At 68.3% G+C, this 110124-nt stretch carries 106 protein-coding genes and 4 tRNA genes (2 of these 110 running past the window's edge); 72 read left to right on the top strand and 38 right to left on the bottom strand.

The window, feature by feature from the left end; all coding sequences use genetic code 11:
* The 3 genes from paaG to paaK form a co-directional block, all read left to right on the top strand.
* A protein-coding gene (gene paaG, locus NGJ44_RS03980) for a 2-(1,2-epoxy-1,2-dihydrophenyl)acetyl-CoA isomerase PaaG (RefSeq protein ID WP_251863162.1) crosses the window boundary here: on the top strand, positions 1-437 show its 3' portion. It extends 352 nt beyond the left edge of the window; only the last 437 of its 789 coding nucleotides appear in the window; its start codon lies beyond the left edge, outside the window; it ends in the stop codon at positions 435-437.
* Positions 437-907: a hydroxyphenylacetyl-CoA thioesterase PaaI gene (paaI, locus tag NGJ44_RS03975; RefSeq protein WP_251863161.1), complete on the top strand. Its 471-nt coding sequence runs from the start codon at positions 437-439 to the stop codon at positions 905-907. The genes paaG and paaI overlap by 1 nt, the downstream gene beginning before the upstream one ends.
* A 105-nt stretch (positions 908-1012) precedes the next feature.
* A complete protein-coding gene (gene paaK, locus NGJ44_RS03970; RefSeq protein WP_251863160.1) occupies positions 1013-2326 on the top strand; it encodes a phenylacetate--CoA ligase PaaK in 1314 nt (437 codons plus the stop codon).
* A gap of 50 nt (positions 2327-2376) precedes the next feature.
* Here the strand turns inward: paaK and NGJ44_RS03965 are convergent, their stop codons facing one another.
* The 6 genes from NGJ44_RS03965 to radC form a co-directional block, all read right to left on the bottom strand.
* Positions 2377-3807, bottom strand: a complete 1431-nt coding sequence (locus NGJ44_RS03965; protein WP_251863159.1) for an MATE family efflux transporter — start codon at positions 3805-3807, stop codon at positions 2377-2379.
* On the bottom strand, positions 3804-5534 hold the full coding sequence (locus NGJ44_RS03960) for an ArnT family glycosyltransferase (RefSeq protein ID WP_053246248.1): 1731 nt from the start codon (positions 5532-5534) through the stop codon (positions 3804-3806). Before NGJ44_RS03960 ends, NGJ44_RS03965 begins: the two co-directional genes overlap by 4 nt.
* A gap of 184 nt (positions 5535-5718) precedes the next feature.
* Positions 5719-5985, bottom strand: a complete 267-nt coding sequence (locus NGJ44_RS03955) for a type B 50S ribosomal protein L31 (RefSeq protein WP_006388310.1) — start codon at positions 5983-5985, stop codon at positions 5719-5721.
* Between the two features lie 234 nt (positions 5986-6219).
* Positions 6220-7068 (bottom strand): tryptophan 2,3-dioxygenase, encoded by an 849-nt coding sequence (kynA, locus tag NGJ44_RS03950; protein ID WP_251863158.1) that lies wholly within the window; start codon positions 7066-7068, stop codon positions 6220-6222.
* Positions 7069-7189: 121 nt separating this feature from the next.
* Positions 7190-7819: an arylformamidase gene (gene kynB, locus NGJ44_RS03945; RefSeq protein WP_053246246.1), complete on the bottom strand. Its 630-nt coding sequence runs from the start codon at positions 7817-7819 to the stop codon at positions 7190-7192.
* A gap of 110 nt (positions 7820-7929) precedes the next feature.
* Positions 7930-8607, bottom strand: a complete 678-nt coding sequence (gene radC / locus NGJ44_RS03940; protein ID WP_053246245.1) for a RadC family protein — start codon at positions 8605-8607, stop codon at positions 7930-7932.
* Between the two features lie 48 nt (positions 8608-8655).
* On the opposite strand from radC, the gene NGJ44_RS03935 reads away from it, so the two are divergent.
* The 3 genes from NGJ44_RS03935 to maiA are packed head-to-tail and all read left to right on the top strand — an operon-like array spanning position 8656 to position 10807.
* Positions 8656-9132: an FKBP-type peptidyl-prolyl cis-trans isomerase gene (locus tag NGJ44_RS03935; RefSeq protein ID WP_251863157.1), complete on the top strand. Its 477-nt coding sequence runs from the start codon at positions 8656-8658 to the stop codon at positions 9130-9132.
* On the top strand, positions 9132-10112 hold the full coding sequence (ispH, locus tag NGJ44_RS03930; RefSeq protein ID WP_053246244.1) for a 4-hydroxy-3-methylbut-2-enyl diphosphate reductase: 981 nt from the start codon (positions 9132-9134) through the stop codon (positions 10110-10112). Before NGJ44_RS03935 ends, ispH begins: the two co-directional genes overlap by 1 nt.
* Positions 10113-10162: 50 nt before the next feature.
* Complete coding sequence (gene maiA, locus NGJ44_RS03925; protein WP_251863156.1) at positions 10163-10807, top strand: maleylacetoacetate isomerase; 645 nt, start codon at positions 10163-10165, stop codon at positions 10805-10807.
* A 414-nt stretch (positions 10808-11221) separates the two neighbouring features.
* Here maiA and NGJ44_RS03920 read toward each other — a convergent pair whose 3' ends face one another.
* From NGJ44_RS03920 to NGJ44_RS03905, 4 genes are all read right to left on the bottom strand, one after another.
* Positions 11222-12649: a DegQ family serine endoprotease gene (locus tag NGJ44_RS03920; RefSeq protein ID WP_251863155.1), complete on the bottom strand. Its 1428-nt coding sequence runs from the start codon at positions 12647-12649 to the stop codon at positions 11222-11224.
* A 66-nt stretch (positions 12650-12715) separates the two neighbouring features.
* Positions 12716-14089 carry a sensor histidine kinase gene (locus NGJ44_RS03915; RefSeq protein WP_251863154.1) on the bottom strand — a complete coding sequence of 458 codons (1374 nt, stop codon included), beginning with the start codon at positions 14087-14089 and terminating at the stop codon, positions 12716-12718.
* Entirely contained in the window at positions 14073-14744 is a 672-nt protein-coding gene (locus tag NGJ44_RS03910) for a response regulator (protein ID WP_053246201.1), read from the bottom strand. The genes NGJ44_RS03915 and NGJ44_RS03910 overlap by 17 nt, the downstream gene beginning before the upstream one ends.
* A 206-nt stretch (positions 14745-14950) precedes the next feature.
* A tRNA-Thr gene (locus tag NGJ44_RS03905) sits at positions 14951-15026 on the bottom strand.
* A 169-nt stretch (positions 15027-15195) separates the two neighbouring features.
* Here NGJ44_RS03905 and NGJ44_RS03900 point away from each other — a divergent pair.
* From NGJ44_RS03900 to NGJ44_RS03890, 3 genes are all read left to right on the top strand, one after another.
* Positions 15196-15271 (top strand) — tRNA-Asn (locus tag NGJ44_RS03900).
* A 167-nt stretch (positions 15272-15438) separates the two neighbouring features.
* Positions 15439-16440 (top strand): CobW family GTP-binding protein, encoded by a 1002-nt coding sequence (locus NGJ44_RS03895; RefSeq protein WP_053246200.1) that lies wholly within the window; start codon positions 15439-15441, stop codon positions 16438-16440.
* Positions 16441-16529: 89 nt separating this feature from the next.
* The gene (locus NGJ44_RS03890) at positions 16530-17450 is read left to right on the top strand and encodes a LysR family transcriptional regulator (RefSeq protein ID WP_251863153.1); all 921 of its coding nucleotides are present in this window, start codon (positions 16530-16532) and stop codon (positions 17448-17450) included.
* Positions 17451-18112: 662 nt separating this feature from the next.
* Here NGJ44_RS03890 and NGJ44_RS03885 read toward each other — a convergent pair.
* Positions 18113-18189 (bottom strand) — tRNA-Met (locus NGJ44_RS03885).
* Positions 18190-18252: 63 nt separating this feature from the next.
* On the opposite strand from NGJ44_RS03885, the gene scpB reads away from it, so the two are divergent.
* The 9 genes from scpB to NGJ44_RS03840 all read left to right on the top strand — a co-directional run bounded on the left by scpB (position 18253) and on the right by NGJ44_RS03840 (position 31267).
* Positions 18253-19419 (top strand): SMC-Scp complex subunit ScpB, encoded by a 1167-nt coding sequence (scpB, locus tag NGJ44_RS03880; protein ID WP_053246199.1) that lies wholly within the window; start codon positions 18253-18255, stop codon positions 19417-19419.
* A gap of 35 nt (positions 19420-19454) precedes the next feature.
* Entirely contained in the window at positions 19455-21149 is a 1695-nt protein-coding gene (gene rluB / locus NGJ44_RS03875; RefSeq protein ID WP_251863152.1) for a 23S rRNA pseudouridine(2605) synthase RluB, read from the top strand.
* 361 nt (positions 21150-21510) lie between these two features.
* On the top strand, positions 21511-22008 hold the full coding sequence (gene rimP, locus NGJ44_RS03870) for a ribosome maturation factor RimP (protein WP_251863180.1): 498 nt from the start codon (positions 21511-21513) through the stop codon (positions 22006-22008).
* Positions 22005-23483 carry a transcription termination factor NusA gene (nusA, locus tag NGJ44_RS03865; RefSeq protein ID WP_251863151.1) on the top strand — a complete coding sequence of 493 codons (1479 nt, stop codon included), beginning with the start codon at positions 22005-22007 and terminating at the stop codon, positions 23481-23483. Before rimP ends, nusA begins: the two co-directional genes overlap by 4 nt.
* Positions 23484-23570: 87 nt before the next feature.
* Positions 23571-26609 carry a translation initiation factor IF-2 gene (gene infB / locus NGJ44_RS03860; protein ID WP_251863150.1) on the top strand — a complete coding sequence of 1013 codons (3039 nt, stop codon included), beginning with the start codon at positions 23571-23573 and terminating at the stop codon, positions 26607-26609.
* Between the two features lie 26 nt (positions 26610-26635).
* On the top strand, positions 26636-27037 hold the full coding sequence (gene rbfA, locus NGJ44_RS03855; protein ID WP_053244709.1) for a 30S ribosome-binding factor RbfA: 402 nt from the start codon (positions 26636-26638) through the stop codon (positions 27035-27037).
* 37 nt (positions 27038-27074) lie between these two features.
* Positions 27075-27812, top strand: coding sequence for a tRNA pseudouridine(55) synthase TruB (truB, locus tag NGJ44_RS03850; RefSeq protein WP_053244708.1), 738 nt, complete (start codon positions 27075-27077; stop codon positions 27810-27812).
* Between the two features lie 10 nt (positions 27813-27822).
* Complete coding sequence (typA, locus tag NGJ44_RS03845; protein WP_053244707.1) at positions 27823-29646, top strand: translational GTPase TypA; 1824 nt, start codon at positions 27823-27825, stop codon at positions 29644-29646.
* Between the two features lie 196 nt (positions 29647-29842).
* On the top strand, positions 29843-31267 hold the full coding sequence (locus NGJ44_RS03840; protein ID WP_251863149.1) for a M20 family metallopeptidase: 1425 nt from the start codon (positions 29843-29845) through the stop codon (positions 31265-31267).
* 27 nt (positions 31268-31294) lie between these two features.
* Here the strand turns inward: NGJ44_RS03840 and NGJ44_RS03835 are convergent, their stop codons facing one another.
* Positions 31295-31975, bottom strand: a complete 681-nt coding sequence (locus NGJ44_RS03835; RefSeq protein WP_502802101.1) for an LOG family protein — start codon at positions 31973-31975, stop codon at positions 31295-31297.
* Here NGJ44_RS03835 and polA point away from each other — a divergent pair.
* The 3 genes from polA (at position 31974) to NGJ44_RS03820 (ending at position 36557) form a co-directional block, all read left to right on the top strand.
* Positions 31974-34691 carry a DNA polymerase I gene (gene polA / locus NGJ44_RS03830; RefSeq protein WP_053244706.1) on the top strand — a complete coding sequence of 906 codons (2718 nt, stop codon included), beginning with the start codon at positions 31974-31976 and terminating at the stop codon, positions 34689-34691. The two genes, NGJ44_RS03835 and polA, sit on opposite strands and share 2 nt — an antisense overlap.
* 129 nt (positions 34692-34820) lie before the next feature.
* Positions 34821-35657, top strand: a complete 837-nt coding sequence (locus tag NGJ44_RS03825; RefSeq protein WP_251863148.1) for a ZIP family metal transporter — start codon at positions 34821-34823, stop codon at positions 35655-35657.
* 111 nt (positions 35658-35768) lie between these two features.
* Complete coding sequence (locus tag NGJ44_RS03820) at positions 35769-36557, top strand: dienelactone hydrolase family protein (RefSeq protein WP_053244705.1); 789 nt, start codon at positions 35769-35771, stop codon at positions 36555-36557.
* Between the two features lie 27 nt (positions 36558-36584).
* Here the strand turns inward: NGJ44_RS03820 and NGJ44_RS03815 are convergent, their stop codons facing one another.
* Entirely contained in the window at positions 36585-38246 is a 1662-nt protein-coding gene (locus tag NGJ44_RS03815; RefSeq protein WP_251863147.1) for a Na/Pi cotransporter family protein, read from the bottom strand.
* A gap of 217 nt (positions 38247-38463) precedes the next feature.
* Here NGJ44_RS03815 and NGJ44_RS03810 point away from each other — a divergent pair, with 217 nt between their 5' ends.
* Complete coding sequence (locus tag NGJ44_RS03810; protein WP_251863146.1) at positions 38464-39855, top strand: L-serine ammonia-lyase; 1392 nt, start codon at positions 38464-38466, stop codon at positions 39853-39855.
* 78 nt (positions 39856-39933) lie between these two features.
* Here NGJ44_RS03810 and htpX read toward each other — a convergent pair whose 3' ends face one another.
* Positions 39934-40815 carry a protease HtpX gene (htpX, locus tag NGJ44_RS03805; RefSeq protein WP_251863145.1) on the bottom strand — a complete coding sequence of 294 codons (882 nt, stop codon included), beginning with the start codon at positions 40813-40815 and terminating at the stop codon, positions 39934-39936.
* A 194-nt stretch (positions 40816-41009) separates the two neighbouring features.
* Here htpX and NGJ44_RS03800 point away from each other — a divergent pair, with 194 nt between their 5' ends.
* Entirely contained in the window at positions 41010-41870 is an 861-nt protein-coding gene (locus tag NGJ44_RS03800) for a DMT family transporter (protein WP_053245294.1), read from the top strand.
* A 44-nt stretch (positions 41871-41914) separates the two neighbouring features.
* The gene (locus tag NGJ44_RS03795) at positions 41915-42766 is read left to right on the top strand and encodes a sulfurtransferase (protein ID WP_053245293.1); all 852 of its coding nucleotides are present in this window, start codon (positions 41915-41917) and stop codon (positions 42764-42766) included.
* 16 nt (positions 42767-42782) lie between these two features.
* Here NGJ44_RS03795 and NGJ44_RS03790 read toward each other — a convergent pair whose 3' ends face one another.
* Positions 42783-43352 carry a phosphonate degradation HD-domain oxygenase gene (locus NGJ44_RS03790; RefSeq protein ID WP_053245292.1) on the bottom strand — a complete coding sequence of 190 codons (570 nt, stop codon included), beginning with the start codon at positions 43350-43352 and terminating at the stop codon, positions 42783-42785.
* A 58-nt stretch (positions 43353-43410) separates the two neighbouring features.
* Entirely contained in the window at positions 43411-44274 is an 864-nt protein-coding gene (locus NGJ44_RS03785; protein WP_053245291.1) for a LysR family transcriptional regulator, read from the bottom strand.
* A 142-nt stretch (positions 44275-44416) separates the two neighbouring features.
* Here NGJ44_RS03785 and NGJ44_RS03780 point away from each other — a divergent pair, with 142 nt between their 5' ends.
* The 5 genes from NGJ44_RS03780 to NGJ44_RS03760 all read left to right on the top strand — a co-directional run bounded on the left by NGJ44_RS03780 (position 44417) and on the right by NGJ44_RS03760 (position 50488).
* Positions 44417-45547 carry a putative 2-aminoethylphosphonate ABC transporter ATP-binding protein gene (locus NGJ44_RS03780; RefSeq protein ID WP_235490002.1) on the top strand — a complete coding sequence of 377 codons (1131 nt, stop codon included), beginning with the start codon at positions 44417-44419 and terminating at the stop codon, positions 45545-45547.
* 28 nt (positions 45548-45575) lie between these two features.
* Positions 45576-47306, top strand: coding sequence for a putative 2-aminoethylphosphonate ABC transporter permease subunit (locus tag NGJ44_RS03775; RefSeq protein WP_251863179.1), 1731 nt, complete (start codon positions 45576-45578; stop codon positions 47304-47306).
* A gap of 15 nt (positions 47307-47321) precedes the next feature.
* Positions 47322-48152 (top strand): phosphonoacetaldehyde hydrolase, encoded by an 831-nt coding sequence (gene phnX / locus NGJ44_RS03770; RefSeq protein ID WP_251863144.1) that lies wholly within the window; start codon positions 47322-47324, stop codon positions 48150-48152.
* Between the two features lie 123 nt (positions 48153-48275).
* A complete protein-coding gene (locus NGJ44_RS03765) occupies positions 48276-49298 on the top strand; it encodes a putative 2-aminoethylphosphonate ABC transporter substrate-binding protein (RefSeq protein ID WP_053245894.1) in 1023 nt (340 codons plus the stop codon).
* A gap of 59 nt (positions 49299-49357) precedes the next feature.
* A complete protein-coding gene (locus NGJ44_RS03760; protein ID WP_251863143.1) occupies positions 49358-50488 on the top strand; it encodes a TIGR03364 family FAD-dependent oxidoreductase in 1131 nt (376 codons plus the stop codon).
* A gap of 111 nt (positions 50489-50599) precedes the next feature.
* Here the strand turns inward: NGJ44_RS03760 and NGJ44_RS03755 are convergent, their stop codons facing one another.
* The 3 genes from NGJ44_RS03755 to NGJ44_RS03745 form a co-directional block, all read right to left on the bottom strand.
* Positions 50600-51745: an aromatic ring-hydroxylating oxygenase subunit alpha gene (locus NGJ44_RS03755; RefSeq protein ID WP_053245893.1), complete on the bottom strand. Its 1146-nt coding sequence runs from the start codon at positions 51743-51745 to the stop codon at positions 50600-50602.
* A 235-nt stretch (positions 51746-51980) separates the two neighbouring features.
* Positions 51981-52991, bottom strand: a complete 1011-nt coding sequence (locus tag NGJ44_RS03750; RefSeq protein ID WP_251863142.1) for an acyltransferase — start codon at positions 52989-52991, stop codon at positions 51981-51983.
* 182 nt (positions 52992-53173) lie between these two features.
* Entirely contained in the window at positions 53174-54142 is a 969-nt protein-coding gene (locus NGJ44_RS03745; RefSeq protein ID WP_251863141.1) for a Bug family tripartite tricarboxylate transporter substrate binding protein, read from the bottom strand.
* A 151-nt stretch (positions 54143-54293) separates the two neighbouring features.
* Here NGJ44_RS03745 and NGJ44_RS03740 point away from each other — a divergent pair, with 151 nt between their 5' ends.
* The 11 genes from NGJ44_RS03740 (at position 54294) to NGJ44_RS03690 (ending at position 63558) form a co-directional block, all read left to right on the top strand.
* Positions 54294-55154 (top strand): IclR family transcriptional regulator, encoded by an 861-nt coding sequence (locus NGJ44_RS03740; RefSeq protein WP_251863140.1) that lies wholly within the window; start codon positions 54294-54296, stop codon positions 55152-55154.
* 81 nt (positions 55155-55235) lie between these two features.
* Entirely contained in the window at positions 55236-55502 is a 267-nt protein-coding gene (locus tag NGJ44_RS03735; protein WP_053244999.1) for an exodeoxyribonuclease VII small subunit, read from the top strand.
* Positions 55503-55509: 7 nt separating this feature from the next.
* Complete coding sequence (locus NGJ44_RS03730) at positions 55510-56421, top strand: polyprenyl synthetase family protein (RefSeq protein WP_053245000.1); 912 nt, start codon at positions 55510-55512, stop codon at positions 56419-56421.
* Positions 56422-56477: 56 nt separating this feature from the next.
* The gene (dxs, locus tag NGJ44_RS03725) at positions 56478-58340 is read left to right on the top strand and encodes a 1-deoxy-D-xylulose-5-phosphate synthase (protein WP_053245001.1); all 1863 of its coding nucleotides are present in this window, start codon (positions 56478-56480) and stop codon (positions 58338-58340) included.
* Positions 58341-58539: 199 nt separating this feature from the next.
* A complete protein-coding gene (gene folE2 / locus NGJ44_RS03720; RefSeq protein WP_053245002.1) occupies positions 58540-59337 on the top strand; it encodes a GTP cyclohydrolase FolE2 in 798 nt (265 codons plus the stop codon).
* 267 nt (positions 59338-59604) lie between these two features.
* Complete coding sequence (gene rpsF / locus NGJ44_RS03715; protein WP_053245003.1) at positions 59605-59982, top strand: 30S ribosomal protein S6; 378 nt, start codon at positions 59605-59607, stop codon at positions 59980-59982.
* 47 nt (positions 59983-60029) lie between these two features.
* On the top strand, positions 60030-60353 hold the full coding sequence (priB, locus tag NGJ44_RS03710) for a primosomal replication protein N (protein ID WP_053245004.1): 324 nt from the start codon (positions 60030-60032) through the stop codon (positions 60351-60353).
* A gap of 106 nt (positions 60354-60459) precedes the next feature.
* Positions 60460-60732: a 30S ribosomal protein S18 gene (gene rpsR / locus NGJ44_RS03705; protein ID WP_006218308.1), complete on the top strand. Its 273-nt coding sequence runs from the start codon at positions 60460-60462 to the stop codon at positions 60730-60732.
* Between the two features lie 14 nt (positions 60733-60746).
* Positions 60747-61202 carry a 50S ribosomal protein L9 gene (rplI, locus tag NGJ44_RS03700; RefSeq protein WP_053245005.1) on the top strand — a complete coding sequence of 152 codons (456 nt, stop codon included), beginning with the start codon at positions 60747-60749 and terminating at the stop codon, positions 61200-61202.
* 149 nt (positions 61203-61351) lie between these two features.
* Positions 61352-62188 (top strand): RIO1 family regulatory kinase/ATPase domain-containing protein, encoded by an 837-nt coding sequence (locus tag NGJ44_RS03695; protein WP_251863139.1) that lies wholly within the window; start codon positions 61352-61354, stop codon positions 62186-62188.
* Complete coding sequence (locus NGJ44_RS03690; protein WP_053245006.1) at positions 62185-63558, top strand: replicative DNA helicase; 1374 nt, start codon at positions 62185-62187, stop codon at positions 63556-63558. The genes NGJ44_RS03695 and NGJ44_RS03690 overlap by 4 nt, the downstream gene beginning before the upstream one ends.
* 39 nt (positions 63559-63597) lie before the next feature.
* Here the strand turns inward: NGJ44_RS03690 and NGJ44_RS03685 are convergent, their stop codons facing one another.
* The 5 genes from NGJ44_RS03685 to NGJ44_RS03665 form a co-directional block, all read right to left on the bottom strand.
* Positions 63598-64575, bottom strand: coding sequence for a bile acid:sodium symporter family protein (locus NGJ44_RS03685; RefSeq protein WP_053245007.1), 978 nt, complete (start codon positions 64573-64575; stop codon positions 63598-63600).
* A 109-nt stretch (positions 64576-64684) separates the two neighbouring features.
* A complete protein-coding gene (gene pdxA, locus NGJ44_RS03680) occupies positions 64685-65668 on the bottom strand; it encodes a 4-hydroxythreonine-4-phosphate dehydrogenase PdxA (protein WP_251863138.1) in 984 nt (327 codons plus the stop codon).
* Positions 65669-65820: 152 nt separating this feature from the next.
* On the bottom strand, positions 65821-66126 hold the full coding sequence (locus NGJ44_RS03675) for a hypothetical protein (protein WP_053245015.1): 306 nt from the start codon (positions 66124-66126) through the stop codon (positions 65821-65823).
* An 87-nt stretch (positions 66127-66213) separates the two neighbouring features.
* Positions 66214-66672: an Lrp/AsnC family transcriptional regulator gene (locus tag NGJ44_RS03670; protein WP_053245014.1), complete on the bottom strand. Its 459-nt coding sequence runs from the start codon at positions 66670-66672 to the stop codon at positions 66214-66216.
* A 119-nt stretch (positions 66673-66791) separates the two neighbouring features.
* A complete protein-coding gene (locus tag NGJ44_RS03665; RefSeq protein WP_053245013.1) occupies positions 66792-67400 on the bottom strand; it encodes a hypothetical protein in 609 nt (202 codons plus the stop codon).
* A gap of 142 nt (positions 67401-67542) precedes the next feature.
* Here NGJ44_RS03665 and NGJ44_RS03660 point away from each other — a divergent pair, with 142 nt between their 5' ends.
* Entirely contained in the window at positions 67543-67788 is a 246-nt protein-coding gene (locus NGJ44_RS03660; protein WP_053245012.1) for a hypothetical protein, read from the top strand.
* A gap of 103 nt (positions 67789-67891) precedes the next feature.
* Complete coding sequence (locus NGJ44_RS03655) at positions 67892-68113, top strand: hypothetical protein (protein ID WP_235489616.1); 222 nt, start codon at positions 67892-67894, stop codon at positions 68111-68113.
* Between the two features lie 12 nt (positions 68114-68125).
* Here NGJ44_RS03655 and NGJ44_RS03650 read toward each other — a convergent pair whose 3' ends face one another.
* The gene (locus NGJ44_RS03650; RefSeq protein WP_053245010.1) at positions 68126-68689 is read right to left on the bottom strand and encodes a DedA family protein; all 564 of its coding nucleotides are present in this window, start codon (positions 68687-68689) and stop codon (positions 68126-68128) included.
* Entirely contained in the window at positions 68686-70122 is a 1437-nt protein-coding gene (locus tag NGJ44_RS03645) for an aminotransferase-like domain-containing protein (RefSeq protein WP_251863137.1), read from the bottom strand. The genes NGJ44_RS03650 and NGJ44_RS03645 overlap by 4 nt, the downstream gene beginning before the upstream one ends.
* 169 nt (positions 70123-70291) lie before the next feature.
* Between NGJ44_RS03645 and NGJ44_RS03640 the strand changes: the two genes are divergently transcribed.
* The 4 genes from NGJ44_RS03640 to NGJ44_RS03625 all read left to right on the top strand — a co-directional run bounded on the left by NGJ44_RS03640 (position 70292) and on the right by NGJ44_RS03625 (position 73162).
* On the top strand, positions 70292-70669 hold the full coding sequence (locus NGJ44_RS03640) for a hypothetical protein (protein WP_251863136.1): 378 nt from the start codon (positions 70292-70294) through the stop codon (positions 70667-70669).
* Positions 70670-70689: 20 nt separating this feature from the next.
* Positions 70690-70766 (top strand) — tRNA-Met (locus NGJ44_RS03635).
* A gap of 582 nt (positions 70767-71348) precedes the next feature.
* Entirely contained in the window at positions 71349-71693 is a 345-nt protein-coding gene (locus NGJ44_RS03630; protein WP_053245008.1) for a hypothetical protein, read from the top strand.
* Positions 71694-71926: 233 nt separating this feature from the next.
* Positions 71927-73162, top strand: coding sequence for a TIGR03862 family flavoprotein (locus tag NGJ44_RS03625; protein ID WP_251863135.1), 1236 nt, complete (start codon positions 71927-71929; stop codon positions 73160-73162).
* Between the two features lie 10 nt (positions 73163-73172).
* Here the strand turns inward: NGJ44_RS03625 and NGJ44_RS03620 are convergent, their stop codons facing one another.
* Both NGJ44_RS03620 and NGJ44_RS03615 read right to left on the bottom strand, forming a co-directional pair.
* Positions 73173-73571 carry a hypothetical protein gene (locus NGJ44_RS03620; RefSeq protein WP_053245016.1) on the bottom strand — a complete coding sequence of 133 codons (399 nt, stop codon included), beginning with the start codon at positions 73569-73571 and terminating at the stop codon, positions 73173-73175.
* A 55-nt stretch (positions 73572-73626) separates the two neighbouring features.
* Positions 73627-73968 (bottom strand): hypothetical protein, encoded by a 342-nt coding sequence (locus NGJ44_RS03615; protein WP_251863134.1) that lies wholly within the window; start codon positions 73966-73968, stop codon positions 73627-73629.
* 147 nt (positions 73969-74115) lie between these two features.
* Here NGJ44_RS03615 and NGJ44_RS03610 point away from each other — a divergent pair, with 147 nt between their 5' ends.
* The 5 genes from NGJ44_RS03610 to NGJ44_RS03590 all read left to right on the top strand — a co-directional run bounded on the left by NGJ44_RS03610 (position 74116) and on the right by NGJ44_RS03590 (position 78187).
* Positions 74116-74247 (top strand): entericidin A/B family lipoprotein, encoded by a 132-nt coding sequence (locus NGJ44_RS03610; protein ID WP_042792633.1) that lies wholly within the window; start codon positions 74116-74118, stop codon positions 74245-74247.
* A 166-nt stretch (positions 74248-74413) separates the two neighbouring features.
* Positions 74414-74836 carry a BPTD_2524 family lipoprotein gene (locus NGJ44_RS03605; protein ID WP_082308346.1) on the top strand — a complete coding sequence of 141 codons (423 nt, stop codon included), beginning with the start codon at positions 74414-74416 and terminating at the stop codon, positions 74834-74836.
* Between the two features lie 16 nt (positions 74837-74852).
* Positions 74853-75230 carry a hypothetical protein gene (locus NGJ44_RS03600; protein WP_053245028.1) on the top strand — a complete coding sequence of 126 codons (378 nt, stop codon included), beginning with the start codon at positions 74853-74855 and terminating at the stop codon, positions 75228-75230.
* Between the two features lie 112 nt (positions 75231-75342).
* Complete coding sequence (locus NGJ44_RS03595) at positions 75343-76635, top strand: aspartate carbamoyltransferase (RefSeq protein WP_053245019.1); 1293 nt, start codon at positions 75343-75345, stop codon at positions 76633-76635.
* A gap of 130 nt (positions 76636-76765) precedes the next feature.
* Positions 76766-78187: a diguanylate cyclase gene (locus NGJ44_RS03590; RefSeq protein ID WP_251863133.1), complete on the top strand. Its 1422-nt coding sequence runs from the start codon at positions 76766-76768 to the stop codon at positions 78185-78187.
* A 93-nt stretch (positions 78188-78280) separates the two neighbouring features.
* On the opposite strand, the gene NGJ44_RS03585 is transcribed toward NGJ44_RS03590, so the two are convergent.
* Positions 78281-79180 (bottom strand): recombination-associated protein RdgC, encoded by a 900-nt coding sequence (locus NGJ44_RS03585; protein WP_251863132.1) that lies wholly within the window; start codon positions 79178-79180, stop codon positions 78281-78283.
* Positions 79181-79331: 151 nt separating this feature from the next.
* Between NGJ44_RS03585 and NGJ44_RS03580 the strand changes: the two genes are divergently transcribed.
* On the top strand, positions 79332-79550 hold the full coding sequence (locus NGJ44_RS03580) for a hypothetical protein (protein WP_053245021.1): 219 nt from the start codon (positions 79332-79334) through the stop codon (positions 79548-79550).
* A gap of 450 nt (positions 79551-80000) precedes the next feature.
* Here the strand turns inward: NGJ44_RS03580 and NGJ44_RS03575 are convergent, their stop codons facing one another.
* From NGJ44_RS03575 to NGJ44_RS03565, 3 genes are all read right to left on the bottom strand, one after another.
* Complete coding sequence (locus NGJ44_RS03575) at positions 80001-81677, bottom strand: MFS transporter (protein ID WP_152968035.1); 1677 nt, start codon at positions 81675-81677, stop codon at positions 80001-80003.
* A gap of 245 nt (positions 81678-81922) precedes the next feature.
* Positions 81923-83299 (bottom strand): sensor histidine kinase, encoded by a 1377-nt coding sequence (locus NGJ44_RS03570; RefSeq protein ID WP_152968036.1) that lies wholly within the window; start codon positions 83297-83299, stop codon positions 81923-81925.
* A gap of 115 nt (positions 83300-83414) precedes the next feature.
* Positions 83415-84104, bottom strand: coding sequence for a response regulator transcription factor (locus NGJ44_RS03565; RefSeq protein WP_053245024.1), 690 nt, complete (start codon positions 84102-84104; stop codon positions 83415-83417).
* A gap of 240 nt (positions 84105-84344) precedes the next feature.
* On the opposite strand from NGJ44_RS03565, the gene recA reads away from it, so the two are divergent.
* Together recA and recX are read left to right on the top strand one after the other, a co-directional pair.
* A complete protein-coding gene (gene recA / locus NGJ44_RS03560) occupies positions 84345-85409 on the top strand; it encodes a recombinase RecA (RefSeq protein ID WP_053245025.1) in 1065 nt (354 codons plus the stop codon).
* A 158-nt stretch (positions 85410-85567) separates the two neighbouring features.
* Positions 85568-86326: a recombination regulator RecX gene (gene recX, locus NGJ44_RS03555; RefSeq protein ID WP_251863131.1), complete on the top strand. Its 759-nt coding sequence runs from the start codon at positions 85568-85570 to the stop codon at positions 86324-86326.
* Between the two features lie 30 nt (positions 86327-86356).
* Here the strand turns inward: recX and NGJ44_RS03550 are convergent, their stop codons facing one another.
* Positions 86357-87280, bottom strand: coding sequence for a LysR family transcriptional regulator (locus NGJ44_RS03550; RefSeq protein WP_053245027.1), 924 nt, complete (start codon positions 87278-87280; stop codon positions 86357-86359).
* Positions 87281-87470: 190 nt separating this feature from the next.
* On the opposite strand from NGJ44_RS03550, the gene metE reads away from it, so the two are divergent.
* The 14 genes from metE to NGJ44_RS03485 all read left to right on the top strand — a co-directional run bounded on the left by metE (position 87471) and on the right by NGJ44_RS03485 (position 101216).
* Positions 87471-89768 carry a 5-methyltetrahydropteroyltriglutamate--homocysteine S-methyltransferase gene (gene metE, locus NGJ44_RS03545; RefSeq protein ID WP_251863130.1) on the top strand — a complete coding sequence of 766 codons (2298 nt, stop codon included), beginning with the start codon at positions 87471-87473 and terminating at the stop codon, positions 89766-89768.
* Between the two features lie 477 nt (positions 89769-90245).
* Positions 90246-90848, top strand: coding sequence for a DUF2889 domain-containing protein (locus NGJ44_RS03540; protein WP_053244646.1), 603 nt, complete (start codon positions 90246-90248; stop codon positions 90846-90848).
* A 10-nt stretch (positions 90849-90858) separates the two neighbouring features.
* A complete protein-coding gene (gene sucC / locus NGJ44_RS03535; RefSeq protein WP_053244647.1) occupies positions 90859-92019 on the top strand; it encodes an ADP-forming succinate--CoA ligase subunit beta in 1161 nt (386 codons plus the stop codon).
* Between the two features lie 21 nt (positions 92020-92040).
* A complete protein-coding gene (gene sucD, locus NGJ44_RS03530; RefSeq protein ID WP_053244648.1) occupies positions 92041-92922 on the top strand; it encodes a succinate--CoA ligase subunit alpha in 882 nt (293 codons plus the stop codon).
* Between the two features lie 358 nt (positions 92923-93280).
* On the top strand, positions 93281-93988 hold the full coding sequence (locus tag NGJ44_RS03525) for a YjbE family putative metal transport protein (protein ID WP_053244649.1): 708 nt from the start codon (positions 93281-93283) through the stop codon (positions 93986-93988).
* Between the two features lie 112 nt (positions 93989-94100).
* Positions 94101-94820 (top strand): TerC family protein, encoded by a 720-nt coding sequence (locus tag NGJ44_RS03520; RefSeq protein ID WP_053246383.1) that lies wholly within the window; start codon positions 94101-94103, stop codon positions 94818-94820.
* Positions 94807-94929 carry a hypothetical protein gene (locus tag NGJ44_RS23100; RefSeq protein ID WP_255352283.1) on the top strand — a complete coding sequence of 41 codons (123 nt, stop codon included), beginning with the start codon at positions 94807-94809 and terminating at the stop codon, positions 94927-94929. The genes NGJ44_RS03520 and NGJ44_RS23100 overlap by 14 nt, the downstream gene beginning before the upstream one ends.
* A 9-nt stretch (positions 94930-94938) precedes the next feature.
* Positions 94939-95883, top strand: a complete 945-nt coding sequence (hemC, locus tag NGJ44_RS03515; RefSeq protein ID WP_251863129.1) for a hydroxymethylbilane synthase — start codon at positions 94939-94941, stop codon at positions 95881-95883.
* Positions 95884-95897: 14 nt separating this feature from the next.
* Entirely contained in the window at positions 95898-96698 is an 801-nt protein-coding gene (locus NGJ44_RS03510; RefSeq protein WP_251863128.1) for a uroporphyrinogen-III synthase, read from the top strand.
* Between the two features lie 37 nt (positions 96699-96735).
* Positions 96736-97944, top strand: coding sequence for a uroporphyrinogen-III C-methyltransferase (locus NGJ44_RS03505; protein ID WP_251863127.1), 1209 nt, complete (start codon positions 96736-96738; stop codon positions 97942-97944).
* Between the two features lie 4 nt (positions 97945-97948).
* Positions 97949-99577: a heme biosynthesis HemY N-terminal domain-containing protein gene (locus NGJ44_RS03500; RefSeq protein WP_251863126.1), complete on the top strand. Its 1629-nt coding sequence runs from the start codon at positions 97949-97951 to the stop codon at positions 99575-99577.
* Positions 99578-99608: 31 nt separating this feature from the next.
* Positions 99609-100145, top strand: a complete 537-nt coding sequence (ppa, locus tag NGJ44_RS03495) for an inorganic diphosphatase (RefSeq protein ID WP_053244657.1) — start codon at positions 99609-99611, stop codon at positions 100143-100145.
* A 208-nt stretch (positions 100146-100353) separates the two neighbouring features.
* A complete protein-coding gene (locus NGJ44_RS03490; RefSeq protein WP_053244656.1) occupies positions 100354-101049 on the top strand; it encodes a fumarylacetoacetate hydrolase family protein in 696 nt (231 codons plus the stop codon).
* A 38-nt stretch (positions 101050-101087) separates the two neighbouring features.
* Positions 101088-101216: an entericidin A/B family lipoprotein gene (locus NGJ44_RS03485; protein ID WP_053244655.1), complete on the top strand. Its 129-nt coding sequence runs from the start codon at positions 101088-101090 to the stop codon at positions 101214-101216.
* 71 nt (positions 101217-101287) lie between these two features.
* Here NGJ44_RS03485 and NGJ44_RS03480 read toward each other — a convergent pair whose 3' ends face one another.
* The 3 genes from NGJ44_RS03480 to NGJ44_RS03470 all read right to left on the bottom strand — a co-directional run bounded on the left by NGJ44_RS03480 (position 101288) and on the right by NGJ44_RS03470 (position 104016).
* Positions 101288-102973: a PhoH family protein gene (locus NGJ44_RS03480; protein WP_251863125.1), complete on the bottom strand. Its 1686-nt coding sequence runs from the start codon at positions 102971-102973 to the stop codon at positions 101288-101290.
* 114 nt (positions 102974-103087) lie between these two features.
* The gene (locus NGJ44_RS03475; protein ID WP_053244654.1) at positions 103088-103552 is read right to left on the bottom strand and encodes a peroxiredoxin; all 465 of its coding nucleotides are present in this window, start codon (positions 103550-103552) and stop codon (positions 103088-103090) included.
* Entirely contained in the window at positions 103549-104016 is a 468-nt protein-coding gene (locus NGJ44_RS03470) for an Mth938-like domain-containing protein (protein WP_053244653.1), read from the bottom strand. The genes NGJ44_RS03475 and NGJ44_RS03470 overlap by 4 nt, the downstream gene beginning before the upstream one ends.
* Positions 104017-104310: 294 nt before the next feature.
* Between NGJ44_RS03470 and alaC the strand changes: the two genes are divergently transcribed.
* From alaC to NGJ44_RS03450, 4 genes are all read left to right on the top strand, one after another.
* On the top strand, positions 104311-105498 hold the full coding sequence (gene alaC, locus NGJ44_RS03465) for an alanine transaminase (RefSeq protein ID WP_053244652.1): 1188 nt from the start codon (positions 104311-104313) through the stop codon (positions 105496-105498).
* A gap of 171 nt (positions 105499-105669) precedes the next feature.
* Positions 105670-106974 (top strand): homoserine dehydrogenase, encoded by a 1305-nt coding sequence (locus tag NGJ44_RS03460; RefSeq protein ID WP_251863178.1) that lies wholly within the window; start codon positions 105670-105672, stop codon positions 106972-106974.
* Positions 106971-108380 (top strand): threonine synthase, encoded by a 1410-nt coding sequence (thrC, locus tag NGJ44_RS03455; protein WP_251863124.1) that lies wholly within the window; start codon positions 106971-106973, stop codon positions 108378-108380. The genes NGJ44_RS03460 and thrC overlap by 4 nt, the downstream gene beginning before the upstream one ends.
* Positions 108381-108587: 207 nt before the next feature.
* Positions 108588-108809 carry a YgdI/YgdR family lipoprotein gene (locus tag NGJ44_RS03450; RefSeq protein WP_053244651.1) on the top strand — a complete coding sequence of 74 codons (222 nt, stop codon included), beginning with the start codon at positions 108588-108590 and terminating at the stop codon, positions 108807-108809.
* 83 nt (positions 108810-108892) lie between these two features.
* Here NGJ44_RS03450 and NGJ44_RS03445 read toward each other — a convergent pair whose 3' ends face one another.
* Together NGJ44_RS03445 and pepN are read right to left on the bottom strand one after the other, a co-directional pair.
* A complete protein-coding gene (locus tag NGJ44_RS03445; RefSeq protein ID WP_053244650.1) occupies positions 108893-109915 on the bottom strand; it encodes a class 1 fructose-bisphosphatase in 1023 nt (340 codons plus the stop codon).
* Positions 109916-109925: 10 nt separating this feature from the next.
* A protein-coding gene (gene pepN, locus NGJ44_RS03440; protein ID WP_251863123.1) for an aminopeptidase N crosses the window boundary here: on the bottom strand, positions 109926-110124 show its 3' portion. Its footprint extends 2507 nt past the window's final position; 199 of the gene's 2706 nt are visible here — the last part of the coding sequence; its start codon lies beyond the right edge, outside the window; the stop codon is at positions 109926-109928.

Genomic DNA, 110124 nt, shown 5'->3' with positions numbered 1-110124 from the left:
CGTTCGCGGGCGATCTCGTCATCGCCAAGGCGTCGGCCAGCTTCATCCAGTCGTTCTGCAAGCTGGGCCTGATCCCCGATACCGGCGGCACGTATGCGCTGCCCCGGCTGGTGGGGCGCGCGCGAGCCATGGGCCTGGCGCTGCTGGGCGACAAGATCAGCGCGAGCCAGGCCGAGGCGTGGGGCATGATCTGGCGCTGCGTGGCCGACGAGGAATTCGATGCCGAGCTGGAGCGGCTCGCGCGCCACTTCGCGCAGGCGCCCACCAAGGGCCTGGCCTACGCCAAGCGGGCGCTGCAGGCCAGCCTGGGCAATGATCTGGACACCCAGCTCGATCTCGAACGCGACCTGATGCGCGAGCTGGGCCGCAGCGCCGACTACGCGGAAGGCGTGGCCGCCTTCCTGGGCAAGCGCGAACCGCAATTCAAAGGAAAATGATGACGACGCACGTACCTCCCGTCGAGGCGCCCGCCGATCCGCACGAACTGGCGCAGGCCGTGGGCCAGGCCATGTACGCCGAAGACGCCGCCTCCCAGGGCCTGGGCATGAAGGTCGAGGAGATCGCGCCCGGCTATGCGCGGCTGACCATGCGCGTGCGCGCCGACATGCTGAACGGCCACAAGACCTGCCACGGCGGCTTCATTTTTGCGCTGGCCGACAGCGCCTTCGCGTTTTCGTGCAATTCGCGCAACGTCAGCACCGTGGCCTCGGGCTGCACCATCGACTTCCTGGCGCCGGGCTTCGAGGGCGACCTGCTCACGGCCGTGGCGCAGGAACGCTCGCTCGCGGGCCGCACCGGGGTCTACGATGTCACCGTCACCAACCAGGACGGCCGCAGCGTGGCGCTGTTCCGGGGACGGTCTTACCGCATCAAGGGCCAGATCGTCGGAGCCGCCGAAACCGACTGAGCACGGATTTCCGCCATGACGAGACTGCCGCCGGCAAGACGGCGCGCCGCCCGCGCGCCCGTCTTGCCGGCGGCGGTTCCAGAGGATTTCAGGAGAGAGACAACCATGTCCAACACCATGAGCAAGCCGGGGCTGGACCCCATCGAGCACGCCAGCATCGACGAGCTGCGCGCCCTTCAGCTGGAGCGTCTGAAATGGACGCTGAAGCACGCCTACGAGAACGTGCCGCACTACAAGAGGGCCTTTGACGAACGCGGCGTGCATCCCGACGATCTGAAGCAGCTTTCCGACATTTCCAAGTTCCCCTTCACCAGCAAGAAGGAACTGCGCGAGAACTATCCGTTCGGCATGTTCGCCGTGCCGCGCGAGCGCATCGCGCGCATCCACGCATCCAGCGGCACCACGGGCAAGCCCACTGTGGTGGGCTACACCCTGCGCGACATCGACACCTGGGCCAACCTCGTGGCGCGCTCGATCCGCGCGGCGGGCGGCAAGCCGGGCGACACCGTGCACGTGGCCTACGGCTACGGCCTGTTCACGGGCGGCCTGGGGGCGCATTACGGCGCGGAACGGCTGGGTTGCACGGTCGTGCCCATGTCGGGCGGCCAGACCGAAAAGCAGGTGCAGCTCATCAATGATTTCCGTCCGGACATCATCATGGTCACGCCCTCCTATTTCTGCAACATTCTGGAGGAGCAGCGCCGCCAGGGCATTGATCCGCGTCAAAGCTCGCTGCGCATCGGCATCTTCGGCGCCGAGCCCTGGACGGGCCAGATGCGCGCTGACATCGAGGCCGAGGCCGGCATCGACGCCGTGGACATCTACGGCCTGTCGGAGGTCATGGGGCCGGGCGTGGCCAGCGAGTGCGTGGAAACCAAGGACGGTCCGGTGGTGTGGGAAGACCATTTCTACGCCGAGATCGTCAACCCCGACACGGGCGAGCCCGTGGCCGACGGCGAGCCCGGCGAACTGGTGTTCACCTCGCTCACCAAAGAAGCCATGCCCATCGTGCGCTACCGCACGCGCGACCTGACGCGCCTGCTGCCTCCCACCGCCCGCAGCATGCGCCGCATCGGCAAGATCACCGGCCGCAGCGACGACATGCTGATCGTGCGTGGCGTGAACATGTTCCCCACGCAGGTGGAGGAGCTGGTGCTCAAGATCGCCCAGCTCGCGCCGCATTACCAGCTCGTGCTCTCGCGCACGGGCAATCTGGACGAGCTGGAGATTCTTACCGAGGTGAGGGCCGAGTTCTCGAACCTGCCGGAGTCCGAGCGCGCCGCCCTGGGCAAGCAATTGCAGCATGCCGTGAAGACCCACATCGGCGTCAGCGCGCGCGTGCAGGTGTCGGACGCCGGCCACGTGGAGCGCACGCTGACGGGCAAGGCCCGCCGCGTGATCGACAAGCGGCCGAAGTAGACGGGCCAGCGCCCGCACGGAAAAAGGCCGGCGCCCGCGCCGGCCTTTGTTCAGGCCGCCAGCGCCGCGCCGCCGCGGTTGCGCACGATGTGGCGGTACCACAGGTGCAGCAGCAGGGCGGACAGGGCCAGCCCTACCATCGCCATGATCCACATCGTGCCCGCGCCCGGCGGCGAACCGGGCGCCAGCAGGCCGCGCACGGCGTCCATGCCGGCGCGGGCGGCGCCGTCGCGGCCGGGGCCGAAGCCCAGCCACCATCCCCCCACCAGTCCCACGCCGGCCAGCGCCACGGTCTGCAGCAGCAGCGGCACCACCGCGACCTTGTAGGCGCGCAGCAGGTAAGAGTTGATGCACTGCATCGAGTCGAACAGGTGGAAGAGCGGCAGCACGGCCAGCAGGGTGGCGGCCACCGCGGCCACGTCGGCGTTGTCGGTGTAGGCGGCCAGGATGAGCGGGCGGCCGGACAGCACCGCGGCGGCGGTGAGCACCGCGCCCATGAGCCCCAGCGCCAGCCCGGCCATGCCGGTCCGGTGGGCGCGCGGCAGGTCGCCCGCGCCGATGGCCTGCGCGGTCAGCGAGGCCGTGGCCACGCCCAGCGCCATGGGCATCATGTAGCACAGCGCCGCCAGGTTGGACATGATCTGATGGCCGCCCGTGACGAACGTGCCCTCGCGCGCCACCAGCAGCGCCATGAACGTGAAGGCCGACACTTCCACCAGGTAGGAGGCGCCCATGGGCACGCCCAGGCGCAGCAGCTCTTTCAGGGCCTGGGCGTCCGGCCGGCCCACGCGCAGGTGGAAGCGCCGGTAGTAGCGGTCGTGCGTCACCACCCAGATCCCCAGCGCCAGGCTGATCCACGAAACCAAGGCGGTGGAGAGCCCGGCGCCCGTCGCGCCCATGGCGGGCAGGCCCAGCTCGCCGTAGATGAACAGCCAGTTGAAGAACGCCTTGATGCCGATGGCCGCCAGGTTGATCGACATGACCAGCTTGGGGCGCGAGACGGCGGTGCCGAGCGCGTAGATGGTGCGGAAGGCGAGGGCGGCGGGCAGGGCCAGGGTCAGCGCGCGCAGATAGGAGCCGATGCGCTCGCGCACGCCCGGATCGACATCGCCCGACAACGAGAGCCAGACATCGGGAAACAGCATGAAAACCGCGCCCACCGCCGACAGTCCGAGCGACAGCCACACGCCCTGGCCCCAGGCATGGCCCACGTCGTCGTAGCGGCCGGCGCCGAAGTGCTGCGCCAGGATGGGGATGAGGGCATGCACCACTCCCATCAGGCCCACGAACACCGTGATGTAGATCGAGGCGGAGAGCGCCATGGCGGCCAGGTCGCCGGGGCTGGCGTGGCCGGTCATGGCGGTGTCCAGCACGCCGAAGGATATTCCCGCCCACTGGCTGATGAGGACGGGCCAGGCCTGGCGGACGATGCCGCCCAGGGTTGCGCCGAAGCCTGCCGGCGCTGCGGATGTTGCGGTCATCGGGGGGAGGGGATGCGCAGCAGCCGGAACACTTCGTGGCGGTCCGCGCGGCGGCCGCCCTGCCACAGGACCTCGGCGCCGTCGCTATAGGCGGCGGTATTGTCGCGCAGGCTCTGGTTGGAGGTCTGTTGCAGCACCAGCGTGCACTTCGAGTCGAAAGTGAAGGTCAGGTTGTTGAAGATGAGGAACGACGCGCGCTGGCCGCTGCCCAGGCTCAGGCCGCGCACGCATTCCCCGGGCTGCCGGTACTGCGCCAGCGCTTCGGCCAGCTGCCCGGAAACCGTGCGGTACGAGCGGGCGTAGTCCACGGCGGGCTGCCACAACAGCACCAGCAGGATCCAGGTGACGGTCAGGCCGCAGGCCGACAGCACCGTGCCGCGCCACAGCGCCTGCGGCTTCACCTTGAGCCGCCAGACGACCACCGCCACCCAGCCGATGGTGAAGAGCAGCGCCAGCGCGAAGGCGAACCAGGAAATCACCGGCTCGTAGCCCGTGGTCTGGCGCCCGATGTTGCGGGCGATCTGGGCGGGCCAGCGGAAGTGCAGGGCGATCCAGCCCAGCCACGCGGTGGCCGCCGTCAGCGAAAAGCACATGACCGCGAACCAGTCCAGCGTGTTGACCACGCCGCGGCGCAGCGTTGGCAGCGAAAACGCGGCCAGCACGGCGCACGGCACCGCGAGCAGCGCGTACTCGGAATCGGACGCCTCTTCCATCGCGAACAGGATCAACCCGGCGCAGGCCGCCTGCGCCAGCGGCAGCCAGATGTGCGGCGCGAACAGCCAGCCGCGCCAGCGCCAGATGGCCAGCATGGCCAGCGGCCAGGTGGGCCACAGGTACCAGGGCAGGTCGCGCAGGGTGCGGCCCGCGTCGCCCAGGGAAGGAACGGAGAAGGAAGAGAGGTTCCAGATCTTCCAGTTGCGGACCCAGTATTCGCTGGCCTGGGTGGCGGGAATCCACCAGGCCAGGATCAGGAGCGCGGCGATCGCCGCCGCCAGCGGCAGCCAGCGCCTGCACTTCCAGAGCGCGCTGCGCGGGTAGAACGCCAGCGCCGACGCCGCCATGATGGGCAGCGCGCCCACCCAGCCGCGGGTCAGGAAGGCGGCGGCCAGCGCCACGCCCAGCGAGGTCAGGCCGCTGAAGGGACGGTCCAGGCTGCGGGCGAGCGAGTAGAAGGCGAGGGCCTGGCAGGCCATGATGGCCGGGATCACGGTGGTTTCGTGGGTGCGCTGCAGGATGCCCACGGTGGCCAGCAGGAGCAGCAGCGCCGCATCGGCCAGCATGCGCCCGTAGTCGCGGGGCTCCGGCTCGCCGCCAAAGGGCAGGGCCAGCGGCTGGGCCTCGGCCCGGCGGCCCAGCAGATAAGTGCCGTACCACACGCTCATGGTGGTAATGGCGAACCACAGCAGGTTGGGCAGGCGTCCGGCCGTGATGTCGCCGATGTAGGGGCCGAACAGCCAGATGCAGATCGCGCCCACCCAGGTGATGAGCGGCCCTTCCTCGGCGTGCGCCAGATGCCCCACCTGCGGCAGCAGCCACGTGATGCCGCCCTCGCGGATGGTGGTGATCATCGTGGCCAGCCCCACGGCGTCGTCCGTCTTCCACGGGTCGCGCATGAACAGGCCGGCGACGATGTAGGCCAGCGAGAGGCCCAGCAGGATCAGCCGGGGCAGTTTGGCGGTGGCCACGGACGTGAGCCGGGCCGGCGTGGTAAGCGAAAGTGGGGACACGGGCGTTAATGTAACCGAGGACGCGGGAAGTGCCAGCCTTTTTTGAACGCGGTTTCTGCGGTCGCGGACGGACGCGGCCTGCGGTGCGCGCCGGGCGGGCGGCGCGGCCCGGCTACGGCCCGCGCGGGGAAAAAAAAGCAGCCCGAAGGCTGCCTTTTTGCCGAGGCTCCGAGGGAGCGTCGGATCAGGAGGCGGACTTGACCGTGCCAGCCGTGCGGGCGAAGCGGGCGCGGAACTTTTCCACGCGGCCGGTTTCGACGATGCGGGTCTGGGCGCCCGTGTAGAACGGGTGCGATTCGGAGGTCACGTCGCACTTGAAGAGCGGGTACGTCTTGCCGTCCAGCTCGATGGTTTCGCGCGTTTGCACGGTCGAGCGGGTGATGAACTTGCTGCCCGTCTGCAGGTCGGCGAAGACGACTTCGCGGTATTCGGGGTGAATGCCTTCTTTCATGGTGCTTTCCTTGGGCTCGCAAGAGCCGCTTCCAGTGTTGGGGGTCGCCAGCTACAGCGCCTCCGGCTGCGGCGCTCTCCGCCGGAGATCGGCAGAAAATGCCTGCGGGAACCATCGTCGGAACCCGCCGGGGGCCAAAACCCTAGCCACGTATCCAAAAAGTAACTTCGCATTCTAGCATGCCCCGGGCCGGCCCGCCAGGCATATGCGGCCATGCGGCGCCGGGCCGCTGCATCAGAGGTCGGTGCGCAGCTTCCAGATCTCGGGAAACAGCACGACTTCCAGCATCTTGCGCAGGTATGCCACGCCCGATGTGCCGCCCGTTCCGCGCTTGAAGCCGATGACGCGTTCGACCGTGGTGACGTGGCGAAAACGCCACAAGCGAAACGCGTCTTCCAGGTCGGTGAGCTTTTCGCCGAGCTGATACAGGTCCCAGTAGCGGTCGGGGTGGCGATAGACCTCCAGCCAGGCCTGCTCGACTTCGTCGCTGGCCTGGTAGGGCTGGGTCCAGTCGCGCTCCACCGCGGACGCCGGCAGCGGCAGGCCGTTGCGGGCCAGCAGCCGCAGCGATTCGTCGTATAGCGAGGGCGCTTCGAAGGCCCGGCGCACCTGCGCCAGCAGGTCGGGGCGGTGCGCGTGGGGCTGCAGCATGGCTGCGTTCTTGTTGCCCAGCAGGAATTCGATCTGGCGGTACTGGTAGCTCTGGAATCCGCTGGAGCGCGCCAGATACGGGCGCAAGGCCGAGTATTCCGGCGGCGTCATGGTGGCCAGCACGTCCCAGGCGTGAACGAGCTGTTCCATGATCTTGCTTACCCGCGCCAACATCTTGAAGGCGGGCGGCAACTGGCCGGACGCCACGTTGGCGATGGCGGCGCGCAGCTCGTGCAGCATGAGCTTCATCCACAGCTCGCTGGTCTGGTGCTGGATGATGAACAGCATTTCGTTGTGTTCGGGCGACAGCGGGTGCTGTGCACCGAGCAGCTCGTCCAGGTGCAGGTAGTCGCCGTAGGTCATGTCCTGCGCATAGTCGAGCTGGGCCTTTTCGGCGTGGACGATGTCTTCGGGGCGGTGGGTCGAGGTCATGCGCGGCCTCCCGGCGTGGACGGGGTGGCGGGGCGGCCGTGGGAGCGCCGGGCCGTGGGCGCGTAGGGGTGTTTCGTCATGGTCGTGCTCTGTTCGGGCGGGCCGGCACGGCGCCGGCGGATCAGCCCAGCTCGCGCAGGACGGCGCGCACCGGGCTGGCATCGGCCTGGACCAGGGCCAGCGGCAGCGCGATCAATTCGTAATCGCCCTCCGGCACCTCATCGAGCACCAGGTTCTCCAGCACGCGGATATCGTGGCGCAGGATGGCATGGTGGCTGTCCAGGGTCTTGCTCGAGGCGGGGTCGATGCTGGCGGTATCGAGGCCGATCAGCATGACGCCGCGCCCGGCCAGCCATTCGATGGTCTGCGGCGCGTAGGCGGAGAAATCGTCGGTCCACCAGTCCTGGGCGGCATGCTTGGCGGTGCGCACCAGCACGCGGGGCGGCAGCCCCTCGGCGGCGTGCGCCAGGTGCCCGGGCAGGATCAGCGGGCCGCAATCCAGCGCGTGGATGACGCGGCAGGGGCCGAGAAAGGGCTCCAGCGCCAGCGCGCCGACCGCGGCGCCGCCTTGCTGGTAATGCAGCGGCGCGTCGGCGTGCGCGCCCACGTGCGGCGACATGGTGATTTCGCTGACGTTCACCGGACAGCCGGGCGCGAGCGTCCACTTCCATTGCTGGCGGTACGGCGTGTCGCCGGGAAAGACGGGCGAGGCCGTCGATACGGGCGGGGAGATGTCCCACAGGCGTTTCATGCAGGCAGGCGGCGCGGAGTGATTTATGTGAAGCCTAAACCATCTGGGGCCGCTAGTCTAACGGATCGGGGCGACCCCGGGGCCGGTGGATGGCGAGCTGCGCCCGCGGCTCAGAGCCGGCCGCTTTCGGCCAGCGAAACCACCTCGCCGCCCGCCACGATGAGGTGGTCCATGAGCCGGACGTCGACCAGCGCCAGCGCCTGCTTGAGATGCTGGGTGAAAGCCAGGTCGGCCGCGCTGGGGTGGGGCAGGCCGGAGGGATGGTTGTGGGCCACGATAAGCGCCGCCGCGTGGTGGCGCAGCGCCTCGCGCACCACCTCGCGTGGATACACCGAGGCCTGGGCCAGCGTGCCGCGCGCCAGCTCGCCGCTGGCGATAAGGCGCAGCTGGCCGTCCAGGTAGAGGGCGATGCAGTGCTCGACGCGGCGGTGGCCCAGCGCCACCTTGCAATATTGTTTCACCCTGGCGGGGTGGTTCAGGGCCGCCTCGCGGGCCAGTTCCTCTTCAGCGGCGCGGCGCGCCAGCTCCATGACCGCCGCCAGCGAGCAGGCCTTGGCCTGCCCCAGCCCCGGAACCGTCTGCAATTCTTCGGGCGTGGCGCCCAGCAGGCCCCGCAGGCCCTGGAAACGCTCGAGCAGCAGGTTGCCGAGTTCCAGCACATTGCGCCCCGGCACGCCGGTGCGCAGGGCGATGGCGAGCAGCTCGGCGTCGCGCAGGCTGGAGGCGCCGTGGCGCAGGAGCCGTTCCCGGGGACGCTCGTGCCGGGAGAGCTGGGCGGACAATTTCATAAGAGGCTCTAAAATCGGGGTTTATCCAAATCCCTACGGTGGCAGATCGTGAGCGCCGAATCCAAAGAAGTGAATGTTCCGGTCCGTCCGGACTCCTACCTGACCCTGCATTACCGCATCACCCTGGCCTCCGGGCCCGGCAAGGATTCGGTGTTCACGGACACGTTCGACGGCCGGCCGGCCACGCTGCAGATGGGCAGCGGCCAGTGGGCTCCCGGCCTGGAGGCGGCGCTGCTGGGGCACGCCGAAGGCGAGCGCTTCAGCGTCACGCTGGAGCCCGCCCAGGCCTACGGCGACCGCAATCCCGACCTCATCCAGCGCGTCACGCGCGCCATGCTGGCCGAGCACGCGGGCGCCGACGCCACCTTCGAGCCCGGCGATCTGGTCGAATTCGCCGCGCCCAACGGCGGGCGCTATTCGGGCGTGCTGAAGGAAATCGACGACGAATCCGCGCTGTTCGACTTCAACCATCCCCTGGCCGGGGTCAGCCTGCGCCTGGACGTGGCGCTGCTCGGAGTGCTCTGATGACCGTCCGGCCTGTCACTGCCCCCGACGCCGAAGTCGTGCTGGCGCAGCCGCGCGGCTTCTGTGCCGGCGTGGACCGCGCCATCGACATCGTCGAGCGCGCGCTGGAGCTGCATGGCGCGCCCATTTACGTGCGCCACGAAATCGTCCACAACCGCTATGTGGTGGAAGACCTGCGCGCCAAGGGCGCCGTGTTCATCGACGAGCTCGACGACGCGCCCGCCGGCTCCATCGTGGTGTTTTCCGCGCACGGCGTGTCCAAGGCGGTGCGGGCCGAGGCCGAGGCCCGCGGCCTGCGGGTGTTCGACGCCACCTGCCCGCTGGTCACCAAGGTGCACATCGAAGTCGCGCGCATGCGCGCCGCCGGCCGCGAGATCGTCATGATCGGCCACAAGGGCCACCCCGAGGTCGAGGGCACGCTGGGCCAGGCCCGGGGCGGCATGTACCTCGTGGAAACCGTGGAAGACGTCGCCGGGCTGGAGGTTGCCGACCCCGACAACCTCGCCTACGTGACCCAGACCACGCTGTCCGTGGACGATGCGGCGGCCGTGTCGCGCGCGCTCAAGGCGCGCTTTCCGAACATCGTCGAACCCAAGAAAAGCGATATCTGCTACGCCACCCAGAACCGCCAGGACGCGGTCAAGATCCTCGCGCCGGATTGCGACCTGGTGCTGGTGGTGGGCAGCACCAACAGCTCGAATTCCAACCGCCTGCGCGAAGTGGCCGAGCGCAAGGGCGTGGCCTCGCACCTGGTCGACGGCGCGGATTCCATCCAGCCCGCCTGGCTGGAAGGCCGCCGGCGCATCGGCGTGACGGCGGGCGCCTCCGCGCCGGAAGTGCTGGTGCAGCAGGTGATCGCGCGCCTGAAGGAGCTGGGCGCGGTATCGGTGCGCACCATGCCGGGCCTCGAAGAAAACGTGGCGTTCCCGCTGCCCAAGGAACTGTCGCGCAAGCTCGCGCAGACCGAATCGCCCGAATAGACGCGGCGCCGCCCGTCCGGCGGCGCGCCGACCACCACAGGAGACACTTCATGCAGTTGTATAGCTACTTCCGTAGTTCGGCCGCCTATCGCGTGCGGATCGCCCTCAATCTCAAGGGACTGTCCTATGAGTACCTGCCCGTGCACCTGCTCAAGGACGGCGGCCAGCAGACCTCGGCGAGCTATCGCAAACTGAACCCGACCGCGCTGGTGCCCACGCTGGTCGACGGCGAGGCCGTCATCGGGCAATCGCTGGCGATCATCGAATACCTCGAAGAAACGCATCCCGAGCCGGCCCTGCTGCCGTCCGACCCGGTCGGCCGGGCCCGCGTGCGCGACCTTGCGCTGGGCATCGCCTGCGACACGCACCCGCTGAACAACCTGCGCGTGCTCAAGTACCTCAAGCACACGCTGGGCGTGGACGAAGAGGCCAAGACGGCCTGGTACAGGCACTGGGTGCACCAGGGGCTGGCCGCGCTGGAGGCGCAGCTGGCGGGTTCGCCGGCCACGGGCCGCTATTGCCATGGCGACACGCCCACCATGGCCGATCTCTGCCTCGTGCCGCAGGTGGCCAACGCGCGGCGCTTCGACTGCGATCTTTCAGCCATGCCGAACGTCGTGCGCATCGACGCGGCCTGCCGCGAACTGCCGGCTTTCGCCGCGGCCGAGCCGTCCCGGCAGCCCGACGCGGAATAGGGCGGGCGCCTCGCCATTGCCTTGCGGCGGCCGGCGCGCTCGCCCGCAGTCCGCCGTCGCCCGCCGCCTCGCGCGCGTCTTCCGCATCCCGGAGCCGCTCCGCGGAAACGTCGAACAGCCGCCGGCACCGCCCCGGGAAAATGCCGTAGGGGCGGACGGAAATCCCGGCGATCACCAGAATCGGGCCGGCCGCCGCAAGAATCTGCCGCGGCCCGCATCCTGATGGCCTGCTCGACGGCGAGTCCCGCGATGACCCGCTCGACCCCGCTCGCAGGCAAGCATTTTCGCCGCGATGGCGGCTTCCGGTCGAGGCCGGCCGAAATCTCTCCGCCGCGTGCCTGCAGGCGGCGCGGCGCAGAAAAAAACCGCCCGGAACGGGCGGTTCGAGAGGGGCGGGGCCGCGGGCGGCCAGGGTCAGCCGATCTGCACTGGCACGAAGATCTTGTCTTCGCCGCGCTGCACCAGCAGCGCCACCGTCTTGCCGGCCTTGGACAGCTCGGCCTTGACCTGGGCTACGCTGTGCACGGGCACGCCATTGAGCGAGAGCAGCACGTCGCCCGGCTGGATGCCGGCGCGGGCCGCGGGGCCGGCGGTCTGCTGGACGAGCAGGCCCTGCGAGCCCACCGCCTCTTGCTCCTGCGGGCTCAGCGGGCGCAGCGCTAGGCCGAGCTGGCCATGCTTGACGCCCTGGTCGTTCGCCGCGGTCTGCGTCTTGTCGCGGGGAATGCCGCCCAGGGTGGCTTCCAGTTCCTTGGGCGAGCCGTGGCGCCAGATGTCGAGCGTCAGCTTGTCGCCCGGCGAGGCGAGCGTAATCATCGCGGCCAGGTCGCCGGACGAGCGGATCGTCTTGCCGTTGATCTTGCGCACCACGTCGCCCGGCTGCAGGCCGGCCTTGGCGGCCGCGCTGCCCTTCTCCACGCTGGACACCAGCGCGCCGCTGGGCGAGTCCAGCTTGAACGAATTGGCCAGGTCCTGGTTCACTTCTTGCACGGTCACGCCCAGGCGGGCGTGCTGGACCTTGCCGTGCTCGAGGATCTGGTCCTTGATCTTGTACGCCACGTCGATCGGAATGGCGAACGACAGGCCCTGGTAGCCGCCGGTGCGGGAATAGATCTGCGAATTGATGCCGACCACTTCGCCGCGCTCGTTAAAGAGCGGGCCGCCGGAATTGCCCGGGTTGACGGCCACGTCGGTCTGAATGAACGGCACCGAGGTGTCGTCGGGCAGCGAGCGGCCCTTGGCGCTCACGATGCCGGCGGTGGCGGTGTTCTCCAGGCCGTAGGGCGAGCCGATGGCCAGCACCCATTCGCCCACCTGCAGGTCGTTGACGTTGCCGATCTTCACCACCGGCAGGTTCTTGGCGTCGATCTTGATGACCGCGACGTCCGTCTGCGGGTCGGAGCCGAGCACCTTGGCCTGGTACTCGCGCCGGTCGGTCAGCTTGACCGTCACTTCCTTGGCTCCCTGCACGACGTGCGCGTTGGTCAGGATGACGCCGTCGCTGCTGATGATGAAGCCCGACCCTTCGCCCCGCATCGGCACTTCGCGCTGAGGCATGCCAGGGAACTGGCCGAAGAACTGGGCGAACGGATCCGCGTCGTCGTCGTCCAGCGCCGACACCTTGCGGGTGCCGCTGACGCTGATGTTCACCACGGCGGGGCCGTAGTCGCGCGTGATCTGGGCGAAGTTGGGCGGGGAGGCGAAGCCGATCGCCGTCGAGGCGGGAATGGGGGGGGGGGCGGCGGCCACGCCCGGCGCGGCGGTGGCGCCCGCGCCGCCGATGGCGCCGGCCGCGAGCAGCGCCACGGCCAGGCGCGAGGGGGTGAGTTGCGAGGTCTTCATGTCGGCTCCTCTGCGTTCATGTTGAAGGACATGGCGCTATGGTGAAGCCTGACACTTAGGGGAATCTTAATTTGCGCCTGCCGGCGCGGCCCGCGCCACGTCCGCCCGGGGATGGGCCGGAAAATCCACGCGCACCCGCAGGCCGGCGCCCCAGGGCGCGTCGTGCAGCGTGATGCGCGCGCCGTGTCGCTCGGCGATGGAGCGCGCGATCGCCAGTCCCAGGCCGCTGCCGTGCTGGGTATTGCCCTCGGCGCGGTAGAAGCGGTCGAAGACGCGCTCGCGTTCGGCCGGCGCGATGCCCGGGCCGCTGTCGTCGACCAGCATGGCGCAGCCCAGGTCGGAGGGCTCGAGCCGCAGGTGCACCCGTCCGCCGTCCGGCGTGTACTTGACGGCGTTGTCCAGCAGGTTGCGCGCCAGCAGGCGCAGCGCCTCCGGGTCGCCGCGCACCCAGGCGTGGCCGGCGCCGCTCTGCTCCAGGGAGATCGATTTGGCGTTGGCCGCGGGCAGGGTTTCCGAGAGCGTCTGGCGCAGCACCTCGGACAGGTCCACCGCCACGAGCGGCTCCCGCGCCACGCCGCTTTCGTGGCGGGCCATGGAGAGCAGTTGCTCCACCAGGCGCGTGGCGCGGTCGATGCCCGCGGCCAGGCGCTGTTCGGCCTGCTTGCGGGCTTCCGCGTCCGGGGCGCGCTGCAGGGCCTGCAGCTGCAGCCGCAGCGCCGCCAGCGGCGAGCGCAGCTCGTGCGCCGCGTCGCCCACGAACTGCTTCTGCAAGGCAAACGCACTCTGTATGCGCGCCAGCAGCAGGTTCAGCTCCGCGATCAGGGGCCGGATCTCGTCGGGCAGGCCATCTTCGTTCACGGGCGAGAGATCCTCGGGCTGGCGGGCGGCTACCTGCGCGCGGGCGCGTTTGACCGGCCGCAGCGACCAGCTCACCACGCACCAGATCACGAACATGAGCAGCGGCGCCGCCGCCGCGATGGGAGCAATGGTGCGCAGCGCGAGCGCGCGCGCCATGCGGGTGCGCACCGCCATGTCCTGCGCCACCTGGATGACCTGGAACGGCGTGGCGAGGGAATAGACGCGATAGGTGCTGCCTTCGATGCGGGCGTCGGAGAAACCCAGCACGATCTGGTCGGGCAGGGGGCGGCGGGAGCGCGAATTGAAGACGCGCACGCCGTCCGGGCTCCAGATCTGGATGATGAGATCGTCCGCCGCGGGGGAAACCGCGCCGTCGCCGCGCGAGGGGCCGGCGCTCAGCAGTCCGTCGCCCGCGCCCAGCGACAGCGCGGTGCGCTGCAGCAGCGAATCGAAAATGTCGTCCGCCTGGGCGAGCGTGCTGCGGTAGGCGATGGCGCCCTGCACCAGCGCGCCCACCGCAATGGCGGCAAGCAGGAAGAAAAGCAGCCTGGCCCTCAGCGAATAGCTAAGCGGAATGCTCATTTTTGGGTATGACGTAACCGACCCCGCGGACGTTCTGGATCAGATTCTGTCCCAGTTTCTTGCGCAGTCCATGAATATAAACCTCGACCGCGTTGCTGCTGATGCTGTCCTTCCAGCTATAGAGCTTTTCTTCCAGCTGGGCGCGCGAGAAGATCATGCCGGGCCGCGCGATCAGGGGCTCGAGCACGGCCCATTCGCGCGCGGTGAGCGCGACCGGCGCGCCGTCCACCATGGCGCTGTGGGACTGCGGGTCGATGGTGATGCCGCCGTGCTCGAACACGGGTTCAGCCCGTCCCGCGCTGCGGCGGATCAGCGCGCGCATGCGCGCCAGCAGTTCGTCCACGTCGTAGGGCTTGACGATGTAGTCGTCCGCGCCCGCGTCCAGTCCGGCCACGCGGTCGGCGACCGCATCGCGGGCGGTGGCGATGAGCACCGGCGTGCGGTCCTTGCGGGCGCGCAGATCGCGCAGCACCGCCAGTCCGTCGCGTTTGGGCAGGCCCAGGTCCAGCAGCACCAGGTCGTACGGATCGGTGCGCAGCGCCAGTTCGGCGGCAGCGCCGTCTCGAACCCAGTCGACGGCATAGTGTTCGGCGCGCAGGCAGTCCAGCACGCTTTCGCCGATCATGGTGTCGTCTTCAACGAGAAGGATGCGCATGGGTGTGCTCGCAGGGAAGCGCCGGCGAACGCCGGCCTACAACCAGATTGGATGCGGCCCGCGCGACCGGAGTTCCCCGGGATGCGGGCGGGGTCCGAGGTCCGGGTATCGGGCTCCGTGGCGGACACTTGTGGCGCCGGAACGCGAGGGAAGGCGAAATGAAAAAAGAAATGAAAAAGCAGCCCGTAGGGCTGCTTTCTGGATTCTGGTGCCGGCAATAGGAGTCGAACCTACGACCTTCGCATTACGAATGCGCTGCTCTACCAACTGAGCTATGCCGGCCTGACCGTTCCGCATCTGCGTGCGTCCCTTTATCAGGGGCGCGCGGGTCACGAAAGACCGAGATCATATCAGAGATTCTTGGCAAAAGGAAACCGTGCCCGCGTTTTTTCTTCAAAGCCACGATTTGCATTTCCCAAAAAATTCCTCCATAATCTCACTTCTTAGCAGTTCCCCGATAGCTCAGTCGGTAGAGCGACGGACTGTTAATCCGCAGGTCGCTGGTTCGAGCCCAGCTCGGGGAGCCAAGGAATTTGGGGCCAATCACGCAAGTGATTGGCCCTTTTGGCTTTGGGGTGGCATTGAGGCTTTTATTACAGGGCTTTGGGGGCTTTGGGGGCGTTTCGGCGCTCGGCCTTGGTTTTCTCCGGCCTTTCCCGGTTTTCGGCGATCGCCGCTTTCGAGGTAGTGGGCCATGGGGCTGCAGGAGCAGGACGGGCGCATCCGCGTCGAGGTGATCACCGGGTTCCTGGGCAGCGGCAAGACCACGCTGCTCAACCGGCTGCTGCGCGAGCCCGCGTTTGCCGGCTCGGTCGTCATCGTCAACGAATACGGCGATGTCGGGGTGGACCATCATCTGGTCAGGCCGGCGAGCGACCGCGTGGTGCTGGTCGAGGGCGGCTGCCTGTGCTGCGCGGTCAGCGGCGACGTGGCCGATGCGCTGCGCGATCTTTTCATGCAGGCTTTGCGCCGCGCCATTCCGCCTTTCCGGCGGGTTTTCATCGAGACGAGCGGGCTGGCCGACCCCGCGTCCGTGATCTTCACGCTGCGGCACGACCGTTTCCTGGCAGAGCGCTACGTTTATACGGGCTGCGTGGCGGTCGTGGATGCCCGGCAGGGCGCGCGCCGCCTGGCGGAACATCCCGAGGCGGTGCGCCAGCTCGCGCTTGCCGACGCCGTCGTGTTCAGCAAGGCCGATCTGGCCGGTCCGTCCGAACTGGCTGAAGCCGAACGCGCCGCGAGCGCCATTAATCCGGGCGCCCGGCGCGCCGTCCATGTGGCCGGCTCGGCCTTGCCCGGGCTGCTGGCCGAGCCGCTGCCGGCGCGCCGTTCTCCCGCGGAGCTCAGGTCGTGGCTGGGCGCCTATGCCGGAATGGCCGGGTCGCGGCATGCGCCGGCCGGCAGTTGCGTCGTCGCCCTGGACGCGCCGCTGCCCCGGGCGCGATTTCTCTCCGGGGTGGCGCGCGTGCAGGAGCGGTTCGGCGATGCGCTGCTGCGCCTCAAGGGCTGGGTCGCCTTCCAAGGCGAAACCCTGCCCATGGAGGTGCAGGGCGTGCATGGCGAACTCTATCCGCTGGCGCCCCTGCCGGGCTGGCCGGAAGGCGAGGGCGAGTCGCGCCTGGTGGCCATCGTGCGCGGCGAATGCCCGGAAACCGTGCGCGCCGCGCTGCAGGAAGTCCTGTCGGCCCGGGGTTGACGCGCACTGACCCTTGCGGGCGGCCCGGCAAGGAAAACGCCCGGAAGTACGGTATAAACGTTACGTCTGATGCGCGGATCGAGACAATCATGGACCGTCTGAAAGCCATGCAGGTATTTGTCGGGGTCGCCGACCGGGGCAGCCTGTCGGCTGCGGCCATCCATCTGGACATGTCCCGTGCCATGGTGTCGCGCTACCTTGCCGAAATGGAACAGTGGGTGGGGGTGCGGCTGCTGCATCGCACGACGCGCCGCCTCAGTCTCACGCCGGCGGGCGCCGAAACTCTGCCGCGCTGCCGCCAGATGCTCGAAATGGTGGGCGAGCTGCGCAGTGCGGTGGCCTCGCCCGAGGATGCTCCCCGCGGCCTGCTGCGCATGACGGCCAGCGTGTCGTTCGGCGCGCGGCACCTGGCGGCGCTGGTGGCGGAATACGTCGGCCTGCACCCGGGCGCCAGTGTGGATCTGGTGCTGGTGGAGCACGCGGTGAACCTCATCGAGGAGCGGGTGGACCTCGCGGTGCGCATCACCAACGACCTCGACCCCAACGTGATCGCCCGCAAGCTCGCGGTGTGCCGCTCGGTGGTGTGCGCGGCCCCCGCCTATCTCGCGCGCGAGGGCGAGCCGGCGCGCCTGGAAGATCTTTCGCAGCGCAACTGCCTGACGCACACGCATTTCGGCAAGAGCCTGTGGCGCTTCATGCGCGACGGGCAGCCGGTGGACGTTCCGGTCGACGGCAATATCCGGGCCAATGACGTCTCCGCCCTGGCCCGGGCGGCCGTCGAGGGCGCAGGCATCGCCATGCTGCCCACGTACCTGGCGGCCGACGACATCGCGGCAGGGCGCCTGCGCCCCATTCTCGCGTCGTTTCCGCCCGAGGAACTCGGCATCTACGGTGTCTACGCGTCGCGCCGGCAGATGCCCCTGATCCTGCGCTCCATGCTCGATTTCCTGGCGGCCAGGCTGGAGTCGGCTCCCTGGGACGCGCAGGCCCCGCGGCCTGCCCGGGCTTGAGGCGAGGGGATATGGCGCTATAATTTGCCTATTGCATCAACAGGTTGGGGCGGGCGTTGCGCCTGCGCGGGTTTGCCGGCAAATCCGCCATAGCCCCTTGGTCTGTCTGCCTGTGACCTGCCTGTGATCTGTTGGTCAGGAAAAACATCTAAGAATCGCAAGCCCGGCAGGCGCGCTCGGCGCGCTCTTGCAACGGAGGGGGCGGAACGGATGCGGCGCCACTGCCGCGCCGCGGTCCGGCGCCGGGTGCTTGCGGATCAGGGCCTTGTTTACCTTGTTTTGTTAGGGGCCGGGCATGTGTCCGTCGTAGCGGGCGCTGCGCACGGTCCGCCGGCCGATGTGCCGGCTGTTCCGGAAATCAGGCGCGTCCGCCCGCCATGCGGGGCGGTTCGGGGCTTGCCGCCAGGCCAGGGCTGTCTTCGCGCGGCCGAATTCCAGGCTGTCATACAGGATTACGGTGAGAACATCGCACAATCATGCCATTCACGGCCGGGGCGCCATCGATGCCGGGCGAATCCTGCCGGCCGGCTGCGGGCGCGTCGCGCGCGGCAGCCGGGTGGCGGGCCGGAATCGGGAAATCCAGGAAAACCGGGCAGAACGCCACATGCACACGGAACGCCAGATGCAAAAAGCCCGGCGCAACGGCCGGGCCTTTCGAGTTCTGGTTGCGGGGGCAGGATTTGAACCTACGACCTTCGGGTTATGAGCCCGACGAGCTGCCAGACTGCTCCACCCCGCGTCTGGAAGAACGAAATAGTAATCCCATTTTTTGCCGAACGCAAGTCGGCCTTTTAAACGTTGGATGTCGATGAACGATAGCGAGGCGATACTCGTGCTGGAAACCGCGCTGCTGTGCGCGTCGCAGCCGATGCAACTTTCGGATATGCGCAAGCTTTTCGCGGAGGATCCGCAGTTCGACAACGCCAAGCTGCGATCGCTGCTGGAGACGCTGGGCGAGCAGTGGAACGGCCGCGGCATGGAGCTGGCGCAGCTCGCGTCGGGCTGGCGGTTCCAGAGCCGTCCGCAGATGCAGCGCTACCTGGAGCGGCTGAATCCCGAGAAACCGCCCAAGTATTCGCGCGCGGTCATGGAAACGCTGGCCATCGTTGCGTGGCGCCAGCCGGTCACGCGCGGCGATATCGAAGACATACGCGGCGTGACCGTTTCTTCGCAGATCGTCAAGGCCCTGGAGGACCGCGGCTGGATCGAAGTGATCGGCCATCGCGATGCGCCCGGGCGTCCCGCGCTTTTCGGCACCACGAGGCAGTTTCTCGACGACCTGGGGCTGAGGGCGCTCGACGAGCTTCCGCCGCTGGAGTCCGCCCAGGCGGCCGCGGCGCTGGCGGGGCTGGACCTGGGCGAGGCGCAGCCCGCGCAGGGCGAGGCCGAAGCCGCCGCGGAAACTCCCGCCGCCGCCGAGGAAAATGCGGATGTTCCGCGTGCGGAAATGTCTGTTTCGAGCGAAACATCCGCCACGGCGGCTGCCGATGGCGTAGAATCACCGCTTTCACGCATACATGAAGACGAAGGCGTGAATGGCGCGGACGTTGCGGGCATGCCTGCGGACGAGTCGTCTGCAGAGGCATCCCCCGCGGATACGCCGATTTCCCCGGCGCGGGCAGACCAGGCCCGCTCCGCGCGCCAGGATGAGCCCGCCGAGGCCGCGATCGCGGCGCCCGACGGCCAGATGCCCGACGACGCCGCCCAAGAGGCGGAATCCGCATCCCCTGAAAAGCAAGCAAGGCCCGGCGAGCCGGGCGATTCGATCTCGCAGGCGGCCGCTGCCGGCGGCGTTTCCATGGATTCGCCGCAAGCCGTGCCCGGAGCCGAGGCGGCTGGCAGTCCGGCGGCTGCAAACGGGCCGGCGCCCGGCGGCGAGCCGCAGGCGCGGCCGCCCGAGTCCGGCCCGAGGCCGGCATTTCCTGATGATGAAGAGGCGCCCGCCGCAGGCAGGCCCAACCAAGTTTGAAATTCGGAGCTGTCCCCGTGACAACGAATAGCGCTATGCAGGATGACACACCCCGTTCGGACGATGCCGTGAAGCCGGCTTCGCCGGAATCGTCGCCGGCCCGGGAGCCGGCCGCAGAGGCCGAGGGCGGCGCCCGCGGCCGCGGGCGCAAGCTGCGCACGCCTTTCCGCCGCCGCCGCTCGGAAGCCGCCGAAGGCGCGGCCGAGGGCGCGGCTCCCGCGGCGGCCGAGGCGCAGCCGCGCGGCGGCGATCGCGGCACCGAGCAGGAGGCCGAGCAGGCGCTGGCCTACCTGGAAAAGGCCGACCGCATGGAGCAGCGCCTGGGCAAGTACCTCAACAGCGAGGCGGTCATGCCCAAGCTGCACAAGGTGCTGGCGGACGCGGGCATCGGCTCGCGCCGCGAAATGGAAGAGCTGATCATCGCGGGCCGGGTTTCCGTCAACGGCGAGCCGGCCCACATCGGCCAGCGGGTAGGCCCCAACGACCAGGTGCGGGTCAACGGCAAGCCCGTCGCCCGCCCCAACGCCAAGAAGCCGCCGCGCGTGATCCTGTATCACAAGCCGGCCGGGGAAATCGTCAGCCATGACGATCCCGGCGGGCGCGCCAGCGTGTTCGCCCGCCTGCCCAAGCTGCGCACCGGCAAGTGGCTGTCGGTCGGAAGGCTGGACCTGAACACCGAAGGGCTGTTGATTTTCACGACCTCGGGCGACATGGCCAACCGCATCATGCATCCCCGCTACGGCACGGAGCGCGAATACGCCGTCCGCGTGCTGGGCGAGATGGACGATGCCCAGCGCCAATCGCTGGTCGACGGCATCGAACTCGAAGACGGCATGGCCGCCTTCGGCTCGCTCGACTACCTGGGCGGCGACGGCAGCAACCGCTGGTACCGCGTCACGCTGCAAGAGGGCCGCAACCGCGAGGTCCGGCGCATGTTCGAGGCGGTGGGCGTGACCGTCAGCCGCCTGATCCGCACCCGTTTCGGCGACATCGTGCTGCCCCGCACGCTGCGCCGGGGCCGCTGGGAGGAGCTGGACGCCTCGCTGGTCACCGCGCTGATGGTGCAGCTGGGTCTGCTGCGCGACGACGATGAATCCGGCGGCCGCCGCCGCTCCAAACAGCCGCAGTCGCACGACAGCGCGCTGCCGCCCGGATTCGGCACGCTGGACCGCAACGGCATGAACGGCGCGCGTATCGGCCGCCGGGGCAAGCTCCAGGGCGGACGCCAGGGCAGCCCGGGGCAGGTTGCCGCTTGTCCGTCCGATCCTTTCGGCACGGGCCTGATGATCGCCGGCGGCTACGCCAACGGCCATCCGCTGGCCGCCGAGGGCAGCCGCAAGGGCAAGTCCGGCGCTTCGCGCGGCGGCAAGGGCGGCGGCAAACAGGGCGGCAAGGGGCGCGGGCAGGCCGGCGGCTTGCGGGCTGCCGCGGCCGGCGCGTCCGCCGCGCCGGCGGCCGTCAACGCCAATGCCGCTCCCGCGGCCCGCAAGGGGGCGTCCAAGTCCGGCGGCGCGGGCAAGGCGGGCGGCAATGCGCGCGGGCCCGCCCGCCCCGCCAAGCAGGGTGGGCGCGCCGCGAAAGCGGAAGGCCCGCGCGGCGGCAAGCCTGCGGCCAAATCCCGTTCCCCGCGCGGTTCGTCCGCGCGCGGCGACGACTGGCAGCCGCGGGGCGCAAGCGCCCATGAATCCCGCCTCGGCATCCTGGATGGCAGGGGGCGCGGCGGCCGCTGAGGCGCCGGCGGCCGCCAGCCTGCGCCGGATGAGCGTAAACCCGTGAGGAATCAGGCGTTTTTCCAGTTTATCTGGTAAAATCAACGGTTTTCATGGCTTTGCGTCTTGTGGCGCGCGGCGTTTGAGTGCGGCGGGCGGCGAGTTATATAAACGTCTATTACGGACGGTTTTATATATACCTGCGGCGGGCCGCGCCGGTTGCGCGTCCCGGCTTTCCCCGGGAACCGCAGGTTCGGGGCGCTATCGAGACTGCATGCCGCGATCTGGGCGCCGCCCGGCATCGCCTTGTCCCTGGCGGGCAGGGTGGCCGGGCGCTGTGCAATAGGATGGGCTGGGCGTGCAGCCCATTTTTTTTGAGTATATGGCTGATTTATTCGCATTGACCCAAGAGGCTCTGGCCGGCATGGACGTCGAACTCGTCGACGTGGAACGTGCCGCCCTGGGCCTTTTGCGTGTCACGATCGACCGGGTCGGCGGCGTGCGCATCGAAGACTGCGAACAGGTATCCCGCCAGTTGTCGCGGGTGTACGAGGTCGAGAACATCGACTACAAGCGGCTTGAGGTGGGTTCGCCGGGCGTGGACCGCCCTTTGCGCAACGAGGCCGATTTCCGCCGTTTCGCGGGAGAACGCGTGGAGATCAAGCTGCGCGAGGCGCTCGACGGGCGCAAGGTCTACACGGGCACGCTGACTGTGCACGAGGAAGAAACGCCGCAGGCCGAGGCCGGCGCGCGCAAGACCGTGTTCGGTCTCGAATTTGAGGCAAAGAAGAACGACGTCCAGGTACTGAATTTCACGCTCGACGACATCGAGCGTGCAAAACTGGATCCCGTTCTGGATTTCAAGGGCAAAAAGCGATGAGTCGCGAAATTCTTCTGTTGGTCGATGCCTTGGCGCGTGAAAAGAACGTCACGCGTGAAGTCGTATTCGGAGCACTCGAAAGTGCGCTGGCCTCGGCCATGAAAAAGCGCTTCAAGGACGATGCGGACATCCGTGTGGCCATCGACCGGGAAACCGGCAACCACGAGGGATTCCGACGCTGGCTGGTCGTGCCCGACGAGGCCGGTCTGCAGGAGCCCGACAAGCAGGAAATGCTGTCGGATGCGCAGGAGATCGTTCCCGGCATCCAGGTCGGCGAGTACATCGAGGAGCCGCTCGAGCCCATCGAGTTCGGCCGTATCGGCGCGCAGGCGGCCAAGCAGGCCATTCTGCAGAAGATCCGCGACGCCGAGCGCGAGCAGGTGCTGAACGACTTCCTCGACCGCGGCGAAACCATCGTGTCCGGCACCATCAAGCGCATGGACAAGGGCGACGCCATCATCGAAACCGGCAAGATCGAGGCGCGGCTGCCGCGCTCCGAGATGATCCCCAAGGAAAACCTCCGGGTCGGCGACCGCGTGCGCGCCTATGTGTTGCGCGTAGACCACGCGGCCCGCGGCCAGCAGGTGATCCTGTCGCGCACCTCGCCCGAGTTCATCCGCCAGCTCTTCGAGAACGAAGTGCCCGAGATCGAGCAGGGCCTGCTGGAGATCAAGGCCGCGGCGCGCGACCCCGGGGTGCGTGCGAAGATCGCCGTGGTGGCATACGATAAGCGTATCGATCCCATCGGCACGTGCGTGGGCATGCGCGGTTCGCGCGTGACGGCGGTGCGCAACGAGCTGGGCGGCGAGCAGGTCGACATCGTCCTGTGGTCCGAGGATCCGGCCCAGTTCGTCATCGGCGCGCTGGCGCCCGCCAACGTCGAGTCCATCGTCGTCGACGAGGACAAGCACGCCATGGACGTGGTGGTGGACGAGGAAAACCTGCCCAAGGCCATCGGCGCCAAGGGCCAGAACGTGCGCCTGGCCTCGGAGCTGACCGGTTGGCAAATCAACATCATGACGCCGGAAGAAAGCCTCAACCGGCAGGAAGTGGAGCGTTCGGCCCTGCGCGCCACCTTCATGAGCAAGCTGGACGTCGATGAGGAAGTCGCCGACATCCTCATCGACGAGGGTTTCACGGGTATCGAGGAGATCGCCTACGTTCCGCTGCAGGAGCTGCTGGAAATCGAGGCGTTCGACGAAGACACCATCAATGAATTGCGCGCCCGCGCCCGCAATGCGCTCCTGACCGAGGCCATCGCCCAGGAAGAGCGCCTTGAGACCGCGCAGGATCTGCTGGAACTCGAAGGCATGACGCCCGAACTGGCCGCGAAGCTGGCCGAGCGTCAAGTGCATACGCGTGATGACCTGGCCGAACTCGCGACGGACGAACTGGCGGAAATCGCCGGGCTGTCCGAGCAGGAAGCCAGCGAACTCATCATGCGGGCCCGCGCCCACTGGTTCGACGAGGAATAACCAGGGGCCGGGAGCGCGGCGGGCCGGCCCCGCCCGCCGCGAGTTCGCGTTGTTTGTCATAGCTGCATAAAGGGAAGAGAGAGCCTAATGTCGAGTAACACCGTCGCCCAGTTCGCTACCGAGCTGAAAATGCCTGCCAACGTGCTGCTGGAGCAGTTGCGTTCGGCCGGCGTTGACCTCAAATCGGTGGACGATGCCGTCACCGACAGCGACAAGGCGAAATTGCTCGAATCGCTGCGCCGCGCGCATGGAGCGACAGAAGGCAAGAAGATCACCCTGACGCGGCGCCAGACGTCCGAGATCCGCCAGGCCGACGCCACGGGCCGCTCGCGCACCATCCAGGTGGAGGTGCGCAAGAAGCGCGTGTTCGTCAAGCGCGATCCGGCCGAGCTGGCCCAGGAGCAGGCCGCCGCTGCGCGCGCAGCCGAAGAAGAGGCCGCCGCCGCTGTCCAGTCGGAGACGGCCGCCGCATCCGCCAAGGCGGAGCCCGCGCCGGCGCCCGCCATGGAGCAGGCCCCCGCCGCCAAGCAGCCCGAGCCGGCCGAGCAAGCGCCCGCCGCCCCGGCGTCCGCGCCCGAGAATACCGTTGCGGCCGAAGCGCCCGCCCCCGTCGAGGCCGTCGAGGCCAAGGTCCAGGCCCAGCCTGAACCCACACCGGAACCGACGCCGGCGCCTGCTCCTGCCGAGCCCGTGGCCCAAGAGGCCAAGCCCGAAGTCGAGATCGAATCTGCCGAGCCCCAGGCTGAAAAAGCCGAGCCGGAACCCGTTGTGCTAGCGAATAAGTCCGAAACATCCTCCCAGGCCCAAGCGCCTGCCGCCAAGCCCCAGGCCGCGGCGAAGCCCGAATCCGTGAAGTCCGCGCCCGCCGCCAAGCAGGAGCCGGCCGCGTCCGCCCCCAGGGCCGGCCGGTCCGGCGATCTCCGCCGCGCCGCGCCGCCGCCCCTGGCCGCTTCGGCCGGCAGCCCGTCGGCCAGCGCCGCCGCGCGCGACGAGGCGCGCCGCGCCGCCGAGGCCGAGGCCGCGGCCCTGCGCGAAATGCTGAACCGTCCGCGCAAGGTGCTGCGCGCGCCCGAACCCGAGGCGCCCGCCGCGCTGTCCGGCACGCTGCACAAGCCAGCCGGCAAGCAGGCGCCCGCCGCCACCGCCGCCAAGAAGGATGCGAAGCCGGCCGCGCCGGGCTCCAAGAAGACCATCAAGACGGCCGAGGTGTCGTCCACCTGGTCCGAAGACAGCGCCCGCAAGAAGCCCGCGGACAAGCCCTCGGGCCCCGCGAGCCGTGACGGCTGGCGCGCCGGCAAGGGCGGCAAGGGCGGCCGCGGCGGCCGCAACCAGCAGAACGAGCGCCGCGCCGAACCGGCGCCGCAGGAATTCATCGCGCGCGAAGTGCACGTGCCCGAAACCATCAGCGTGGCCGACCTGGCCCACAAGATGTCGGTCAAGGCCGCCGAGGTCATCAAGCAGCTCATGAAGCTGGGCCAGATGGTGACCATCAACCAGGTGCTGGACCAGGAAACCGCCATGATCGTGGTCGAGGAACTCGGCCACACCGCCATCGCCGCCAAGCTGGACGATCCGGAAGCCTTCCTGGACGAAGCCGCCGACGTGAGCGAGGCCGAGGCGCTGCCGCGCGCGCCGGTGGTGACCGTCATGGGCCACGTCGACCACGGCAAGACCTCGCTGCTGGATTACATCCGCCGCGCCAAGGTGGCGGCGGGCGAGGCCGGCGGCATCACGCAGCACATCGGCGCCTATCACGTGGAAACCGAGCGCGGCGTGATCACCTTCCTGGACACCCCGGGCCACGAGGCATTCACGGCCATGCGTGCCCGCGGCGCCAAGGCGACCGACATCGTCATCCTGGTCGTGGCTGCCGATGACGGCGTCATGCCGCAGACGCGCGAGGCCATCCACCATGCCAAGGCCGCGGGCGTGCCCATGGTCGTGGCCATCACCAAGATCGACAAGCCGTCCGCCAACCCCGACCGCGTCAAGCAGGAACTGGTGGCCGAGGAAGTGGTGCCCGAAGAATACGGCGGCGACGTGCCTTTCGTGCCGGTGTCCGCGAAAACCGGCGACGGCATCGACGACCTGCTCGAGAACGTGCTGCTGCAGGCCGAGGTGCTGGAGCTCAAGGCCCCGGTCGACGCGCCCGCCAAGGGCCTGGTCATCGAAGCGCGCCTCGACAAGGGCCGCGGCCCGGTGGCCACGATCCTGGTGCAGAGCGGCACGCTCAAGCGCGGCGACGTGGTGCTGGCCGGCGCGAGCTTCGGCCGCGTGCGCGCCATGCTCGACGAGAACGCCAAGCCGGTGCAGTCGGCCGGTCCGTCCATCCCGGTGGAAATCCAGGGCCTCACGGAAGTGCCCGCCGCCGGCGACGAGCTGATCGCGCTGTCCGACGAGCGCAAGGCGCGCGAAATCGCCCTGTTCCGCCAGGGCAAGTTCCGCGACGTCAAGCTGGCCCGCCAGCAGGCCGCCAAGCTCGAATCCATGTTCGACAACATGGGCGAAGGCACGCAGACCCTCACGCTCATCGTGAAGACCGACGTGCAGGGTTCGCAGGAAGCGCTGGTGCAGTCGCTGACCAAGCTCTCCACGGACGAAGTGCGCGTGCAGGTGGTGCACGCCGCCGTGGGCGGCATCTCCGAAACGGACGTGAACCTCGCCATCGCCTCGCACGCCGTCATCATCGGCTTCAACGTGCGGGCCGAGGCCAGCGCCAAGAAGCTGGCCGAGAGCAACGGCATCGACGTGCGCTACTACAACATCATCTACGACGCCGTGGACGAGGTGAAGGCGGCCATGTCGGGCATGCTGGCGCCCGAGAAGAAGGAAGAGATCATCGGCCTGGTCGAGATCCGCGAGATCTACACCATTTCGCGCATCGGCAACATCGCCGGCTGCATGGTGCTGGACGGCGTGGTGCGCCGCGACGCCCAGGTCCGCCTGCTGCGCAACAACGTGGTGCACTGGACCGGCCATCTCGAATCGCTGCGCCGCTTCAAGGACGACGTCAAGGAAGTCAAGGCGGGTTTCGATTGCGGCCTGACGCTGCGCGGCAACAACGACATCCAGGTGGGCGACCAGCTGGAAGTCTTTGAAATCAAGGAAGTCGCGCGCACCCTGTAAGGTGTCGCGCGGGCATTATTCATTTCATGAGCCGTCACAAGTCCAAAGCCATCCCCGGCCGCAACCAGCGGCTGGCCGACCAGATCCAGAAGGATCTGGCCGGCATCATCCAGCGCGAGATCGACACGGCCCGCGCCGGATTGATCACGCTGTCGGGCGTGGAGCTGTCGGCCGATTACGCGCATGCCAAGGTGTACTTCACGGTGTTGGGCGCCGAGCCCGAGGCCGCGGCCGCCTTGCTGAACGAAAAGGCCGGCTGGCTGCACTCCCAGCTCTACAAGCTGCTGCACATCCACACCGTTCCCACCTTGCGCTTCATCCACGACGCGCAGATCGCCCGCGGCATCGAAATGTCGATCCTGATCGACCGCGCCAACCGGCCCGGCCCGCATTCGGGCGTGCCCGACGAACCTGAAGACCAGTCCTGACCGGGCTGTCGTCACTGCTTTTCTCCGGATTCCGACGATGGCTAAACGACGCGGGCTCGCGCTCGACGGTGTGCTGCTGCTCGACAAACCCGAGGGCTTGTCGAGCAATCATGCGCTGCAGCGCGCAAGGCGCTCCATGGACGCCGCCAAGGCCGGCCACACCGGCACGCTCGATCCTTTCGCGACCGGGCTGCTGGTGTGCTGCATGGGACGCGCCACCAAGATTTCCGGCGCGATGCTTGACGCCGACAAGGCATATCGCGCTACGCTGCAATTTGGCGAAGAAACCGATTCCGGCGACCTGACGGGCAATATCACCGCCCGGGCGGAAGCCGGATTCCATGTGGACGAGGCCGCGCTTGCCCAGGCGCTGTCACGTTTCACGGGCGCCATCTCGCAAGTGCCGCCGATGTATTCGGCGCTCAAGCGCGATGGCAAACCGCTGTATGAATACGCGCGCGCGGGCATCGAACTGGAGCGCCCGCCGCGGCAGGTGACGATCTACCGGATCGATCTGCTGTCGCTCGAGGGCAACCGGGCGGAGATCGACGTGGCATGCAGCAAGGGCACCTACATCCGCACGCTCGCCCAGGACATCGGGCGGGCGCTGGGTTGCTATGCCCACCTGGCGGCGCTGCGGCGCACGCACGTCGGGCCGTTTTCACTGGACCGCGCCGTTACGCTGGAAGCCTTGCAGGCCATGCCAGATCCCAAGCAGGCATTGCTTGCGCTGAACGAATTGCCGGCGGGCCTGCTGCCCGCCACCAGATCTTAAAGGACACGCTATGACTCGCGCCTTGCGCAACGTCGCCATCATCGCCCACGTGGACCACGGGAAGACCACCCTGGTCGACCAACTCCTGCGCCAGTCGGGCACCTTCCGCGAAAACCAGGCGGTGGCCGAACGGGTCATGGACTCGAACGACCTGGAAAAGGAACGCGGCATCACCATCCTGGCCAAGAACTGCGCCGTGGAATACCAGGGCACGCACATCAACATCGTGGACACCCCGGGTCACGCCGATTTCGGCGGCGAGGTCGAGCGCGTGCTGTCCATGGTGGACGGCGTGCTGCTGCTGGTCGACGCGGTCGAAGGCCCCATGCCCCAGACCATCTTCGTGACCCGCAAGGCGCTGGCCCTGGGCCTGAAGCCCATCGTCGTGGTCAACAAGGTCGACCGTCCCGGCGCCCGCACCGACTACGTCATCAACGCCACCTTCGATCTCTTCGACAAGCTGGGCGCGACCGAAGAACAGCTCGACTTCCCCGTCGTGTACGCTTCCGGCCTGGCGGGCTATGCCGGCCTGTCGCCCGACGTGCGCGAGGGCGACATGCGCCCGCTCTTCGAGGCCATCCTCGAGCATGTGCCGGTGCGCGAAGACGATCCCGACGGCCCGCTGCAGATGCAGATCATCTCGCTGGACTACAACAGCTACGTGGGCAAGATCGGCGTGGGCCGCATCAACCGAGGCCGCATGCGTCCGGGCATGGAAGTCGCCTACAAGTTCGGCCCCGACGGCCAGGGCGGCCGCGGCCGCATCAACCAGGTGCTGAAGTTCCGCGGCCTGGAGCGCGTGGTGGTGGACGAGGCCCAGGCCGGCGACATCGTGCTCATCAACGGCATCGAGGAGATCGGCATCGGCTCCACCGTCATGGATCCGGTCGTGCAGGAGCCGCTGCCCATGCTGCGCATCGACGAGCCGACGCTGACCATGAACTTCATGGTGAACACCTCGCCGCTGGCCGGCCGCGAAGGCAAGTTCGTGACCAGCCGCCAGCTGCGCGACCGCCTGGACCGCGAGCTGAAATCCAACGTGGCACTGCGCGTGCGCGACACCGGCGACGACACCGTGTTCGAAGTGTCGGGCCGGGGCGAACTGCACCTGACCATCCTGCTCGAAACCATGCGCCGCGAGGGCTACGAACTGGCGGTGTCCCGTCCCCGCGTGGTGTTCAAGGAAATCGACGGCGTGAAGTGCGAGCCGTTCGAGGCGCTGACCATCGACGTGGAAGACGCGCACCAGGGCGGCGTCATGGAAGAACTGGGCCGCCGCAAGGGCGACCTGCAGGACATGCAGCCGGACGGCCGTGGCCGCACCCGTCTCGAATACCTGATTCCCGCCCGCGGCCTGATCGGCTTCCAGAACGAATTCCTGACGCTGACGCGCGGCACGGGCCTGATGAGCCACATCTTCCACGAGTACGCGCCCGTCAAGGAAGGTTCCATCGGCGAGCGCCGCAATGGCGTGCTGATCAGCCAGGACAACGGCGAGGCCGTGGCCTACGCCCTGTGGAAGCTGCAGGATCGCGGCCGCATGTTCGTGAGCCCGGGCGAGGCGCTGTACGAAGGCATGATCATCGGCATCCACAGCCGCGACAACGACCTGGTCGTGAACCCCATCAAGGGCAAGCAGCTGACCAACATTCGCGCCTCCGGCACGGACGAGGCCGTGCGCCTGGTGCCGCCCATCCAGCTTTCGCTCGAATACGCGGTGGAGTTCATCGACGACGACGAACTGGTGGAGATCACTCCCAAGTCGATCCGCCTGCGTAAGCGCCACCTGCAGGAGCACGAGCGCAAGCGCGCCGCGCGCGAAGCCGCGGCCTGAGGCCGGGGCGGCAGCGCCGCCCGCTGCCCGCGCAGCAAAAACGCCGGACGGTATCCGTCCGGCGTTTTTTTTTCGGCCGGATTCCGGAAGGCGCTCCGCCGCACCCGCCGCTGGCATCCGCGCGCGAATTCACCGAAACTGGCGGGGCGGCCGGCCGTGCGCCGGCCTTCCATCATGCCGATCCGAGGGAGCCATCATGGGAGCGATTGAGACACTCGTGCCGTTCATCGATGCGCGCAGCGGCCGCTACGCCGAGCTGAGCGACCGCATCTGGAATCTTGCCGAATTGCGCTACGACGAGCACAGATCGGCCGAACTGCATATCGCCCAACTGGAGGCGTCGGGTTTCAGGGTGACGCGTGGCGCGGCGGGCATTCCCACGGCATTCGTGGCCGAGGCGGGCGCGGGCGGGCCGGTGATCGGCCTGCTGGGCGAGTACGACGCGCTGTCCGGCCTGAGCCAGGAAAGCGGCGCCTGCGCGTGCAAGCCCTCGGCGGAGACGCCCAACGGCAACGGGCATGGGTGCGGCCATCATCTGCTGGGCGCCGCCGCGCATCTGGCGGCGGCGGCGGTGAAGGAATTCCTGGCCGGCAGCGGCTTGCCGGGCACGATCCGCTTCTACGGCTGTCCGGCCGAAGAGGGCGGCTCGGGCAAGACATTCATGGCGCGGGCCGGCCTGTTCGACGATCTGGACGCCGCCCTGACCTGGCATCCGGCTTCGCACACCGGCATTTTCCACCAGTCGTCGCTGGCCAATATCCAAGCCTATTTCCGTTTTCGCGGCGTGGCCGCGCATGCGGCCAATTCGCCCCATCTGGGACGCAGCGCGCTGGACGCGGTGGAACTGATGAACGTCGGCGTCAATTACCTGCGCGAGCACATGCTGCCGGAGGCGCGGGTGCACTACGCGGTGACCGACAGCGGCGGCATTTCGCCCAATGTGGTGCAGGCGCGCGCCGAAGTGCTGTACCTGGTGCGCGCGCCGCGCAATGCGCAGGCCGCCGAACTGTACGAACGGGTGGGGAACGTGGCGCGCGGCGCTGCCCTCATGACCGGCTGCGAACTGGAGGTCGTCTTCGACAAGGCATGTTCCAACTACATGCCGAACCGCGCCATCAGCCAGGTGATGTACGAGCAGATGCTGGCGCTGCGGGGGCCGGTCTATACCGAGGGCGAGGCGCAGGCCGCCCGGCGCATGTGGGGTGCGATTTCCGGGAGCGATATCGAGAACGCGGGCAAGAACCTGGGCGCCGTGCTGCGCAACCCCGAGCCGCTGTACGCAGGCGTGGCGCCCTACGATCCGGAAAAGCGCGAGATCAGCTACGGTTCGACCGACGTGGGCGACGTGAGCTGGGTCGCGCCGACCGCCCAGTTCTGGGGCGCGTGCTATGCCTACGGCACGCCTTTCCACTCGTGGCAGATGGTGGCCCAGGGCAAGATGCCGATGGCGCACAAGGGCATGGCGCACGCCGCCAAGATCCTGGCCGCCACCGCGGCGGAGCTGTATGCGCGGCCGGACACGCTGGCGCGGGCGCGCCAGGAGCTGCTGGACGCGCGCGACGGCCAGCCCTATGTCTGCCCGATTCCGGCCGACGTCGTGCCGGCGTTCATGCGGGCCTGACCTGGGCCGGTCCGCGCGCAGCGGCGTTCAGGCCGGCAGCGAGGGAGCGTACTGCGCGTCGGAAGTGACTTTTTCGTGGAACTCCACGACCCGGCGCACGACTTTGCGCGGGTCGTCCTCGATGGTGAACAATTCCAGGTCGTGGGCGCTTATCATGCCATTGGACAGCATGCTGTCGCCCAGCCATTGCACCAGGCCGGACCAGTACTCGGTGCCCACCAGCACGATCGGGGCGGGCGGCACCTTGCCGGTCTGGATGAGCGTGAGCGCCTCGAACAGTTCGTCCATGGTGCCGAAGCCGCCCGGCATCGCCACGTAGGCGAAGCTGTGCATGAAGAAAGTCGCCTTGCGCGAATTGAAGTACTCGAACGAAAGACTGATGGTCTGATATTCGTTGTTGTGCGCTTCGTGCGGCAGGCTGATGTTGAGGCCGATGCTGGTGCCGCCGGCTTCGAACGCGCCTTTGTTGGCCGCCTCCATGATGCCCGGCCCGCCGCCGGCGATCACCGCGAAGCCGGCGTCGGCCAGCGCCGAGGAAATGGCGACGGTGGTTTCGTAGTACGGTGAATTGCGGCTGACCCGCGCGCTGCCGAAGATGCTGACCGCCGGCCCGATATCCGCGAGCTTTTCAGCCGCGGTCCGTATCTCTGACATAATCAGCGGAATTTGTTTGCCGGCGGGTGTATCCATATCTGCCTTTGTAACCATGAAAAAAACCTTATTGCTGGTCGACGGTTCGAGCTACCTGTACCGCGCTTTCCACGCTATGCCTGATTTGCGCAATGCGCAAGGCGAACCGACGGGCGCGCTCTATGGCGTGGTGAATATGCTGCGCAAACTGGTATCCGACTATAAGGCAGAATATGCCGCCTGCATTTTCGACGCGCGCGGCAAGACCTTCCGGGACGATTTGTATCCAGATTACAAATCACATCGTCCGCCCATGCCCGAAGACCTGGCGGCCCAGATCGACCCCATTCACCGCGCGGTGCGTGCGCTGGGCTGGCCGGTGCTCGCCATCGAAGGGGTGGAGGCCGACGACATCATCGGTACGCTGGCCCGGCGCGCGGCGGAGCAGGACGTGCGCACCGTGGTTTCCACGGGCGACAAGGACCTCGCCCAGCTGGTGAACGCCGACGTCACGCTGGTGAACACCATGAGCGGCGAGGTGCTGGACGAAGAGGGCGTGCTGAAGAAGTTCGGCGTGACGCCCGACCGCATCGTCGACTATCTCATGCTGGTGGGCGACACCGTGGACAACGTGCCCGGAGTGACCAAGGTGGGCCCCAAGACCGCCGCCAAATGGATAGGCGAGTACGGCTCCATCGACAAGCTGGTGGAGGGCGCGGACCAGGTGAAAGGGGTGGCGGGCGCCAACCTGCGCGCGGCCATTCCGAATTTTCCGCTGACCCGCCAGCTGCTCACGGTGAAGTGCGACTGCGACCTGACCGGCCACGTGGACCGCATCGAAGACCTGGCGCCGCGCGAGCGCGACGTCGCCGCGCTGACCGAAATCTATGAGCGCTACGGCTTTCGCACCTGGCTGCGCGATCTCACGGGCGACCCCGAGCGCATTCCCGCGGGCGACGGGCGTGTGGCGGCCACGGCGCCGGCGGCCCCGGCCGAACTGGACTACCGCATCATCACCGACTGGCAGGCCCTGGACGACTGGATGGCGCTGGTCCGCGACACGCCGCTGGTGGCGCTGGACACCGAAACCACTTCGCTCGACGAGATGCAGGCGCGCCTGGTCGGCCTGTCCATGTCGGTGGCGCCCGGCGTGGCCTGCTACGTGCCCCTGGCGCACCGCGGCCCCGATGCCCCGCAGCAGCTGCCCAAGGCCGAGGCGCTTGAGCGGTTGCGTCCGTGGCTAGAAGACGCCTTCCGGCCCAAGCTGCTGCACCATGCCAAATACGATACCCACGTGCTGGCCAACGAAGGCATCGCCCTGGCTGGCATCGCCGAAGACACCATGCTCCAGGCCTACGTGCTGGAGTCGCACCGGGGCGTGGGCCTGAACGATCTCGCGCTGCGGCACCTGGGCCGCGGCGGCGTGTCGTACGAAGACCTGTGCGGCAAGGGCGCCAAGCAGATCGGCTTTGACGAAGTGGCGGTGGAAAAAGCCGGGCACTATGCGGCCGAGGACGCCGATTTCACGCTCCAGCTGCACCAGGCGCTGCGCCCGCAGGTGGCGGCCGATGCCGGTCTGGACCGCATCTACCGGCTGGAGATGCAGGTTTCCGCGGTGCTGACCACGATGGAGCGCAACGGCGTCAAGGTGGACGCCGAAGAGCTGGCGCGCCAGAGCCACAAGCTGGGCCAGGAAATGCTGCAGCTCGAGCAGAAGGCCTACGAACTCGCCGGGCAGCCCTTCAACCTGAATTCGCCCAAGCAACTGGGCGAGATCCTGTTCGGCCGCATGCAGCTGCCGGTGGTGCGCAAGACCGCCGGCGGTGCGCCGTCCACCGACGAAGAGGTGTTGAGCAAGCTGGCGCAGGACTACCCCCTGCCGCAGGTGCTGCTCGACTACCGCGGGCTGTCCAAGCTCAAGTCCACCTATACCGACAAGCTGCCGCGCATGATCAACCCGGCCACGGGCAGGGTGCACACGCATTATTCGCAGGCGGCCGTCATCACCGGGCGGCTCGCCTCGTCCGACCCGAACCTGCAGAACATTCCCGTGCGCACCGAGGCCGGCAGGCGCGTGCGCGAGGCTTTCATCGCCGAGCGCGGACTGCTGCTGTCGGCCGACTATTCGCAGATCGAGCTGCGCATCATGGCGCATGTTTCCGACGACCAGAACCTGCAGCGGGCCTTCGCGGCCGGCGAAGACATCCACCGCGCCACCGCCTCGGAGGTGTTCGGCATTCCGCTGGCCCAGGTGACCGCCGAGCAGCGCCGCGCCGCCAAGGCCATCAACTTCGGCCTGATCTACGGCATGGGCGTGTTCGGGCTGGCGTCGAACCTGGGCATCACCCGCGATGCGGCGCAGCAGTACATCGACCGCTACTTCGCCCGCTATCCGGGCGTGGCCATGTACATGGAAAATACCCGGCGCCTGGCCCGCGAACAGGGCTACGTGGAAACCGTGTTCGGCCGCCGGCTGCAATTGCCGGAGATCCGCGGCGCTTCCGGCCCCCGCCGCCAGGCAGCCGAGCGCGCCGCCATCAATGCGCCCATGCAGGGAACCGCGGCCGATCTCATCAAGATGGCCATGGTGGCCGTGCAGGACTGGATCGAGGCCGAGCGGCTGCAGACGCGCATGATCATGCAGGTGCACGACGAACTCGTGCTGGAGACGCCCGACGAAGAGCTGACCCTGGTGCGCGAAGCCCTGCCGCGCCTCATGTGCGGCGTGGCCACGCTGCGGGTGCCGCTGGTGGCCGAGGTGGGAGCCGGCAAGAACTGGGAGCAGGCCCACTGAGCGGGCGCCGGGGCCGTTCCTCCGGGGCGGAGGAACGGCCCCGGCGCCCGGCCATTTCCGCTTTTGGGGGCTGCAACAATATAATGTTGCGCTTTCCGCCTCCTGCGCCTTTTTTCCGGGCTTTTCTCCATGCTCCTCATCTGGGTCCTACTTGCCACCGTCGCCGGCGGCCTCATCGCCGTGCTCGTCGCCCACTGGCTGGCCTACAAGGTGTTCGCCAAGTATCTGCACCACATGGTGAGCCTGTCCGTCGGCGTGCTGCTGTCGGTGGCCCTGCTGCACCTGCTGCCCGAGGCTTTCGAGTCCGACGCCGCCGACGCGCACGTCTTCTTCGGACTGATGCTGGCGTCGCTCATCGGCTTTTTCGTGTTGGAGAAGATCGCGCTGCTGCGCCACAGCCATCACCATGAAGGCGACGGGCACCATCACCACAAGGGCCACGACCGCCACGAAGCGGGGCGCGGCGGCGTGCTCATCCTCATCGGCAGTTCGCTGCACAACCTGTGCGACGGCGTGCTGGTCGCGGCGGCTTTCCTGACCGATCCCGTGCTGGGCGTGCTGACGGCGGCGTCCATCATCGTCCACGAAGTGCCGCACAAGCTGGGCGACTTCGTGGTGCTCATCAACGCCGGGCTGGCGCGCCGGCGCGCTTTCTCGCTCATCCTCTTCTCCAGCCTGTGTTCAGCCGTGGGAGGCATAATAGGAGTCTTCGTGCTGCAGCAGGCGCAGGGATGGGTGCCGTACGTGCTGGTGGTTGCCGCCAGCAGCTTCCTGTACATCTCGGTGGCCGACCTGATCCCGCAGATGCACGAACGCATATCCCTCGCGGACGCCATTCCGCAACTGCTGCTCGTGGGCGTGGGCGTGGCGCTGATCTACAGCGTCACCACGCTGATGCACCATGGCCACGCCCACGGCGAGGCCGTGCATGCGGACGAGCCGGCCGGCCACGTGCACATGCACTGAACCGGCGGCGGTTCGGAAAGCGTCCCGGGCGTTTCGCCGCACCGCCCGCGCGGCCGCCAAGGCGGCATGCGCGGGCGGCCGGCGCCAGTGTCATTCCTACAGGAGTACGCCATGAGTTTTTCCGCCGCCGCGGGCCAGGTCGCGCCCACTGCCATACACACGGATGCCGAAGGGCTGGCGCACGGAGACTTCGCGCTCCCCGTCGCCGACGGCGCCATTTCGGCCTACTATGCCGCGCCGCAGGGGCAGAGCGAACTGCCCATCGTGCTGGTGGTGCAGGAAATCTTCGGCGTGCACGAGCACATCAAGGATCTGTGCCGGCGCGTGGCCAAGGCGGGCTACCTGGCCGTGTCGGCCAACCTGTACGAGCGCCAGGGCGATGCCTCGGCCTATACCGACATTCCCAGGCTCATCGCCGAACTGGTCAGCAAGGTGCCGGACGAACAGGTGTTTTCGGATCTCGACGCCTGCGTGGCCTGGGCGGCCGGGCACGGCGGAGACGCGCGGCGCGTGGGCGTCACGGGCTTCTGTTGGGGCGGCCGCATCACCTGGATGTACGCCGCCCACAATCCGGCCGTGAAGGCGGGCGTGGCCTGGTATGGCAAGCTGGCCGTCGGCCACGGGCCGCTCATCAAGCGTTTCGCGCTGGACGTGGTCGACGAGCTGCACGGCCCGGTCCTGGGCCTGTACGGCGGCAAGGACGCGAGCATTCCGCTGGCCGACGTCGAAACCATGAAGCGCAAGCTCGCGCAGGGCAACGAGGCCGCCCGGCAGTCGGAGATCATCGTGTATCCCGAGGCCGACCACGCCTTCCTGGCCGACTACCGCGCCAGCTACCGGCGCGAGGCGGCCGAGGACGGCTGGAGCCGGATGCTGGCCTGGTTCAAGCGCTACCTGTAGCCGGGAGGGCCGGCGCCGCGCCGGCGATCAGTTGTCCGCTTCGCGCAGGCGGCTCGGCAGCAGTTCGCCGTGGCGGGCGAGCAGGGGGTAGGCCGATGCCCCCACGAGGTGCGAATTGATGCCCTTCATGTCGCGCAGGATGTCCAGGTACAGCGCGCCGACCTCGGCCGCGTCCACCTGCCCGGACTTGATCTTTTGCAGGTGCGCTTCGGCCGCCTGGCTCTCGATGGCCCGGAAGCGCGACTTCTCGCCGGCCAGCGCGCGCGCCTGGCGCAGGTCGTCGTTCACGAAGAGGGCGGCGGCCTGGCGCTGGTTGGCGATGAGCTCGCCCAGCGTCTCGTCCAGGCTGGCGCGCTGTTCGGGCGAGAGCACCCAGCCCTGCTTGCGCAGCTTGGCGATATGGCTGAGCAGACCATGGTGCGCGATGTCGCCGGCATGGCCGATGTTGCTCGCAAAGGCCAGGATGTCGTCCAGGCGCTGCTGGTCTTCGCGGGTCATGTTTTCCTGGTCCAGGGTGGCCAGGTAGGTCGTGATGGCGTTTTCCAGCTTGTCCAGCGCCGCGTCGAGCTGGCGGGCCTGCACCATGCGGTGCCGGTTGTCGCGCTTGAAACCGGCGCGCGCATAGAGCAGCAGCGTCTGCAGCATGTCGGCCATGCGCAGGGCCTCGCGCGCGGCGTTGCCCAGCGCCACCGCCGGCACGTCGTGCGCCCATTCGTCCAGGTACTGCGGACGCGACGGGTCGTTGGGATCGGCGCGCTTGGGCAGCCAGCGCGTCAGCAAGGCCGCGTAGGGCGTGAGCAGCGGCAGGAACACCAGTGCGATGAGGGCGTTGAACAGCGTGTGGAAATTGGCCACGGCCCGCGCCGGCTCGCTGGTCAGCTCGCTCATCATGGGCTGCAGCCAGGGCAGCACGAGCAGGCCGGCCAGCACGCCGACGATGCGGGTCAGCAGGTTGCCCAGCGGCAGCCGGCGGGCGGCCGGGTCGTCGCCCGTGACGCCTTCGATCATGGGGTTGATGGCGGTTCCCAGGTTGGCGCCCAGCACCAGCGCGAAGGCCACGTGCGGCGCCACCATGTGGTGCGAGGCCAGCGACATCACCAGCACCACCACGGCCACGCTCGAATGCGCGGCCCAGGTGAACGCCGCCGAGAGCAGCACCGCCGCCACCGGCTGGGTCGCCAGGGCGTCCAGCATCATGGCCAGCATGGGGGCGTTCTGGAACGGTTCGAAGAGGCCCACGAGCTGGTGCAGCGACAGCAGCAGCAGGCCCAGCCCGATGAATACCCGGCCCAGGTCGCGCGTGCGGCCCGGCGGGTAGCGGCGGAACATCCACACGCCCACCAGGATGAGGATGGGCGCCAGGGCCGTCAGATCGAAGGACAGGAGCTGCACGATGAGGGTCGTGCCCACGTTGGCGCCCAGCATGGCGGCCAGGGCGGGCACCAGGCCCACCACGCCGCCCGCGGCGAAGCCGGTGATCATGAGGCCGGTAGCGGTGCTGCTCTGCAGCGCGGCGGTGATGCCGAGGCCGGCGGCGAAGGCCCGCAGGCGCGTGCCCAGGGCGCGGCCCAGCGCGGCGCCCAGGGCGGCGCCGAAGGCCCGCTGTACGCCGGTCTGCACCATATGCACGCCCCAGAGCAGGAGGGCGACGTAGCCGGCGAAATCCAGCAGGGTGATGAGTCCAGACATCCGGTGGCTTTTCCGTTCTTTTTATGACAAGAAATAATTCTGTAATGATCGCATGCTTGAGCGGGGCTGGGAAACCGGTCCCGGCGGACCGCCTCCGGCAAGCATACGCCGGCCCGGGGCGCCCCGTCGCGGCCCGGCCGGCGTTGCGCGTATCATTGCCGCGTCTGCCGTCCGCTGCTCGGACGGGTGTAAATTGGCCTTGTTCCTGGAGCGCCAAGTGGCTGTATCCGTATTCGATCTGTTCAAAATAGGCATCGGTCCGTCCAGTTCCCATACCGTGGGGCCGATGCGGGCGGCCCTGCTGTTCGCCCAGGGCCTGGAGCGCGACGGCCTGATGCCGCGCGTGGCCTCCGTGCGCGCCGAGCTGTACGGCTCGCTGGGCGCCACCGGCAAGGGCCATGGCACCGACAAGGGCGTGCTGCTCGGCCTGATGGGCGAGGCGCCCGACACCGTCGATCCTTCCGCCATCGCCGGCATGCTGGCCTCGGTGCGGGCCAGCCGGCAGTTGCCGCTGCTGGGCCGCCACCCGGTGCTTTTCGTGGAAAAGGAACATCTGCTGTTCTACCGCCGCGAGGCGCTGGCCGAGCATCCCAACGGCATGAAATTCCACGCCTTCGATGCGGACGGCGCGCCGCTGCGCGAATCGCGCTACCTGTCGGTGGGCGGCGGCTTCGTGGTCACGGCGGGCGCGGCCAATGCCCAGGTCATCGCGGCGCACGACCAGTTGCCCTATCCGTTTCGCACGGGCCGCGAGCTGCTCGCCATGTGCCGCGAGAGCGGCCTGTCCGTGGCCCGGCTCATGCTGCGCAACGAACTGACCTGGCGCACCGAAGCGGAGGTGAACGAGGGCCTGGACCGGATCTGGCGGGTCATGCAGGACTGCGTGGCGCGCGGCTGCGGCATCGGCCACCCCGAGGCCGACGGCGAGCTGCCCGGGCCGTTGCGGGTGCGCCGCCGCGCTCCGGAGCTGTACCGCAACCTGACCCAGCGGGCCGAGCGCACGCTGTCGGATCCGCTGTCGGTCATGGACTGGGTGAACCTCTACGCCATCGCCGTCAATGAAGAGAACGCGGCCGGAGGCAGGGTGGTCACGGCGCCCACCAACGGGGCGGCGGGCATCATCCCCGCCGTGCTGCACTACTACGACCGTTTCGTGCCGGGCGCCAGCTTGGCGGGCGTGAGGGAGTTCCTGCTGACGGCCGCGGCCATCGGCCTGCTGTACAAGTACAACGCCTCGATCTCCGGCGCGGAGGTTGGCTGCCAGGGCGAGGTGGGCGTGGCCTGTTCCATGGCCGCCGGCGGGCTGGCGGCCGTGCTCGGCGCCAGCGTGGAGCAGGTCGAGAACGCGGCGGAGATCGGCATGGAGCACAACCTCGGCCTGACCTGCGACCCGGTGGGCGGGCTGGTGCAGATCCCCTGTATCGAGCGCAACGCCATGGCCTCGATCAAGGCGGTGAACGCCGCGCGCATGGCGCTGCGCGGCGACGGCCAGCACTACGTGTCGCTCGATTCCGTCATCAAGACCATGCGCGAAACCGGGGCCGACATGAAAACCAAGTACAAGGAAACCGCCCGCGGCGGGCTGGCGGTGAACATCGTGGAGTGCTGAGGCGGCCGCGGCCGCCTCGACTCCTTCAATGCAGAACGCCCCTTGCGGGGCGTTCTGCATTGCCCGCGGCGCGCCGCGTCAGGCGATGCGGGTGTGCTGCAGCGCGGCGATGCGCGCGGGGATGGGCGGGTGCGAGGCGAACAGCGCGGCGATGCCGCCCCGGCCGGTGATGCCGGAAGCCTCGAAAGACTTGGGCAGGTCGCCCGGCTCCAGGCCCCCCAGGCGGGCCAGCGCGCGCATCATGGGCTCGCGCGCGCCCATCAGGTGGGCCGAGCCGGCGTCGGCGCGGTACTCGCGCTGGCGCGAGAACCACGCCACGATGATGGACGCCAGGATGCCGAAGATGATTTCACAGACCAGCACGGTGACGTAGTAGCCGGGGCCCACGCCGCGCTCGTTCTTGAAGATGGCGCGGTCGATGAAGTAGCCGACCACGCGGGCCAGGAACACCACGAAGGTGTTGACCACGCCCTGGATGAGGGTGAGGGTGACCATGTCGCCATTGGCCACGTGCGCCACTTCGTGCCCCAGCACGGCCGCCACTTCTTCCTCGGTCATGCTTTCGAGCAGCCCGGTGGACACGGCCACCAGCGCATCGTTCTTGAAGGCGCCGGTGGCGAAGGCGTTGGGCGCGCCCTCGTAGATGGCGACCTCGGGGCGGCCGATGCCGGCCCTGTCGGCCAGCTGGTGCACGGTGTCCAGCAGCCAGGCCTCGCGCTGGTTGCGCGGCGCGTTCGGGTCGATGACCTGCGCGCCGGTGCTCCATTTGGCCATGGGCTTGCTGACGAGCAGCGAGATGATGGCGCCGGTGAAGCCCACCACGGCCGAGAACACCAGCAGCGCCTGGAGGTTCAGGCCGTTGGCGGTGAGGTAGCGATCCACCCCCAGGATGCGCAGCGTGGCCGACAGCACCAGCACGACCGCGAGGTTGGTGATGATGAAGAGAAAGATGCGTTTCATGTAGTTGTGTTCCTTTGCGAGCTGATTCGTCCCGGCGGGCCCGGCCCCGCGGAGCCTGCGGCCGGGCCTGATGCTAGAGACCGGAGGGCGGCTGCGCGGTTCCCCTGCCGCCCGCCGGCGCCGCCCTGCGCGAGCAGAGTATAGTATCGCTTTCCCTGATTTCCCTTCCCCCATTTCTCCCTAGCGTAGATCCCATGCAGGCTCTCTGGATGTTGCTGGCGTCCGCCATGTTCGCCATCATGGGCTCGTTCGTGAAGCTGGGCACCGAGCACGGCGCCTCGCTTCCCCAGGTCGTGCTGTTCCGGGGGCTGCCCTCGGTGGTGCTGCTGCTGATCTGGGCGCGGGCGGCGCGCCAGTCCATCGTGCCCACGAGCTGGAGGCTGCACATCTGGCGCAACGTGTCGGGCGTCACGTCCATGTGGCTGGGGTTCTTCGCGCTGTCGCACCTGCCGCTGGCCACCGCCACCAGCCTGAACTACACCGCGCCGCTCTTCATCGCCTGCTGGATGCTCGGCTGGGGCGGCTCGCAGCGCGATCCGGTGCGCATCGCCGCGGTGGCCATGGGGTTCCTGGGGGTGATCGCGGTGCTGCGGCCCAGCATCAACGGCGACCAGTGGCTGGCCGCCCTGCTCGGCCTGGGGGCGGGGGCCATGTCCGCCATCGCCATGATGCAGATCCGCCAGCTCGGCCGTATCGGCGAACCCGAATGGCGCACCGTGCTGTTTTTCTCCGTGGCCGTCTGCGTGTCCAGCGGCGTCGGCCTGGGCTTCGAGGGCTGGGGCACGTCCGACTGGACGGGATACGGTTCGCTGCTGGGCGTGGGCGTGGCCGGCCTCTTCGGCCAGCTCGCCATGACCCGCGCCTTCGGCCTGGGTTCGGCCCTGCTGACGGCCGCGCTGCAGTATTCCACCATTATTTTCGCGGCCCTGATCGGCATGGGCTTCTGGGGCGACCGCCTGGACGGCCTGGCCTGGGCCGGCGTGGCCCTGATCATTTCCGCCGGCCTGCTGTCGGTCTGGCGCACCATGCGCGAGTCCCGCGCCAAGCCGGCCTGAGCCGGGGGGCTGCCGCGATTTCCATCCGCAAAGGAGCACACCGAATGACGATGACGCTGATTACCGCCGCCGACCTGGCCGCCCGCCTTGGCGGCCCCGACGTGCTGGTGTTCGACGTGCGCCACGACCTGGCCGATCACGCGGCGGGCCGCCGGGCCTACGAGGCGGGGCACATCCCCGGCGCGCGCTACCTCGACCACGAAACCGAGCTCGCGGCGCCGCGCACCGGCCGGAACGGCCGCCATCCGCTGCCCGCGCGCGGCGAGTTCGCCGCACTCATGGCCGCCCACGGCGTAACCCCGCGGACCCTGGTGGCCGCCTATGACGCCAGCGGCGGCATGTATGCCGCCCACCTGTGGTGGATGCTGCGCTGGATGGGCCACGAGCGCGTGGCCGTGCTGGACGGCGGCTGGCAGGCCTGGCAGGCCGCGGGCCTGCCCGTCAGCGCCGAGCCGGCCCCGGCCGTCGAGCCGGGCAAGCCGGCGGAGCCCGGCCCGTCGCTGGCGGACACGGTCGATGCCGACGCGGTGCTGGCCAACATTTCCCGCCCATCCTTTACCGTGATCGACGCCCGCGCGGCCAACCGCTACCGCGGCGAGGTCGAGCCCATGGACCCGGTGGCCGGTCACATCCCGGGCGCGCTCAACCGCCCCAATGGCGAGAATCTCCGGCAGGACGGCCGCTTCAAGCCGGCCGAGACCCTGCGTGCCGAGTTCCTGGCGCTGCTGGACGGCCGCGACCCGGCCGCCATCGTGCACCAGTGCGGCTCCGGCATCACCGCCTGCCACAACCTGCTGTCCATGGAAATCGCCGGCCTGGGCGGATCGCGGCTCTACCCCGGATCCTGGAGCGAATGGTGCAGCGATCCGTCGCGTCCGGTGGCCAAGGGAGCCTGACGGGCCGGCGCGCCGCCTACCACACGGCGGCGAGTTTGACGCGCCCCGAGACGCTTTCGGCGATTTCCAGGAAATGATCCAGGGGCGGCGTGGCCAGCCCCGGCACCTTGGCCATGTCGTCCCAGCGCCTCAGCCGTATCGCGTCCGGCGCGCCCGGCATGCTCGCGAAATCCACCGCCTGGCCCGCATCGAAACTGCCCCCCTGCAGCGCCAGGCTGCGCCGCGAATCCGCCGAGAGCGACGCTTCATAGTGGGGCTCCACGTAGCAAAGATAGCGCTTGGCCTCCACGTGCAGGCGGATGGGGTCCAGCACCGCCGGTCCGAACAGCCCGCGCAGGAAGGGCAGCACGAAATACTGGTGCTTGTCGTCGATGCCGCGCAGCGTGGGCGTGCCGGGATGGTCGGCAATGAGATGGCCCAGGTCGTGCAGCAGGCAAGCGGTGATGAGATGGGGCCCGGCGCCGTTCTTTTCCGCCAGCCAGGCCGTCTGCAGCGCGTGGCGGAGGTGGCTCACGGATTCGCCATGATAGGAGCGGTGTCCGCGCTCCAGGAACAGGTTTTCGATGTCGTTCAGGGTCAAGGCCATGGTTGTCTCCTGATTGGCCGCAAGGGGAAGAGGGCGGGCCGTGACCGCGCCGCGGCGGTCAGCCGGCGGCCGGCGCCATCTCCAGGAACCGCGCGATCAGTTGCGCCGGCTGGCGCTCGCGCAGGCAATACAGGTATTCGTGCATCACGATGTCCGCGTCCGCGATGTCCAGCGTGGCCAGCTCGGGGTGGGTGGGGATCTCCCGCGAGGGAATGAGGCTGACGCCCAGCTGGCACAAAATGGCCTGCCGGATGGATTCGCGGCTGCCGATCTCCAGCGTCCGGCGCACCCGCACGCCGGCCGAGGCCAGTGCTTCTTCGGTGAGCTGTCGGGTCATGGAACCCGGCTCGCGCAGTAGCAGGGCGTGGTCCGACAGCTCGGCCAGGGAGGCCCGGCCACGGCGCGCCAGCGGATGGTCGCGGTGTGTCACGATGCGGATCGGGTCGGCCGCGATCGTCTTCCGGTACAGATGCCGGTCGTCCACGAAGAAGGACGAGGTGGCGATCTCGATGCGGTAGTCGTGCAGCGCCTGCAGCATGCCCTGCGAATTTCCGATCGCCACCGTGAGCTCGATGCCCGGATAGCGCTGGTTATAGCGCCGCACGGTGTCCATGATGTAGTAGGGGCCGGTGGCCCCCACCCGCAGGCTGCCCTCGCGCAGCTCGCTCGCGTCGCGCAGCCGGAAATCGATCTCGGTTTCCTGCTGCACCAGCTTTTCCACCATGGGCATCAGCCGCTGCCCCGCGTCCGACAGCCGCATGCCGCGTCCCTGGCGGTGAAAGAGCTCCACGCCGTAGCGCGACTCCAGCTGGCGAAGCTGGCCGGTGACGGTGGGCTGGCTCACGCCGAGCTGGGCGGCCGCCTTGGTGACGGTGCCGCAGCGGGCGACGGCATAGAATGACTTGAGTTCGGCGACGAGCACGGGGTGGCGGCGATGGACGCGGTGGGCAGGACCGCCAGTACACCAAAGAATCTTGATGTTTTTATTACTGCATTTGCGCGTAGTGTCATAAACGCTCAATACGGCGCACACATACTGCACCTGTTCCAAAGCGGGAGGCGAAATGCTCCAACGCGACAACAGGTATTCCGCCCGGCAGGCCGCCGGCGGCGACAAATCCCGGCAGCCCTCGGATGGTTTTCTGTCCGTGCGCAACCTGGTCAAGCGCTACGGCAGCCATACCGCGCTGGCCGACATTTCGCTGGACATCCGGGCGGGCGAACTGGTCTGCCTGCTGGGGCCGTCGGGCTGCGGCAAGACCACGCTGCTGCGCGCTATCGCGGGGCTGGAGCGGCAGGACGCCGGCGCCATCGTGCTGTGCGGGCGCGACATTTCGCATGCGCCGCCCCAGGAGCGCGACTACGGCATCCTGTTCCAGTCCTACGCGCTGTTTCCCAACCTCACGCTGGCGCAGAACGTGGCCTATGGCCTGAGCGGCAAACGCGCGCACCGCCGCCACGTGCAGGCGCGCGTCGAGGAGATGCTGACCCTGGTGGGGCTGGCCGGCTCGGCGGATAAGTATCCGGGCCAGATCTCCGGCGGCCAGCAGCAGCGGGTGGCCCTGGCGCGGGCGCTGGCCCCCTCGCCTTCGCTCCTGCTGCTGGACGAGCCCATGTCGGCGCTGGACGCGCGGGTGCGCGAACACCTGCGCATCGAGCTGCGCGCGCTCCAGAAGCGCCTTTCCATCACCACGCTCATGGTGACGCACGACCAGGAAGAGGCCATGGTCATGGCCGACCGCATCGCCGTCATGAACGGCGGCGTCATCGAGCAATTCGGCACGCCGCGCGAACTCTACCGGCAGCCGGGGTCGGCCTTCATTGCCGATTTCGTGGGCGAGGCCAACTGGCTGCCGTTCGAGCGCATCGACAGCCATCGCGCCCGCGTCGGCCGCCACGAGCTGGCGGTGGACGCCGCGCTGCAGACCGGCACGGGCAAGCTGTTCGTGCGTCCGGAAGCCGTGCGCGTCAGCGCGGCGCCGGCCGGCGACCGGGTCAACGCGATGCTGGCCGACGTGCTGGACGGCGTGTTCCTGGGCCGCGGCTACCGTCTCGCGCTGCGCCTGGAGGGAGTGCCCGGCGCGACCGTGCATTCCATCGTATCCCCCGAAACCGGAGACGCCCTGCTGGGCCCTCACGCCGCCAGCCGCTGCTGGGTGGAGTTGCCGCGCCATGCGATACGCGCCTACGCTTGACGACGCCGCCCTGCGCGAGCGCGAAGCCATGCGCGGCGACGCGGCGCAGGGCGCCGCCAGGCCGGCCCTGGGCCGCCGGGCGCTGCCCGCCTGGGCCGGCCGGCTCGGCCTTGGGCTGGGCCTGGGCGGGCTGGCGCTGGGACTGGCCGTGTTCCTGGGACTGCCGCTGGCGGCCATACTGCTGAAGTCGGTGACGAACGATGCCGGCTGGGCCGGACTGTCGGTGCTGGCGGGCATCGTCGCCGGCGACGGCTTCCTCGCCATGGTGGGGCGCAGTTTCGCCGTGGGCGGGGTGACGACGCTGCTGGTGGTGCCCGCGGCCTATGCCTTCGCGTATGGCCTGACCCGCACCCGCCTGCCCGGCAAATCGGCGCTGCGCACGGCGGCGCTGCTGCCGTTGCTCGCGCCATCGCTGCTGCCCGGTATTGCGCTCGTGTACCTGCTGGGCAACCAGGGCCTGCTGAAAAGCCTGACGGGCGGCGCCACCATCTATGGGTTCTGGGGCATCGTGGCGGGCGAGGCGTTCTACACCTTCCCGCATGCGCTGATGATCCTGCTCACCGGCCTGGCGCTGGCCGACGGACGCCTCTACGACGCGGCGCGCGCCATGGGGGCGGGGCCGCTGCGCACGTTCGCCACGGTGACGCTGCCGGGCACCCGCTACGCCGTGTTCTCCGCGTGCTGCGTGGTGTTCACCCTGACCGTGACGGACTTCGGCGTTCCCAAGGTCGTGGGCGGCGACTACAACGTGCTGGCCATGGAAGCCTACAAGGCAGTCGTGGGACAGCAGGACTTTCCCAAGGGCGCGACCATCGGCATTTTGCTGCTGCTGCCCGCGGTCCTGACCTTCGCGCTCGACCGCCGGCTGCGGGCGCGCCAGGGCGCACAGCTCACCGGCCGCGCCCAGCCCTACGCCGCCGGTCCCAACCGCGGCCGCGACGCCGCCTTTCTCGGCCTGTCCGGCCTGGTGGCCGCCTTCCTCCTGCTCATCATCGGCGTGGCCGTGTGGGCGTCTTTCATCAGGATGTGGCCCTACAACCTGTCCCTGTCGCTGCGCTCGTACGATTTCGACAACATGGACGGCGGCGGATGGCTGGCATGGCGCAACAGCCTGCGGCTCGCGGGCTGGACCGCCGCCCTGGGCACGCTGACCGTTTTCCTGGGCGCATGGATGATGGAGAAAGTGCCGGCGCGCGGCGTGGCGGCGCGCGGGTTGCGCGGGCTGGCCGGCATGCTGGCGCTGATGCCCATGGCGGTGCCGGGCCTGGTGCTGGGGCTGGGTTATATCTTTTTCTTCAACAGCCCGTCCAATCCGCTCAACGCGCTGTACGGCACCATGCCGCTGCTGGTGCTCTGCACGGTGGTGCATTTCTACACCAGCGCCCACCTCACGGCCACGACCGCGCTCAATGCGCTGGATCCGGAGTTCGAGGCGGCCTCGGCCTCGCTCAAGGTGCCGCGGCTCGTCACGTTCTTCCGCGTCACGCTGCCCATGTGCCTGCCCGCGGCGCTGGATGTCGCACGCTATCTGTTCGTTTCCGCCATGACCACCGTGTCGGCCGTGGTGTTCCTGTACAGCCCACCCACCGTGCTGGCGGCCGTGGCGGTGCTCAACATGGACGACGCGGGCTTCATCGGACCCGCGGCCGCCATGTGCACCGTAATCATGGCCAGCTCCGCGGCGGCGGCGCTGCTGCTGCACCTGGCCAGCCGGGCCCTGGTGGCGCGCACGCAGGCGTGGCGCCGTCCGGCCGCCTGAACTCTTTACGCAAGGATGATATCCATGACTGCTACCCCATTGCCCGCCGAGCTGGAGGCGGTGATTTTCGACTGGGCCGGCACCCTGGTCGATTTCGGCTCTTTCGCGCCCACCCGCGTGTTCGTGGACGCTTTCGCCCAGTTCGGCATGGAGGTGAGTCTCGAACAGGCCCGCGGCCCCATGGGCGTGGGCAAGTGGGACCACATCCGCGCCCTGTGCGACGAGCCCGCCATCGCGAACCAGTACGAGGCCCGCTTCGGCCGCCTGCCCACGGACGACGACGTGACCGCCATCTACGAGCGCTTTCTGCCCATGCAGCTCGAGAAAGTGGCCCAGTATTCGGCGGCCATTCCCGGCGCGGCGGAGCTGCTGCGCGCGCTGCGCCGGCAGGGCCTGAAGATAGGCTCGTGCTCCGGCTACCCGTCCAGCGTGATGCGCCGTGTGGTCGAGCGCGCCGCGGCCGAAGGGCTGGAGCCGGACTGCATCGTCGCCAGCGACGACGTGCCGCGCGCCCGTCCGGCCCCGGCCATGGCCTTGAAGAATGTCGTCGAGCTGGGCATCTCGGACGTGGCCGGCTGCGTCAAGGTCGACGACACCGCGCCCGGCATCGAGGAAGGGCGGCGCGCCGGCATGTGGACCGTGGGCCTGCTGCTGTCGGGCAACGCCGCCGGGCTGGCGCTCGACGAGTACCTGAAGCTGGACGAGGCGGGCCGCCAGCAGGCCCGCGAGCGCGCGCGCCGCGAACTGTCTCCGGCGGGGCCGCATTACCTGATCGACACGGTGGCCGATCTGCCGGCTGCCCTTGCCGACGTGCAGGCACGCCTCGCGGCGGGCAAGCGCCCCTGATTTCCGCATCGCCTATCGAAAGATAGCCCTCAACCCGTTTTCGCACGATCTCCTGGAACCCGCGCCGCCGGTTCCGGCGGTTTCCTGCGTCCCGTTTTCCGCTCACCCACGGAGTTTTCATCCATGAAACGCTACAAGCTGCTTGCCCTGGCCGCCGCGCTGGCCGGCCTGACGAACACCGCTGCCGCCGCCACCACGCTGACGGTCTACACCGCCCTGGAGGCGGACCAGATCAAGGCCTACCAGGCCGCGTTCGAGAAGGCCCATCCCGACATCAAGATCCAGTGGGTGCGCGACTCCACCGGCATCATCACCGCCAAGCTGCTGGCGGAAAAGAACAACCCCAAGGCCGACGTGATCTGGGGGCTGGCGGGCACCTCGCTCGGCCTGATGGAAAAGGAGGGCATGCTGCTGCCTTACGCGCCCAAGGGGCTGGAGCAGATTTCGCCCAAGATGCGCGACGCCAAGGCCGAGCCGGCCTGGGTCGGCATGGACGCTTTTGCCGCGGCCATCTGCTTCAACACGGTCGAGGCGGAAAAGCAGAAGCTGCCCAGGCCCGCTTCCTGGGAAGACCTGGCCAAGCCGGTGTACGCGGGCAAGATCGTGATGCCGAATCCGGCATCGTCGGGCACCGGCTTCCTGGACGTCAGCGCCTGGCTGCAGCTGTTCGGCGAGGACAAGGGCTGGGCCTACATGGACGCGCTGCACAAGAACATCGGCGCCTACACGCATTCGGGCTCCAAGCCCTGCAACATGGCGGCGGCCGGGGAGTTCCCGATCGGCGTCTCGTTCGATTACCGCGCCGCCAAACTCAAGGCCGACGGCGCGCCGGTGGAAGCCGTGTTTCCGTCCGAGGGCCTGGGCTGGGAAGTGGAGGCGACCGCCATCGTCAAGGGCACCAGGCATCTCGACGCGGCGCGCAAGCTGGCCGACTTTTCCGCCAGCCGCGCAGCCAACGAGCTCTACAAGACCAACTTCGCGGTGCTGGCGATTCCCTCGGTGGCCACGGCCAACCCGAACCTGCCGGCCGACCTGGAGAAGCGCATGATCGACAACGATTTCGCCTGGGCCGCCGCCAACCGCGACCGCATCATCGCCGAATGGACGCGCCGCTACGACGGCAAGTCCGAGCCGAAGAAGAAGTGATGTCCGCCCCGGCCGCCCCCGGCGGCCGGGATTTTCCGTGCGTATCGATGAAGTGCGAAATGAAGACTTTTGACGTAATCGTGGTGGGCGCAGGCATGCTGGGCATCGCGCACGCCTGGGCGGCGGCGCGCCGTGGCCTTTCGGTTGCCGTGATCGAGCGCAGCCGGCAGGCGCATGGCGCCACGATCCGCAATTTCGGCCAGGTGATCGTGACGGGCCAGGCGCCGGGCCTCATGCTTTCGCATGCGCAGCAGACCCGCGAGCTGTGGCTGGAACTCGCCAAAGACGCGGGGTTCCACGTGCGCGCCAACGGCAGTCTGGTGCTGGCGCGCTGCGCGGAGGAGGCCGACGTGCTGGCGGAGTTCGCCGAAACGCGCCTGCGGCAGGAAGGCTACCGCGCCGAGCTGCTGTCTGCCCGCGAGCTGGGGGGGCTGTATGACGGCCGGCTCGCGCACCATTGCGCGGCCCTGCGCGGCCAGGACGACCTGCAGATCTATTCCCGCGAGGCGCTGCCGGCCATCACGCGCTACCTGGCCGAGTCGCTGGGCGTGCGGTTCGTCACCGGCACGCTGGCGCGCGCGGCGGCGCAGGGCCGGGTGGAAACCAGCGCCGGGGAGTTCCAGGGCTCGCACGTGTTCGTGTGCCCCGGCCACGATTACCTGACCGTGCTGCCCGGGCTTTTCGCGCCGCTGAGCCTGGAAGTGGCCCGGCTGCAGATGCTGCGCGCGGCGTTCGAAACGCGCCCGGTGGCGTTGGACCGGCCGCTGCTCACGGGCCTGTCCTGCGTGCACTACGGCGCGTTTTCCGACCTGTCCTCGGCGCGCGCGCTGCGCGAGGTGATCCAGGCCCGCACGCCCATGCTGCTCGAGAACGGCATCCACCTGCTTATCAGCCCCACGCCCTACGGCGAACTCATCATCGGGGACTCGCACCATTACGGGCAGGACGCGCTGCCGTTCAACGACGAAGCGGTGGACGACGCGCTGCTCGACCTGGCCTCGCAGACCCTGGGCGCCCGTCTGCGCGTGGTGGAGCGCTGGCAGGGCGTGTACGGGGCGCACGGCCCCGCGCCTTTCTCGGTGTTGCGGGCCGACGAGCGCACCACGGTGGCGGTGATGCACAGCGGCGTCGGGATGACGGTCGGCCTGGCCATCGGCGAGCGCGCCGTCGCCGAAGCAGCCGGGCGCTGATCGCGGCCGCCGCGCCGCAAAAAAGAAACCCGCCAGCCTGCGCGAGCAGGGGGCGGGTTTCGCATGGGCCCCGACGGGGGGGCTGTCCGGGGCGCCGGGACGACGGGCGGGCTATACGTCCCCCATGATGCGGCGGTACCACTCGTGAAAGTGCTGCATGCCGTCTTCCATGGGCGACTGGTACGGGCCGGTTTCGTTTACGCCGCGCTGCATCAGGGCCTTGCGGCCGGCATCCATGCGCTCGGCGATCTCGTCGTCCTCGATGGCCGTTTCCATGTAGGCGGCGCGCTGCGCCTCGACGAACTCGCGCTCGAAGGCCACGATTTCCTCGGGGTAGTAGAACTCCACCACGTTCACGGTTTCCTGGGGGCTCTTCGGATACAGCGTGGACAGCACCAGGACGTGCGGATACAGCTCGATCATGTGGGTGGGGAAGTACGTGACCCACACTGCGCCGAAGTCCGGCGTCTCGCCTTCGCGGAAGGCCAGCAGGCGGTCATGCCACTGCTTGTACACGTCCGATCCGGGCTGGGCCAGCGCGTTGTGCACGCCCACGCGCTGCAGGCTGTACCAATCGTTGAACTCCCAGCTCAGGTCGTCGCAGGTGACGAAGCGCCCCAGGCCCGGATGGAAGGGCCCCACATGGTAGTCCTCGAGGTAGACCTCGATGAAGGTCTTCCAGTTGTAGTTGCACTGGTGCACCTCCACGTGATCGAGCACGTAATCGCCGAAATCGAATTCCGGCCGCGAGAACAGCGGCGCCATGTCGGCCGCCGGGTCGCGCGGGCCCTCGAACAGCAGGCCGTGGCAATCGCGCAGGCGGTAGCGCTGCAGGTTCATGCAGGGCGTGCTTTCGAATTGGGGCGCGCCCAGCAGCTCGCCCTGGGCGTTGTACGTCCAGCGGTGCAGCGGGCATACGATGTTGCCGCCGGTGGCCTTCAGCGTGCCGTGCGTGTTGCAGTTGCCGCCCACGTTGCCGGTTTCGCCGCCGAGCATGAGCGCCTGGCGGTGGCGGCAGACATTTGAGATGAGTTCGACGCCTTGCTGGTTGCGAACCAGCACACGCCCTCCGTTTTCCTGGACCAAGGTACGCCAATCCCCGATTTCGGGCACCAGCTTCTGGTGGCCGACGTATAGCGAGGATTGCTTGAAAATGAGTTCTTGCTCGCGGGCAAAGAGGGCTTCGTCAAAATAGGCGCTGACGGGGAGCTGGGTGCGAGCTGGCACGACGTGTGCCATCCGACCAATGTCGGTCATGATTCCCTCCGCTCGGATAAAAAAGCCAGGACGGCTGAGCTGCCGGCATGCTTTCTGCCGGGCGGTTCCGTTCTGGCGCGAAGAAAAATCGGTCTGGCCGATCAAACAAGGCTGGGATTGTACCCCAACCCTGCAACCCGCGCCCGCGGCCTGTCCCGCTCATGCGTCACCGGCCGGACGGCGGATTGCGCTGGCGCAAATGCGCCGGAAAAAACGCGTTGCGCGGCCGTGCTTGCTACACCAGCCGGCGCGTCGCGGGATGCCGGCGCAGCAGCCAGCTAATGAGCGCGGACAGCGCGAACACGGCCGCCGCCACCAGGGGCACGGTCCACGCGCCGCCCGGCTTGCCCTGCATGGCGCCGGCCCGCTTCGCCACGTCGAGAAACAAGGGGTGGATGAGATAGACGCCGAAGGTCAGGGGCGCGAGCGCCGGCAGCCGCGGCAGGCGGGGCGAGGACACGATGCATTGGAATGCCGCCAGCGACATGAACGGCACGGTGACGCTGAAATAATCATAGAAGTACGTATTGAGGCCCCGGGCGCTCGACAGCAGGTGCACGCCCAGCGCGGTGGCCGCCACCGACAGCGCCAGCACCAGCCCGGGGCGCGGAATGCGCATCTCTCCATCGAAAATCAGACGCCCCGCCACGAAGTAGCCCAGATAGGGCAGGAACCAGGTCAGGAAAAATCCCGCCGGCGCGTGCAGGGCCTGCCGGTAGAGGGCGTCCAGGATGGCGAGGCCCAGGATGCCCACCACCCACAGCGCGCGCGCCGGGGGCGCGCTGCGGGCATAGAGCGCCCGCACCAGCGGGGCGAACAGGTACAGCCCCACGATCATGTACAGGTACCAGAGGTGGTAGTACGGTTCGCCCTGCGCCACCTTGCGGGGCCAGAACGAGATGTCGATGACGCCGTCGTCCCACCAGTCCAGCGCCGTGCGCCAGCCCAGATAGAAAAGGGACCAGAAGACCAGCGGGGCGCAGATGCGGGCCACCCGGCGGGCGTAGAAGCGGCGAGGATCCAGCGGCCTGGCCGGATCCAGCAGCAGGGCGCCGCTGACCATCACGAATACCGGCACGCACCAGCGCGCGGCCGAGTCATAGAGATTGGCGGCCAGCCATGCGCCTTGCCCGTAGGCGGCCGGCTCGCTCACGATGAGGGCGGCGCTGTGCAGCAGCACCACGGCCAGGGCCGCCAGCCAGCGGGCGGCGTCGAGTCGGTCGTAGCGGTCAGTGTCCTGCGGCATGGCTCCTCGCGTGTGGCGCAAAACGCCCGTCCTGGGGCGTTCTGCCATGTCTTCACCTTATCAGCGGGGAGCGCGGGGACGCTGTATCGAGGCGTTAATACTGGTTAACCCCGATCACCGGCCGCCGCAGGCCGCCGCGTTCGGCCTGCGGCGGCCTACGTTTTGTCACCAGGGCGGCCGGCCTATTGCAGGACGATATGAGCCTGCCTCACAAGCTGTTCCACCACCGGCTTTTCGTTCCGGATCTGCTGTTCCAGCTCCGCGGCCGTACCGGACTTGGGGGCGATGCCCATGTCGAGCATGCGTTTGGCCACCTCCGGGTCGCGCAGCGTGTCGGCCAGGGCGCCCTGCAACCTGGCCAGCACGGAGGCGGGCGTGCCCTGGGGCGCCACGAAGCTGAACCAGGCCGTCATGTCGAAAGCGGGGTAGCCTTGTTCGGCCAGCGTCGCCACCTTGGGCTCGCTGGGCAGCCGCGTGGGGCTGGTGATGCCGAACACCTTGACCTTGCCCGCGTCGGCCTGGGGCATGCCGGTGGCCACCATGTCGAAGAACAGGTCCACGTCTCCGCTGATAAGGGCGGGCAGGGCCTGCGTGGCGCCCTTGAACGGCACGTGCAGGATGTCGATGCCGGCCTGCTTCTTGAAGAGCTCGCCCGCCAGGTGGGACGAGGTGCCGGGCCCGAAGGTGGCGAACGTCAGCTTGCCCGGATGCTGCCTGGCATACGCCACCAGCTCCTGCGTGCTGTTGAAGGGCCGCTTGGGGCTGGACAGCAGCACCAGCGGGCCGATGCCCACCATGCCGATGGGCGCGAAGCCGTCCGGGTCGTAGGGCAGTTCCTTGTACAGGTAGCGGTTGGTGACCAGGGTGGAGTTGGTGGCCATGAGAATGGTGTAGCCGTCGGGCTTCTCGCGCGACACGAAGGACGCGCCGATGGACGTGCCCGCGCCGGCCTTGTTTTCCACGATCATGGCCTGGCCCAGGCTCTTGGCCATGCGCTCGGCCAGCAGGCGGGTCAGCACGTCGGTGGCGCCCCCGGCGGGAAAGGGCGAAACCACCTTGATGGGGCGCGACGGGTAGGTGTCGGCCTGGGCGCCGAGCGCGGCAGCGCTGAGCATCAGGGTGGCGAGCAGTTTGAGTCCGGTGCGAATCATGTTTTCCCCTTGGAATCGCGTGGAGTGGGTGGGTTTTCCGGGCAGGCTGCCTTTTCCCGGCTTGCCAGCCTGGCCGAGCCTGGTTTAAATTCCGATGTATGGAATTTAATTTTGTTATTCGGAATAAAATATAAAAACGAAGCGAGCCGAAATGCAATCTTTTTCTGCCGGCAAGCCCGGCCGCCTTCCGGCGCTCAAGCCCGACCAGCAGCCCGAGCCCAGCCAGCCCGCGCGCCGCAAGCGCAAGACGGGGCCCGCCACGCAGCCGCCCGCGCAGTCGCCCGATTTCATTACGGCGCTCGCGCGCGGGCTGGACGTGCTGCGCTGCTTCCGGCATGGCGCGGGCGCGCTGGGCAATCTGGACCTGGCCCGTCTTACCGGCCTGCCCAAGCCCACCATCAGCCGCATTACCTACACGCTTACGGAGCTGGGTTATCTGCGCTATCACGGCGACACGGGCAAATATTCGCCGGGCTACGGCGTGCTGGCGCTGGGTTATGGCCTGCTGGCGGGCCTGGAGGTGCGCGAGCTGGCGAAATCGTCCATGAACGAACTGGCCGCGGCCACCGGGGCCGCGGTGGCGCTGGGGGCCTTCGACGGCGACGCCATGACCTACGTGGAAGCGGTCCACGGCTCCTCGGCGCTGTACCTGCGGCTGCCGGTGGGGTATCGCGCCAGCCTGGACAGCGCCATGGGGCTGGCCTATCTCGCCAGCCTGCCCCGGCACGCGTGCGACGCCGTCCTGGCGCGCGCGCCGCAGGGCGCGCCCGCCCCGCAGGCCATGGAGCGCGCCCGCGCCGAGCTGGCCGCCCAGGGCTGCTGCTTCGCCATCGGCCAGTGGCAGCCGGGCATCAATGCGGCAGCCGTCCCGTTCGTGTCCCTGACGGGAGAGGGCGTGTTCGTGATGAGCTGCGGCGGCCCCGAGAGCCTGTTGCCCGAGGCCGAGCTGCGTTCGCGCGTGGCGCGGTCGCTGCGCGAGGCCGTGGCCCGCCTGGATGCCCGCCGCGCATAATGCGCAAGGCGCATCGCGGGCCGGGTTGCCGATCTCGTACAATTCACGGATTGATCCACCCTCTAGCTCCTGGAGATCCGCTTGGCCCAATCCCCGCAAGCCGACACGCAGCACGGCGACCGCCCCTTGCCCCAGGATTTCGAAACGGCGCTGGCCGAGCTCGAAGCGCTGGTGGCGGCCATGGAAGACGGCTCGCTGCCGCTGGAGCAGTCGCTGGCCGCCTACCGGCGCGGCGTGGAGCTGACCCGTATCTGCCAGGAGCGCCTGGCGCAGGCCGAGCAGCAGGTGAAGGTGCTGGAAGGCGATTTGCTGCGCCCGCTCGACCCGTCGGCGCTGGATGACGAATAACAACCGGATGAAGCAAATTCAACTCGCTTTCCCCGAGTGGCTGCACGCGCGCGCCCGGCACGTCGAAGACGTGCTGGACGAGCTCATGCCGGCCGCCGACGCGCCTCCCGTCCGCCTGCACGAGGCCATGCGCTATGCCGTGCTCGGTCCCGGCAAGCGCGTGCGGGCCGCGCTGGTGTACGCCGCGGGGCAGGCCTGCCCCGTCAGCGGCAGCGTGCTGGCCATCGAGGCCTCGCTGGACCGCGCCGCCGCGGCGGTGGAACTGATACACGCCTATTCGCTGGTGCACGACGACTTGCCGTGCATGGACGACGACGTGCTGCGGCGCGGCCGTCCCACGGTGCATGTGCAGTTCGACGAAGCTACCGCCATGCTGGCGGGCGACGCCCTGCAGCCCCTCGCGTTCGAATGGCTGGCGTCCATGCCGATCGCGCCGGCGCTCATCGTCCAGGCCACGCAGGCGCTGGCCCGCGCCTCGGGCAGCCTGGGCATGGCGGGCGGCCAGGCCATCGACCTCTGCAGCGTGGGCCGCAGCCTGTCGCGCGACGAGCTGCAGACCATGCACAGCATGAAGACCGGCGCCATGCTGGCCTGCAGCGTGGCGCTGGGCGGCATCGTGGCGGGCGCGAGCTCGGCGGCGCGCCAGGCGCTGGACGCCTACGCGCAGGCCATCGGGCTGGCGTTCCAGGTGGTGGACGATATTCTCGACGTCACGGCCGACAGCGCCAGCCTGGGCAAGACGCCCGGCAAGGATGCCGCCGGCAACAAGCCCACCTATGTTTCCCTGCTGGGCCTGGACGAGGCGCGCGCCTTCGCCCAGGAGCTGCGTGGCGCGGCGCTGGCCGCGCTGGAGCCGCTGGGCGAGGCCGGCTCGAGGCTCGCGCAGCTTGCCGATTTCATTGTTCTGCGGGACCGCTGAACCGCGACCCGCCCGGCCGCCGCGGCGGCGACGGGCCAACGAAAACCATAGTTAGCATGACGACAGACCTACTGGACCGCATTCAATCCCCGGCCGACCTCAAGGGACTGGACCGTCGCGAGCTGAAGAAACTCGCCGACGAGCTGCGCGGCTTCGTGCTGGAGTCCGTGTCCAGGACCGGCGGGCATCTGTCGTCCAACCTGGGTACGGTGGAGCTCACGCTGGCGCTGCACCACGTTTTCGACACGCCGCACGACCGGCTGGTCTGGGACGTGGGCCACCAGTCCTATCCGCACAAGATCCTCACCGGCCGCCGCGCCGGCATGGCCCGGCTGCGCCAGCAGGGCGGCATCTCGGGCTTTCCCAAGCGCAGCGAGTCCGAGTACGACGCCTTCGGCACGGCGCATTCGTCCACCTCGATCTCGGCGGCGCTGGGCATGGCCGTGGCCTCGCGCAATGCCGGCGTGCAGCGCCAGCACATTGCCGTCATCGGCGACGGCGCCATGTCGGCCGGCATGGCGTTCGAGGCCATGAACAACGCGGGCGTCACGCCGGGCATCAACCTGCTGGTGATCCTGAACGACAACGACATGTCGATCTCGCCGCCGGTGGGCGCGCTCAACCGCTATCTCGCGCGGCTCATGTCCGGGCGCTTTTACGCGGCCGCCAAGAACGTGGGCCGCGCCGTGCTGCAGCACGTGCCGCCCGTGCTGGAGCTGGCCCGCCGCTTCGAGGAGCACGCCAAGGGCATGGTCACGCCGGCCACGCTGTTCGAGGAATTCGGCTTCAACTACGTGGGTCCCATCGACGGCCACGATCTCGACGCGCTGGTGCCCACGCTGCAGAACCTCAAGGCCCTGCAAGGGCTGCAGTTTCTGCACGTGGTGACGCGCAAGGGGCAGGGCTACAAGCTGGCCGAGGCCGACCCCGTGCTCTATCACGGCCCGGGCAAGTTCGATCCCGCCGTGGGCATCCAGCAGGCCAAGGTGCCGGGCAAGCGCACCTTCACGCAGGTCTTCGGCAAGTGGGTGTGCGACATGGCCGAGAAAGACCCGCGCCTGGTGGCCATCACGCCCGCCATGCGCGAGGGCAGCGGCCTGGTCGAGTTCGAGCAGCGGTTTCCGATGCGCTACTTCGACGTGGGCATCGCCGAGCAGCACGCCGTCACCTTCGCCGCCGGGCTGGCCTGCGAGGCGCAGAAGCCGGTGGTGGCCATCTATTCCACCTTCCTGCAGCGCGGCTACGACCAGTTCATTCACGACGTGGCGCTGCAGAACCTCGACGTGACCTTCGCCCTGGACCGCGCCGGCATCGTGGGCGCCGACGGCGCCACGCACGCGGGCAACTACGACATCGCCTTCCTGCGCTGCGTGCCCAACATGGTGGTGGCCACGCCTTCCGACGAGAACGAAACCCGCCTGCTGCTTTCCACCTGTTACGAGCATCCCGGCCCGGCATCGGTGCGCTATCCGCGCGGCGCGGGCCGCGGCGCGCCGGAGTCGGACGGCCTGGAGACGGCGCCGCTGGGCCGGGGAGTGGTGCGCCGCGAAGGCGCGAAAATCGCCGTGCTGGCCTTCGGCACGCTGCTGCAGCCCGCCCTGCAGGCCGCCGAGGCGCTGGGCGCCACGGTGGCCGACATGCGTTTCGTCAAGCCCATCGACCGCGAACTCATCCTGGACCTTGCCGGCCGCCACGACGCCCTGGTCACCCTGGAAGACGCCGCCATCATGGGCGGGGCGGGCAGCGCCGTGCTCGAAGTCCTGAGCGCGGCCGGCGTGCAGGTTCCCGTGCTGCAACTGGGCTATCCGGACGAGTTCATCGACCACGGCGAGCAGTCGGCGCTGCTGGCGGGGCTGGGCCTGGACGCGGCCGGCATCGAGAAGTCCATACGCGCCCGCTACGGCGCGCTGCTGGGCTGATGCCGGCGGGGCCGGGCGGCATTGGCACGCATTGGCAACGTCCGTGAAACGCTCTGTTCTCCCGGGCTGGCCTACGGATGAAAGGGTTTTCCCGGGCGGAAAAAGCAGGATGGGCGATAATGACGCCCTTCCATATTGTGTCAACTGGGCTGGCGCGGGGCGCATCCTCCCGCCGCCGCGCCGAGACAGGTAAGCCGAAATGAATTCTCCGATCGATCCCGCCATCGTGATGCCCGACGTCCAGAGCTCGGCGGACACGCGGCACATCCCGATCCAGCGCGTGGGCATCCGTGGCGTGCGCCACCCCATGCTGGTCGAGGCCGCCGATGGCGCGGCGCAGGCCACGGTGGCCAACTGGACCCTCACCGTGGCGCTGCCCCCCGAAGAAAAGGGCACCCACATGTCGCGTTTCGTGGCGCTGCTCGAAAAATACCGCAGTACGCCCATGACGCCGGCGCTGTTCCGCGCCATGGCCGCCGACATGCTGCCGCTGCTGCACGCCGAGCGCGGCGACATCACCGCCGCCTTCCCGTACTTCATCAACAAGTCCGCGCCGATTTCCGGCGTGCAGAGCCTGATGGACTACGAAGTGCAATGGATCGCCCGCGCCCAGGCCGGGCACGTGGAGTTCGAAATGGTGGTGCAGGTGCCCGTCACCAGCCTCTGCCCGTGTTCCAAGGCCATTTCCGAGTACGGCGCGCACAACCAGCGCTCGCACGTCACGGTGTCGGCGGTGCTGGGCGACGAGGTCGGCATGGACAGCCTCATCCGCCTCATCGAGGACGAGGGCTCCTGCGAGCTCTGGGGCCTGCTCAAGCGGCCCGACGAGAAGTTCGTCACCGAGCGCGCCTACGACAACCCCAAGTTCGTCGAAGACCTGGTGCGCGACGTCGCGGCCCGCCTGAATGCGCATCCCGGCGTGGCGCGCTACCGCGTCGAGGCCGAGAATTTCGAGTCCATCCACAACCACTCGGCCTACGCCGTCGTCGAAGGCTAGGCGGGGCAGGGCGTATCCCCGCGCGGCCTGGCTCCGGGAGCCAGGCGCCACGTCCCCATTTCATCGGGGAGGGCGGCGACTTGCGCCCAAGCGCGCGTTCGGCGATAATCGAGAGCTTTCTTGCTCGATCGCCCGAGAATTGCGCCCATCCATCTACGGAATCGGGCCGCCTTTTTCGAGCGACGGGCTGCCCCTTGCGGCGCATGTCGGGCCCGGATGTCCGGGCGGCGCGTGCGGCCTGCAAGACATCCACAAGGAGTTTTACGCATGCGTCACTACGAAGTAGTGTTTATCGTTCACCCCGACCAGAGCGAGCAAGTGCCCGCCATGGTCGAGCGTTACCAGGCGCTCGTCACCGGCCAGGGCGGCTCGGTGCACCGCCTGGAAGACTGGGGCCGCCGTCAACTGGCCTACCCGATCCAGAAGCTCGTCAAGGCGCACTACGTGTGCATGAACATCGAGTGCGGCCAGGCCACCCTCGATGAGCTCGAGCATTCGTTCCGCTACAACGACGCCGTGCTGCGCCACCTGGTCATCAAGACCAAGAAGGCGCCCACCGCTCCCTCGATCATGATGAAGTCGGTCGAGCGTGAAGAAGCCCGCAAGGCTTCGGCGGAAGCCGCCACGGCCCAGGCCGCCGAGTAAGCGCTCGCAAGAGCCCGTTCCGTCACGTCTCCGCGGCGCCAGGCACGATGAACAAGCTGGAGCTCAGCGCCCGCGTCCTCGAATGCGAGCCTTTGCGCCATACGCCGGCCGGCCTGCCGGCCCTCGAAATGGTGCTGGCGCATGAGTCGGAAATCGTCGAGGCGGGCCTGCCGCGCCGCGTCGAGCTGACCATAGGCGCAGTGGCCCTGGGCGATTTGGCGCGGATGCTGGCCAACACGGCGCTGGGCACCGAGCTGCAGGTCGAAGGCTTTCTGGCTCCCGTCCGCAAGGACTCGGTCAAGCTCAAGCTGCACATGCAGCGGGTGCGCAAGACCGGAGGCAGCGCAGGCGGCGACCCGCTGGTGGCATGAACGGAACAGGCACGGGCGCGAAGGCGCCTTCTGAAAACGGATAGGTTACGGAGTCTGGCCCCTGCAAAGGGTAGAACGGCTCCTCTCAAACAAAGAGGCACATATCATGGCTTTCTTCGGAAAACGCAAGGAAAAACGCAAATTCACGCAGCAGAACCCGCTCTTCAAGCGCCGCAAGTTCTGCCGCTTCACCGCCGCCGGCGTCGAAGAGATCGACTACAAGGATCTGGACACCCTGCGCGACTTCGTGCAAGAAAACGGCAAGATCATCCCGGCTCGCCTGACCGGCACCAAGGCTATCTACCAGCGCCAGCTGGACACCGCCATCAAGCGCGCGCGCTTCCTGGCCCTGTTGCCTTACACCGATAACCACAACTGATCCGGGGCACTGAAATGCAAGTTATTCTGCTCGAAAAAGTCGTCAACCTGGGCAACCTGGGCGAAGTCGTGCGCGTGCGCGATGGCTATGCCCGCAACTTCCTGATTCCTCAGAAAAAGGCCCGTCGCGCGACCGACGCCGCCCTGAAGGAATTCGAAGCCCGCCGCGCCGAACTGGAAAAGATCCAGGCCGAGAAGCTGGCCGCCGCCCAAGCGGTGGGCGAGCGCCTGAACGGCCAGCAGGTCAAGATCGTCCAGAAGGCAGGCGTGGACGGCCGCCTGTTCGGCTCGGTCACCAATGCCGACATCGCCGAAGCCCTGCGCAAGGCCGGTTTCGAAACCGTCGAGAAGGCCCAGGTCCGCCTGCCGGCCGGCCACCTCAAGGCCATCGGCGAGTACCCGGTCCAAGTCGCCCTGCACGCTGACGTCGTTTCCGACATCACCGTCGTGGTCGAAGGCGACCTGGCCTGATCGGCGCTTCACGCTGAAGAAGCCGGCCTTGCGCCGGCTTTTTTTCTTTGCCCGGCGGATCGCCCGGGCGCGCGCTTTGCGTTTTTCGCGGGACGGTAATAGTCTTTGCGGATTTCTTTCAAACGCCGTTACGCACACAGAGGAACTTCTTGACCCCGCCCGCACATCGCAACGCGCCGCCAGGATTGCGAGCCTGGCTCGACCAGCAGGATTCCGCGCGTGAGCCTTCGGTGCGGGATGTGAAGATCGACGGCGTGCGGTGCATCGTCAAACGCCGCCGCCCCAGCCTGGCGCGCGGCGCGGGCTATGTGCTGCGCTACCTGCGCGCGCTGGCGCTGGGCGTGGGCTGCAAGCTCGCGCTGGGCGAATTCCCGCGCCCGGGCGTGCTGCTGCGCAACGGCCTGGCGCACGAGGCCGAGCGGCTGGCCCGGCTGCTGGAGGCCGGCTGCCGCGTCCCGGAAGTGTGGTGGCAGCAGCGCAACCTGCTGGTGCTCGAATTCGTGGGCGACGACCTGGCCGATCTCATCCGCAACGGCGAGGAGGCCGAGCGCGAGGCCCTGGCCCGCGCGGCGGCCGCCGACCTCGCCGCCTTCCACCTGCGCGGGCTGTGGCACGGCGGCGCGCAGATCCGCAACGTCACCCTGCGCGACGGCGAGCTGTGGCGCATCGATTTCGAGGAAAACATCGGATCGGCGCTGTCGCGGCCGCTGGCCCAGGCATACGACCTGTTCCAGCTGCTGGCCTCGCTGGCGTCCCTGCGGGCCCTGCCCGACGACAGCGCGCGCGCCCTGGGTAAACTGGCGCTTGAAGTCTATTTCGAACACAATCCCGATCCGGCGTTGCGCAGCCGTCTCAGACGCATGGCGCGCCTGGTCGCTGTCGCGGCGTCGGCGCTGCGGCCCGTCGTGGGCCGCGTGCGTTCTCGCGATATCCAGGGTTTTTTCCGGCTCGCGGACATCCTGCGGCCCTTATTGACGAAGCCATGACCACTCCTGCCGATCCCCAGCTCGAATACCTGCGCGTTCCTCCTCATTCGATCGAAGCGGAACAGTCGGTCCTCGGTGGACTGCTGCTCGACAACGCCGCCTGGGACCGTATCGCCGACGTGCTGGTCGAAGAAGACTTCTACCGGCACGACCACCGCCTGATCTGGCACCACATCGCCCGCCTGATCGGGCTGGCGCGGCCCGCCGACGTCATTACCGTCAATGAATCGCTGGTCAGCGCCGGCAAGGCCGAAGAGGCCGGCGGCCTGGCCTATCTGAATGCGCTGGCGCACAACACGCCCTCGGCCGCCAACATCCGCCGCTATGGCGAGATCGTGCGCGAGCGCGCCATGCTGCGCAAGCTGGTGTCCATCGCCGACGAGATCTCCGCCGCGGCCATGAATCCGCAGGGCAAGGAAGCCCGCCAGCTGCTGGACGAAGCCGAATCCAAGGTGTTCCAGATCGCCCAGGAGGGCGCGCGCGGCTCGGCCGGCTTCCAGGAGATCCAGCCCCTGCTCACCCAGGTGGTGGAGCGCATCGACGAGCTTTACCACCGCGAAGGCAATTCCGACGTGACCGGCGTGCCCACGGGCTTCACCGACCTCGACAAGATGACCTCGGGCCTGCAGGGCGGCGACCTCATCATCGTGGCGGGCCGTCCCTCCATGGGCAAGACCTCGTTCTCCATGAACATTGGCGAGCACGTGGCCATCGAGCAGGGCCTGCCCGTGGCGGTTTTTTCCATGGAAATGGGGGCGGTGCAACTCGCCATGCGCATGCTGGGTTCGGTCGGCCTGCTCGACCAGCACCGCATGCGCACCGGCAAGCTGATCGCCGAAGACTGGCCGCGCGTGACGCACGCCGTGCAGCTCATGCAGGACGCGCAGGTCTACATCGACGAAACGCCCGCGCTCAGCCCCATGGAAGTGCGCGCCCGCGCCCGGCGCCTGGCGCGCCAGTGCGGCCAGCTCGGGCTCATCATCATCGACTACCTGCAGCTCATGTCGGGCAACGGTTCGGGCGAGAACCGCGCCACCGAAGTGTCGGAGATCAGCCGCTCGCTCAAGGGTCTCGCCAAGGAACTGAACTGCCCCCTGATCGCGCTTTCGCAGCTCAACCGCAGCCTGGAACAGCGCCCCAACAAGCGGCCCGTGATGAGCGACCTGCGCGAATCGGGCGCCATTGAGCAGGATGCCGACGTGATCCTGTTCATCTACCGCGACGAGGTGTACAACCCCGATTCGCCGGACAAGGGCACCGCCGAGATCATCATCGGCAAGCAGCGCAACGGCCCCATCGGCACGGTGCGCCTGACCTTCCAGGGCTCCAGCACCCGCTTCCTGAACTTCACCGCCGCGCCGCAGTACTGAGCCCGCCGGGCGGCCCCGGGCGGGGCCGCGCGCGCCGCGTCAGTGCGCGTGCTCCGGGCGCTGCGCGAAGCGCCCGGCCAGCACGCCGCAGACCATGAGCTGGATCTGGTGGAACAGCATCAGCGGCAGCACGATGGCGCCCACCGCATGGCCCGCGAACAGCACCTGCGCCATGGGTATGCCGCTGGCCAGGCTCTTCTTGGAACCGCAGAAGAGCAGGGTGATGCGGTCTTCCACGTTGAACCCCAGTACCTTGCCCGCCAGCGCCGACAGTCCCAGCGCCAGGGCGAGGATCACGATGCAGCAGGCCACCAGGCCGGCCAGGGCGGGAATCGGCGTGTTGTGCCACAAGCCTTCGTTGATGGCTTCCGAGAATGCCGTGTACACCACCAGCAGGATGGAGCCCTGGTCGACGATCTTGAGCATGGCCTTGCGCCGGTGCACCCAGGCGCCGATCCAGCGGCGCATGAACTGGCCCAGCACGAAGGGCAGCAGCAGCTGCAGCATGATCTTGCCCACCGCGTCGAAGGAAATCGGCGCGCTGCCGGCATTGGCCACCACCGTGCCCACCAGCAGCGGCGTGACGAAAATGCCGAGCAGGCTCGACGCCGAGGCGCTGCACACCGCCGCCGGGACGTTGCCGCGCGCCATCGACGTGAAGGCGATCGCCGATTGCACCGTCGCCGGCAGGCAGCACAGGAACAGGACGCCCAGGTACAGCCCGGGCGTGACCAGCGGTTCGAGCACCGGCTTGAGCGCCAGCCCCAGCGCCGGGAACATGAGAAAGGTGGCCGAGAAAATCGTCAGGTGCAGCCGCCAGTGCGTCAGACCCGCGATAACGGCCTCGCGCGACAGGCGCGCGCCGTGCAGGAAGAACAGCAGCCCCACCGCGACGTTGGTGATCCAGCTGAACACCCGCACGCCCTGTCCGTGGGCAGGCAGGATGCTGGCGATGATGACGGTGCAGACGAGATAGAGCGTGAAGCGGTCGGGCAGGAGGCGGGCGAGGCGTTGCATGGAAAGGAGAAGGGCGAAATGAAAAGGCGCGCCGCGGCACGGCGCGCCGGAAACCGGGGCGTATTGTAGTCGCTGCGGCTCCGGGCCCGCCCCGCCTTGTCCCCCGGCTCTAGGCGGGCGTCATGGCCAGCGCGAGATCGAAGGCGGCGATGAGCGAGGCCGGGTCGGCCACGCCCTTGCCCGCGATGTCGAAGGCGGTGCCGTGGTCCACGCTGGTGCGCACGAAGGGCAGGCCGACGGTGACGTTCACGCCGTGGTCCAGGCCCAGGTACTTGACCGGGATGAGGCCCTGGTCGTGGTACTGCGCAACCACGATGTCGAATTCGCCGCGGCGGGCGCGCATGAACACCGTGTCGCCCGGCCACGGGCCGCTGGCGTCCAGCCCCTCTGCGCGCGCGCGCGCGACGGCCGGGGCGATGATGTCCATGTCTTCGCGGCCGAACTTGCCGCCTTCGCCCGCATGCGGATTCAGGCCCGCCACCGCCACGCGCGGCCGCACGATGCCCATCTGCCGACAGGCGCGGTCGGCCAGGCGCATGGCCGTCAGTTCGGCCTCGGGGGTGATGCGCGCCATGACGTCGGCCAGCGCCACGTGGATGGTCACCAGCAGCACGCGCAGCTCGTCGTTGGCCAGCATCATCGCGAAATCGCGTGTGCCGGTGCGGTCGGCCAGGATTTCGGTGTGCCCGGGGTAGTCGACGCCCGCCTCGTGCATGGATTTCTTGTTGAGCGGCGCGGTCACGATGGCCCGGATCCGTCCCGCGGCGGCGTCGTCGATGGCGGCGCAGACGTAGTCGTAGGCGCCCCGGCCCGCGGCCGCGCTGATTCTTCCCATGGGCAGGTCGGCCGGCAGCGCCGGCCCGCAGGCGATCACCTCGAGGCTGCCGGCCCGGCAGCGGGCCTGGCCCACGTTGGCGATTTCGGCGATTTCCAGCCGTGCGCCCAGGGTTTCGGCGGCGCGGCGCAGCGCGCCCGCGTCTCCATACACTACGCACGGGGCTTGCAGGCCCTGGGCGTAGGCCTTGACGACGATTTCGGGGCCGATGCCGGCGGCATCGCCCATGGTGATGCCCACAGGCAGGGAAGAGGTCACGATACGGGACGGCTACAGAGAGAAAGCCCGCCGCGCCGCGCCGCCGGCCGCCGCCCCGAGGGGAGGGCTGGCGCCCGGGCGCGGCCCGCGGCCGGAAAAACCCGGCGCGCCATCGCGCCGGGCGGACAGGGCTATGCTACACCGCGCGGCGGTCAGGATGCCGGCTGCTTGGGCGGCTGCACCGCTTCGCACTGGAACGTGACGGTGGCGCGCTTGGGCGTGAGGCCGGTGGCGTGATTGGAGGTGATCTCGGGCTTGACCAGCTTGCGGCCGTCTTCCTGGCAGTACTGCTCGGCGCGTTTCAGGGCCTGGTTCTTGAGTTCGACCCAGGTCATCCACTCCGCGCCCGAGCTGTGCGTGACCTGATAACGGTCCTTGTTCACGGCGGTGACGCTGCTCATGCTGGCGCAGCCGGCCAGCGCAAAGACGACGAAAACGGGGGCGAGTCGGGCGATCATGGGAAATCCAGAAACGTTCACGGGCAGAATTACAACACGCTGCCGGCCCGCCGCAAAACGCCGGATCCCAAGCCGCGTCGGCGCCCCCTAAGCGGCGTTCACGGCGCCGCGGCGATCGATCTTGCGGCTCAGCACGATGGAGGTCTGCGTCTGCTTGACGCCGTCGATCAGGCCGATGCGGTCCAGCAGCGCATCCAGCTGTTCGTGCGTTTCGCAGCGCAGGAAGATCAGGTAGTCGTATGGGCCGCTCACCGACGACACTTCTTCCACCTCGGGCATCTTCTCCAGCTCCCGGATGACCGCCGCGGGCATCTTGGGCAGCACGCTGATGAAACAGTACGCGCGGACGGCCGCGTCCTCGAGGCGGCGGCCCAGGCGCACGCCATAGCCCGCCACCACGTGCTCGCGCTCCAGCCGGGCGATGCGCGCCACCACCGTGCTGCGCGCCAGTCCCAGCTTGCGCGCCAGGATGGCCGCCGGCTCGCGGGCATTGGCCTGCAGCAGGCTCAGGAGCTTGCGGTCGATGGCGTCCAGTCTTTCGTTCATGGGCGATATGGGCCTGTCCGTGCCGATGGCCGAAGGTACAGGCCGCGCCCGCCCGCGTCAATGCGCGCCGCCCCTTCGAGGAGGCTCGCGCGGCGGGCAGCGGGCAAGGGGCAGGGCCCCTACCCGTCGGATTCCGGCGGGATGCCGCCCCGGTAGATGCGGCCGTCGAATTCGAAGCGCGTGATGGTCTTGAAGGCCGCGTCGAAGACCCGGTCCCGGCTGGCTTCGTCCAGCCCGGGCGCGTCGGCCAGCACGAAGCGGCAGAGGTCGATGTCGCTGTCGTAGAAGGCGCTGTGCACGTGCCGGTCCACCCCGAATTCGTGCGCCCAGTGGGCGAACTCGCGCAATTGCTCCATTTCGTGGAACGCGCCGTTGCGGCTGACCAGCAGGATGCCGAACTGGCGGTCTTCGTCGGGCGTGGGGGCGGGAGCCGGCGCGTCGGCGGCGGCCTGGCCGGGGTCGTCATAGTCGAAGCGGGCGCCGATGTCGCGCATGGCCTGCAGCACGCGCTGCCATTGGGTTTCGTCGAGCGAAAGCCGCGCGGCCAGATAGAAGAGGCGCTGGCGCCCCAGCGCGCGCGGTTCGGGGCCGCCCGTGTAGCTGGGCCAGGGCGTGGCCTCGTCGAGGCCGGCCAGCTCGCCCATGCGCGCATCGCTGTAGCCCAGGCGCGCCTGCAGGCTTTGCAGCGCGCGGGCGTCGGGCGGAACATAATTGCGGAGGGTTTTCATGGACGCTCTCCGGTGGGTGGCGGCAATCCGGCGGCGCCGTTTCCGCGCACGGCGATTCCATGCTAGCGCGCCCGGCGGACCCTGCCAACCCGGAAATGCGCCATGCTAGGATGCGCGGCGATGAGATTGCCAGGAGGCTCTTATGGATACCCAGGAACAGATTGCCGTTATCGTGCACACCATTTCTCACCAGGGCGGACGCATCGATGCGCTTAACGCGGTCTTGTCGTCCATGCTGCGCGTGGCCCGCAACTCGCCGGGCCTGCGCGAGGCCATCGAGGCCCAGCTCGAGCAGAACTACTCCGACCTGCTTGCCCGTTCGGAAAACCCGCAGTACGTGGCGGGCTTCGAAAGCGTGCGCGATCTCGTGCTGGCCGCGCTCAAATAAGGCGCCGGGCGCGAAGCGCCACGGGGCGCGCGTTGCGCGTTAATATGCGCCCCCTATGCGGAATCAGTATCGATCGGAAAGGGGCGTCGGGCCGGGGCGGCGCGTGTCGGAAGCGGCGAAGCTGGCGTCGTTCGATCCGGGCAAGCTGACGCCGGAGGCGCGCGAAAGCTGGGATCGCCTGGGCCACGGGTTCAAGGCCTGGCACGATTTCGACCAGCGCCATCCGGTCTTGCGCCGGCTGGCTTTTCTGCCCCTGCTGGGGCGCTGGTACCGCAATGCCCGGCGCCGCCACGTGCTGCGGGCCAGCGGCAGGCTGGTGGTCTGACCCGCCGGTTCCTCAGCGGCGGCGCCGCGCAAACAGCCAGTATCCGAGCCAGATCGCCCCGCCCAGCCCGGCGGCCACGGCGAGCTTGGTTTCCACGCCGTGCAGGCGGCCGAGCAGGGTTTCTATGGTCTGTCCGAAGGCGTAGCCCAGCAGGCTGAAGCACACGGCCCAGATCGCGGCGGCCAGCGCATTGAGCGCCAGGTAGCGCCCGGCCGGCACCCGCGAGACTCCCAGCGCGATCGGTCCCACGGTGCGCAGCCCATACAGGAACCGCAGCGACAGGATGAAGCCGTGCGGATAGCGGTCGATCAGCGCGAGCGCGCGTCCGAAAGCCGGTTTTTCGCGGGCGCGCCGCACGTAGCGGTGGTTCCGCCAGCGGCGGCCCAGGTGAAAGAGCGCCTGGTCGGCCAGGAAAGAACCGGCGAACGCACACAGCATCACATAGGGCAGGCGCAGCAGGCCCTGGTGCGCCAGGAAGCCCGAGAAGACCACCACGCTTTCGCCTTCGAGCAGGGTGCCGCCGAAGACGGCCCAGAGACCGTAGGCATCGATGAACCGGTCAAGCGGGGCGTTCATGGCCGGCCTTCCACGATGCGGCCGAGCGTCTTCAGGGCGAGCGCGGCCTCGGGGGTGTGGCGTTCGCCGCAGCTGATGCGCAGGAAGTGGTCGTAGCGCGGGCCGTTGGAGAACATGGCCCCCGGCGCGACCCGGATGCCCTGGCGCAACGCTGCTTCGAACACGTCGGCGCCGTCGCGGCCGTGAGGCAGCTCGACCCACAGCAGCATGCCGCCGCGCGGCAGACTCAGGCGCGTGCCGGCGGGGAAATGCGCCGCGATGGCCTCGGCGGTCTGTTCGCGCTGCGCTTTCAGCGTCCGGCGCAGGCGAGCCAGGTGCCGGTCGTAGGCGCGCGTACCCATGAAGTCGGCCACGGCGATCTGCGCCAGAGGCTCGTTGGGCCGGCTCTGCGCGAACTTCAGCATGGCGATGCGCGCCTTCCAGCGCCCGCCCAGCAGCCAGCCCAGCCGCATGCCGGGCGCCAGCGTCTTGTGCATGGAGGCGCAGTAGATGACGTTGCCCGTGCGGTCCCAGGATTTGGCCGCCGCCAGCGGCACATCGTCGTCGGTCAGCGCGCCGTAGGTGTCGTCCTCGATGAGCGGCACCTGCTGCCGCTCGCACAGCGCCACCAGCCGGGCCTTTTCGGCGTCCGGCATGACGCAACCCAGCGGATTCTGGAAGTTGGGCACCGTGACCACGGCGCGGATGTTGCCGTGCGTCTGGAAAGCCAGGTCCAGCGCCTCGATGGACAGGCCGTGCTGGGGGCTGGTGGGAATTTCCAGGGCGCGCATGCCCAGGCTTTCCAGGATCTGCAGCAGGCCGAAGTAGGTGGGCGACTCGACCGCGATGGTGTCTCCCGGCCGGGCCACGGCGCGCAGCGCCAGGTTCAGCGCCTCGATACAGCCGTGAGTGACGATGACGTCGTCCGGCACCGCGTTGATGCCGTTTTCCAGTGCGCGCCGCGCCAGGACGGCGCGCAGCGCCGGGTGGCCCTGGGCCGGCACGCGGCTCACGAGCACTTCGGGCTCCCGGCGCAGCGCGCGGCTCATGGCCTGCCGCAGCGCCTCGGCCGGATAGGCGTCGGGCGTAGCCGCGGCCAGCGCGAAATTCGCGCTGACCGGATGCGCTTCGCACTTGGCCACGAAATCCGACACGCGGTCATGGATGCCCACGTACTGGGCGGCGCCCAGCGTCTGGCGGATGTCGGGTTCGGGCACCGGCGGCATGCTGCGCTTGCGCGCCGGCAGCACGAAATAACCGGAGCGGGGCCGGGCTTCGATCAGCCCGTCGTCTTCGAGCTGGCGGCAGGCCTGCAGCGCCGTCGACAGGCTGACCCGATGGGTGCGCACCAGCGCCCGCACCGAAGGCATGCGCTGCTGGGGCGCCAGTACGCCGCTCTGGATGGCGCGACGGTAGTGATTGGCCAGGCGTAGGTAGAGCGGTTGCGGGTCCATGTGTCGATCATGCGTTCCTGGGGGAAGAGGGGCCAGACACAGTTCGGCGGAAAGTACACCATAACAGGATATGCGGATAGTGCCTGATACGGTACAGAAACCGGGATTGTGTGGCTGTTGCGCATGACAGCAAGTGCGTAGCCTGGAGTCCTGAACCAAGGAGCAGGCCATGCCGACCATATCCCGGGCCGCCGCTGGGCGGCCTTTCGAAATCCCGCGGGGCGCCAGCCTGCAACTCCTGCTGGGGCCGGGCGCCTGCGTGGTCTGCCTGGAGGGCAGCGTAGACGTCTCGGAGCCCGCGCACGCGCGCGAATCGCCCGCGTATCCCGGATATGCCTGGGCCGTGCGCCTGAACGCCGGCGAATCCCACGTGCTGGCATATGGCGGCCTGGCCGCCGTAACCGCGCTGACGCGGGCCGAACTGGTCTGCGTCGTGCCCGGCGCGCCGCTGGTCCGCCTCGGCGTCCGGCTACGCGATTTCCTGCGCCGCCGTGCGGCGCAGGCATGGCGCGAACGGTTCGGTGCAATGCACAAGATTTCAAAATGATGTATGATTCACACATCAGACGCGGGGTGGAGCAGTCTGGCAGCTCGTCGGGCTCATAACCCGAAGGTCGTAGGTTCAAATCCTGCCCCCGCAACCATCTTCCAGGCGCCGTGTCCACGGCGCCTTCTTCTCTTCCCAAAGCACCACGCCGGTTTGCGCATCGCCGGCGTCGGCCGGATTCTCCCCAATGGCATCCGGCCATCGCCGGCCATTCCCAGCATTGCCTCATAGCCGCTGCGCCTTCGGCGTTCCGGGGGCGCCGCGCCGTGCGATATCGCGCGGCGGGGTTGCCGGCTACTCTATCGCGGACATGGCCAGCGGCCGGCACGGCAAGCGTCCTGCCGGGGCTATGGTGCCTCGTCGCGGGCTGCGACGCCCATCGGGGCAATGTCACCGAATTGCTGAAGAACGTGACCATGGCGGGGGCTTCTTCGCCCTGGCCGCGGCCGGCGCGGGCTCGATCCCGCTGTTCGGCGGCGCCCCGGACGGCCTGTTCTCCTGCCTGCCCCGGATTGGCGCGCCCGGGATCCCGCGACGCCCGCGGGCCCGGCCCCGGCATCTCTTCATGGCCGCTCCGGCGGAGTCTTCCGGCGGGCCGGCGGGGATCGCTGATCCGCTGCGCCTGCGCTACCATGAGGCTCGGCCCGCGGCTCGCGCTGGCCGTCTGAGAGGAGAGTCCATGGGTACCGCGAAATACGATCATCCCGGCTACGTCGCCGATACCGGCGCGCAGGGCCGCTACCACGTGGCGCTCTGGTGCCCCCATGGCTATCCGGCCCATGTCCATATCGGCCGCCCGGCCGAGCACGGCGATCCGCACGCGCTGCTGCGCCTGCGCGTGCCCGACGGCGTGTTCCAGTCCCTGGCCGACGACCCCGAAACGCTGTGCCGGCGCGCGCTGGGCCAGGCGCTGCAGGGCGGGCTGCTGGGCTCCGTCGCCGTGGATGGCGCTTACCAGGAATTGCGCCTGCAGCTCGATGCCGAGCCCTGGCAGGGCCCGATGCAGGCGGCCGACCGGCGTTGACCCGGTTGCCCACAGCAGCTGTGGACAAACCTTGGGACAGCCGTTGCGCATACTCAAAACCCTGTTTTGAAACAATGACTTGTGGGCGCTGCTCAGGGATTGCCCAGGGGGCGCCGCGCGGCCTGTGAGACAATGCGGCCCCGCCGGCCCGTGCCCGCGGACGGCCGCCTTCGTTTCTTATCGAGTCTACGCTCCATGCCTTCTTTCGTCGTCCCGCCGCCGGCGGGCCACCCATGAGCCCGGCCGGCCGCCGCGTGGCGGTCGTGGGGGCGGGCCCCGCCGGCCTGATGGCCGCGCAAACCCTGCTGGAACAGGGCTTGCGGGTCGAGGTCTACGACGCCATGCCGTCGGCGGGGCGCAAATTTCTCCTGGCCGGGCGGGGAGGCCTGAACCTGACGCACAGCGAGCCGGCCGCGCCCTTTCTCTCGCGGTACGGAAACCGCGCGCCCCGGATCGCGCCCTGGCTCGAAGCCTTCGGCGCGGCCGACGTGCGCGCGTGGTCCCACGGCCTGGGCATCGACACTTTCGTGGGTTCGTCCGGCCGCGTGTTTCCGCGCGAAATGAAAGCGGCTCCGCTGCTGCGGGCATGGCTGGCGCGCCTGCGTGCAAGCGGGGCGGTGTTCCACATGAGGCATCGCTGGCTGGGCTGGCGCGCGGCCGCCGGGCCGGCCGGACTGCGCTTCGCCGGCCCGCAGGGCGAGCGCGCCGTGCAGGCCGACGCGGTAGTGCTGGCGCTGGGTGGCGGAAGCTGGGCGCGCCTGGGGTCGGACGGGGCCTGGGTGCCTGAGCTGCGGGACAGGGGCATCGACGTCGCGCCGCTGCGGGCTGCCAATTGCGGCTTCGACGCGGACTGGTCGGCGCATTTCCGCCAGCGGCATGCGGGCCAGCCGGTGAAGACCGTGGCGCTGGCCTGCGGTTCCGGCCCGGCCCGCCAGGGCGAATTCGTCGTGACCGAAGCGGGGGTGGAAGGCAGCCTGGTCTATACGTGCGCCGCGGCGCTGCGCGACGAGATCGAGGCGCGGGGCAGCGCCATCGCATGGCTGGACCTGGCTCCCGATTGGAGCCAGGAAAGGGTGACCGCGGCGTTGACGCATCCGCGCGGCGCGCGCTCCATGTCCAGCCATTTGCAGAGCCGTCTCGGCATCGCGGGGGTGAAGGCGGGACTGTTGCGCGAGTGCGTCCCGGCGGAGGACTTCCGCGATCCGGCGCGGCTGGCGCTGCGCATCAAGGCGCTGCCCTTGCGCCTGCTGCGGCCCCGGCCCATGGACGAGGCCATCAGCACGGCGGGGGGCGTGAGGTTCGAGGCGCTGGACGAGGGGCAGATGCTGCGCCAGGCCCCGGGCGTATTCTGCGCGGGCGAAATGTTGGATTGGGAGGCGCCCACCGGCGGCTATCTGCTTACCGCCTGCCTGGCCAGCGGCCGCGCCGCGGCGCGCGGCGTGCTGGCCTACCTGGGCGGCCGGCCCTGAAGGCCCGGCTTCAGGAGCGCGATTGCAGCAGGGGCGCGGCGGGCCGCGGCGCGCGCGGAGCCAGGTCGTTCACCACGTGCCCGACCACGGGCGCGCCGCCTTCGGGCTGCGTGACGATGCCGATGACGCGGGTGACGGCGCTGGCGGGGACGTCCGTGCCGTGCGCGGGATCTTCCACCAATTGCCAGATGGGCGCTTCGGCCAGCTCGTCGGCGCGCCCCGCGGGCGACAGACAGCTACGAGCGAACAGGGACCAGTCCGAAGCGCTGCATGGCAGGCCGTGCTCCGTCGCCAGACGGGCGAGGGCGGACGGCGCGTCGGGCTGGCTGGCCGCGTGCTGGGCGGCGGCGCCCAGCGTCACATCCAGCGACAGCAGGCGCAGAAACTCCACGACGTTGTCTGTGTTCATACGGCGATTCCTCCTTTGGTGGCCGCCCGATTCGGATCCTGGCGCGCGCGCCGGATCAGTTGCTTTTGGGGCCCAGCATGGACATCAGCGATTTTTTCAACCGGGGCGAAAAAATGGGCACGGTGTGCGACGCGCCGCTGCGGTCCACGGCTTCCCGGAGTTCGATGGACGCTCCCTGGAAGGCTTCCGGCGCCGCGCCGATGCCGTTGTAGCGCGCCAGCAGTTCGTCCACCTGGCGCTGCGCCTGGTCCAGCGAGCCGGCGTTGGCCAGGCGGCCGGCGGCGTGCGATTCCAGGATGCGGTGCAGGTCGTCGACGAACAGCGCGAGCGCGTTGCGGCCGCGGCACTGCGGCTGTTCCCAGCCCCAGGGCGCGGGCGCGGCGGCGCCGGCTGTCATAGCGGGTTTCTTGGTCATTTGCGCATGCTAAAGCATTGCCGCCAAATACGCGACAGCCGGAAAGACGGAGGCGCCGCGGCGGTGTTACGCGGGCGCCTACTTTGCGCTATGCTGGCCCTGGTTTCCCAGCCCTGAAAGGAGATGGTCATGAAGAACAAAGTCTTTCTCGTCATGCTGCTTTCGATTGCCGCGCTTTCGGCGGGGTGCAACACGGTGGCCGGCGCCGGCAAGGACATCCAGCGGGGCGGTGAAAAGATCGAGGGCGCCGCGACCAAATAGCGTCGCGCTTTGGCTCAGGCGTCTTTGCAAGGCCATGCGCGGAATGCGGCCGCATTCCGCGCATGGCCTTTTTGTTCCGGGCCGCCGCGGGCCGGGATCGCTTTCCTTCCTCCGCTGCTCTGGCTGGCATAATGCCGGGGTTTCGAATGTTCGATGCGGGTAAATGATGCGCAAGTCTGTATGGGCGGGCATGGCGGCGGCGGTGCTGCTGGCCGGCTGCGCCAGCACCGGGGTCTACGAATCCGATTCGGTGTTGAAACAATCCTTCAATGTGGCCACCAACTACGAGGCCGCGTTCCGCCGGGCGGGCGAGTACGTGCGCGCCTGCCACCAGAACGTGCAGCATCCCTACGGGGCGGCTTACGCCTGGCGCCACAGCGAGGGCAAGGAAGGCGCGCCCAACGAGATACAGGTCTACAAGGTGGGCGAGCCGGCCAAGGTGCTGGAACTGATCGCGACCGAAGCCGACGGCCCGGCGACGTCCAAGGTGACGGTCACCGTGCTGAACGAAGGGCGGTGGGACGCGGCCGAGATCGAAGCCGCGCGCCGTTCCATCCAGACCGCGACGCCGGTCTGCCGCGGGTCCTGACGTGCGGCCGCAGCGCATGAGCGACGCGCCGCTGCTGCTCCTGGGCAGCGGGCTGCGCATGGCGGCCTGGCTGAATGCCGGCGCGGCCCTGTTGCTGGTGAGCTTCTCGCTGGGCATCGTGGGCGGCGACGTGGCCGCGCCCGACCTGCTGCTGCCGGTGATCATGTGCCTCGCGGGCCTGGCCGCTGCCTGCATGGGCCTGGTCTTCGGCGCCGTGGCCGGGCTGGTGATGTCGCGCACGGGAGACGCCATCTCGCGCCGCCACTGGCCCGCGCATCTCATGGCCATGCTGTGCCTCCTGGCTTCGGCGGGCGGTTTCGCCGCGGGATGCTGGCTGGCGGCCAGCGCGGCGGCGGTGGACGGCCCCCAGATGAGCGCGATCGCGCTGTCCTAAGCCGGGAATACGAATCGGGGGTAAACCCCTGTACGCAAAAGTGTTGGACTTGCACTTGCGTTGGGAATAATATGCGCAGTGCGTATATAAACTACTCCTTTCGGGGTCCGCCATGACCATCTCCCAGCAAGCCTTCCTGCGCGACGCGATGCGCCGCCTGAATCTCACCCGCGACGTGTTCGCCTCCCGCATCGGCGTGAAGCGCCGGGCCCTGGATACCTGGCTGCTGCCCGAGGGGTCGCAGGAGTTCCGGGCCATGCCCGAAGTGGTGCAGCGCTTCGTGAGCGAAATCGTGCAGAACGGGGTGCTGCTGGAGAAGTACACGCAGAGCGTCAAGGAAGGCCCGTTGCGCGACCGCATCTCGGTCGAGGGCAAGCCGCAGCTCCTCTCGGTGGACCAGTTCACCCGCGAATCGGTCGAGGACCTGTTCCGCGTCGCCGACATGATGCAGCCCATCGCCCGCCGCCAGAAAGTCTCGCGCGTGCTCGAAGGCGCGGTGCTCGGCAACCTGTTCTTCGAGGCCAGCACCCGCACCCGCGTGAGTTTCGGCGCGGCCTTCTGCCGGCTGGGTGGTTCGGTCTGCGACACCACGGGCTTCACCTTCTCGTCCATGGCCAAGGGCGAGTCCATCTATGACACCAGCCGCGTCATGAGCGGCTACGTGGACGCCATGGTGATCCGCCATCCCGAGCAGGGCTCGGTGGCGGAATTCGCGCGCGCGACCAACATCCCCGTGGTCAATGGCGGCGACGGTCCCGGCGAGCACCCCAGCCAGGCCCTGCTGGACCTGTACACCATCCTCACCGAGTTCTCGCGCCTGGGCAAGCTGCTCGACGGTGCGCACATCGCCATGGTGGGCGACCTCAAGTACGGCCGCACCGTGCATTCGCTCATCAAGCTGCTGGCGCTCTACAAGAACGTGAAGTTCACGCTGGTGTCGCCCAAGGGCCTGGAAATGCCCGCCTACATCATCGAGCAGGCCAGCCGCAACGGCAACATCATCGAGCAGAAGAGCTCGCTGGCCGAGGGCCTGTCGGGCGCCGACGTGATCTACGCGACGCGCGTGCAGAAAGAGCGCTTCGCCAACGAGGAAAGCGAGGGCTACACGCCCGATTTCCAGATCAACCGCGCCATCATCGACGCCTACTGCGGCCCCGACACCATCGTCATGCACCCGCTGCCGCGCGACAGCCGGCCGGGCGCGAACGACCTGAGCGTGGACCTGAACCACGATCCGCGCCTGGCGATCTTCCGCCAGACCGACAACGGCATTCCCATTCGCATGGCGATCTTCGCCGTGCTGCTCGGCGTGGAAGGACTGGTGCAGCACTCGATGCGCGACGTCACGTGGCGCCACCCCTCCCACATCGGCCCGGACGATTCGGCGTTCCACGGCCTGGAGTAAGCGTATCCGCCGGCATGCGCCGGCCCAGCGGCGGGCGCATGCTTCGCGAATTCAGGGATAATCGGCCAACTTCAGAGTTTCGGGATGCGGCGCGCCTCTACGCGGAGCGCGCCGTGACCGCGCCGCTTCCATGTCCTCCAGCTGCTCCAGCTCCGATTCTTCTTTTCGCCCGTCTGCGCCGGCCTGCTACGAAAGCGCCTCGCGGGCGCAGGCATGGGTTGCCGTCTACCAGTCCGTGGATGCCTGCACGCGCGGGCAGGTGGCCGCGGTGGTGGCCGACAGCGCCGGCGATCTCGTCAGCGCGTTCTACTCCACCTTGCTTGCCGATCCCGAGGCCGGTCCGCGCCTGTCCCACGACATCGTCGCCACCCGGCTGCACGGCGCCATGCAGGGCTGGCTCAAGAGTCTGCTGTGCGTGCGCGAGCAGGGCGACATCGAAGCCCTGCTGGTCACGCAGAAGAAAGTGGGCGAAGTGCATGCGCGGGTGCACATACCCATCCATCTGGTCATGGCCGGCGCCCGCATCCTCAAGAACGAGATCGCGGCGCGGCTGCGCGACAGCGGCCTGGATGGCGCGTCCGCGTCGCGCGCCACGCAATACGTCTGCAACCTGTTCGACCTGGCCCTGGAGCAGATGAGCCGCGCCTTCATGCGCGATGTCAACCGCGGCGCCCGCAATGACGAGGCCTACCGCCTGTTCGCGCTGGGCCAGAATATCGCGACCGAGCGGGAACGCCAGCGCGCGGCCCTGCTGGAATGGAGCCAGGCCGTGCTGATCGGGCTGCACTACCGGGAGCCGGACCAGGTGCTGCCGCGGTTGTCCGGCTCGGAGTTCGGGTTGTGGCTGCAGCACAAGGGCGCCGTGCTGTTCGAGGGCGCGCCGGCGCTGGGCCAGATCGCGGACGCGGTGGCGCAACTGGACGGTGCGGTGCTGCCGCAGCTCATGCGCAGCGCGCGCGAGGGGCTGGACACGCTGCCCGCGCACATGCGCGAATTCCAGGAGCTGGTCGGCCGCATCAAGCATCTGCTCAACGGGCTGTTCGACTTGGTGGCCGAGCTGGAAAGCGGCAGCGATCCGCTCACCCACGTGCTCAACCGCCGCTTCCTGCCCTCGGTGATGGGGCGGGAGATCATGATCGCCACCCGCGAGCGCCGTCCGTTCTCGGTGCTGCTGCTGGACGTCGATCATTTCAAGGCGATCAACGACGCGCACGGCCATGGGGGCGGCGACCAGGTGCTGCGGCAATTCGCCGAGGTGGTGCATCAGTCGTGCCGGTCCAGCGATTTCGTGTTCCGCTACGGCGGCGAGGAGTTCCTGGTGGTGCTGGTGGACACGGACGCGCAGGCGGCCATGGTGGCGGCGGAAAAGCTCCGCGCCGAGATACGCCGCCACGTCTTCCGCGTTGCCGAAGCGGGCGAACTGCGCGTCACGACCAGCATCGGCGTCGCGTCGTTCGACGGCCACCCCGACTACGCCTATCTTATCGAGCGCGCCGACAGGGCGCTCTACCGCGCCAAGCGCGCCGGCCGCAACCGCGCCGAGGCGGCATGAGAAAGGCCGCCCCGCGGGAAGGCCGCCCCGCGAGAAGGGCGGCCCGCGACCAGGGCGGCCTTGCCGGGCAGGCGGTCCGGGCCGGGAGCGGCGTCAGACGCGTTTTTCCCCGCCCAGGGCTTCGACCAGCTCGGCCATCATCTTGGCCAGCTCGCCGGTCATGAGCATCATGTCGGAATCGAACTTCTCGTCGTCGTTCTGCGTGACCGTGTCGTTGCCTTCCTTCAGCACGTCCAGCGGCGCCACGCGCTTGATGTCCAGCCCTTCGGTCAGCACGAACGAGATGCGGTCGGCCCAGGTCATGGCCAGGCGGGTGCACTGCTTGCCTGACTGGATGTGGCGGCGCACGTCGTCCGGATCCAGCGCGTGCTTCACGTAGCGGATCGCGGCGCGGCTTTCGCCCGAGGCGCGCAGCTCGGTGTCCTGGTCGATGCTGAAGTTGGCCGGGGCTTCGTCTTCGGCCAGCCAGCCGGTCATGGCCGAGGCGGGAGACTGGGCGACGTAGAGATTCTCGAGCGGGAACGGATCCACGCACTTGGCCAGCAGGCCGATCACTTCGTCGGCCTTGGCCGAGGCGGCGGCGTCGATGACCAGCCAGTGATTCTGCGGATCGATCCAGACGCGGGTGTCGCGATACACGCTGAAGGCGCGCGGCAGCAGCTCGTCGGTGACGCGCTCCTTGATTTCCTTCATCTGCTTGCGGCCGGGCTTGTAGCCCTGCTGCTCCTCGATTTCCTGGGCGCGGGCCTTGGCGACCTGGTTCACCACCGTGGCGGGCAGCAGCTTCTTTTCCGCGCGCAGCGTAAGCAGGATCTGGCCGCCGACCACGTGCGCCAGGCCGCCATTTTCGCGCGGCGGCACCCAGCCCAGGCTCTGCATTTCGAGGTTGTTGCCGGCCTGGTAGGCGTGCCGGGCAAGCGTGTCTTCAAGCTGCTCGCCGGTAAGCGTCCACGGCGAGGAAAGGCGGTAGATCTTGAGATTCTTGAACCACATGGGCGTCGGCCAAAAGGAGAGATTCTATAACGATGCGGCGCCGGGCCGCAGCGGCCTGGCGCGCGGGCGCGACACGACACGTTCTGTCACTGACAGGCGCGGCCCGAATAGGGTAACGTCCGCCGCACCTGTCACGGAGTAGGAGCCAACAATGAAAATCTCGACCCTGATCGGCGCCGTGCTGATCGCGCTGGGCGTCGCCGCGCTGGCGTACAAGGGCTTTAACTACAAATCCGAGGAAACGGTGCTGCAGATCGGCTCGGTGAAGGCCACGGCCGAAACCGAGAAATCGGTGGCGATTCCGGGCTGGGCCGGCGTGGCGGCCATCGTGGCCGGCGTGCTGGTGATCGGCCTGGGCATGCGCCGCTGAAACGGGCCGGAGGTTTTCCGCTGGCGTCGGTTCCGGGCTCCGGGGCCGTGCGCCGCGCTTCGCCGCCTCCCGAGGGAGGCTTTTTTGCGCCGCGGCCGGGCGGCAAAAAAAAGACGGCCCGGCTGTTGGGGCCGGGCCGCTACGGGAGCACGCAATACCGCGTCATAAAAGGCTCGCGGGGAACGCGGTATCGGTGTCAGAGGACCAGCCCTGCAATCGTCCGGCAGGGGGATCAGTAGCCGGTCGATATGGCGCAAGGCCGTAATCTGAGCTGCCAGTCTAGCCCTGGGGGTCTGACATCGTCCTGAATCCGGCGTCATGAAAAACGGGGCGGGCGTTGCGTCTTGCCCCGGGCCGGCCGCCATGCTCCGGAGGGCAAAAAAAAGCTCCTCGCGGAGCTTTGGAAAGGCCGGGCGGGCGCAGCAGTCCCGCCCGGCGGGGGATGGCCTGTCAGGCGTTGATGTCGTTGTCCTTGGTTTCGCGCAGGAAGAGCGTGCCGATGACCAGGGTCATGACCGCGATGATGATCGGATACCACAGGCCGTCGTAGATATTGCCGGTGGCGGCCACCACGGCGAAGGCGACCGGGGGCAGGAAGCCGCCGAACCAGCCGTTGCCGATGTGATAGGGCAGGCTCATCGAGGTGTAGCGGATGCGGGTCGGGAACATTTCGACGAGCATCGCGGCGATGGGGCCGTACACCATGGTCACGTAGATGACCAGGATGGTCAGCAGCACCACCACCATGACCTGGTTGGTCTGGGCGGGATCGGCCTTGGCCGGATAGCCGTGGCTGCGGATGGCGGCCGTCAGGGCCTTGTCGAGCTCGGCGGCCTTGGCCTTGAACTCGGCAGGCGGCAGGCTCTTGCCGTCGAAGGAGGCGAACTCGTCATTGCCGATCTTCACCTTGGCCATCGCGCCGGCCGGCGCGGCCTCGTTCTTGTAGTTCACCGAGTTGCGGGCCATGAAGGACTTGACCACGTCGCAGGAGCTGGTGAAGGAGGCCGTGCCCACCGGGTTGAACTGGAAGGAGCAGGTCGCCGGATCGGCGATCACCGTGACCGGCGCCGAGGCCTGGGCCTTTTCCAGCGCGGGGTTGGCGAAGTGCGTCAGGCCCTGGAAAATCGGGAAGTACGTCACCGCGGCGATCAGGCAGCCCGCCATGATGATGGGCTTGCGGCCTATCTTGTCGGACAGCGCGCCGAAGATCACGAAGAACGGCGTGCCGATCAGCAGCGCCACCGCGATCATGATGTTGGCGGTGTTGGCATCGATCTTCAGCGTCTGCGTCAGGAAGAACAACGCGTAGAACTGGCCGGTGTACCAGACCACGGCCTGGCCGGCGGTCAGGCCGAGCAGCGCGAGCAGCACGACCTTCAGGTTGCGCCACTGGCCGAAGGACTCGGCGATGGGCGCCTTGGAGCCCTTGCCTTCTTCCTTCATGCGCTTGAAGGTGGGCGACTCGTTGAGCTGCATGCGGATCCACACCGAGATGCCCAGCAGCACCACGGAGATCAGGAACGGCACGCGCCAGCCCCAGGCCTTGAAGTCGTCTTCGCCCATGAACGAGCGCACGCCCAGGATCACCAGCAGCGACAGGAACAGGCCCAGCGTCGCGGTGGTCTGGATCCAGCTCGTATAGAAACCGCGGCGGCCATGCGGCGCATGCTCGGCCACGTAAGTGGCGGCCCCGCCGTATTCGCCGCCCAGCGCCAGGCCTTGCAGCAGGCGCAGGATGATCAGCACCGCCGGCGCGGTGATGCCGATGCTGGCGTAGCTGGGCAGCACGCCCACCAGGAAGGTGGACAGGCCCATGATGACGATGGTGACCAGGAACGTGTATTTGCGCCCGACCAGGTCGCCCAGGCGGCCGAACACCAGTGCGCCGAAGGGGCGCACGGCGAAGCCGGCGGCAAAGGCGAGCAGGGCGAAGATGAAGGCCGCCGTGGGGTTCACGCCCGAGAAGAAGTGCTGGGCGATGATGGCCGCGAGCGAGCCGTACAGGTAGAAGTCGTACCACTCGAACACCGTGCCCAGCGACGACGCAAAAATGACGCGGCGTTCATCCTTGGTCATGGGGCGCGGACCCGCGGATGGACCGCGGTCTGTCATGGTTGCTGTGCTCATGATGTCTCCTCGTTTTATGGCCGGCGCTCGTGCGCCGTGCTCTACCCTCCGCCGGCTGGACCGACATCGAGCTAACGGCAAGGTAGGGAACGAGGCTGACGAGGTTCTGACGAGAGACTTACCTGAATCTTAAATTTGAAACAAAATGTTATAACAGCGGGAGAAGCTAGGGATAATCCTTAGGGCCGCGCGAGGCTGCCGGCCCGGGCGGCGGGTCCGGCGCGTACGCGCCCCGGCGTTGCAGTCTATGCGTCCCAGGCGCCGGAAGCGGGCCGGTAGGGCGGGAAGGTGACGCGGATGCGCGTGCCCGGCAGGTCGGAGTGCGAGGTCGGGTGCGCGCTGATCTGCACGCTGGCCTGGTGCTTCTGCGCGATCTCGCGCACGATGGCGAGTCCCAGGCCGCTGCCGTCGGATTGCGTGCCCAGCACGCGGTAGAAGCGGTCGAACACGCGCTCGCGTTCTTCGGGCGGGATGCCCGGGCCCGAATCTTCCACGTCCAGCACGCCGCGTCCGTCCACCAGCGCCGCCCGGACGGTGATGTGGCCGCCGCGCGGCGTGTAGCGCAGCGCGTTGTCCACCAGATTGTTCAGCAGCTCGGCCAGCAGCAGCGGATTGCCGTTGATGAGCACGGGCGTGTCCGATCCCTCGAAGCCGAGGTCGGTATTGAGCGACAGGGCCATGGGCACCCAGTGCGAAGTCTGTTCGGACGCGACCGCGTTGAGGTCGGTTTCGGTCATGCCGATGGCGCTGGGGTTTTCGGCGCGCGCCAGCAGCAGGAGCTGGTTGACCAGGCGGGTGGCGCGTTCCGAGCCGGTGACGAGCTGGCGCAGGCTGGACTGCATTTCCTCGGGGCTGGCGTCGCGCAGGGCCAGTTCCGCCTGGGTGCGCAGCCCGGCCAGCGGCGTCTTCAGCTGATGCGCCGCGTCGGCGACGAAGCGCCGCTGGGCCTGCACGTTGGCCGACAGCCGGTCGAGCAGTTCGTTCATGGCGCTGACCAGCGGCGCGATCTCCGAGGGCGCGGCGCGCTCGTCGATGGGCGAGAGGTCGTCGGGGCGGCGCGCCCGCAGGCGCTGCTGCAGCGCATTGAGCGGCGCCACGCCGCGCGACAGGCCGAACCACACCAGCAGCACCGCGATGGGCAGCACCACGAACTGCGGAATGATGACGCCCTTGATGATGTCGTTGGCGAGCTGGGTGCGCTTCTCCACCGTCTCGGCCACGATCACCAGCGCGGGTTGCGTGTGGGGCAGGTTGAGGTCCACCCACGTGTAAGCCAGCCGGACGCCGAAGCCGCGCAGGGTGTCGTCTTCGTACTGGACCTCGTCCGGACGGGGCTGGCCGACACTGGCGGGCAGCGGCAGGGCGCGGTCGCCGCCCAGGTATTCGCCCCGGCTGCCCAGCACCAGCCAGAACACGCTGTCGGTCTCGTCCGCGCGCAGCACGTCGCGCGCCGCGTCCGTCATGCGCAGCACGGCGCGTCCGTCCTGGGCGTGCACCTGCCGCGTCAGCACGTGCAGGTTGTTGGCCAGCGCCCGGTCGTAGGGCACGTTGGCGATGTTCTGCGCCACCACATAGGTAATGGCCACGCTCATGGGCCACAGCAGGAAGAGCGGCGCCAGCATCCAGTCGAGGATCTCGCCCAGCAGCGAGCGTTGCGGCGGGGCGAAGCTGGGCCCCTTGGCGCCGGCCCGCATGACGTCCAGCGCCTCCTGGTTCAGGGCTTCGGGCGGCTGCGCTTCAGTTCGCGAGGTAGGCGGCACCCTGGTCGCGCTCAAGACAGTATCCCAGCCCGCGCACCGTGATGATCTTCACGCCGCTGGGCTCCAGCTTCTTGCGCAGGCGGTGCACGTAGACTTCGATGGCGTTGGTGCTGACTTCCTCGCCCCATTCGCACAGGTGGTCCACGAGCTGGTTCTTGCTGACCATGCGGCCGCTGCGCGTCAGGAGGATCTCGAGCAGGCTGACTTCGCGCGCGGAGAGGTCCAGCGTCTGGTCGTCCACCATGGCCACCCGGCCTGTCTGGTCGAACACCAGCCGGCCATGCTTGATCACCGTGCCGCCGCCGCCCGCGCCGCGGCGGGTGAGCGCGCGCACGCGCGCTTCCAGCTCGGACAGCGCGAATGGCTTGGCCATGTAGTCGTCCGCTCCCAGGTCCAGGCCCTTGACCCGCTGCTCGACGCTGTCGGCGGCCGTCAGGATGAGGACGGGCAGGGCGGAATTGCGGGCGCGCAGCCGGCGCAGCACTTCCAGCCCGGCGAGCTGGGGCAGCCCGAGGTCGAGGATGAGCAGGTCGAAAGCCTGCGCGGCCAGCGCCGAATCGGCCGCCAGCCCGTCGCGCACCGCGTCCACGGCATAGCCGTTGTGGCGCAGCGACCGCGACAGGCCGTCGGCCAGGATGCTGTCGTCTTCAGCGATGAGGATACGCATGGGAGAAAAAAGGGGCGAAACGCCGGAATCTCCCGGGGATTCTGGCATATGGCAGGCGCCTTGCCACTCAGGGTATACGTGGAAAATCCTGGCACACTGGTTTTTTGTACAGTACAATCCGATGCCATAATCTGCACCTGCGTTGCGCCGCGCGCACCCGCGCCCGCGCTTTTTCTCCGCACTCCCCTACGCGACTGAACGCGACTGATACGCTACTGACAGCCACAGACAGGACACTACATGGACGACAAAACCACCAAGGCCGCCGCATCGGAAAAAGCCAAGGCGCTCGCCGCCGCGCTTTCGCAGATCGAGAAGCAGTTCGGCAAGGGCTCGATCATGCGCTACGGCGACAACGAGGTCTCGCACGATATCCAGGTGGTTTCCACGGGTTCGCTCGGCCTGGACATCGCGCTGGGCGTGGGCGGCCTGCCGCGCGGCCGCGTCATCGAGATCTACGGCCCGGAATCCTCCGGCAAGACCACGCTCACGCTGCAGGTCATCGCCGAAATGCAGAAGCTGGGCGGCACCTGCGCCTTCGTCGACGCCGAGCACGCGCTGGACGTGCAATACGCCGCCAAGCTCGGCGTCAACCTCACCGACCTGCTCATCTCGCAGCCCGACACCGGCGAACAGGCCCTCGAAATCACCGACGCCCTGGTGCGCTCGGGCTCGGTCGACCTCATCGTCATCGACTCGGTGGCGGCCCTGGTGCCCAAGGCCGAAATCGAAGGCGAAATGGGCGACTCGCTGCCGGGCCTGCAGGCCCGCCTGATGAGCCAGGCGCTGCGCAAGCTCACCGCCACCATCAAGCGCACGAACTGCATGGTCATCTTCATCAACCAGATCCGCATGAAGATCGGCGTCATGTTCGGCAACCCCGAAACCACCACGGGCGGCAACGCGCTGAAGTTCTACGCCTCCGTGCGCCTGGACATCCGCCGCATCGGCTCCATCAAGAAGGGCGACGAGGTCATCGGCAACGAAACCCGGGTCAAGGTCGTGAAGAACAAGGTGTCCCCGCCTTTCAAGCAGGCGGAATTCGACATCATGTACGGCGCCGGCATCTCGCGCGAAGGCGAAATCATCGACCTGGGCGTGGCCGCCAACGTCATCGACAAGTCCGGCGCCTGGTACAGCTACAACGGCAACCGCATCGGCCAGGGCAAGGACAACGTGCGCGAATACCTGAAGGAGCACAAGGAACTCGCCATCGAGATCGAGAACCGCATCCGCGAAAACCAGGGTATCGTGAGCCGTGCCGCCGAGTTCCCGCCCAGCGAGGCCGAAGACGACGGCGAATGAGCGCCGGGCCGCGGACGGGCCGGCCCCGGGACGGCTGCTCCGCTGACGGCGGTCCGGAACCCGTCCGTCCAGGGCCGGTCTGTCGAAGGCGGTCCCGCGGCGCCGGGCCTGCCCGGCCGCGCGGCCTGTCCCGGGCTGGTTTTCTTTTCGTTTCCGCCATGATCCGCAAGCCGACTACTTCTTCCGCCGCCGAGCGGCTGCGCGCCCGGCTTGACGACGAATTCGAAACCGTGGCCAGGCCCCAGGGACTGACGCGCAGTTCCGATACGGCGCGCCGGGGCGCGCGCCCGGATGCTCCGCCAGGCGCCGGGGCCGACGGCGGCGCGTGGCAGCGCTCGTCCGAGCGGCGCTTGGCGCAAGATCGGCGCCGCGCCGGCGATCGGGGCGGCTTGTCGTCCGGCAAGACCGATGTTCCCGGCGGCGGCTCCGATGGCGATCCCGGTTCCGGCGCCGCGAAGCGCGCGGGCGGCGCCCGCCAGCCCACGCTGAAAATGCGCGCCGTGGGCTATCTCTCGCGGCGCGAGCACGCGCGCGGCGAACTCGCCCGCAAGCTCGCCCCGTATGCCGAAGACCCGGCCGAAGTCGAGGCCGTGCTCGATGCCCTGGAAAAAGAAGGTTGGCTTTCCACCGAGCGGTTTGCGCAAAGCCTGGTGCACCGCCGCGCGTCCCGCCAGGGCGCCGCGCGCATCGCGCAGGAGCTGCGCCAGCATGGCGTGGACGAAAACCAGGTCGCCGGCCTGCGAGAGCAGTTGCGCGCCACCGAGTACGAACGCGCCCGCGAAGTCTGGCGCAAGCGTTTCGGCGAAGCGCCGCAAGACCGCAACGCCTACGCGCGGCAGGCGCGTTTTCTCGCCAGCCGGGGATTCGCCCACGACGTCATCCGCCGCATCCTGGGCGAAGGCGAGGACGACGCCTGAGAACCCTGCGCCGGCCGGCGCGGGCGCAGGCTACGCCTGCTTGGCCGACTTGATCCCGCTCAGCGTCTTGAAGCACACGTCGCGGGTAATCGTCAGGAACTGGTCCAGATACGAGGCTTGCGTGTCTTCGCTGCGCACCGCCGCATACAGCGTGCGCCATACGCCCTGCGGCCCCAGGCGGCACAGCCGCAGCCAGCCCTGGTTCATGTACTCGGTGAGCGCCCAGTTGGGCAGGGCCGCCACCCCGCGGTTGCTGGCCACGAGCTGGGCGATGATGGGGGTGAGCTCCGCCTTGCGCACGGCGGCCGGTTCCACGTCGGCAGGATCGAGAAACACCGTGAATATGTCCAGCCGCTGCCGGTCGACCGGGTAGGTAATGAGCGTCTGGTCCGCCAATTGCTCCGGCATGACGAATTTGCTGCCGGCCAGCGGGTTGGAGTCGGACACGGCCAGCACCAGCTCGTACTTGAACAGCGGCAGGAACTCCACCGCGTCCAGGGGCTGGGGGTCCGAGGTAATGACCAGGTCCAGGTCGCCGCGCACCAGCGCGGGCAGGGGGGCGAAGGAAAACGCGGCCGAGAGGTCCAGCGCCACGTCGGGCCATTGCGCGCGGAACGCGTCCAGCGCGGGCATCAGCCACTGAAAGCAGGAATGGCAGTCGATGGCAAGGTGCAGCCTGCCGGTGCGCCCGGCGGCCAGCCGCTGCAGCTCGCGTTCGGTGGCGCGGATGCGGGGCAGCACCTCGTCGGCCAGCGCCAGCACGCGCAATCCGGCGGTGGTCAGCCGTGCCGGCCGGGTCCGGCGATTGAGCAGGGGCGTGCCCAGGCGGGTTTCCAGGTCGCGCAATTGGTGCGACAGCGCGGATTGCGTCAGGTGCAGCCGTTCGGCGGCTTCCTGCAGGCTGCCACCCTCGCGGATGGCGGTGAGCGTTTCGAGGTGACGGATTTCCAGCATGGCGGCCCGGCGGATGGGGGTGAGGGAGCAGGGGAGGCACGGCGGGGGCGCGGATCCCCGTTGCGCGTCATAAGTTTATATTTTATGAGATTCTCTCATCTTATGAATGTAGAGATTGATTTTGTCTCAAGTAGATTTCCCGGCAGAATGAGCGCTGCTTGAATAAAACTTGTGCAAGAGCGATTTCAATATGACAATCATTCATAATTTGGGGTTTCCCCGCATTGGCGCGCACCGCGAACTGAAGCGCGCCGTCGAGGCCTACTGGGCCGGCAAGCAAAGCGCCGAGCAACTGGAACAGACGGGCCGCGAACTGCGCGCCGCACACTGGAAGCTGCAGGCCGCCGCGGGCCTGCGCTTCGTGCCGGTGGGCGATTTCGCCTGGTACGACCAGATCCTGGAATGGACCACGCTGCTGGGCGCCGTGCCCGCCCGCTTCGGCCAGAAAGACGGCGAGCCGGTCTCGCTGGACACGCTGTTCCGCATGGGCCGCGGCCGCGCTCCGTCGGGCAAGCCCGCGGCGGCCTGCGAAATGACGAAGTGGTTCGACACCAACTACCACTACATCGTGCCCGAACTGGTGCCTGGCCAGGCGTTCCGCATCGCCCGCGAATCGCTGTTCGACCAGGTCCGCGAGGCGCAGGCGCTGGGCCATGCCGTCAAGCCCGTCATTCCCGGGCCGCTGACCTGGCTGTACCTGGGCAAGGGCGACGCCTACGCCCAGGGCGCTGCCGATCCGGCCAAGCTCGATCTGCTGGCCGCGCTGCTGCCCGTATACCAGGAAGTGCTGGCGCGTTTCGCGAAGCTCGGCGTGGAGTGGGTGCAGATCGACGAGCCCATCCTGGCGCTGGACCTGCCCCAGGCCTGGCGCGACGCCTACGCCCGGGCCTATGCCAGGCTGGCCGACAGTCCGCTCAAGCTGCTGCTGGCCACCTACTTCGACGCGCTGGGCGACAACCTCGCCACGGCGCTGGCGCTGCCGGTGGCCGGCTTGCATGTGGACCTGGTGCGCGCGCCCGGCCAGCTGGCCGACGTGGCCGCGGGCCTGGGCGAGGGCAAGGTGCTGTCGGCCGGCGTCATCAACGGCCGCAACATCTGGCGCACCGATCTCGACGCGGCGCTGCAGACCCTGGCCCCCGTGAAGCGGCAACTGGGCGAACGCCTGTGGCTCGCGCCTTCGTGCTCGCTGCTGCACGTGCCGGTGGACCTGGCCAACGAAACCGAGCTCGACGGCGAACTCAAGAGCTGGCTTTCCTTCGCAGCCCAGAAGCTGGAAGAACTGAGCCTGCTGGGCCGCGCGCTGGACGGCTCGCAGGACGCCGAGGTGCAGCAGGGGCTGGCCGCGCAGCGCGCCGCCCTGGCCGCGCGCCGCGCCTCGGCCCGCATCCACAATCCGGCCGTCGCCCGCCGCATGGCGGAGTCCGCCGCCGTGCCGCGCGACCGCGCGCCGTTTGCCGAGCGCATCGCCCGCCAGCAGGCCGGACTGGGCCTGCCCGCGTTTCCCACCACGACTATCGGCTCTTTCCCGCAGACGCCCGAGATCCGGGCGCTGCGCCGCGACTGGAAGGCCGGCGTCCTGACCGACTCGGCCTACGAGGCGGCCATCCGCAAGGAAATCGAGGAAGTGATCCGCTTCCAGGAGAAAGTCGGCCTGGACGTGCTGGTGCATGGCGAGCCCGAGCGCAACGACATGGTGGAGTACTTCGGCGAGCTGCTGGCCGGCTTCGCCTTCACCAAGAACGGCTGGGTGCAGAGCTACGGTTCGCGCTGCGTGAAGCCGCCCATCATCTTCGGCGACGTGGCCCGCCCCGCACCCATGACAGTGGGCTGGTCGTCCTACGCGCAGTCGCTGACGGACAAGCCGGTCAAGGGCATGCTCACCGGCCCGGTCACGATCCTGCAATGGTCTTTCGTGCGCGACGACCAGCCGCGCGAACAGACCTGCCGCCAGCTCGCCCTGGCGCTGCGCGACGAAGTGGTGGACCTGGAGGCCGCCGGCATCCGCGTCATCCAGATCGACGAGCCCGCCATCCGCGAAGGGCTGCCGCTGCGCCGCGCCGACTGGCAGGCCTACCTGGACTGGGCGGTGGACTGCTTCCGCCTGTCCACGGCGGGGGTGCGCGACGAGACGCAGATCCACACCCACATGTGCTATTCGGAGTTCAACGACATCATCGAATCCATCGCGGCCATGGACGCGGACGTCATCACCATCGAGACGTCGCGCTCCAACATGGAGCTGCTCAAGGCGTTCGAGGATTTCCGCTATCCGAACGACATCGGCCCCGGCGTGTACGACATCCACTCGCCCAACGTGCCGGAAGTGGACTGGATGGTCGGACTCATGCAGAAGGCCGCCGCCCGCCTGCCCAGGGAACGCCTCTGGGTGAATCCCGACTGCGGCCTGAAGACCCGCGCCTGGCCCGAAACCGAGGCGGCCCTGGTGGGTATGGTGCAAGCCGCGCGGGCGCTGCGCGAAGCCGCGTAGGCGCCGGCCTGGGCAGGGCGGGCGCGGGATGCGTCCCTGTCTTGCTGCGCATGCGGCCGGCGGCGTGCCGCGCCGCTTGCCGCGCGCCGCTGGCCGCGCGCCGCTTGCCACCTGCGGCGCACTGCATTCTTCGATAAACGGGCCTCCCGGTGCCAGCCGGAGGCCCGTCGCGCTGCCGCGCGCCGTCACTGCTCATCGCGTTTGTCCTTATTGTTGTTGTCAACGTTGCCGTTTGCGCCGGTCCTCCCGGCGGCGCAGGATGCGGGCGGCCGGCCGGCAACCCGTCCTCGGGCAGGGGCTCCCGCCGCCGGTACGGCCGTGCGCTATACTTCCAAGGTTTTGTTGCCGCGCACCATGCGCGGGCCGCCACCCCGCGGGTCGTCCGGCGGGCCCTGTTACATGCCGTTTTACCGCTAAGCCCATACCGCTAAGCCATGACAGGCCAGTCGTTCAACGCCCGCACCGCAGGCCACTAGCATGCCCTTGCCACCGCCGGATTGTCCTCGCCAGCCGCTGCACACGCGTTCCATACGCGTGCAGTCCTACGCGCGCGACGACGGCCTCTGGGATCTCGAAGCCGAGCTCATCGACGTCAAGGCGTACGATTTCCCCAAGCAGAACGGCGAGGTCTTCAAGGCCGGGCGGCCCATCCACCACATGCACCTGCGCATCACCATCGATGGCGATTTCACCATCGTGGCCGCCCGCGCCGCGTACGACGCCGCGCCCTATGGCGGTCATTGCATGGCCATCGAACCGGCTTACACTGACCTGGTCGGCATGAACCTCCTCAAGGGATTCCGGCGCCAGGTCAAGGAGCGCTTCGGCCACGTCGCGGGCTGTACGCATATGACCGAGCTGTCGCAGGTGCTGCCCACGGCGGCGGTACAAACCATGGCAAACCGGCGCCGGCAGCAGGCCGAGCCGGACCGCCGGCCTTTCCAGCTCGACGGCTGTCATGCCTTGCGGACCGACGGGCCGGTCGTGGCTGAGCACTATCCCAGGTGGTACACAGGGGACAGCGCTGAGGCATCGGCCGATTCGTCCTCCGATTCACCTTCTCTTTCTCATTCGTCCTGACAGGTAACACATGAAAATCCACGAGTATCAAGGCAAGGAACTGCTGAAGCAATTTGGCGTCCCCGTGCCGCGCGGGATCCCCGCTTTTTCCGTCGACGAGGCCGTGGCTGCCGCTGAAAAGCTGGGTGGACCGGTGTGGGTCGTCAAGGCGCAAATCCATGCGGGCGGCCGCGGCAAGGGCGGCGGCGTGAAGCTCGCCCGCTCGCTGGACGAAGTCCGCAAGCTGGCCGGCGAAATCCTCGGCATGCAGCTGGTCACGCACCAGACCGGCCCCGAGGGCCAGAAGGTCCGCCGCCTCTACATCGAAGAAGGCGCCGACATCCAGAAGGAATACTACGTGTCCGTGGTCACCGACCGCGCCACGCAGAAGGTCGCCTTCATCGCCTCCAGCGAAGGCGGCATGGACATCGAGGAAGTGGCCCACTCCCACCCCGAGAAGATCGTCACCGAGTACATCGACCCGCTGGCCGGCCTGACCGCCGAGCAGGCCAGGAAGATCGCCGACGCGATCGGCATGCCCGCCGAGTCCACCGCGCAGGCCGTCGACGTGTTCCAGAAGCTCTACAAGTGCTACATGGAAACCGACGCCTCGCTGGTCGAGATCAACCCGCTGAACCGCGACAGCAAGGGCAACATCATCGCCCTGGACGCCAAGTTCAACTTCGACTCCAACGCGCTCTTCCGCCATCCTGAAATCGTCGCCTACCGCGACCTCGACGAAGAAGACCCCGCCGAAATCGAAGCCAGCAAGTTCGACCTGGCCTACATCCAGCTCGACGGCAACATCGGCTGCCTGGTGAACGGCGCCGGCCTGGCCATGGCCACCATGGACACCATCAAGCTGTTCGGCGGCGAGCCCGCCAACTTCCTGGACGTCGGCGGCGGCGCCACGGCCGAGAAGGTCACTGAAGCTTTCAAGATCATGCTCAAGAACAAGGGCGTGAAGGCCATCCTGGTCAACATCTTCGGCGGCATCATGCGCTGCGACGTCATCGCCGAAGGCGTGATCGCGGCTTGCAAGGCCGTCAACCTGAACGTGCCCCTGGTCGTGCGCATGAAGGGCACCAACGAAGAACTCGGCAAGAAGATGCTGGCTGACTCGGGCCTGCCGATCATCAGCGCCGACACGATGGCCGAAGCCGCCACCCGCGTCGTAGCCGCCGTCAAGTAAAAAATTGCCAAGGATTCACAAATGTCGATTCTGATCAACAAGGACACCAAAGTCATCACCCAGGGCATCACGGGCAAGACGGGCCAGTTCCACACCCGCATGTGCCGCGAGTACGCCAACGGCAAGGCCGCTTTCGTGGCCGGTGTGAACCCCAAGAAGGCCGGTGAGGACTTCGAAGGCGTGCCCATCTACGCCTCCGTGAAGGAAGCCAAGGCCGACACCGGCGCCACCGTGTCCGTCATCTACGTGCCGCCGGCGGGCGCCGCCGCCGCCATCTGGGAAGCCGTCGAGGCCGAACTGGATCTGGTCATCTGCATCACCGAGGGCATTCCCGTGCGCGACATGCTCATGGTGAAGAACCGCATGAAGGACAAGGGCAGCAAGACGCTGCTGCTGGGCCCCAACTGCCCCGGCCTGATCACCCCCGACGAAATCAAGATCGGCATCATGCCCGGCCATATCCACCGCAAGGGCCGCATCGGCATCGTCAGCCGCTCGGGCACCCTGACGTACGAAGCCGTGGCGCAGGTCACCGAGCTGGGCCTGGGCCAGTCGAGCGCCGTGGGCATCGGCGGCGATCCCATCAACGGCCTGAAGCACATCGACGTGCTGAAGATGTTCAATGACGATCCCGACACCGACGCCGTCATCATGATCGGCGAAATCGGCGGCCCGGACGAAGTGAACGCCGCGCAGTGGGCCAAGGACAACATGAAGAAGCCCGTGGTCGGCTTCATCGCCGGCGTCACCGCGCCTCCCGGAAAGCGCATGGGCCACGCCGGCGCGCTGATCTCCGGCGGCGCCGACACGGCCGACGCCAAGCTGGAAGTCATGGAAGCCTGCGGCATCCGCACCACGCGCAATCCCTCCGAAATGGGCAAGCTGCTCAAGTCGGTGCTGTAACGCGCAGCGTCGCACACGAAAAACCCGCCATCCGCGATGGCGGGTTTTTTTTCGCGCGCGCTGCCGGCGCAATGGCGCATGCGGCCCTGCCCGCGCGGGTTCCGCCCGCAGACCGGCCGCGGCTTTCCCGAGGGTTTTTCCCCGCTGCTTTCCATTTCCTAGGGGAAACCCTCGTCCACATCGCGGTCGGCCAACCATACGGAAAGCTGAACGAAACTATAATGAAAGCAAAACCGACACGCGCCAGCAAGTCAGAATGCCGCCGGGCTCGCACCAAGGCGGTCAGCGTGTCCTTGTCTTTTTCATCCATTCATTTGGTTTTTCGTCCTAGGGGGATCACATCTAGGAAAGAGAGGGTATGGAACTCAGTTCAGCGGCATTCTGGATAGCGTTGCTTCAGATCATTTGGGTCAACATCCTGCTATCAGGCGACAACGCCGTGGTCATCGCGCTGGCGGCGCGTTCGCTGCCTCCGGCGCAACAGAAAAAAGCGATTGTCATCGGCTCGGCCGCGGCGATCATCATGCGTATCGTGCTGACCCTGGTTGCGGCAAAGCTTCTGCTGCTGCCTTGGCTGAAACTCATCGGCGCGCTGCTGCTCGTGTACATCGGCGTTTCGCTGCTGCTGCCGGAAGGCGAAGACGAAGGGGGTGGCAAGGAGCATGGCAGCCTGCTCGTCGCGATCCGCACCATCATGATCGCCGACCTGGTCATGAGCCTGGACAATGTGGTGGCGGTGGCCGCCGCGGCCATGGGCGACACCACGCTGCTGGTGCTGGGCCTGGCCATCAGTATTCCGCTGGTCATCTTCGGCAGCACGCTGCTGCTCAAGGTCATCGAACGCTTTCCCATCATCGTGTGGGTGGGCGCGGCCCTGCTGGGTTTCATCGCAGGCGAACTGCTGGTGGGCGATCCGGCGCTGCAGGAGCCCGTGGCGCGCATCGACGCGGCGCTGGGCGTGACGCAGCACGACTTCGCGCTGATCGCGGGAGCGCTGGGCGCGGTGCTGGTGCTGGCGCTGGGCAAGATCATGCTTGGCCGCCAGAAAGCCGCATCCGAAGCCTGACTGAAAGCTGAATTACAATAATGGTTTCTGAATTACCCCGCCGCCCTCGAAAGCGGCGGGCGGCCGGTGCGGGACCGGCCTTTCTTTTCATAAATACCTTCGGGGGTTCGACGTGCTTGAGTTTTTCCAGACGCTGAGTTGGGCAGCGGTTTTCCAGATCATTCTTATCGACATCCTGCTCGGCGGTGACAACGCGGTGGTCATCGCGCTGGCGTGTCGAAACCTGGCGCCCAAGCAGCGCATGCAAGGCATCCTGTGGGGCACCGCGGGCGCCATCATCCTGCGCGTGGTGCTCATCGCCTTCGCCCTGTCGCTGTTGAACGTGCCGTTCCTGAAGGTGGTCGGCGGCGTGCTCCTGCTCTGGATCGGCATCAAGCTCCTCATCCCGGAAGAAGACGCCCACGGCAACATCAAGGGCGGCACCTCCATCCTGGCGGCGGTCAAGACCATCATCATCGCCGATTTCGTGATGAGCCTGGACAACGTCATCGCCATTGCCGGCGCGGCGCAGAACGCGCACGCCGATCACCAGATCGGCCTGGTGGTGTTCGGCCTCATCGTCAGCGTGCCCATCATCATCTGGGGCAGCACGCTGGTGCTCAAGCTGATCGACCGCTATCCCCTGGTCGTCACCCTGGGCGCGGGCCTGCTGGGCTGGATCGCGGGCGGCATGCTGATCACCGACGTGTTTGTGGTTCGTCAATTCGGCGAACAGCCGCAAGCGGTTAAAATCGCGGCTGAAATCATCGGCGCGCTGCTGGTCATTGTTCTCGGACGTTGGCTGGCAAGCCGCAAATCCGTGAACAAGGAATCCGCACATGAGTCTGCGTAAAACCGTAGATCCGCAGCAATCGGAGTCGGGCCTCAGCCTCTTGCAGGGGCTGGCCATCCTGGCCATTCTGGGCGCCGTTGCCACGGTCGTCCTCGCCAATTTCGCTTGATGGCCGCTCGTGTCCCATCCTCAACGCCTGGTCATCGCGACCCGCGCCAGCCGGCTTGCCCTGTGGCAGGCCGAGCACGTGCGCGACAGGCTGCGCACGCTGTATCCGGCGTGCGCGGTTGAGCTTCTCACGCTGACGACCCGGGGCGACCAGATCCTCGACCGCACGCTTTCCAAAGTGGGCGGCAAGGGCCTGTTCGTCAAGGAGCTCGAAAACGCCCTGCTGGACGGGCGTGCCGACATCGCGGTGCATTCCCTGAAAGACGTGCCCGTCGATCTGCAGGCGCCTTTCGAGCTGTGCGCCGTGCTCGAACGGGCCGACCCGCGCGACGCCTTCGTTTCCAGCCGCTACGTCAGCCTGGCGGACCTGCCCGAGGGGGCGGTGGTGGGCACGTCCAGCCTGCGGCGCGAGTCGCAGATCCGGGCGCGCCACCCCGGGCTCGCGGTCAGGCCCCTGCGGGGCAACCTCGACACCCGCCTGGCCAAGCTGGACAAAGGCGAGTACGACGCCATCGTGCTGGCGGCGGCCGGCCTGCAGCGGCTCGGCCTGCAGGACCGCATCCGCGGCCTGCTCGACCCCGCCGACAGCCTGCCCGCGGCCGGGCAGGGCGCGCTGGGCATCGAGATCCGCAACGACCGCGACGATCTGCGCGCGTGGATGGCCCCGCTCATCAGCGCGCGGACCACTTCCTGCGTGCTGGCCGAGCGCGCCGTGTCTCGCCGCCTGGGCGGTTCCTGCCAGGTGCCGCTGGCGGCCTACGCCGAAGTCCACGACGGCAGGCTGTCGCTGCGCGCGCTGGTCGCGTCGCTGGACGGCGCGCGCATTTTCCGCGCCGAGCGCGAAGGCCCGGTGGCCGACGCGACCGAACTGGGCGAGGCCGTGGCCGGCGAGCTGCTGCGCGCCGGGGCCGACGCCATCCTGCGGGAGCTGCAGCAAACGCTGCGGCCCGATTGATGGCGCCGGCCGCGATGGCCCGAGCCGCCGCGGCGTCCGCGCGGGTCGCCATCCTGACGCGGCCGGAAGGCCGCAACGAAGCGCTGGCCCACCGGCTGCAGGCCGCGGGTTTCATCGCCCGCGCGCTGCCCGCCCTCGACATCCTGCCGCTCGCCCCGTCCGCCGCCGTGCCCCGCCCGCAAGACTACGGGCTCGTGGTGTTCGTGAGCGGCGCCGCGGCTCGTCATTACTTCGATCAGCTCGCCCGCGCCCACGGCATGGGCGCCTGGCCGTCCGTCGTGCCGGCCGCGACCGTGGGGCCGGCCAGCGCCGAGGCGCTGCGGGAGTCGGGCTGGTTTGGCGCGAATACAACAGTGCTGCATCCGGGCGCTGAGGCGCCCAGCCACGATTCCGAGGCGCTCTGGGAACTGCTGCGCGGCCGTCCGCTGCCCGCGCGCGTTCTGCTGGTGCGCGGCACGCGAGGCCGCGACTGGCTGGGCGACACCCTGGCCGCCCAGGGCGTGGCGGTGGATCGCCATGCCGCCTACGAGCGCCGGCCGGCGGCCTGGGCGGCCGCCGACGTGGCTCAATTGCGGCGCTGGGCCGAGGCGGGAACGCCCGTCACCTGGCTGGTCACCAGCGGGGAGGGCATCGACGCCATCCGCGCCAACCTGGACGCGGCGGGCCTGGGCGCGTGGTGGGAACGCTGCGGTTTCGTGGCCACGCATCCCGCGCTGGCGCGCCGCTTGCCGCGCCATGGCACGGGGGCTGCGCCAATGGTACAAATCTGCATGCCCAACGACGAGTCGATTTTCCAGGCTTTTGTTGCCGCCTGATTCGTTGCGTCGGACCGACACCGAATACAATCGCGTCATGACTGACAAGACTCCCGCTACCGATCCGGCCGTTCCTGCGGCCGTTCCCGGCGCAAGCGCGCCCGCATCGGCTCCGGCCGCTTCCGCCGCATCGGCGTCCGCCAAGCCCGCCGCCGCCCGGCGCGGCAACGGCGCGCTGGTCGCCGCCCTCGTCATTGTGGTCCTGCTGGCCGTGGGGCTGGGCTATGCCCTGTGGCAGCAGAGGGTCCAGTTCGTGGCCGCGGGGCGTGAAGTGGCCACGCGCGTGGACGCCCTCGCCAACGAAACCGCGCAGGCGCGCAAGGAGGCGCGCGAGGCCCTGGCGCTGGCCCAGGCCCGGGCCGGACGCGTGGCCGAGCTCGAAGACACGGTCCGCGAGACGCAAAGCCAGTACGCCGCCTTGCAGCAGGCCTGGCAGAACTTCAACGACAGCGCCAGCGACGAACTGCTCGCCAACGACGTCGAGCGTCTGCTCACCATCGCCAACCAGCAGCTGCGCCTGGCGGGCAACGTGTCCAACGCCATCGTGGCGCTGGAAACCGCCCAGTCGCGCCTGGCGCGCGCCGACCGGCCCCGCTTCTCCAGCCTGCAGCAGGCCATCAACGGCGACCTGGACCGGCTGCGCGCCGTGTCCACGGTGGATATCCCAGCCCAGTCCGCCCGCATCGAGCGCCTGGTGGCCCTGGTGGGGCGCGCCCCGATGCTGGTGCCCGACGCGGCGGCCCCCGGCGTGGCGCCGGCGGGCGCCGATGCCGCCGAACAGCCGCCGCTGCCCGAGGCCGATCCGCTGGCCGGCCTGCCGGCCGACGCGCCCTGGTGGCAGCGCTGGCGCGCCGAGGTCGCATCGTGGCCGGGCCGCGCCGGCGCCGCCCTGGCGCATGAGCTGGGCGGCCTGATCCGCGTGCAGCGCGTGGACGAGCCGATGGCGCTGCTGCTGTCGCCCGAGCAGGCCGATCAGGTGCGCGCCACGCTGCGCCAGCGCCTGCTGACCGTGCAGCTCGCCATGCTGATGCGCCAGCCCACCGTCTGGAAGAACGAACTGGACAACATCGACGTCACGCTCGCGAAGTATTTCGACGGGCGTTCGCCCGACACCGCCGCCGCGCGAAACCTCGTGCGCGACCTGGCGCAGACCGACATCGCCGTGCATATGCCCGACGTTTCCGACAGCCTGAACGCGGTCGCCGCCCTGCGCGCCGCCGGCTTCAAGGCCAACGAGCAGGACTGAGGCCATGCGTACCTGGTTCTGGACACTCCTGCTCGCCGTCGTCGCCGTCGCCCTGGCCGTCGTGCTGCGCGCGCATTCGGGCAATGTGCTGCTGCTCGTCTGGCCCTGGCGCATCGAGCTGTCGCTCACGCTCACCGTGCTGCTGCTGGTGGCGGCCTTCGTGGTGCTGTATGTCGGCCTGCGCCTGCTGGCCTGGCTGCTGGCCATTCCCGATCGCGTGCGCGCCTGGCGCGGCAAGCGGGCCCAGGCGCGCGACCACGAGCTGCTCGAACGCGGCTGGACGGGCCTGCTCGAGGGCCGCTACTCGCAGGCCGAGAAAGATCTCACCAAGCTGCTGGAGCAGACCAAGGTCCGCACGCGCAAGGTGCTCGCGGCGCTTTCCTCCGCGCGTGCCGCGCACGGGCTGGCTGAATTCGACCGCCGCGACCGGCTGCTGGCGCTGGCCGAGGAGCAGGCCGGGTCCGATCCGGGCCTGCGCGAAGCCACCGCGACGGTGTCGGCCGACATGCTGCTCGACCAGGGGCGCGCCGAGCGCGCGCTGGCCGTGCTGGCCCCGCTGGCCGACGGCGGCGCCCGGCACCTGCACACGATGCGCCTGCTGCTGCGCGCGCACAGCGCCCTGCGCCATCACGACCAGGTGTTCGCGCTGGCGCGGGGGCTGGCGCGGCGCAACGCCATGCCGCGCGCCGAAGCCGATTTCCTGATCGACGAATCCGCCTCCGCCCGCCTGCGGGCCGGGGCGGGCAGCGACGCCTGGCGCGCCATCTGGAAAGAACTGAAATCGGAAGAGCGTCTGCTGCCGGGCGTGGCGCTGGCGGGCGCGGCGGCCTTCGAGGCGGCAGGCGAGGCCAACGAGGCCGCGCGCGTGCTCGAGGCGGCCATCGGCGTGAAGTTCAATCCGGCGCTGGTCGCCGCTTATGCGCGCTGCGATGCCGAGCAGGTGCCGCGTCGGCTCGCCAAGGCCGAAACCTGGCTGCAGCAGCGCCCCACCGATCCCGATCTGCTTGCCGCGCTGGGCATGCTGTGCCTGAACGGCCAGCTCTGGGGGCAGGCCGAGCGTTATCTGCTGCGCAGCCTGAGCCGCCGCAACGACGCGCAGACGCATGCGCTGCTGGGCAGCCTGTACGACCGCCTCGAACGTCCCGCGGACGCGGTGCGCCATTGGCGGCTCGCCACGGCGGCCAGCATGGCGCTGCCGGTGCTGGCCGCCGACGCGGCGCTGCCGGCCGCCGACACCGGCTCCGATCCCCATCACCTCGATGCCGAAGGCGGCTATGCGGTGGGCCTGTCCGACACCGATGCGGACGTGCTGCCGGCCGGCGATTACCCGCCCGTGGCGCCGGCCGTGGCGGCTTCCGCCTCGGACTACGTGCTCGATCCCGACGCGCGCGCCAGCAAGGACCAGCGCGACAAGGCGCTGGCCCCCGAAGACGCGCCCGTGGCGGGCGGCGCCTCGGACCTGGACGAGTATTTCGACAGCGCGCCGATTCCGGCCGCCGCGTTCGACGATCCGGTGCCCACCTATGGGCCCACGCCGGCGGCCGGCGCCAAGCCCTCGTCCAGGCCCGCGGCCGATGCCGAGCCGTCCGCGCCCATACCCGCCACCAAGCCGCCCTTCAAGGACGAGCACTGATTTTTCTTCATACAGACAACAAGGCTGAACCATGAGTCTCGATCGCGTGTCCCCCGGCAAGAAGCTGCCCGAAGATTTCAACGTCATCATCGAAATCCCCATGAATGCCGACCCGGTGAAGTACGAGGTCGACAAGGAAACGGGCGCGATTTTCGTCGACCGTTTCATGCTGACGGCCATGCACTATCCGTGCAACTACGGCTACATCCCCCAGACCCTCTCGGAAGACGGCGACCCGGCCGACGTGCTGGTCATCACGCCGTTCCCGATCCAGATCGGCGCGGTCGTGCGCTGCCGCGCGATCGGCGTGCTGGAAATGGACGATGAGTCGGGCGGCGACGCCAAGCTGCTGGCGGTGCCCATCGAGAAGCTGTACCCCCCGTACCGCAACATCAAGTCCTACGAAGACCTGCCCGCCGAAGACATCTCGCGCATCCAGCATTTCTTCGAGCACTACAAAGACCTCGAGAAGGGCAAGTGGGTCAAGGTCAAGGGCTGGAAGGGCCTGGACGCGGCGCACGAGGAAATCGTGAAGAGCGCCGAGCGCTACGCCGGCAAGAGCGCCTGAAACGCTCCGGCTCGCTTGGACACCGCGGCGCGGCCGCGGCTGGCATGGGCCGGCCGCCGCCGCGCCGCGGTGCCTTCGGCCCCCCGAAATGCCTACGTTTTCCTGAACAAAACAAGGCGAGCCCGAGGCCGCGGAAACGGATAAACTCGCGGATGGATTTTTTGCCGCCGGTTTCCGGTCATGTACACGTCACAGGTTGATTGAGATTATGGACTACGTATTGCCTCCCCAGCCGCTGACCGCGGTTCCCGTTGCCGGAAGCGCCGCGCGGTTTCCCGTGCGCCGCGTCTACTGTGTCGGCCGCAACTACGCCGAGCACGCCAAGGAAATGGGCTTTACCGGACGCGAGGATCCGTTCTTCTTCTGCAAGCCGGCCGACGCCGTGCTGAGCGTGGCCGACGGCGAAACCGGCAAGATGCCGTATCCGCCCAAGACCTCCAACCTGCACTACGAAATGGAGCTGGTGGTGGTGCTGGGCAAGGGCGGGCGCGATATTCCCGTGGAGCAGGCCAACGAATGCGTGTGGGGCTACGCGCTGGGCCTGGACATGACGCGCCGCGACCTGCAGGGCGAAATGAAGAAGCAGGGCCGTCCCTGGGAAGTGGGCAAGGCCTTCGATTTTTCCGCCCCGCTGGGCCCCATCCACCCGCGCAGCGTGGTGGGCACCCTCGAAAAGGGCGCGATCTGGCTCGACGTCAACGGCGAGCGCAAGCAGTCCAGCGACATCTCCCAGATGATCTGGAACATTCCCGAGAGCATCTCCTACCTGTCCGGCCTGTTCGAGCTGCGGCCCGGCGACCTCATCTTCACGGGCACGCCCGAAGGCGTGGGCGCCGTGGCGAAGGGCGACGTGCTCACGGGCGGCGTCGAGGGGCTGGGCGAGTTGCGCGTGCAGATCGTCTGAGCCTGGCGGAACGTTTTCTTGTTTCAGGAGAGTCGAAGATGCGCGCGAAAATCGTGCTGACCGCGTTCCTGGTCTTTGGATTCGTCCTGGCCGGCTGCAACACCGTGGCCGGCATGGGCAAGGACGTCTCGCGGGCCGGCAACGCCATTACCAACGCGGCGCAATAAGGCCGCGCGGACGCGAAAAAAACGGGCCAGCGCATGCTGGCCCGTTTTTTCTGCCTTCGGCGGGCAGGAGGCTACAGCACCTCGGCCGCGTAGTCGGCCAGGCGGGAACGTTCGCCGCGCTGCAGCGTCACGTGGCCCGCGTGCGGCCAGCCCTTGAAGCGGTCCACCACGAACGTCAGGCCCGAACTGCCCTCGGTGAGGTAGGGCGTGTCGATCTGCGCGATGTTGCCCAGGCAGATCACCTTGGTGCCGGGTCCGGCGCGCGTGATGAGCGTCTTCATCTGCTTGGGCGTGAGGTTCTGCGCCTCGTCGATGATGAGGTACTTGTTCAGGAAGGTGCGGCCGCGCATGAAATTGAGCGACTTCACCTTGATGCGCGAGCGGATGAGGTCCATGGTGGCCGCGCGGCCCCAGTCGCCGTTGCCTTCGCCATCGCCCATGTTGAGCACGTCGAGGTTGTCCTCGAGCGCGCCCATCCAGGGCAGCATCTTTTCTTCTTCCGTGCCCGGCAGGAAACCGATGTCTTCGCCCACCGGCACCGTGACGCGGGTCATGATGATCTCGGTGTAGCGCTTGGTTTCCAGCACCTGCGTGATGCCCGCGGCCAGCGCCAGCAGCGTCTTGCCTGTGCCGGCCTGGCCCAGCAGCGAGATGAAGTCGCATTCGGGGTTCATCAGCAGGTTCATGGCGAAGTTCTGCTCGCGGTTGCGCGCCGTGATGCCCCAGACCGCGTTCTTGCCATGGGTGTAGTCGCGCAGCGTGGCCAGCACCGCCATCTTGCCGCTGACTTCGCGCACCTGCGCGTACAGCGGCATCTGGCCCTCGAAATAGACGAACTGGTTGACCACGAACTGCGAGCACAGCGGGCCGTGGATGCGGTAGAACGTGGTGCCGCCCTGTTGCCAGGACTCGACGTCCTTGCCGTGCTTGTTCCAGAAGTCCTCGGGCAGCTGCATCACGCCCGTGTACATCAGGTCGGAGTCTTCGAGGACGTGGTCGTTGTAATAGTCTTCGGCGGCCATGCCCAGCGCGCGGGCCTTCAGGCGCATGTTGATGTCCTTGGACACCAGCACCACCTCGCGCTGCGGGTATTTCTCCTGCAGGGCGCGCACCACGCCCAGGATCTGGTTGTCGGCCTTGCCCATGGGCAGGTCGGAGGGCAGGGTGCTGTGGATGGCCGTGGTCTGGAACATGAGCCGGCCCGTGGCGTCCTTGTTGCCCAGGGCCGACAGGTCCAGGCCCTCGTCGAGCTTCGAGGCGTCCTGCACCAGGGCGTCCAGCGAACGGCTGACCTGGCGCGCGTTGCGCGCCACTTCGGACATGCCTTTCTTCTGGTGGTCGAGTTCTTCCAGCGTCATCATCGGCAGGAAGATGTCGTGTTCCTCGAAGCGGAAGAGCGAGCTCGGATCGTGCAGCAGCACGTTGGTGTCCAGCACGAAGAGCTTGCGGGGCTCGTTCTGCGGGCGGGGCTTGCCGCGGCGGGCTGTCGTGGCGGTCCTGGCCTGGCGGGCGGGCGGCTCGGCGGGCGCCGGGGCCGGCTGGCTGGCGGGCGAGCGGGCCGGGACGGGCGCCTGGGCCTTGCGCGCCGGCACGGACATGCCCTCGAGTTCGGGTTGGACCTGCAGGTCGGCCTCGTCTTCGCCTGCGGCCTGGGCCGCGGCCTTGTTCTTGGCGCCGCGCGCGGCGCCCCGGGCGGATTCGCCCGTGGGGAAAGTCAGGATGGCTGCGGGGCGGGTGGGCAACTTCGGAAGCGGCATATGAGCACTCTCCTGTGGGTCCGGCTAGCGCCCGGGTTCACGCCGGATGGCGGCTGCTTCCGGCGGGAACGGGCGCTGGGCCTGGTTCTTTTCTTGCTTCTCGATCACGGGCGGCTAGCCGATGCTCTTGGCGGCCTGCAGGACTTCCTTGGCGTGGCCGGGCACTTTCACCCCGCGCCACTCCTGCACCAGCACGCCATAGGCGTCGATCAGGAAGGTGCTGCGCTCGATGCCCCGCACCTGCTTGCCGTACATGTTCTTCTGCTTGATGACGCCGTACAGGTTGCAGACGGTTTCGTCGGCGTCGGAGATGAGCGGGAAGGGAAGGTCGTACTTGGCCTTGAAGTTCTCGTGCGATTTCAGCGAATCGCGCGAGATGCCGATCACCACGGCGCTGGCGGCGAGGAACTCCGCGTGCAGGTCGCGGAAGTCCTGGCTTTCGGTGGTGCAGCCCGGCGTGTTGTCCTTGGGATAGAAATAGAGGATGACCGCGCGGCCCTGGCACTGCTCCAGGCTGATCGGGCCTATGGTGCTTTCAGCGGTGAACAGGGGGGCGGGCTTGCCTATGATCGGCGTCATTTCTGGGGGTCTCCGTTGGGAGGAATGAGGGCGACGACGACCCGCCGGCCCTCCGCCATCAGGATGTTGTAGGTGCGCGAGGCGGCGTGCGTGTCCATGGTTTCCACGCCGATGCCCATGGCCAGCAGGGGACGGAGCACGTCGGGGCGCAGGAAATGCTGGCGCGCGCCCGTGCCCACCAGCAGCACCTCGGGCGCGTTGGCCGGACGGCCGGGCGCCGCGTCGGCCTCGGGCTCATCGAGAAAGGCCAGGGGGTCGCGCACGGGCTCGGACAGCCCGGCGGCCTGGCGCAGGAGGGTGGAGGTGATGTCGGCCACGGCCTCTACAGGCCACTGGAGGACGTCGCCTTCGGGACCGAAGGCGACCGAGTGGGAAAAACGTACCTGGTTGACCTCGATGTAACCGTCGCCATAGGCTGTGACGGTATTCAGAGCGCCTGTCGCAGGATCGGTGTGCAGCTTCAATAAAAACTCCGGCTTTATGTGCCCGATGATAGCGCATCGGAATGACCGCATGTTGCAGGGTATCCACTGGGGCCGGGGCGCCTGCGCGCCTCATTTGCCGCAGGGACGCGCTTGCGCTAGATTACAGGGTTTTGCTGCGGTGCAAATGCCGCGCCGGTCCGCCGGCGCGGGGGCGCTTCGCTCCCCGTTTTTTCCGGCCTGCGGCTTTTCCGGTGTTTCCGGCCCGTTGCCTGTTGCCCGCTGATTCTTTCATTCCGACTGTCTTCTCTTCCCCTACGCCTAAGGATTCCCATCATGAGGAAGTTCTCCCGCATCGAGCGCCTGCCTCCGTACGTTTTCAACATTACCGGCGAGCTCAAGATGGCGGCCCGGCGGCGGGGCGAAGACATCATCGACATGTCCATGGGCAACCCGGACGGCGCCACGCCCAAGCACATCGTGGACAAGCTCGTGGAAGCCGCCACCCGGCCCACCACGCACGGCTATTCGGTGTCCAAGGGCATTCCGCGGCTGCGCAAGGCGATCTGCGACTGGTACCAGCGCCGCTACGACGTGGAGTTCGACCCCGACTCGGAAGCCATCGTCACCATCGGCTCCAAGGAAGGCCTGGCCCACCTCATGCTGGCTACGCTGGACCGCGGCGACACGGTGCTGGTGCCCAACCCCAGCTACCCCATCCACATCTACGGAGCGGTCATCGCCGGCGCCAACATCCGTTCGGTGCGCATGACGCCGGGCGTGGATTTCTTCGAGGAGCTGGAACGCGCGGTGCGCGAATCCATTCCCAAGCCCAAGATGATGGTGCTGGGCTTTCCCAGCAACCCCACGGCGCAGTGCGTGGACCTCTCCTTCTTCGAGCGCGTGGTGGCGCTGGCCAAGGAGCATGACATCCTCGTCGTGCATGACCTGGCCTATGCCGACATCACGTTCGACGGCTACGTGGCCCCTTCCATCATGCAGGTGCCCGGCGCGCGCGACGTGGCCGTCGAGTTCTTCACCATGAGCAAGAGCTACAACATGGCTGGCTGGCGCATTGGCTACATGGTGGGCAACCGCGAGCTGGTGGGCGCGCTGGCCCGCATCAAGAGCTATCACGACTACGGCACCTTCACCCCCATCCAGGTGGCGTCCATCGCCGCGCTCGACGGCCCGCAGGACTGCGTGAAGGAAATCGTGTCCCAGTACCAGAGCCGCCGCGACGTGCTCGCGCGCGGGCTGCACGAAGCAGGTTGGAATGTGGAGATTCCCAAGGCGTCCATGTACATCTGGGCGCAGATCCCCGAGCCCTACAGGGCGATGGGTTCTTTGGAATTCTCCAAGCGCGTCCTGTCGGATGCGAAAGTGGCCGTTTCCCCCGGGATCGGCTTCGGCGAGTACGGCGACGAATACGTGCGCTTCGCTCTCATCGAAAACGAGCAGCGCACCCGCCAGGCGGTGCGCGGCATCAAAGACATGTTCCGCAAGGACGGATTGCTGCGGTAGAGCCCCCCCCCCGCAGCGCTGCGCGCTTCCCCCTCAAGGGGCGCCGCAGCGGACCGGCGAGGCCGGCTCCGCGCGGCCTCGCGTGGTGTTGCCAAGTGTGGTGCTTTTCGCGTAGCAATATGGAGAACTGAAATGAATTCCCCTCAACGCCCGCCCGCAGAGGGCGCCGCGATGAATCCCATGAAAGTCGGCCTGCTCGGGCTTGGCGTGGTGGGCGGCGGCACGTGGACCGTGCTGTCGCGCAACGCCGAGGAGATCGCGCGCCGGGCCGGCCGCCGCATCGAGGTGACGCGCGCCGCCGTGCGCGACGTGGCCAAGGCGCGCACCCGCGTGGGCGACTCGATCCTGGTCGATACCGACGTGCATGCGCTGGTGCGCGACCCCAACATCGACATCGTGGTCGAACTGATCGGCGGCGACACGCTGGCGCGCGAGCTGGTGCTCGAAGCGATCGCGCAGGGCAAGCACGTGGTCACCGCCAACAAGGCGCTGCTGGCCAAGCACGGCAACGAGATCTTCGCCGCGGCGTCCGAGCGCGGCGTCATGGTGGCCTTCGAGGCCGCGGTGGCGGGCGGCGTGCCCATCATCAAGGCCATCCGCGAAGGCCTCACGGCCAACCGCATCCAGTGGGTGGCGGGGATCATCAACGGCACCACCAATTTCATCCTCTCCGAAATGCGCTCGCGCGGGCTGCCGTTCGCCGAGGTGCTGGCCGAGGCGCAGCGCCTGGGCTACGCGGAAGCCGACCCCACCTTCGACGTCGAGGGCGTGGACGCCGCGCACAAGCTCACGCTGCTGGCCTCGCTGGCCTTCGGCGTGCCGGTGCAGTTCGAGCGCGCGCACATCGAAGGCATTTCGCAACTGGCCCAGGAAGACATCGCGCATGCCGAGCGGCTGGGCTACCGCATCAAGCTGCTGGGCATCACGCGCCGCCGCGCCGAAGGCATCGAGCTGCGCGTGCACCCGGCGCTGGTGCCGGCCGAGCGCCTGCTCGCCAACGTCGAGGGCGCCATGAACGCCGTGCTCGTCAAGGGCGACGCCGTAGGGCCCACGCTGTACTACGGCCAGGGCGCCGGCGAGGAGCCCACCGCTTCGGCGGTGGTGGCCGACCTGGTGGACGTCACCCGCCTGCACACGGCCGATCCGGGCAACCGCGTCCCGCACCTGGCGTTCCAACCCGATGCCATGTCGGATACGCCCATCCTGCCCATCGAGCAGGTGAGCACGTCGTATTACCTGCGCCTGCGCGTGGACGACCAGCCGGGCGTGCTGGCCGACATCGCCCGCATCCTGGCCGACCGCGCCATTTCCATCGGCTCCATGATCCAGCAGCCCTCGCACATCGGCGGGGCCGATATCATCTTCCTGACGCACGAGGCGCTGGAAGGCAACGTCAACCAGGCCATCGAGCGTATCGAGGCGCTGCCGTTCGTGCGGTCCCGGGTGACCCGGCTGCGCGTGGAAAACCTGACATGAAATACATCTCGACCCGCGGCGGCATGGCTGCCCAGCCGTTTTCGGACATCCTGCTCGAGGGCCTGGCTCCCGACGGCGGCCTGGCGATTCCCGAGTCGCTGCCGCAGGTGCCGGCCGGCACGCTGGAGTCCTGGCGCGGCCTGCGCTATGCCGACCTTGCCTACGAAGTGCTCTCGCTCTTCGCCACCGACATCCCCGCGCAAGACCTGCGCCGCCTGACCCGCGCCGCCTACAACCAGCAGGTTTTCAGCAGCGAGGACATCGTGCCGCTGCGCCCGCTGGACGGCGGGCTGTCGCTGCTGGGGCTGTCCGAAGGCCCCACGCTGGCCTTCAAGGACATGGCCATGCAGTTCCTGGGCCAGGTGTTCGAGTACGTGCTCGAGCGCCGCGGCACGACGCTCAACATCGTGGGCGCGACTTCGGGCGACACGGGCTCGGCCGCCGAGTACGCGTTGCGCGGCAAGAAGAGCGTGGCGGTGTTCATGCTTTCGCCCCATGGCCGCATGAGCGCCTTCCAGCGCGCCCAGATGTACTCGCTGCAAGACGAGAACATCCACAACATCGCCGTGCGCGGCGTGTTCGACCAGGCCCAGGACATCGTCAAGACGCTGGCCGGCGACCTGGAATTCAAGACGCGCTATCGCCTGGGCGCGGTGAACTCCATCAACTGGGCGCGCATCGCGGCGCAGGTGGTGTACTACTTCCATGGCTGGCTGCGCGCCACCGCCGGCCCGGGCCAGCAGGTGTCGTTCGCGGTGCCCTCGGGCAACTTCGGCAACATCCTGTCCGGCCACATCGCGCGCAGCATGGGGCTGCCGGTGCGTCGCCTGGTGCTGGCCACCAACGAGAACAACGTGCTGGAGGAGTTCTTCCGCACCGGCGTATACCGCCCGCGCCCGGCCGAGCAGACCTACGCCACGTCCAGCCCCTCCATGGACATCTCGCGCGCCTCGAACTTCGAGCGTTTCGTGTTCGACCTGGTGGGCCGCGACCCTGGCCGCGTGAAGGCGCTGTGGGCCGAACTGGGCTCGCGGGGCAGCTTCGACCTCTCGGCCCTGAAGCCGGAGTTCGAGTCCCGCTTCGGTTTCGTGGCCGGCGCAAGCACGCATGCCGACCGCCTGGCCACCATCCGCTCCACCTATGACGAGACCGGCGTGCTGGTCGATCCGCACACCGCGGACGGCGTGAAGGTGGCCCGGCAGTACGTGGAAGAGGGTGTGCCCATGGTGGTGCTCGAAACCGCCTTGCCGGCCAAGTTCTCGGACACCATCGAAGAGGCGCTGGGCCGTCCGGCCACGCCGCCGGCGGCGCTGGCGGACCTGGAGCTGCGGCCGCAGCGCGTGGAAGTCATGGACTGCGACGCGGACGCCGTGCGCCGCTACATCGAGGCGCACGCCAAGGTGTAATCGCCGCTTGCCGCATGTGTAGTTGTGAAACCCCTCCCGGCGCGCCGGCGAGGGGTTTTTCCTGGCCGCTTTCCCGGGGCGGCGGGCGGCGCGGCGGGGCCGCCGCGCCATTTACGTTCTCACGCATTTTGAGCGGAACCCGCAATGAATTGGGTTTTGGGGTCGGATACAGTGAAAGCGTTAGTTCACAGATCGGAGAACAGCCCCATGAATCTGAAGACGATGACGCTCGCCCTGATGATCGCTTGCGCCGGTTCGCTGGCCGCGTGCTCGTCGCCCACGGTCATCCAGCACCGCGACGGCAGCTCGGACGTGGCGCCCGACGAGCCGAAGTACAACAAGGACTCCGGCATGTACGAATACGACAAGGACGGCAAGAAGGTCCAGATCAACAAGGACGACGTGAAAGGCATGGAAGAGGTCAAATAGCCTTTCCCGCGGCTTCGCGAAAAAAAGCCCTGGCGCATCTGCGCCAGGGCTTTTTTCGTGGGGCGCGGGCCCGCGGCGCGGCCTCAGCCCTGCCGGGCCTCGGCGTGGTAGCGGCCCACACGCTCGACTTCGTTCTTGGAGCCGAGAATCACGCTCACGCGCTGGTGCAGCTTCTCGGGTTGGATGTCCAGGATGCGCTGGGCGCCGTCGATGGCCGCGCCGCCTGCCTGCTCGACGATAAAGCTCATGGGGTTGGCTTCGTACATGAGGCGCAGCTTGCCGGCCTTGCCCGGCTCGCGTGCATCCCACGGGTACATGAAGATGCCGCCGCGCGTCAGGATGCGGTGCACATCGGCCACCATGGACGCGATCCAGCGCATGTTGTAGTCCTTGCCCAGGGGGCCCGTCTTGCCCGCCAGACAGTCGTCGATGTAGCGCTTGACCGGCGGGGCCCAGTGCCGCATGTTGGACATGTTGATGGCGAACTCCTTGGTGTCTTCCGGAATGCGGATGTTCTCGTGCGTGAGCACCCACGAGCCCATTTCGCGGTCCAGCGTGAAACCCATCACGCCCTTGCCGATGGTCAGCACCAGCATGGTCTGCGGCCCGTACACGGCATAACCTGCGACCACCTGCTTGCTGCCGGGCTGCAGGAAGTCTTCCTCGGTGACCGGCGACGAGCCGGACACGTCATGGGGCGCGTGCAGCACGGAGAAGATCGTGCCGATGGACACGTTGACGTCGATGTTCGACGAGCCGTCCAGCGGATCGAACAGCAGCAGGTATTCGCCCTTGGGATAGCGGTTCGGGATGAGGTGGATGGTTTCCATCTCTTCCGAGGCCATGGCCGCGAGATGGCCGCCCCATTCGTTGGCTTCGAGCAGGATCTCGTTGGACAGCACGTCCAGCTTCTTCTGCACTTCTCCCTGGACGTTCTCGCTTTCCAGGCTGCCGAGCACGCCGCCCAGCGCGCCCTTGCTGACGGCATGGCTGATGGCCTTGCAGGCGCGCGCCACGACTTCGATGAGCAGGCGCACTTCAGGCGCCAGCGCCTGGGCGGAGCGCTGCTGCTCCACCAGGTATTGGGTGAGGGTTTTGCGTTTCAAGAGGGTTCTCCTATGCTGCGAATTCCAAAGCCTTGGATACGATTTCCTGCACGTTGCGCGAAAGGCCCTCATGGGCCTGCACGCGCTGCAGCGCCGCCTGCATGGGGGCGCGCAGGGCCGGCACGTAGCGCGACCAGTTGTCCAGCGCGCGCGCCAGGCGCGCCGCGATCTCGGGGTTGAGCGCGTCCAGCGCCAGCACCTGTTCTTCC

This window comes from Achromobacter sp. Marseille-Q4962 (assembly GCF_943737005.1).
Taxonomy (GTDB): Bacteria; Pseudomonadota; Gammaproteobacteria; order Burkholderiales; family Burkholderiaceae_B; genus Achromobacter.
This window is presented reverse-complemented; position numbering and strand designations above follow the sequence as displayed.

Bases quoted from the DNA above. Each gene is read 5' to 3' on its own strand.
- paaI (WP_251863161.1), top strand. From the start codon at position 437: ATGACGACGCACGTACCTCCCGTCGAGGCGCCCGCCGATCCGCACGAA.
- paaK (WP_251863160.1), top strand. From the start codon at position 1,013: ATGTCCAACACCATGAGCAAGCCGGGGCTGGACCCCATCGAGCACGCC.
- NGJ44_RS03965 (WP_251863159.1), bottom strand. From the start codon at position 3,807: ATGACCGCAACATCCGCAGCGCCGGCAGGCTTCGGCGCAACCCTGGGC.
- NGJ44_RS03955 (WP_006388310.1), bottom strand. From the start codon at position 5,985: ATGAAAGAAGGCATTCACCCCGAATACCGCGAAGTCGTCTTCGCCGAC.
- kynA (WP_251863158.1), bottom strand. From the start codon at position 7,068: ATGACCTCGACCCACCGCCCCGAAGACATCGTCCACGCCGAAAAGGCC.
- kynB (WP_053246246.1), bottom strand. From the start codon at position 7,819: ATGAAACGCCTGTGGGACATCTCCCCGCCCGTATCGACGGCCTCGCCC.
- radC (WP_053246245.1), bottom strand. From the start codon at position 8,607: ATGAAATTGTCCGCCCAGCTCTCCCGGCACGAGCGTCCCCGGGAACGG.
- ispH (WP_053246244.1), top strand. From the start codon at position 9,132: ATGACCGTCCGGCCTGTCACTGCCCCCGACGCCGAAGTCGTGCTGGCG.
- maiA (WP_251863156.1), top strand. From the start codon at position 10,163: ATGCAGTTGTATAGCTACTTCCGTAGTTCGGCCGCCTATCGCGTGCGG.
- NGJ44_RS03920 (WP_251863155.1), bottom strand. From the start codon at position 12,649: ATGAAGACCTCGCAACTCACCCCCTCGCGCCTGGCCGTGGCGCTGCTC.
- NGJ44_RS03915 (WP_251863154.1), bottom strand. From the start codon at position 14,089: ATGAGCATTCCGCTTAGCTATTCGCTGAGGGCCAGGCTGCTTTTCTTC.
- NGJ44_RS03910 (WP_053246201.1), bottom strand. From the start codon at position 14,744: ATGCGCATCCTTCTCGTTGAAGACGACACCATGATCGGCGAAAGCGTG.
- NGJ44_RS03895 (WP_053246200.1), top strand. From the start codon at position 15,439: ATGGGGCTGCAGGAGCAGGACGGGCGCATCCGCGTCGAGGTGATCACC.
- NGJ44_RS03890 (WP_251863153.1), top strand. From the start codon at position 16,530: ATGGACCGTCTGAAAGCCATGCAGGTATTTGTCGGGGTCGCCGACCGG.
- scpB (WP_053246199.1), top strand. From the start codon at position 18,253: ATGTCGATGAACGATAGCGAGGCGATACTCGTGCTGGAAACCGCGCTG.
- rluB (WP_251863152.1), top strand. From the start codon at position 19,455: ATGCAGGATGACACACCCCGTTCGGACGATGCCGTGAAGCCGGCTTCG.
- rimP (WP_251863180.1), top strand. From the start codon at position 21,511: ATGGCTGATTTATTCGCATTGACCCAAGAGGCTCTGGCCGGCATGGAC.
- nusA (WP_251863151.1), top strand. From the start codon at position 22,005: ATGAGTCGCGAAATTCTTCTGTTGGTCGATGCCTTGGCGCGTGAAAAG.
- infB (WP_251863150.1), top strand. From the start codon at position 23,571: ATGTCGAGTAACACCGTCGCCCAGTTCGCTACCGAGCTGAAAATGCCT.
- rbfA (WP_053244709.1), top strand. From the start codon at position 26,636: ATGAGCCGTCACAAGTCCAAAGCCATCCCCGGCCGCAACCAGCGGCTG.
- truB (WP_053244708.1), top strand. From the start codon at position 27,075: ATGGCTAAACGACGCGGGCTCGCGCTCGACGGTGTGCTGCTGCTCGAC.
- typA (WP_053244707.1), top strand. From the start codon at position 27,823: ATGACTCGCGCCTTGCGCAACGTCGCCATCATCGCCCACGTGGACCAC.
- NGJ44_RS03840 (WP_251863149.1), top strand. From the start codon at position 29,843: ATGGGAGCGATTGAGACACTCGTGCCGTTCATCGATGCGCGCAGCGGC.
- polA (WP_053244706.1), top strand. From the start codon at position 31,974: ATGAAAAAAACCTTATTGCTGGTCGACGGTTCGAGCTACCTGTACCGC.
- NGJ44_RS03835 (WP_502802101.1), bottom strand. From the start codon at position 31,975: ATGGTTACAAAGGCAGATATGGATACACCCGCCGGCAAACAAATTCCG.
- NGJ44_RS03825 (WP_251863148.1), top strand. From the start codon at position 34,821: ATGCTCCTCATCTGGGTCCTACTTGCCACCGTCGCCGGCGGCCTCATC.
- NGJ44_RS03820 (WP_053244705.1), top strand. From the start codon at position 35,769: ATGAGTTTTTCCGCCGCCGCGGGCCAGGTCGCGCCCACTGCCATACAC.
- NGJ44_RS03815 (WP_251863147.1), bottom strand. From the start codon at position 38,246: ATGTCTGGACTCATCACCCTGCTGGATTTCGCCGGCTACGTCGCCCTC.
- htpX (WP_251863145.1), bottom strand. From the start codon at position 40,815: ATGAAACGCATCTTTCTCTTCATCATCACCAACCTCGCGGTCGTGCTG.
- NGJ44_RS03800 (WP_053245294.1), top strand. From the start codon at position 41,010: ATGCAGGCTCTCTGGATGTTGCTGGCGTCCGCCATGTTCGCCATCATG.
- NGJ44_RS03795 (WP_053245293.1), top strand. From the start codon at position 41,915: ATGACGATGACGCTGATTACCGCCGCCGACCTGGCCGCCCGCCTTGGC.
- NGJ44_RS03790 (WP_053245292.1), bottom strand. From the start codon at position 43,352: ATGGCCTTGACCCTGAACGACATCGAAAACCTGTTCCTGGAGCGCGGA.
- NGJ44_RS03780 (WP_235490002.1), top strand. From the start codon at position 44,417: ATGCTCCAACGCGACAACAGGTATTCCGCCCGGCAGGCCGCCGGCGGC.
- NGJ44_RS03775 (WP_251863179.1), top strand. From the start codon at position 45,576: ATGCGCGGCGACGCGGCGCAGGGCGCCGCCAGGCCGGCCCTGGGCCGC.
- phnX (WP_251863144.1), top strand. From the start codon at position 47,322: ATGATATCCATGACTGCTACCCCATTGCCCGCCGAGCTGGAGGCGGTG.
- NGJ44_RS03765 (WP_053245894.1), top strand. From the start codon at position 48,276: ATGAAACGCTACAAGCTGCTTGCCCTGGCCGCCGCGCTGGCCGGCCTG.
- NGJ44_RS03760 (WP_251863143.1), top strand. From the start codon at position 49,358: ATGAAGACTTTTGACGTAATCGTGGTGGGCGCAGGCATGCTGGGCATC.
- NGJ44_RS03755 (WP_053245893.1), bottom strand. From the start codon at position 51,745: ATGACCGACATTGGTCGGATGGCACACGTCGTGCCAGCTCGCACCCAG.
- NGJ44_RS03750 (WP_251863142.1), bottom strand. From the start codon at position 52,991: ATGCCGCAGGACACTGACCGCTACGACCGACTCGACGCCGCCCGCTGG.
- NGJ44_RS03745 (WP_251863141.1), bottom strand. From the start codon at position 54,142: ATGATTCGCACCGGACTCAAACTGCTCGCCACCCTGATGCTCAGCGCT.
- NGJ44_RS03740 (WP_251863140.1), top strand. From the start codon at position 54,294: ATGCAATCTTTTTCTGCCGGCAAGCCCGGCCGCCTTCCGGCGCTCAAG.
- NGJ44_RS03730 (WP_053245000.1), top strand. From the start codon at position 55,510: ATGAAGCAAATTCAACTCGCTTTCCCCGAGTGGCTGCACGCGCGCGCC.
- dxs (WP_053245001.1), top strand. From the start codon at position 56,478: ATGACGACAGACCTACTGGACCGCATTCAATCCCCGGCCGACCTCAAG.
- folE2 (WP_053245002.1), top strand. From the start codon at position 58,540: ATGAATTCTCCGATCGATCCCGCCATCGTGATGCCCGACGTCCAGAGC.
- rpsF (WP_053245003.1), top strand. From the start codon at position 59,605: ATGCGTCACTACGAAGTAGTGTTTATCGTTCACCCCGACCAGAGCGAG.
- priB (WP_053245004.1), top strand. From the start codon at position 60,030: ATGAACAAGCTGGAGCTCAGCGCCCGCGTCCTCGAATGCGAGCCTTTG.
- rpsR (WP_006218308.1), top strand. From the start codon at position 60,460: ATGGCTTTCTTCGGAAAACGCAAGGAAAAACGCAAATTCACGCAGCAG.
- rplI (WP_053245005.1), top strand. From the start codon at position 60,747: ATGCAAGTTATTCTGCTCGAAAAAGTCGTCAACCTGGGCAACCTGGGC.
- NGJ44_RS03690 (WP_053245006.1), top strand. From the start codon at position 62,185: ATGACCACTCCTGCCGATCCCCAGCTCGAATACCTGCGCGTTCCTCCT.
- NGJ44_RS03685 (WP_053245007.1), bottom strand. From the start codon at position 64,575: ATGCAACGCCTCGCCCGCCTCCTGCCCGACCGCTTCACGCTCTATCTC.
- NGJ44_RS03675 (WP_053245015.1), bottom strand. From the start codon at position 66,126: ATGATCGCCCGACTCGCCCCCGTTTTCGTCGTCTTTGCGCTGGCCGGC.
- NGJ44_RS03670 (WP_053245014.1), bottom strand. From the start codon at position 66,672: ATGAACGAAAGACTGGACGCCATCGACCGCAAGCTCCTGAGCCTGCTG.
- NGJ44_RS03665 (WP_053245013.1), bottom strand. From the start codon at position 67,400: ATGAAAACCCTCCGCAATTATGTTCCGCCCGACGCCCGCGCGCTGCAA.
- NGJ44_RS03660 (WP_053245012.1), top strand. From the start codon at position 67,543: ATGGATACCCAGGAACAGATTGCCGTTATCGTGCACACCATTTCTCAC.
- NGJ44_RS03650 (WP_053245010.1), bottom strand. From the start codon at position 68,689: ATGAACGCCCCGCTTGACCGGTTCATCGATGCCTACGGTCTCTGGGCC.
- NGJ44_RS03645 (WP_251863137.1), bottom strand. From the start codon at position 70,122: ATGGACCCGCAACCGCTCTACCTACGCCTGGCCAATCACTACCGTCGC.
- NGJ44_RS03640 (WP_251863136.1), top strand. From the start codon at position 70,292: ATGCCGACCATATCCCGGGCCGCCGCTGGGCGGCCTTTCGAAATCCCG.
- NGJ44_RS03630 (WP_053245008.1), top strand. From the start codon at position 71,349: ATGGGTACCGCGAAATACGATCATCCCGGCTACGTCGCCGATACCGGC.
- NGJ44_RS03625 (WP_251863135.1), top strand. From the start codon at position 71,927: ATGAGCCCGGCCGGCCGCCGCGTGGCGGTCGTGGGGGCGGGCCCCGCC.
- NGJ44_RS03620 (WP_053245016.1), bottom strand. From the start codon at position 73,571: ATGAACACAGACAACGTCGTGGAGTTTCTGCGCCTGCTGTCGCTGGAT.
- NGJ44_RS03615 (WP_251863134.1), bottom strand. From the start codon at position 73,968: ATGACAGCCGGCGCCGCCGCGCCCGCGCCCTGGGGCTGGGAACAGCCG.
- NGJ44_RS03610 (WP_042792633.1), top strand. From the start codon at position 74,116: ATGAAGAACAAAGTCTTTCTCGTCATGCTGCTTTCGATTGCCGCGCTT.
- NGJ44_RS03605 (WP_082308346.1), top strand. From the start codon at position 74,414: ATGCGCAAGTCTGTATGGGCGGGCATGGCGGCGGCGGTGCTGCTGGCC.
- NGJ44_RS03600 (WP_053245028.1), top strand. From the start codon at position 74,853: ATGAGCGACGCGCCGCTGCTGCTCCTGGGCAGCGGGCTGCGCATGGCG.
- NGJ44_RS03595 (WP_053245019.1), top strand. From the start codon at position 75,343: ATGACCATCTCCCAGCAAGCCTTCCTGCGCGACGCGATGCGCCGCCTG.
- NGJ44_RS03590 (WP_251863133.1), top strand. From the start codon at position 76,766: ATGTCCTCCAGCTGCTCCAGCTCCGATTCTTCTTTTCGCCCGTCTGCG.
- NGJ44_RS03585 (WP_251863132.1), bottom strand. From the start codon at position 79,180: ATGTGGTTCAAGAATCTCAAGATCTACCGCCTTTCCTCGCCGTGGACG.
- NGJ44_RS03580 (WP_053245021.1), top strand. From the start codon at position 79,332: ATGAAAATCTCGACCCTGATCGGCGCCGTGCTGATCGCGCTGGGCGTC.
- NGJ44_RS03575 (WP_152968035.1), bottom strand. From the start codon at position 81,677: ATGAGCACAGCAACCATGACAGACCGCGGTCCATCCGCGGGTCCGCGC.
- NGJ44_RS03570 (WP_152968036.1), bottom strand. From the start codon at position 83,299: ATGCTGGCGCCGCTCTTCCTGCTGTGGCCCATGAGCGTGGCCATTACC.
- NGJ44_RS03565 (WP_053245024.1), bottom strand. From the start codon at position 84,104: ATGCGTATCCTCATCGCTGAAGACGACAGCATCCTGGCCGACGGCCTG.
- recA (WP_053245025.1), top strand. From the start codon at position 84,345: ATGGACGACAAAACCACCAAGGCCGCCGCATCGGAAAAAGCCAAGGCG.
- recX (WP_251863131.1), top strand. From the start codon at position 85,568: ATGATCCGCAAGCCGACTACTTCTTCCGCCGCCGAGCGGCTGCGCGCC.
- NGJ44_RS03550 (WP_053245027.1), bottom strand. From the start codon at position 87,280: ATGCTGGAAATCCGTCACCTCGAAACGCTCACCGCCATCCGCGAGGGT.
- metE (WP_251863130.1), top strand. From the start codon at position 87,471: ATGACAATCATTCATAATTTGGGGTTTCCCCGCATTGGCGCGCACCGC.
- NGJ44_RS03540 (WP_053244646.1), top strand. From the start codon at position 90,246: ATGCCCTTGCCACCGCCGGATTGTCCTCGCCAGCCGCTGCACACGCGT.
- sucC (WP_053244647.1), top strand. From the start codon at position 90,859: ATGAAAATCCACGAGTATCAAGGCAAGGAACTGCTGAAGCAATTTGGC.
- sucD (WP_053244648.1), top strand. From the start codon at position 92,041: ATGTCGATTCTGATCAACAAGGACACCAAAGTCATCACCCAGGGCATC.
- NGJ44_RS03525 (WP_053244649.1), top strand. From the start codon at position 93,281: ATGGAACTCAGTTCAGCGGCATTCTGGATAGCGTTGCTTCAGATCATT.
- NGJ44_RS23100 (WP_255352283.1), top strand. From the start codon at position 94,807: ATGAGTCTGCGTAAAACCGTAGATCCGCAGCAATCGGAGTCGGGCCTC.
- NGJ44_RS03510 (WP_251863128.1), top strand. From the start codon at position 95,898: ATGGCCCGAGCCGCCGCGGCGTCCGCGCGGGTCGCCATCCTGACGCGG.
- NGJ44_RS03505 (WP_251863127.1), top strand. From the start codon at position 96,736: ATGACTGACAAGACTCCCGCTACCGATCCGGCCGTTCCTGCGGCCGTT.
- NGJ44_RS03500 (WP_251863126.1), top strand. From the start codon at position 97,949: ATGCGTACCTGGTTCTGGACACTCCTGCTCGCCGTCGTCGCCGTCGCC.
- ppa (WP_053244657.1), top strand. From the start codon at position 99,609: ATGAGTCTCGATCGCGTGTCCCCCGGCAAGAAGCTGCCCGAAGATTTC.
- NGJ44_RS03490 (WP_053244656.1), top strand. From the start codon at position 100,354: ATGGACTACGTATTGCCTCCCCAGCCGCTGACCGCGGTTCCCGTTGCC.
- NGJ44_RS03485 (WP_053244655.1), top strand. From the start codon at position 101,088: ATGCGCGCGAAAATCGTGCTGACCGCGTTCCTGGTCTTTGGATTCGTC.
- NGJ44_RS03480 (WP_251863125.1), bottom strand. From the start codon at position 102,973: ATGCCGCTTCCGAAGTTGCCCACCCGCCCCGCAGCCATCCTGACTTTC.
- NGJ44_RS03475 (WP_053244654.1), bottom strand. From the start codon at position 103,552: ATGACGCCGATCATAGGCAAGCCCGCCCCCCTGTTCACCGCTGAAAGC.
- alaC (WP_053244652.1), top strand. From the start codon at position 104,311: ATGAGGAAGTTCTCCCGCATCGAGCGCCTGCCTCCGTACGTTTTCAAC.
- NGJ44_RS03460 (WP_251863178.1), top strand. From the start codon at position 105,670: ATGAATCCCATGAAAGTCGGCCTGCTCGGGCTTGGCGTGGTGGGCGGC.
- thrC (WP_251863124.1), top strand. From the start codon at position 106,971: ATGAAATACATCTCGACCCGCGGCGGCATGGCTGCCCAGCCGTTTTCG.
- NGJ44_RS03450 (WP_053244651.1), top strand. From the start codon at position 108,588: ATGAATCTGAAGACGATGACGCTCGCCCTGATGATCGCTTGCGCCGGT.